This is a genomic window from Streptomyces sp. AJS327, assembly GCF_013450295.1.
Classification (GTDB): Bacteria; Actinomycetota; Actinomycetes; order Streptomycetales; family Streptomycetaceae; genus Streptomyces.
The window spans coordinates 1,524,779-1,640,121 of the sequence record NZ_SKBR01000002.1 but is presented as its reverse complement, the minus strand read 5'-3'; the positions used below and the strand labels follow the sequence as shown (position 1 = coordinate 1,640,121).

Below are 115,343 nucleotides of genomic sequence, written 5' to 3'. Positions count from 1 at the left end.
CCATCAGCAGCAGCCCGGCGGTCAGCGGGATGAGCGGCGCCGGGCGCAGCGCGGGGCGCAGCAGCCGGTGCAGCCGGGCGGTGGTGGCGTCGGCGTCGGCGACCAGCCGGACGCTGCCGCGCAGCGCGGTTCCGCTGAGTGGCCCGGTGCGGGGGGTGGGTGGCTCCTCGGGGGCGGGGCGTGGGTCCCCGGCGAGCAGCCGCCGGGCGCCGAGGAGTCCCAGCAGCCGCTGCCAGTGGGGGGCGGCGAGGCGTTTGCCGAACGTCCCGGCGTACTCCTCGCCGATCTCCCCCAGGCTGCGGTGCCCGTCGAGCCGGGAGATCAGGAAGTGCTCCTTCGGGCCGACCTCGAAGGCACCGCCGTCCGGGCCCTTCACCAGGTGCACGGTGGCCGGGCCCCGCAGCATGGCGGGGCTCAGCAGCACGCCGGGGCGCAACGCCGGGCGATGGGCGAGGAGTTCGCCGGAGCCGGGGGTCATGGTGCCGCCGGTGTGGGTGGGGTGGCCGGGTCGCCGGAGGGGGCCGCCGGGTCCTCGCGCAGCACCCGGCCGAGCACGTGCGAGAGGTACGCCTCGTCGCGGATGGTGACGTGCAGCCGGTTATTCGTCATGTGCATGTACGGCGAGAGGAGCAGGGGCAGGGCGACGGCGGGGTCGCTGACCCGCTCGTCGCGGCTGCCGTCCCAGGAGCGGAAGACCAGCTCGCCGTCGACGGCCAGCCGCTCGGCGTGGTCGCGCAGTTCGAGGCAGTGCCGGGCCCAGCCGCGCAGGAAGGCGGGGAGCCGGTCGAGTTCGCCGTCGCGCACCGCGTGCCGGATGGCGGTGAAGCGCCTGCCGAGGCCGGGGGCGAGTTCGGCGTAGTTCCGGTCGTACTCCCTGGAGCCGATGAAGCCGGTGCCGGGGAACGCGTTGTGCCAGAACTCGTAGTAGCGGTTCAGGTAGGCGCCCAGTTCCTCGCGGTCGGGCAGGAAGCATCCGGCCATCACCATCATCAGCTGCGCCGAGGTGCCGAGCAGCACCGTGCGCAGGTGGAGGTTCATGGTGCGGAAGGCGTCCATGACGAGGTCGCTGGAGTGGGCGAAGTGCCACTCGGCGAGGGCGATTCCGGCGGGGCCGCCGTACTTGCCGTACTCCGGCTCGTAGGGCTCGCGGGAGAAGGAGTTGTTGGGGCGGAGGTTCATCCGCCCCTCGCCGTCGAGGAAGGCGCCCCGGTCGTTCTCGGGGAACTCGATCTCGAAGAGGGTGTTGTAGAACTCGTTGAGGAAGCCGGAGTCGACCTGGTAGAGCGCCGGGCGGACGCGCAGGAAGTGGCCGACGGCCTCCTCGGCGCGGCAGCGCACCTCGTCGGCCGCGGCGGCGTCGGCGGGTTTGAGGCGCAGCCGGACGTGTGGGCCCTCCAGCCAGTAGTTGATGAAGAAGTGGCCGGCCAGCAGTCCGTCCGCGGTGAGTTCGGCGATCAGCGGCCGGACGCACTGGACCAGCAGTGGCTGGGGGTTGGCGGCGTAGAAGACGTGGAGGGCCTGCCACTCCCCCGGCTCACCCCGGGAGCCGGGGCTGGCGGGTGGCGCGGAGGGGGTCAGCTCTGGCATGTCGGGGCGGCCTCCGTCGGTCGGTGGGGGGTGTCGGGCGCCGTGGGCGCCGGGGGCCCGGCGAGGGCGGGTGAGGTGAACGTCTCCACGGCCAGCTCGGCGACGTGCTCGCCGCGTTCGGAGCGGACGTGCAGCCCGTCCCGGCCGGGCAGCTGCTCGCGGAGGACGACGCGGTCGCCGGGGCCGGTGAGCAGCGCCTCCAGCGCGCTGAGCGAGAGGTAGCTGTCGAAGTCCACGAACTGGGGTTTGGCCCCGACGGCGCCCCGGGGTCCGCTGGAGACGGTGGCGAAGACCTGGGCGGGCAGCCGGTGCGCGCGGCGCCAGCGCTGCCAGCCCAGGAACCAGTCGTGGTCGGGGACTCCGGGCCCGCGCGTCGGCAGCGCCCCGGCGGTGGTGGTCCAGCTGCGGCGGCTGAGCACGAGGTCGCCGTACCGCACGCGGGGCCGCGAGGTCACGCCGTCGGTCTCCGGGCCCTCGGGGACGCCGCCCCAGACCTCCAGCGGCGCCATCGAGGTGGGCGACATCAGCAGCAGGGTGCGCGGGATCTCGGGCAGCGCGAGCGGCACCAGGTAGCCGAGGTAGACGGGGATCACCTCGCGGTCGAGGCGGGCCGAGCGGAGCCGCAGCCGGTCCGCCTCCGCGTCGTGTTCGACGTACAGGTCGTCGAGGTGGATGCGGCGGTCCTCGGGGACGGTGCTGGACTCGCCGGGGCAGACGATCTCGTACTCGGTGAGCGGGCTGTGCAGGTTGAGGTTGCTGGTGACCGCTCCCCCGGTGATCTCCGCGAGGACGGCCCCCTCGGGGGTGATCCGCTCGGCGGTGGCGCGCAGCGCGGCGGAGTACTCTCCCGCGCGTCCCACCGGCTCCCGCTGCTCCTCCGGGGCTGGCTGGTCGTAGACGTGGGTGAAGCGGCTGAAGGGGAAGGACAGTCCGCCGTAGGAGCGGTTGAGGACGACGAGTGGAGCGCCGTCCCGGCCGCCTCCGGCGGCCAGCTGCACGTGGTGGCTCTGCGGTGCGAAGTCCCCGGCCACCGGGGCGAGTTCGTCGGCCACGGCGGTCAGGTCGCCCGGATCGAGGTGGATCTCCTCCGCGTCGCCGCGCTCCGCCCAGGCCCGGCGCATCCGCGAGACGAAGGTGCGGCGCGCGGAGTCGAGGGCGCGGATGCCCGGCAGGCCCAGCCAGTTCTCCTCCGGCACGTACTCGCCCCGGTCGTCGAACGGCTTCCGGTCGCCGGTGAAGGAGAGGTACTGGTCGAAGAAGTCCTCGTGGAAGTCGTGGACGAGGCCGAGGAGGTCGTCGCATCGGCCACCGCTCCCGTACCGGGCGACGAAGAACCCCCGGAAGGTGACGCGCTGGGGCAGCGTCAGGTCGAAGGCGGGCAGGACCCGCTCGACGTCGCGCAGGTCACCGCCGGAGAGCCCGGTCCAGACGCGCCGCTCGCAGCCCAGCCCCTGGCCCGCGCTGACGTCCTCGTACAGCAGGGTCTGCGGGAGGGTGGGGTCCTCGGCGCCCAGCAGTTCCTGTGCCGCCCGGAGTTCGGCCCGCAGGGCGCGGGTCAGCGCGGCGCGTTCGGCGGAGGTGGCCCGGGGGAAGTCGGCGAGGATCCGGGCGGGGCCGTCGAGGGCGTCGGCGAGCCGCTCCGCCCAGGGGCGCGCGAGGTCCCGCAGGGCGGTCTGGAAGGCGCGCAGCGGATCGCCGCTGTGCACGTCGGTGTCCAGACAGGGCACCCGGACCATGCCGAGCTGGAGCAGCGCCGCCACGTACGCCTCGCACTGCTCGGGGGTGGCGTCGTGTTCGTCGCGCAGCCAGCCGACCAGGTCCCGGTAGCGCGGTTCGGCGTCCTTCTCGAACAGGCCGAGCAGCTGGTCCAGGGTGCCGCTGCGGCGCAGGAAGAACAGCCGGTCGCGCACCGCGTCGAAGGTGACGGTGGCGGAGTCGTCGCCGGTGGTGACCCACTGCCGGACGTAGCGGATCCGGTCGTCGTCGCGCTCCCAGCCGGAGGCCAGCCGCACCGGCAGGTCGTGGCGGCGGGCGGGGTCGGCGAGGATCAGTTCGGCGAACCGGCCCAGGACGACGACGTTCAGCCGGACGTGGCTCGACCAGCGCCCGTCCACCCGCACGGTGGCGTCGGCCGGACCCGGCGCGGCGGCCTCCCGGAAGTGCCCGTCGGCGACGGCGGTGAAGGTGCTGAACGGGCTGGTCTTGCAGGCCGTGCGGTAGAGGTACGACAGCACGGACCGCTCGATCTTGCGGGTCCGCTTGTCGGGGGCGCGGCCCTCCCGGGCGGCGGCCCCGGCGGTGGCGAGGTAGCCGTCGAGCTGCCCCTCCAGGGTCGGGGAGGCCAGCAGCAGTCCGCAGCGCAGCCGCTCCTCGGTCAGCAGGGCACGCAGGGCGGCGCGGGTCGCGGCCTGGTCGGTGGCGAGCAACGACGCGCCCTCGTCGAGGAGTTCGGCCAGCCGCCGCCGGTCGCGCACCCAGCCGGTGACCTCCGCCGCCGCCCCTGGGGCCAGGTCGGCGACGAGCCGTTCGGCGGCCGCGGGGTCGGAAGGCAGCCGGTTGTTGAAGATTTGGCGGCGCAGGGCGAGCAGGGCCCGCCGCTGGGCGGCGCCCGCGCCGTCCGGCGCCACGTCGGTGGCGCCCACCGCCTCGTGCAGCAGGTCGCTGAGGGTCTCCGCCCGGGACCGCAGCGCCTCCTCGGCGGCGAGCACCTGGTCCGCCCACTCGCGGGCCCCGGCGCAGCGCAGCGCGTCCACGGAGGCGGCGGGGAGCCCGGCGACGCGCAGCGTGAACCGGCGCCCGGGCTCCCAGCCGGCCGGGGCGGCGGGGCTCGCGGGATGGGTCCCGGCCGCGGTTCCCGTACTCGGGTCGGGTGTCATGGGTCGGCCTCCCTCAGGCGATCTCGTAGCGGAAGTCGGCGGGGCGGGGCCGCTCCTGACCGAGCATCATGATCAACAGCGGTTGTTCGCCGGTCGGTTCCAGGCCGAGTTCCTCGACGTAGGAGACGTTGTCGAAGCCGAGAGCCACGCCCGCGCCGAGCCCGAGCGCCGCGGCCACGGTGTAGAAGGTCTGCGCGACCGCCCCGACGGTGGCGTTGACCAGGCGGTAGCCGCGGTCCCCGACGGCGTCCAGCACGGCCGCGGTGCGGATCGTCGGGACGAGCACCACGCCCGCCTGCTCCAGGTTGTAGTTGGACAGGAAGTAGTTGCGCTGGAGGAACGGCCCCGGGGCGCCGGGCACCACGCGGCGCAGCGCCCCCGCCGCCGGATCGAAGGCGTAGGCGCCCGGCTCGACGCCCTCGACGTGGTTGACGAAGGCGTACAGGGTCACCAGCCCGGACCCGGCCGCCGGATCCGGCTCCTCGGCGGGCGCGGGGCGTTCGGCGTCGCTGCCGAGCGAGACGGCGGCGCAGGCGCCGAGGGTGGCCGACAGCGCGGCGGCGGAGACGGGGTGGGAGGCGTCGAAGCGGCCGAAGCTGCTGCGGCGCTCGCGCAGGGCGCGGCGCACGCTCACCGGCGGCGGTTCGGCGGACGGCAGCGCGACGGCCGGGCCGCGCCCGGCGGCCGGGGGTGCGGCGGCGGGCGCCAGCGCCCCGGGGGCCGGGCGGTCGGTGGCGCCCGCCACGGTCGCGGCGTGGATCCGCTCCAGCGTCTCGAAGCGCAGGACCTCGCGGGAGCGCTCCACGTCCCGGTGGCGGACGGCGGCGGTGGGCGTGGGCGGCGCGGCGGGCCGGGCACCGTCCCAGCGGAGCGGGACGACGGCGAAGAGGCCCTCCTCCTCGTCGCGCAGTCCGAGCAGGCGGCAGAGCCGCGGCTCGTCGAACCAGAGCGCGGGCCGGACGCTCAGGCCGCGGGCGCGGGCCCAGAGACGCCAGGTGGCGAGGACCGCGCCCAGGTCCATGCTCACGGCGTGGAAGGAGAAGCTGTTGTACTTGAAGGCGTTCTGCCAGTACTTGATCCCCAGCACGAGGTACTGGCCGCTGTCGGCGTCCGGGGCGTCCTCGCCGAGCGCCGCGCGCACCTCGCCGGTGACGTCGCCGGTGAGCAGCCGCCGCATCGCGTGGTGCGGCGCCGAGTAGTAGTGCACGCCGGGCGGGCGCGGGCCGCCGCTCCCGGAGACCCAGTAGACGCTGACGGGGTAGAGGCCCCCGCCGGAGGCCGTGCCGCGCGACCAGTTGGCCTGCGGGTAGTGCGGGAGGGCGCCGAGGTCGGTGTTGGTCTGGACGCCGAGACGGCGCCCGACGAGACCGAGGGAGTCGCGCAGCATCCCGGAGAGCGCGTCCAGGGTGAACGGCGTCTCCGCGCCCGGTTCCACCTCGCCCCGGCAGCCCGCCGCGACCGTCGCCCCGGCCGGGTAGTCCGGGTCCGGCAGCGGGAGGGACTCGGTGCCCGGGTAGAACTTCGTCTTCCTCGGCCGGTCCCCCCAGTCGGGAACGAAGTCGACGGGCTCCATCGGGACCCGCCCCCGCCGCATGATCGCGGCGGCGTAGTCCTGGGCGTAACCCACGGGGCTCTCCTCTCTGCTGGGCGGGGCGGTACCGGACGGGCCCGGGGCCCCCGGTCGGCCGGGTCGGCTGGGTCGGTTCACGGGAAGGGGTGCGGGGCCGGGTTGAACTCGTCCGGTGTCAGGTCGCGCGTCCGCAGCCCCGCCGCGCGCAGCGCGGTGCGCAGCCGGGGCATGGTGCGGGCGCGCTGCCGGGACCAGCCGAAGTCGATCGGGAGGAGCCCGGGCACCAGGACGCTGACGGTGTGCAGTCCGAGGGTCCGCTGCTCGGGCAGGGTCTGGTCGACGACGACCACGTCGAACCCGGCGGCCGTCACCACGTCCACGCAGCGGCGCAGGTCCTCGCGGAGGTCCGGGGAGGCGGGCTCGCCGGAGGGCCCGGGCCAGCGCAGTTCGGCCACGGCCCGTGGGGGCGGGGCGGCGTCCGGGCACGGCCCGTCCTCACCGAGGAGGAACGCCGCGTGGACGCCCATCTCCGGCACGCCGTACACCAGCGGGTGGTCGTGCAGGGCGGTCACCAGGTCGAAGTCGGCGGCCATGGCCCGCAGTCGGGCCTCGTCGCGCTCTGTGCGCCCGGGCAGGTTCACCGCGTCCGTGGCGATCTCGCAGAGCGCGGAGTCGAGCGCCGACTCGGGGTCGAGGCTGGCGCCCGCGCCGAAGCACATGCGGCCGGTGCCGCCGTCGAAGCGCTCCGCGACGGCGGTGACGACCGGTATCGGGAAGGAGACCCGGGTGTCGAAGAAGCGGGCGCGGTAGCCGTACATCGCGAGCCGGTCCACCATGTGCCGGGTGCTGGCCCGGCCGCTGGTGGCCGGGTCGATCTCGGGCAGCGGCTGACGGCCGTACCAGGTCAGCAGGAAGGCGTCCCGTTCGACGACCTCCATCAGGCCGCAGTAGACGGCCTCCTCCAGACTGCCGCCGGAGGCACAGCCGTTGGAGCTCTCCTGCACGAACCGGTTCTCCAGGCCGGGCGCGTGGTAGTACGTCAGCACCTCCGGGACCAGCCGGGGCCGCTCGTCGCGCAGGGAGTACCCCCACACCCAGGGGATCTCCCGGTCCGGCGCGAAGGGGGTGACGCGCGGGTTGGCGCGGTAGAACTCCTCGGAGTACAGGCCCACCTCGCGGGGGTCCACGGCGTCGGCGCCGAACCGCTCCAGGGTCCCGGTGACGCTGGTGGTCCGCGAGCGCGCCCGCATCCCGGCGTAGCGCTCCATGCCCTCCAGGACGCCGATGCGGTCGCTGTGCGCGAAGGACCCGGCGTGGCCGCCCCAGAAGGTCTCGCGGAGGTACGCGCCGGAGCGCATCGAGAAGCAGCCGATGGTCGCCGAGGTGGTGGTGGACGAGACGTCGTGCACCACGGAGGGGCCCAGCGCCCCGCAGACGGGGTTCGCGAACGCGGCGACGTCCAGGTCGTAGCTCTCGATGGGGCGCACCCGGAACGTGCCGGGCCGGTGCTTCGGCGCGGGCCGCAGCCCAAGGCGCGCCCCCTCCTCGGTGTCGGCGCGCGGGGTGGCGCACCGGGGGCACTCCGGATCGGGCACCAGCGGGTAGTGGCGTACCGCCAGGGTCCGCAGGTCGAGCAGCCACACCTCGGGGAACGGCCCGCCGGGGGCGGGGGGTTGGGCGCTGAGCGCGGTGAGGAGCGCCGCCGCCGCGTCGGTGGCGAACGGGGTGGCGTAGGGCCACGCGCCCGCCGCGCGGGTCTCCCCGCCCAGCTCCAGCGCGTCCCGCAGGGCCACCGACCGCACCGACTGCCAGCGGCGGGCCAGGCAGTCGGCGCAGCCCGCCGGGTCCCCGGTCGTGGGCAGCGGGCCGACGAGGAGGTGCGCGCCGTACCAGCGCACCGGCACCGGCGGGTCGGGGTCGGCGCCGCCGGAGGTCCCGGCCGGAACGCCGCTGGCCGGGTCGGGGCCCGGGCCGGACGTGGCGAACGCGTCATGCCCGCCGAGCGGGGCGAGGCGCACGCGGGGGCCGCCGAGTCGTCGCAGCGCCCGGTGGAGCGCCTCCTCGTCCGGGCCGGCGCCGGGCGCGCTAGCCGCGGTCACGGGCGGCCTCCGTGGTGAGGAGGACGCGGGCGGTGTGGATACCGGCGGCGGCCAGGTCCGCCGGGCCGGTGTCGGCCACCAGCGCGTCGCGGCCCGCCGCCCGGAGCCGGTCGAGCACCGCGGGCCAGGGCGTCACCGTGGTGGAGACGGCACCATCGGCGTGCTCCGGGCTCCCGGCGTGCTCGGCGTCCGCCGCGTGCAGGGTCGTCGCGTCGAGGTCGTGGAGGAGCGGATCGCCGGTGCCGAAGGGTTCGGCGGTCGGCTCGGCGGCCAGCTGCGCCTGCCCGAGGAGGTCGCGCAGCGCGGTGGCGGCCGCCGCCTGCCAGCTGGTCCCGGCTCCGGCGGCCCAGCGTCCCGCGCCCCGGGCGAGCAGCACGTGGACGCCGGAGCGCGCGTGCTCACCGAGGTCGAGCAGTTCCAGCTCCAGGTCGAGAACGGCCGACGACCGCAGCAGGAAGGTGAGTTCGGGGTCGGCCGCCTCCCCCTCGGCCAGCACCTTCAGCGGGACGAGCGCCGCCGTGCCGCCGTGCAGCGCGCGGCTCAGCGCGTCGTAGGTGAGGGCGGAGAGCAGCCCCTCGGCGGCGGCGTCGGCCGGGCTGGCGCCCGCGCCCGTGCCCGCTCGGGTCGGCTCGAACAGCCGGTCGGCGTTGTCCGGGCCGAAGGTCCGCACGGCGGCGGCCGGTACCAGGACCTCCTCCCCGGTGAGGAGCGAGGTGGCGCGGGTCCAGGCGGGTATCCGCGCGGCGGGGGTGCCGGTGCCGCCGTCGAGGGCCAGCGTCGCTGGCTCCACGGCGCGCGGCGCCGCCTCGCCCGCGCGCGCCGCCCGGAGCTGGTCGCCGCTCAGCACACCCGAGGCGGGCGCCGCGTGCTCGGCGTACACCCCGGCAGCGGCGTGCAGCGCCCGCAGCCGGGCGCCCGCGACGTGATGGGTGTCGAAGGCGGCGACGCGGCGGCTCACGCCGTGCCCGGTGCCGAACTCGACGAGGGTGGCCTTGAGGGGGAGCTGGGTGAGCGGTTCGTCCGCGAAGCGGGTGAACACCCCCGTGTGTGGCTGGACCAGGACGGAGCGGCGGTTCAGCTCCTCGACGAGGGCGTCCGCCTCCCGCGCGGTCTCGACCGTGGGCAGGGCGGGGCCGCCGCTCCCGGCCGTGGCGAGGTCCACCGGCCCGGCGGCGCCCTCGGGGACGGCGCAGAACGGACAGCGGGGGTGCGGCAGCAGCGGTTCCGCCGTCACGTCGAGGGACCGGCTGTCCTGGATGACGAGGCGTCCGGCGGTCTCGGCGGGCAGGGCCCCGGTGGTGCGCCGGAAGACCTCGTAGCCGAGGAGGTTGCCGAGCATGGCGGCCAGCGGCCCGCCGGGCGGGGCGCCCACCGGAGCGCCGCCGGGCAGGGCCAGGCTGGCCCAGACGTCGGCCGCCGCCGCGGCGTCGTGCGCGCCGATCCGCCAGACCGCGCAGCACCAGCAGCCGGTGGAGTCCGCGGTCGTCAGCGGCCCCACGGCGGCGTACGGGCCGAAGGACCAGGCGGGCAGGAGGGTCCGGCCCTCGGGGACACCGGCGCTGAGCAGGGGGTGGATCCGCTGGGGCGCGGCGGGGCCGCCGGTGACGACGACGGTGTCGTAGCCGTCGAGGTCCGCCCAGCCGGTCGGCCGTCCCCGGGGGGTGGCGATCCGGCTGAGGTCCACGGGACAGCCGTCGGCGGTGGCCTCGCGCGCCTCGGCCTCGACGGCCTCGGCGCTGGCGGCGTCGAGCCCGTCGGAGAGGCCTACGGCCGCGCAGCCGTTGCGGATCAGGCTGAGCGCGCACCAGCGGGCGACGGCGTCGGTGCCGAGCACCGCGACGCGGGCGTCGGTGAAGCGGCGGAAGCGGCGTTCGGCGCCGTCCGCGTAGTGGTCGACGTAGGCGATCTGCGGGGCGTACCGCCGGGCCACGGCGTCGGGGAGCGGGGGCTCGCCGTCCGGCTCGGTGGGCGGGGTGACGGCGCGGGCGAAGTCCCGGTCGTACAGGTTCCGTACGAGTTCGCCGACCATGGCGCGCTGGGACTCGCCCAGGCCCTGGCAGATCTCGGCGACCGAGTGCTCGCCGTCGAGGTGCGGGACGATCAGCGTCGCGAAGCGGTAGGCGGAGGCGGCGGTCAGCCGGAAGCCGCCGTCCGCGTTGTGGAAGAGCACCCCGTCGGGGGTCTCGGTGAACAGCACGTCGCGGCGGATGCGCGGACGCGTCGAGGCAACGGATGCGTAGGTCGCTGAACCCATGAGAAGGAAACCCCTGGTTGGTCGAGGTGGCCGGTCGGTCGCGGGAGTGCGCGAGGGTCGCCCCTCAGTGGCGCGCGGTCTCCGCCGGACTGTCGTGGTCCGCGCCCCGGCCCCCGGTGTCCCGGTCCCCCGCCCGGCGGCGCGCGAAGAGCTTCAGTAGCCGGTGGATGCGGTAGGGGCCGGGCGGGCCGTCCTCCAGCAGTCCGGCGTCGGCCAGCTGTTCCAGCGCCTCCTCGCTCTCGGCCGTGTCGCCGAGCGCCCGGGCGGTGAACAACAGCCCGTCCAGTTCGCCGAGTTGGTGGAAGGCCGCCTGCCAGCGCGGATCCAGCCGCCGCAGCGCCCCACCGAACACGTGCGGTACCGACATCCCCGGATCGTCGGTGAGGGTCAGCCGGGCCGGCAGGTCCTCGGCCAGCCAGGCCACACAGTCCTCGACGCGCAGCGACGGCCGGGTCAGCAGCCGGGCGGCGGCGATCCGCAGGCTGAGCGGGAAGTGGCCGCAGACCTCGGCCAGGCGCTCGCTCGCCTCCGGCTCCGCCGCCACCCGCTCCGCGCCGAGGACGGCCACCAGCAACCGCCGCGAGGCGGCCGGGCACAGCGGGGCGAGCCGGTGGACGCTGCCCCCGTGGGTGGCCATCAGCCCGCCCAGCCCGCGCCTGCTGGTGACGATGACCGCGCCGACCGGCACGCTCGCCAGGAGCGCCCGCACCTGGTCGGCGCCGGTCACGTCGTCGAGGACGAGCAGGGTGCGGCCGTCCGCGCCGACGGGCGCCGGGAGTTCCGCGACCACCTCCTCCGGGGTCCGCGAGCCGCCGTCGGGGTGGGTCATCGGGAGGACGAACACCCCGCCGGGGAAGTCCCGCTGGAGGTCGTGCGCGCACTGGAGCGCGAGCGCCGTCTTGCCGACGCCCGGCGCCCCGGAGAGCACCACCACGGTGGCCTCGGCGGACTCTGCGGCGAACCGGGCGGCGATCGCGGCGCGTTCGTCCGCCCGTCCGGTGAAGAACGGTACGGGCGGCACGCGCGCCGGCACCGGCGGCGGCTCGGCGGCCGCCGGTGCCCCCTCCGCGGGGAGCGCCGGGACCTCGGCGGACGCCGGGAGGGCGGCGGGGGTCGCGCCGGGCAGCGCGGGCTGCTGGCCGGGGTCGGTCGGGCCGAGGTCGTCGCCCCGCAGGATGGAGAGTTCGAGGCGCCGCAGCGCGGGGCCGGGGTCGATGCCCAGCTCCTCGGTGAGGCGGCCCTTCACGGCGCGGTACTCGGTCAGCGCCTCCTCCTGGCGTCCCGTGCGGTACAGCGCCTCGATCAGCTGCTCGGAGAACCGCTCCCGCCCCGGGTGGCGGCGGGCGGTGTCCCAGAGGTCCACCAGCACCTGGCGGCAGCGTCCCAGCCGCAGTTCGATGTCGCAGACCCGTTCCAGGGTGCGCAGCCGCTCCTCGGTGAGGCGCGGCACCTCGTCGCGGTGGAGCACGGGCGAGGCGACGTTGGCGAGCAGTGGGCCCTGCCAGAGGGTCAGCGCCTCCTTGAGCCGGTACAGCTCGCCCTCCGGCTCCCCCACGGTGTCCGCCTCCCGGACGAGTTCACGGAAGCGCACCAGGTCAAGGGTGTCGGCGTCCGCACGCATCCGGTAGCCACCGGGAACCGCCTCGATGGGGTTGCCGGTGATCCCGTACTTGCCGAAGATCCTGCGCAGCCTGAGAACGCAGCTCTGAAGGGCCGCCCGAGCCGTGGCGGGCGGGTCGTCGTCCCACAGGGCGCGCAGCAGGTACCCGGTGGAGACCACCGCCCCGGGATGGATGAGCAGCGCCGCGAGCAGGCTGGACGGTTTGGACGGTCCGAGAACGACCGCGTCGTCGCCGTCCGCGATACTCAGGGGACCCAAAAGCTGGAAACGCATACGGCAGCGGCCCCCCGTCAGGATCTGGCTCGACGCCGCGAAAAGCTACCGAATACTGGATATCCGGGCGCACCGGTACGGTTGCAAACAGAAAATACCGACACGCTTCCGCGGTCCGGAACTCTGCCAGGCTCCACTGAATTCATACTCCCCCGGTCGCACGCGAACCCGTCAACCCCGGTCTGTAGGGCCAGGTCAGAGAAGTTTCAACGAACTTGACGAACCGTCCGTCAACGAAACCCCGCCGACCCGTGAACACGCGGTGAATACATCCACGACTCGTTTTTGACACACGGTGTCCACAACTGGTTGGGCATCCTAGTAACCGACCCCCGGAAAGTCGACCCTTGTGTGGCCGTCTATTTTTCGCCGCGCCTCGAAGCGAAAAGAAGCACGTATCGCGCCTATGGAACACGAACGGGCCGGTAGTCCCGAATATCCACAAACGGGGACGGACGCGCGGAGACGGACGGCGGGCACCCCGGCGGCTCACCGGACCCGCGCCCGGGCCGCGCGGGGCGTCGCCGCGCACCGCCGGAATCCCCGTCTCCCGGGCCCCGCGCCGGGGGCGCGCCGCGCGGAGACCGCGACCGCGCCCCCGGTTTCCCCGGCTCCGGGGGCGGAGCCCCGGCGGGCGGTCCGCCGCCCGCCGTGACCGGCCGTGCGGCGCACCGGAGTTCGGCCGGTTCGGGTCCTCCCCTCCGGCCCCCGCCGTGCGAGGTCAGGGCGCGGGCGGGGCCGCGTGCTCCGCACGCCGCTCGTTCGCCGCCTCCGCGTCCTCCGGGTCGGTCCCGGTGCTGGCGTCGCGCCGGACCAGGGCGGCGTACCGGCCGTCGGCGGCGAGCAGTTCGGCGTGCGTGCCGCGTTCCGCGATCCGCCCCTCGTCCAGCACCACGATCTGGTCGGCGGAGCGGATGGTGGAGAGCCGGTGGGCGATGGTGACCGTGGTGCGGCCGACCGCGAGCGCGTCCACCGCGCGCTGCACGGCGTGCTCGGTGCGGGTGTCGAGGGCGCTGGTCGCCTCGTCCAGGATGAGCACCGGGGGGTCGCGCAGGATGGTGCGCGCGAGTGCCAGCCGCTGCTTCTCCCCACCGGAGAAGCGGTACCCGCGCTCGCCGACGAGGGTGTCGTAGCCGTCGGGCAGGGCGGCGATCCGCTCGTGGATCCGCGCCGCCTCGGCGGCCGCGCGGACCTCCGCGTCGGTGGCGTCCGGCTTGGCGAAGCGGAGGTTCTCGGCGACCGAGGCGTGGAAGAGGTAGGTCTCCTGGGAGACCACGCCGACGGCGCGCGCCAGCGTGTCGAAGCCCAGCTCCCGCACGTCGACGCCGTCCAGGGTGACCCGGCCACCCGTCACGTCGTACAGCCTCGGGATCAGGTAGCCGAGGGTGCTCTTGCCGGAGCCGGTCGGGCCGACGACGGCGAGACTGGCGCCCGCCGGGACCGTCAGGTCGATCCCGCGCAGCGTGCGCCGGTCGGCGCGGGCGCCCGGGTCGGCCCGCACGGGGTCGGCCGGGTCCGGTCCGGGGTCCGCGGAGCCGGGGTCGGGCGACCCGGGGGCGGCCGGGGCCGTACCGGCGGAGGCTGGGCCGTGGTAGGAGAAGTCGACCCCCTCGAAGCGGATCTCCCCCCGGATCCGGGGCAGTTGCCGGGGCGTGGCGGGTTCGGTGATGTCGGGACGCAGGTCCAGGTACTCGAAGACGCGCTGGAAGAGCGCCAGCGAGGTCTGCATGTCGACACCGGTGGAGAGCAGCGAGACGGTCGGGCGCAGCAGCCCCTGCTGGAGGGTGACGAAGGCGACCAGCGTGCCGATGGAGAAGGCCGGTCCGCCCAGTTCGACCAGCAGCCCGGCCGTCCAGTAGAGCAGCGCCGGGATCGCCGCCATCACCATCCCGATGGAGGCCATCCGCCAGCGCCCCGCCATGTGCGAGCGGACCTCCAGCTCGGCCAGCCGCGCCGATTCCTCGCCGAAGTCCCGGGTCAGCGAGTCGGATCGGCCCATGGTGCGGCCGAGCAGCATCCCGCTCACCGATAGCGACTCGGTGACGAGAGCGGAGAGCGCGGCCATCTGCTGCTGGCGCCGGGTGGCGATCTTCCGCCGCTCGCGCCCCACCCGACGGCTGACCCAGACGAAACAGGGCAGCAGCAGGAGCGAGACGACGGTGAGCCGCCAGTCGAGCGCGAGCATCGCCACGACGGTGGCGACGACGCTCGTCAGGTTGGAGACCAGCGAGGTGGCGGTGGAGGTGACGGTCGCCTGCATCCCGCCGATGTCGTTGGCGATGCGGGACTGCACCTCCCCGGTGCGGGTGCGGGTGAAGAAGGCGAGCGGCATCCGCTGGAGGGTGGCGTAGACGCCGGTGCGCAGGTCGTGCATCACCCGCTGCCCGACGGTGGTGGAGATCAGCGTCTGGAGCACCCCGAAGGCGCTGGTCAGCACGGCCGTCCCGATCATGCCGAGGGCCAGCAGCCCGAGCAGCCCGGTGCGCCGCTCCGGGATCGCCACGTCGAGGATCTCGCGGAGCAGGAACGGGGAGGCGACCGAGACCAGGGAGGAGGCGACGACGAGCAGGCCCACCACGGCCAGCCGCCCCCGGTAGGGACGGAAGAGCCGGAGGACGCGGCGGATCGGGACCGCGTCGGCCCCGGAAGCCGGGCTGCCGGAGATCGGGGCCGACGGGGTCCACTCGGGGGCGTGGTGACGCAACGGGCTCCCTCTTCGGAGGCGGGGTCGGGGGTGCGAGCGGCCCGGGGTGGTGGGGCCGGCCTCTGAGGATAGGTCACTGTTAACCATAAACTGTTGCCTGTGCTCACAGTGAACATCGTCCTGGTACGCTGCGCGCATGTCCGGCCCTCTCCCCGACGAGAACACCGACGACCTGGCGGACCAGCTCCTGCGGCTCACGAGGCGGTTGAACCTCGCGCACCGGCGCGGTCTCGCCCCGGTCGGCGTCACCCCCGCGCAGGCCCGGCTGCTGCGCGTCCTCGCCCGACGCCCGGAGCCACCACGGATGGCCGACCTCGCCGGGAGTCTCGGCGTGGTCCCCCGGCAGGTGACGAGCCTGGTGGACGCGCTGGAGGAGCGGGGCCTGGTGCGCCGGGCACCCGACCCGGGGAACCGGCGGGCGATCCGGATCGAGCTGACCAGGGGCGGCGAGGGCACGCTCGCCACCCTCCACCAGGCCCGGCGGTCGGCGGCCGAGGAACTGCTGGCCCCGCTGTCCGGAGACCAGCGCGACACCCTGCGCGGCCTGCTCATCCAGCTCGACCAGGCACCGGACGCCCGCCCCTGACGGCCCGCCGGCCGGGCGCCGCCCGGGGCCGCCGGGCCACGGGCGGGGTCCGGTCCAGCTCAGGGCCCTCCGGGCGGCGCCGACCCGCCCGACTACGATGACCTCCCGACGGCCGCCCGGCCCTCGACCCACGGAGGCGTCATGCCGCTGCTCGAACCCGACCCCGCCGCCCTGCGACCGGCCGAGGCCGGCCGGACCCCGGCTCCCGACCGGGTGCCGCGCGAGTCGGCCGGAGGCACCGAACCCCGCCTCCGGGAGGACCTGGAGGGCCTGCTCGGCCCGGACAAGGTGCTCTCCCACCTCTCCGACCTCGTGCGGTACGCCTCGGACGCCAGCCCCTACCGCTTCCTGCCCCGGGTGGTGGTCCTCGCGGAGAACCGCGCGGACGTCGCCGCGGTCCTGGCGTACGCGCGGGCCAACGGACGGGAGGTGGTCTTCCGGGCGGCGGGCACCTCGCTCAACGGCCAGGCGCAGGGCGAGGACATCCTGGTCGACGTGCGCCGTCACTGGGCCGGGGTCGAGGTGCTGGACGAGGACGGCGGCCGCGCCCGGATCGGCCCCGGCACCACCGTGGTCCGCGCGAACGCCGCGCTGGCCCGGTACGGGCGGCTGCTGGGCCCCGACCCGGCCAGCGCCATCGCCTGCACGGTGGGCGGGGTGGTCGCCAACAACGCCTCCGGCATGACGGCGGGCACCACCCGCAACTCCTACCGGACGGTGCGCTCGCTGACCGTCGTGCTGCCCAGCGGCACCGTCGTCGACACCGGTTCACCCACGGCCGACGAGGAGCTGGCCCGGGCCGAACCGGAGCTGTGCGCGGGCCTGCTGGCGCTGAAGGCCGAGATCGAGGCGGACCCGGAGCTGGTGACCCGGATCCGCGCCAAGTACGAGATCAAGAACACCAACGGCTACCGGCTCGACGCCTTCCTGGACGGCCACACCCCCGTGGGGATCCTGCGGGGGCTGATGGTGGGCTCGCAGGGCACCCTCGGGTTCCTCAGCGACATCGTCTTCGAGACGCTGCCGCTGCACCGGCGCACCTCCACCGGGCTGTTCTTCTTCCCGCGCCTCGCGGCGGCAGCGGCGGCGGTGCCGCGCTTCACCGAGGCGGGCGCGCTCTCCGTCGAGGTGATGGACGGCAACACGCTGCGCGCCTCGGTCAGCGTGGCGGGCGTTCCCGCCGACTGGGCCGAGCTGCCCAAGGAGACGGCGGCGCTGCTGGTGGAGTTCCGGGCGGCGGACGAGGCGGCCCAGGTGGAGTACGAGCGGGCGGCGCGGGAGGTGCTGGACGGCCTGGAGCTGGTCGCGCCGGTCGCGTCGGTCACCAACGAGTTCACCCGCGACGCGGGCACCATCGCCTTCTACTGGAAGGCGCGGAAGGCGTTCGTCACCGCGGTCGGCGGCTCGCGTCCCTCCGGCACCACGCTGATCACGGAGGACTTCGCGGTGCCGCCCTCCCGGCTCGCCGAGGCCTGCGAGGCGCTGCTGGAACTCCAGGACCGGCACGGCTTCGACACGGCCGTCGCGGGCCACGCCGCCCACGGCAACCTGCACTTCCTGCTCGCCTTCGACGCCGCGCGGCCGGAGGACGTGACCCGCTACGCCGCCTTCATGGACGACTTCTGCCGGATGACGGTAGAGCGCTTCGACGGCTCCCTCAAGGCCGAGCACGCCACCGGCCGGAACATCGCGCCGTTCCTGGAGCTGGAGTGGGGCGAGCGCGCCACCGAGCTGATGTGGCGCGTGAAGCGGACCGTCGACCCGGACGGGGTGCTGGCTCCGCGGGTCCTGCTGGACCGCGACCCGCGGGCACACCTGCGCGGGCTGAAGACCATCCCGCGGGTGGAGGCGGAGGCCGACCCGTGTATCGAGTGCGGCTTCTGCGAACCGACCTGCCCCAGCGGCGACCTGACCACCACCCCGCGCCAGCGCATCGTGCTGCGGCGGGAGATGAACCGGCAGGAGCCGGGTTCCGTGGTGGAGGAGCGGCTGCTGGAGGCGTACGGCTACGACGCGGTCGACACCTGTGCCGGGGACTCCACCTGCAAGCTGGACTGCCCGGTGGGCATCGACACCGGCGCGCTGATGAAGGAGTTCCGGCACACCCGGCACTCGCCCCGGGAGGAACGGGTCGCGGCCCGCGCGGCCCGGAACTTCGCGCTGGTGGAGCGGTCGGCGCGGCTGGCCGTCGCGGCGGCCGGGCAGTTGCGCGGGCGGCTCGGGCCGCGGCGCGGCGACCGGGTGCTGCGGGCCGTCACCTCGGCGGCGCGGCGGGCGGTGCGGCCGGACCTGATGCCCGAGTGGCTGTCCGAACTCCCACCCGCGGCCGGGCCGTTGCCGGTGACGGAGCGGAGCCGGGCCGCCGCCGTGTACTACCCGGCCTGCGTGAACCGCATCTTCGGTGAGCCACGCGGCACCGAGGGGCCCTCGCTGCCCGAGGCGCTGGTCCGGCTGTCGGCCCGGGCCGGACGGCCGGTGTGGATCCCGGACGGGGTGCGCGGCACCTGCTGCGCCACGATCTGGCACTCGAAGGGGTACGCCGAGGGCAACGCGGTGATGGCCAACCGCGTCGTGGAGGCGGCCTGGCAGTGGACGGACGGCGGGGAACTCCCGCTGGTGGTCGACGCCTCGTCCTGCACCCTCGGGCTCGCGGAGGAGGTCGTCCCCTCACTGACCCCGGCCAACCGGAAGCTGCACGAGCGGCTCACCATCGTCGACTCCCTGGTCTGGGCCGCCGACACCCTGCTGCCCCGGCTGACCGTGCGCCGGCGCACCGAATCCGCCGTGCTCCACCCGACCTGCTCCATGCGGCACCTGGGCGATGTGGACGCGCTGCGCGAGGTGGCGGGGGCCTGCGCGGAGGAGGTCACCGTCCCGCTGGACACCCGCTGCTGCGGCTTCGCGGGCGACCGGGGGATGCTGCACGAGGAGCTGACGGCCTCGGCGACCCGGCGGGAGGCCCGCGAGGTGCGGGAGGGGGAGTTCACCGCGTACCTCTCGGCGAACCGGATGTGCGAGATCGGCATGGACCACGCGACGGGCGGGGCCGGGTACCGGTCCGTCCTGCTGGAGTTGGAGTGGGCGACCCGTCCCGGCGGCGCCCCCGCCTAGGCGCCGCGGCCCCGGAAGGCCCGCCAGACCCGGTGGACCCGGTGGACGGGGCGGCGCCGGGCGCGGGCGCGGGTGAACCGCCGTGCCGGGGCCGGTGGTTGGTTTGCGCCGGACGGCCGACGGCCGCCCCGGTGGTGGGTGCCGGGGCGGCCGTGGTGCGCACGGGCCGGGTGCGGGCAGTCACGCGGCCCTCGTGGTCAGGTGTCAGGTGGGATCCGGTCAGGCGGTGGCGCCGGTGTGCAGCGCGATCGCTCCACCGGGCGGGACGGTGGCCTCGACGGAGCCGCCCTCCCCGACCTCGACGGTCTGTTCGCAGTCGCCGCCCGAGGAGGCCGCGACGTTGCAGTAGGTACCGGCGGGCAGGCCCGAGGTGAAGGTCTGGCTCAGCTCACCGTCACCGTTGTTGAGGGCGACGAAGCCGCTGTCACCCCGGCTGAAGGCGAGCCCGGCGCCCTCGGACCACCAGTCGCCGAGTTCGGCGTCGCCGACGGTGTTGTGGAAGCCCACCATGCCGGTGATCTCCGGCTTGGCGTGGACGTTGGTCCAGCCCTCGCCGCCGCTGGGCGGCCCGGTGTCCTTATCCTCGAACTCGTAGCCCGAGTAGACGTTGGGCGAGCCGTAGGGGTGGGCGAGCAGGAAGACGTTCGCCAGGGTGTGGGCGGAGCCGTCCTTGTAGGTCAGGGTCGAGCCGTTCCGCTCGGTGTCCCAGTTGTCCACGAAGCCGCGGGCCTTGCCGCTCTCCAGCTTGCCCTCACCGATGTCCCGCAGCCCGCCGAGGTCGCCGCCCTGGAAGGCGCTCTTCACGTGGGTGCCGAAGCGGAACTCGTCCACGTCCCCGAGGCCGGTGTACTCGTCCGGCTGCACGGCCTCGCCGTCACCGTAGATGACCTCGCTGACCCAGTAGCCGGGGTCCTCGGACATCTTGGACTTGATGCCCTCGATGTCGGAGGCCGCCATGTGCTTGGCGGCGTCGATACGGAACCCGGCGACGCCCAGGGAGCGCAGGTCGTCGAGGTAGGCCGCGATCTTGGCCTGGACCTGCTCGTTCCCGGTGTCCAGGTCGGCCAGGCCGACCAGTTCGCAGTTCTGCACCTGCTCGCGGTCGGTGTAGTCGGAGATGTCCTCGCGACAGCCGTGGAAGTCCCCGTCCTGGAACGTGCCGGGGTACTCGTACTTGCTGTACTCGGTGCCGCCGGTGCCGGTGCCCGAGCCCGCGGACATGTGGTTGATGACCGCGTCCGCGATCACCTTGACGCCGGCTGACTCGCAGGCGCTCACCATCGACTCGAAGGCCGCCCGGTCCCCCAGCCGCCCGGCGATCTGGTAGCTGACCGGCTGGTACGAGGTCCACCACTGGTCGCCCTCGATGTGCTCGGTGGCGGGCGACACCTCCACGTAGCCGTACCCGGCGGGGCCGAGGGTGTCGCCGCACTCCTTCGCCACCTCCGAGAAGGGGCGCTCGAAGAGGGTGGCGGTGACGGCCTTCTCACCGGGCGGCGCGGCCTCCGCCTCGGATTGCCAGGGCGCGGCGGCGAACAGCCCACTGACGGCGAGCACTCCGGCGGTGCCCGCCCCGATCAGGCGCGCTCTCATTCCTGGACGCACGTAACGGCTCCTTTGTGACGCGGGCACGGCGGTGCCCTGCCCTGAGGGGCAGCCACGCACCTTGGCCGCCGTGGGGGGTACGCGAGGAGCCTGCCGTCGACGCCGTGAGCACGTCAAGGGACTCCGCAAGAGTTTCCACAGTGTTTCTGCAAACTCTTGCCAGCTCAACTGCCCCCGTCCCAGGGCCGTTTCCGGCCATCCCACCCCTTGCGCTGGGACGGCGACCCCGGCGAAGGTCCACAACCGGAGCCACCATCCAGGAGCACCGACCCGTGGAGGGCCGATGAACGACCATGGATTCAGCAGACGTTCCGTACTCCGGGGCACCGGCGCCGCGGGCGCCGGACTCGGACTCGGCGCCCTGGGCGCCCCGTCCGCCACGGCGGCGGCGAACCCCGCCAGCGCCGCGGCCACCGCCGCCGCTCCCCCGCCACGCCAGGGGGAGACCATGATCGGGGTGCCGTTCGAGCGGCGCCGGACCGTCCGACTGGGCGTGGTGGGGCTCGGCCAGCGCGGCTCCAGCATGCTGGACATCTTCCTTGCACTCCCGGGCGTCCGGGTGGTGGCGCTCTGCGACCCCGTGCGGGAGAAGGCCGAAGAGGCCGCGCGGAAGGTCACCGAGGCCGGAGCGCCCGCGCCCACCCTCTACACCAAGGACGAGGACGACTACGAGCGGCTCTGCCGCCGGGGGGACCTGGACTTCGTCTACGTGGCGACCCCCTGGGGGCTGCACTTCGCGATGGCCAGGGCGGCCCTGACCGAGGGCAAGCACGTGGGCGTGGAGTGCCCGCTGGCGCTCGAACTCGACCAGCTGTGGGAGCTGGTCGACCTCTCCGAACGCACCCGGCGCCACTGCCTCCAGCTGGAGAACTGCGCCTACGGGCGGAACGAGATGCGGGTGCTGCGCATGGCGCACGAGGGCCTCTTCGGCGACCTGCTGCACACCGCCGGGGCCTACATCCACGACCTGCGCGAGCTGATGTTCGACGCCGACTACTACGAGGGGCCCTGGCGCAGACGGTGGCACACCCGTCTCCGGGGCGACCTCTACCCCAACCACGCCTTCGGCCCGGCCGCCAACTACCTGGACGTCAACCGGGGCGACCGGGCGCTGCGGATCAGCACCTTCGGCACCCCCGCGCTCGGACTCGCCGCCTACCGTGAGGAGCACATGCCGCCCGGCCACGAGAGCTGGAAGGAGAGCTACGTCAGCAGCGACATGTCGATAAGTCTGGTGCAGACCGCGAAGGGCCGGGTCATCAGGCTGGAACACAACGTCTCCAACCCCCACCCCTACGACCGGCTGAACGTCCTCGCCGGAACCCGGGGCGTCTTCGAGGACTACCCGCCCCGGATCTACCTGGAGCCGGAGATGGACGACCACCAGTGGGGCGACTTCGCCGCCTACCAGAAGTACGACCACTGGCTCTGGAAGGACCACCCCGAACCGCCCGGCGGGCACAGCGGCATGGACTACATCATGCTCTTCCGCCTGGTCCAGTGCCTCCGGCTCGGCCTCGTCCCGGACTTCGACGTCTACGACGCGGCGCTGTGGAGCTCGCCCGTACCCCTCAGCCACGCCTCGATCAGGGCGAACGGGGCGCCCCAGGAGATCCCCGACTTCACCCGCGGCCTCTGGGAGAAGGAACGGCCCGGGGTGGACTCCGAGAAACCGGACGCCTGACGCGGCGCCCCGCCGGGCCGCTCAGCGGCCCGGCCCCTCCGCCCCCGACGGCGTGGGGAGCGCCCAGGACGCCGGGAACGCCCAGGACGCCGAACGCGCTCAAGACGCTCAAGACGCTGAAGACACCGACATACCCGGGGCCATCACCACGACCGGACGCCGCCGCGGGTCGAGGGCGCGCAGCAGGTGCCGCATCCCGGCGGCGGACAGGCTCACGCAGCCCGAGGTGCCGCTGCCGCGGTCGAGGTGCAGCCAGATCCCGCCCCCGGCGCCCTGCCCGCGCGGCCGCCGGTCAGCAGGACGGCCAGCGGCACCGGAGCCCACCGGTGCGGCGTCCACCCACCGGGCGGGGCGGCCCGGGTGGCCGCGCGCCGGAGAGGGCGGGCGAGGCGGGGGCACGCTGATCGCCCTACGGTGGACCGGTTCCGGGCCGCCGACGGGCGGCGGCAGTGGGGGACTTCCTCACTCAGGCCCGGCTCGGCACCGCACCGTCGGCAGGAGCACCGGAAGCGTACTCGGCCCGTGCTTCGGCAGGCTTCCGCTCCTCCCGGCGCGGACCGTCAGCGGGCACCGCTCGCCGTCGTGGCGACGGCGGCGAACCGTGGGGCCTCGCTGTCGTAGGGGGATCCGGTCAGGTCGCCGAGAACGTCGACGTCCGTGAGACCGGCGCCCCTCAGCTCACCGGCCAGCCCCTCGGGAGTGAAGTAGCGGACCCAGTTGAAGAACGTCCTCTTTCGCTCGGCCTCGAAGATCTCGAACTTGTCCAGCGATACCTGCTCGCGCTCGTACCGGTAGGTGTTGTGGAAACCGAAGTACGGCTGGTCGGACCAGAATCCGTCCATGAGGGACGGCGCGTAGGTCGCCTGCTCCCGTACGTGAGCGAACGCGGACACGGAGTCGACGTCGAGAACGAGGAAGCCACCGGCGGCGAGATGCTCACGGACCGTTCGCAGGAGCGCCTCCCGGCCGTTCGGCGGCAGCGCGCAGTAGTCCCGCATCACCAGGATGATCAGGTCGTACCGAGCGTCGTCCCGGTAGGTGAGGTAGTCCTGACGCAGGTAGCGGACGGAGAGGCCCTCCGCGCTGGCCAGGGACGTGGCGTGGTCGAGCGAGCGGGAGGAGAGGTCCAGCCCGGTCACGGACGCACCGGTTCGCGCGAGCCGCGTGGTGTAGAGGCCGGGGCCGCAGCCGAAGTCCGCGACGCTCCGGCCCGCGCGGATGTCGAAGCGATCGATGAGCCAGGCCACAACCTGTTCACGGTACTCCGCCCGGTAGGAGGCCAGATCGACGTGCGGGTCGAGGTGGGCGGCGAGCATCCGCCCGGAAATGTGCGGGTCGGTCCACAGCTCCGGGGTGGTCACCTCCGCGTAGACGGAGGGGCGCGCGTTGATGGCTGAGAGCTCTTCGAACATGGGGCACGTCCAGGGTTGTTGTGAGCGGGCAGAGGGCCGGTCCGCCACCCGCGGCGGGGGCACTCACGCCACGGGCTCCGCGAACGCGCCCGCCGGTCCCGCCGGGCCGGGGCCGATCCTCCGTGGGAGGGGTCTCCGGTGGCGAACCGGGTCGCCCCGCGAGTCCGGACCGGACAGTCGGGGGCGCGGAGCGCGGTCGGCCGCGACGCGGGGCCCCAGGCCGCGGACCGGGCGTCAGCCGACGATGCCCAGCGCCACCAGACTGCCCGCACCGCCCAGCACCATGAAGGCGGGCATCAGCACCTTGTTCTCCACCCACGCGCCCGCGCGGAACCGCATGAAGCGGGGCGTCCCGACCGGGTACCAGCGCCTGCCCGCTATCGGTATCGGCCACAGGATCGGGCAGCCGGAGATCGTCAGCGCGTCCCCGATGTTGTGCACCATCGCGCCGACCACGATCGGCAGCCCGATCCACAGGTACTCCTGCCCCTCGCCGGTGAAGAGCCAGTTCGCGCCGTTCCCCGGCTGGTCCATCACCCCGGCGAGGATCCAGGCCGTGGCCGCGCCCAGCAGCCAGACCAGGACGTCGCTGGAGACCCGCGCCAGCCGCCACAGCAGCCCCTCGACCGCCAGCACCATGTGGACGAAGAGGATGATCAGCAGCGCCCAGCGACCACCCAGCACCGCGGCGGCCGAGAAGCCACAGCCGATCATGAGCGCCCAGGGCAGGGTGTGCGTCAGGGTGCGGTGACCCCCGCTGCGGCGCCGCTCCCCCCGGCCCCGGGTGGCGTTGTAGACGGCGGCGGAGAGCCGGTCGATCACCGCGCACAGCGCGCGGGACAGCGGCCCGAAGGCCCGGGAGATGGTGGCGGACTTGTGGTCGAGGTCCGGGGCGAGCGCGGCGCCCGCGCAGATCAGGGTGCCCGCCACCACCACGGGCCAGGGCATCGGGTGGTCGAGTGCCGCCGCGGCGGCACCCACCCCCAGCCAGGCCGCTGCCCCCGACAGCGAGTGCGCCGGTCCCATCATCTGTATCCCCACCCCTGCTTGTCGTGCGGTGCCGTGCCCGCGGTGCTTCGTCGTGCCCAAGCGCTGCTGGGCCGTGCTGAGTCGTGCGGTACTGCAGTGTCGCGGCACGGTGCTCGGTAACCGCCCCCCTGCGCGGCGTCGTTCGGCGCCCCCGGAACGCGGGGGCGCGTGGTGCGCGAGTCCCCGGGACGGCGGTGCCGCGCTGGCCACCACCCTCACCCGGTTCCCGGGCGGCCCCGAGCCACGGGCCGTCGCGGGGACGGGGCACGGCCCAGGTCCCGTACGCCACCGCCGGAGAACGGCGCGCCGCTGACGCCGAGTCGGCCACACAGCGTAGCGCCCGGTGATCACCCGAGACCGGCCGGTTCCCTGATCTCCCGGGGCAGGGGGCAGTATGGGGGGCGTGACTGCCACCCTTATCGATCAGATCCCGAGCGACGCCGACCCGGACAGCCTCTTCGAGTCCTTCTCGACCTGGGCCGAGGAACGGGGGATCTCCCTCTATCCGGCCCAGGAGGAGGCGCTGATCGAGGTGGTGTCGGGGGCCAACGTGATCCTCTCGACGCCGACAGGGTCCGGGAAGAGTCTGGTGGCGGCCGGTGCCCACTTCGCGGCGCTCGCGCAGGACCGGGTGACGTTCTACACCGCCCCCATCAAGGCGCTCGTCTCCGAGAAGTTCTTCGACCTGTGCAAGCTGTTCGGCACCGAGAACGTCGGCATGCTCACGGGCGACGCCTCCGTCAACGCGGACGCCCCGGTGATCTGCTGCACTGCCGAGGTACTCGCCTCGATCGCCCTCCGGGACGGCGCCGACGCCGACATCGGGCAGGTCGTGATGGACGAGTTCCACTTCTACGCGGAGCCGGACCGGGGCTGGGCCTGGCAGGTGCCGCTGCTGGAGCTGCCGCAGGCCCAGTTCATCCTGATGTCCGCGACGCTCGGCGACGTCAGCCGGTTCGAGGAGGACCTGAGGCGGCGCACCGGACGGGACACGACCGTGGTGCGGTCCGCCACCCGGCCGGTTCCGCTGACCTACGACTACCGGACCACGTCGCTGACGGAAACGCTGACCGAACTGCTGGAGACCCATCAGGCGCCGGTGTACATCGTGCACTTCACGCAGGCGCAGGCGGTGGAACGGGCGCAGGCGCTGATGAGCATCAACATGTGCACCCGCGCCGAGAAGGACGAGATCGCCGCCATCATCGGCAGTTTCCGCTTCACCACCCGGTTCGGCCGGAACCTCTCGCGGTACGTGCGGCACGGCATCGGTGTCCACCACGCCGGGATGCTGCCGAAGTACCGACGGCTCGTCGAACGGCTCGCGCAGGCCGGGCTGTTGAAGGTCATCTGCGGTACCGACACCCTCGGCGTCGGGGTGAACGTACCGATCCGGACGGTGCTGTTCACCGCGCTGACCAAGTACGACGGGAGCCGGGTGCGGACCCTGCGCGCCCGGGAGTTCCACCAGATCGCCGGGCGCGCGGGCCGGGCCGGGTTCGACACCTCCGGATACGTGGTGGCGCAGGCGCCCGAGCACGTCGTCGAGAACGAGAAGGCGCTCGCGAAGGCGGGCGACGACCCGAAGAAGCGGCGGAAGGTGGTCCGCAAGAAGGCGCCGGAAGGGTTCGTCAGCTGGAGCCAGCAGACCTTCGAGAAGCTGATCGCCTCCGACCCGGAGCCGTTGACCTCGCGCTTCCGGGTCACCCACGCGATGCTGCTGTCCGTCATCGCCCGGCCCGGCGACGCCTTCGCCCAGATGCGCCGACTCCTGGAGGACAACCACGAGGACCGGCGGTCCCAACTGCGGCACATCCGCCGGGCGATCGCGATCTACCGCTCCCTGCTGGACGGCGGGGTGGTCGAGCGGCTCGACACCCCGGACGCGGAGGGGCGCACCATCCGACTCACGGTGGACCTGCAACAGGACTTCGCGCTGAGCCAGCCGCTGTCGACCTTCGCGCTGGCCTCCTTCGACCTGCTGGACCCGGAGTCGCCCTCCTACGCCCTGGACATGGTGTCGGTCGTGGAGTCCACGCTGGACGATCCGCGGCAGATCCTGGCGGCGCAGACCAACAAGGCCAAGGGCGAGGCCGTGGCCGAGATGAAGGCCGACGGCGTCGAGTACGAGGAGCGCATGGAGCGGTTGATGGACATCAGCTACCCGCGGCCGCTCGACGAACTGCTCTCGCACGCCTACGGGCTGTACCGCACGGCGCACCCCTGGGTCAGCGACCACCCGCTCTCCCCGAAGTCCGTCATCCGGGACATGTACGAACGCGCCATGAACTTCAGCGAGTTCGTCTCCTTCTACGAGCTGGCCCGGACCGAGGGGATCGTGCTGCGCTACCTCGCCAGCGCCTACAAGGCGCTGGAGCACACCGTGCCGGACGACCTGAAGTCGGAGGACTTCCAGGACATCGTCGAGTGGCTGGGCGAGATGGTGCGGCAGGTCGACTCCAGCCTGCTCGACGAGTGGGAGCAGCTGGCCAACCCGGAGGACGAGTCGCCCGAGGAGGCACGGGAGCGCGCCGACCAGGTGAAGCCGGTGACCGGCAACCCGCGCGCGTTCCGGGTGCTGGTACGCAACGCGATGTTCCGCCGGGTGGAGCTGGCGGCCCTGGACAAGGTGGAGGAGCTGGGCGAACTCGACGGCGAGGCGGGCTGGGACGCCGACGCCTGGGGAGCCGCCCTCGACGCCTACTGGGACGAGTACGACGAGCTGGGCACCGGCCCCGACGCGCGCGGCCCCCGGCTGCTGCGGATCGAGGAGGTGCCGGAGGACCGGCTGTGGCGGGTCCGGCAGACCTTCGCCGACCCCAACGGCGACCACGACTGGGGAATCTCCGCCGAGGTCGATCTGGTCGCCTCGGACGAGGAGGCCCGCGCGGTCGTCCGGGTGACCGGCGTCGGCCCGCTCTGACGGGAGCCCCGCCGGGCGCGGGGCGAGCGACCGGGCCCGGCGCGCGGGCACGCCCCGCCGGGCGCCCTCCGCCTCCGCCCCGGCTCCGCACCGCCGGTGGGTGAACGGCCGGGTGGACCACGGGGGTTCGGGCCGGGCTCGCCGACCGGGGCTCCCCCCGGCGGTTCCACCGCCGCCACCTCGCGGGTGGGAAGCCTCCCTCCCCGGGGTCACCCCTCGCCGTCCCGGCTCGCGGGCTGACCCACCGCCAGCTCGTCGTCCGCGCGGGGCGAGCGCCGCCGCTGTCGGCGGGGCGAACCGGGAGAGCCCGGCGCGGCCGTTCCGCGCGCACCGGCCGAAACCCCACCCGCCCCTTCCGCCAGGCGGTGCGGCGCCCACGGCGCCACGGGTCCGCCACTCCGGGCGGGCACGGGGCGACCGGTACGCACCACCCGCCCCGGCCGGACGCCGCCACACCGGGCGCCGTCCGCCTCGGCGCGGGCGGCGGGTGCGCCCACTCCCCTCGGGTGGCGCCGCGCCGGGCAGGGCCCGCCCGCACGGCGGGCCTCCTGGACCCCGGCCTCCACACCCTGCCGCAGACCACGGATCTCCTCCGCGTCCGTGGCGCGGCACAGGGCACGCAGGGTGGCGGCGGTGGCCGCCGATCGGGGCCGTGACGAGGTGAGACGCGGGCGCAGGGCAAGGACCCTGGCACGCTCTCCCGGCCGGGGGACGGTGCGGGCGAGGAGTTCGTCGGTCAGGGGGGCGGCCCAGGCGGCGGCGCGTGCCCACGGCCCGGCCGCCTGGCAGGCCAGCCACCGGACCCGGCGCTCCCGCCAGGCGCGCGGTCTGCGGTCCACCACGGCGGCGGCCTCCGGTGGCTCGCCGGGCGACGGGTCCCACAGCAGACGGGGGTCGCCGTGTTCGACGGCCCGCAGTTCGGAGGGGTGGTACAGCCAGCGGAGGGCGCCGGAACCGGCGACGCGGAAGGTGAGCGGGGGCAGCAGGCCCAGCCGGGCGAGCCGGGTGAAGCGGACCGGTGCGATGCCGAGCAGAGCGGCCGCCTCCACGGCCCCCACCACCCGCAGCCGTTCGCGCAGCGCCTCCGGGAAGCCGTCGGCGGCGCGGAGCCGTTCGACGTCGACCGCGAGCACCCGGTGGGGACGGCCCTCGCCGTCCGGCACGGGCCGGATCTCGCCCAGCTGGACGGCCAGCTCGAACTCTCCAGGCGGCAGCCGCAGTTCGCGCGCGGCGCGGTGTGCGGCGATGCCGCGGGGCACAGCTCGCGGTGTCATGGTGTCCTCCCCCGCGGTGGCGTGATGACCGAGGGTCAGGACCTTAACGCCGGGGGAATTCGGGCGTCTCCCCCTGTGGATAACGTGTCACGGAGGGTGGGACCGGCCTCAGGCGCCGTTCCTCGCGGCAACGCCCAAGTGCTCCCCCACGCGGTTGACCATCAGCGTCATCTCGTAGGCGACCTGGCCGATGTCGGCGTCCGCCGTGGTGAACACACAGAGGCAGCTGCCGTCCCCGGCGGCCGTCACGAAGAGCACCCCGTCGTCGAACTCGATCATCGTCTGCCGGACGCGCCCCACGCGGAAGTGCCGCCCAGAGCCCTTGGCGAGACTGTGCAGTCCGGAGGAGACCGCCGCGAGGTGCTCGGCGTCCTTCCGCTCCAGTTCGCTGCTGCATCCGGTCACCAGGCCGTCGCTGGACAGCACCAGCGCGTGCCGGATGAACGAGATCCGCTGCGTCAGATCGTCGAGCAGCCAGTCGAGTCCCGTGTTGAGCGCCATCCCGCCTCCCCCTTCTTCTGGGCCGCTGCCCAGCCACCCTTACCCACGACGGCACAGCGAGCAACCTTCCGGCGTACTCAAGCAGCTACCGTCCGGTCACACTCCTGACACGGCCGGGGAGCGCGGTGCTCACCGCGGGCGCACGGTCGCACACCACGCTCCCGTGACGCGCGCCAAGGCGCGACAGCGGCGATGTCCCGTTGACTCCTGACCTGTCCAACGCCCCCGAACCTCCCGGGAGTTCCACCCCTCCAGCGGGAAGCGGGAGCCCGCCTCCCCCGATGCCGGTCACGCACCGGGTGACGGTCGCCGACCCCACCCCAACCCACCCCGCCCGAACCACATATGAGGAACGGAGTGGACGGAGCGGCCCGCGGCGAGACACGGCGGGAACAGGGTACGCCAGGAAAACAGTCCCCCGGCCGGTTTCTGGGGCGCGCGATCGGTGCCCCTCCCACGAGTCACCAGACCACCGGCCGTCGCTCCCCGGTCGTGCGCCCCTGTTCCCCTCATATGCACCAGCGCGCCCCCACCGCCGCCACCCGCGAGGCGTGATCCCTCCGGAACGGGGCGCCTCCGGACCGCTCCACACCGGAGATCTCCACGGCGCGTGGCCCGGGTGTCCACGGTGCGAGAGCCCGGTGGGGGTACCGCGAGAACGCTGGTGACCCGCCCGGTGGACGGTTATGGTGCCCCGACTGCCGAACCACGAGGGAGACGCGGTGGCCGTCGAGCACAGCGCGGGGCGCGCGGGACCCGCCCGGAGCACCAGAACCGCCGAACGAGCGGAGGACACCGAGCGCGCGGAACACGCGGAACCCACCGATCCCGCCCGGCACACCGCCCGGGTGGACGAGGAGGACGGCGCCGACCACGAGGAGCACGACGCGCTGTACGTGCTCACCGCGGTGCTGCTGACCCCGGCCCAGTTTCCGAGTGTGCTGGGTAACGACTACCCGGAGGCGTGCGCCGCGCTCGGCCTGGAACCGTTCGAGGAGGGGTACGGGCTGGTGCTCGGCCAGGACGGCACGGGCGCCCGCTGGACCGTGGCCACCGAGGACGTCACGCTCGTCGCCTGCGCGATCGCCGCGTGGGACTGCGGGATGGAGTACGACCTCTCCCCCGACGAGCGGACCGTCGCCGCGGCGCTTCCCGGATGGCCGCTGGCACTGGCGGTCGCCGCGCCCGGGCTGCCCACGCCACACGACCCCGAGCCGGACGACGAGACCGGCCCCGCGCTCAGCCCGCCGGACACCGAGCACTGGGGACCGGCGCAACGGCGGCTCGGGGCGGACGAGATAGCGCTCCAGTGGGCGGTCTGGCGGGCGCGGGTCGACGAGGACGTGGAGTTCGTGGCTCCCAGCGGCGCACCCCAGGGCGGGCTGCGGCGGGTGCTCGACGAGGCGCGCGGCTACCTGCGGCAGCCGCCGCCGCCCGGCCGGGTACGGTCCGCCTTCGCGGCGCCCGGCGCGCGGACCCTGCGGGTGGACGGCCCCGACTGGAGTCTGGTGGCCCGCACCGACGACATCGCCTTCGTGCTGCTGGACGACGAGCCCGGCGAGATCCTGCCGGTGGGCCGGGGCGAGGAACTCCCCGCCCTGCTGGAGGCGTTGGACGGCATCGCGCTCCGTCCCACGGCCTGAGCCCCACCGCCCGGACGGAGCGCGCCGGGGCGTGGGCACGAGAGACGCGAGAGACGCCAGAAACGCGGCGTACCGGGGCCTCCACCGGCACCCTCGCCGCCCGCGCGGGACCGTACCGCGCCGGAGGGGCTGCCCACCGAACGGGGGTGGATCAGCGGTCGAGCTGCCGGCGGGTGACCCTGCGCAGGCGCCCCCGCTGCCGGGAGTCGAGCGCCAGGTACGCGAGCGCGGGCACCCCGATCATGATCAGCAAGGCGACGAGCAGCGACTGCGTGACGATCCAGAGGATCAGTCCCACGGCTACGCCGCCGACGGCGAGCTTCGCTCTGTTGGTCATCTTCGTCCTCTTCCGTCTGCTGCCCGCGGCGTGTGAGGCCGCCGTACCCGGGAGAACGCGCGGCGGGCCGGGGATGTTCCTCGCCCGTCCCCGGCCCGACGTCCGCTGAGGTACCCTCGGCCGCTTCCACCCGTCACCTTCGCGGCCGTTGCGGTCGATTCGAAGCCTTTCCTAAGCCTTTCCGACGTTCTGAGGAACACGTCTGCGCCGTGCACCGGACTCCAGCGGAAACCCCAGCAGCCCCCGACCATCCGACCTCCCCGGCATCCCCCGCTCCCCCCATCCCACCGCCGACCACGCCTCCCGGCTCCCTCCTCCACTTTCTCCACTGTTCCGCCGTCCTGCTGCCCGCCGACCCGCCCCGGGCCTCCCGGATCGCCTTCTGGCACCCCGACGGGGCACCGCCCCCGCCTGAGGCGGTGGAGGCGGTGGACTCGGCGGCGGAGGCGGCGGAGGTCATACCGCTGACTGTGGTGCTGCCCGCCGCCGGGCGGGAGGCCCCGGCCACCCCGCTCCCGGGCGGCGGGCCGGAGGTCGCGGCCACCGGGGTGACCGCGCTGGCCCTGCCCGTACACGCCGCGCTGCCGGTGCTGACCCGGGCCCACGCCGCCGGAAGCGGCGGCTCGGCGGAGTTCTGGGGCGCGGCCTCGCTGTTCGCGCTGCACCTGATCGCCCGGGGGCGGCTGCTTCCCGGGCTGAGCCCCGCCGCGTACGACGCCTGGCGGGTGGGGCCGCTGGACCCGGCCGACATCGAGCGGTGCCGTCACCTCGCCGCCGCGATGCCGCCCTCGGCCCACGCGGTACCGCTGGCCGGCACGGGCCCCGACGGCGCGGACCCGGGGACGGCGGAGGCGGACGGGGGCGCGGGGCGAAGGGCACCGCGGCTGGCTGATCCGGAGGAGCTGCTCCGCGCCTTCCTCGACGCGGTGGCCGACGGGCTGCCGCGTACCCCGGCCGCCGGACGCGCCGCCGGTGGACCGGTGTTCGCCACGTGGTCGGCGCACCACGTCCCCGAACAGCGGGAGTGGGCGGCGGCGGTGGCCGCGGGACACGACGCGGGGGTGCGGCTCTCGCTGCGGATCGAGGTCGATGGCCTCACCCCGGAGGACGGCTCCGGCGCGCGCTACCGCGCGGTGCTCGAACTGGCCGCGGCCGACGCGCCGGAGCGGATGGCGGACGCGGTGGAGGTGTGGTCCGGCGCCTCGGCCGCCTCCCACTTCGGCCATCAGGCCCGTACGGAGGCGCTGTTGACGCTGCGGCGGGCCGCCGCCAGCTGGGAGCCGCTGACCCCGCTGCTGTCGGCCGCGGTGCCCGACGCGGTGGACCTCGCGGAGGAGGAGGTCGCCGAGCTGCTGAGCGGTCCGGTGGACCGGGCGCTGCGCGCGGCGGGCGTCCGGGTGCGGTGGCCGCGGGAGCTGTTCGGTGAGGTGACCGCGCACGCCGTGGTCGGCGCGGAGGAGGACACCGCGGGCGACGCGGGGCGGCCCGGCTCCGGAGCGCTGGACGCGGAGTCGCTGCTGGGCTTCCACTGGCGGTTCGCCGTCGGGGACAGTGCGCTGACCCGCGCGGAACTCGACCAACTGGCCGAGGCCGGGCGGCCGTTGGTGCGGATGCGGGACCGGTGGATGCTGGTCGACCCGGCGGCGGTGCGCGACGCGCGCGAGCGCCGGGACACCCGGGTCGCCCCGCTGGAGGCACTGGGCGCCGCGCTGACCGGGAGCACCGAGCACCGGGGGGAGCGGGTCCGGGTGGAGGCGGCGGGACGGCTGCGGGAGCTGGCCGGGCTGCTGTCCGCCCCGGAGGGCGCCGTGGCCGATCCGGTGCCCGCGCCGCCGGAACTCCACGCCGAGCTGCGCGACTACCAGCTGCGCGGGCTGGGCTGGCTGCACCGGACGCTCTCGCTGGGGCTCGGCTGCGTTCTCGCCGACGACATGGGGCTCGGCAAGACCGTCACCCTCATCGCGCTCCATCTGCACCGGCAGCGGTCGGCGGAGACCGCGGGAGCGACGCTGGTGGTCTGCCCGGCCTCACTGCTCGGCAACTGGCAGCGGGAGATCGAGCGGTTCGCGCCGGGCACCCCGGTCCGCCGCTACCACGGGCCGGGCCGCCGGCTCGGCACCCCGGAGCCCGGGAAGGCGGTGCTGACCACCTACGGCACGATGCGGCTGGACGCCGGTCACCTCGCGGAGGCGGACTGGGGGCTGGTGGTCGCGGACGAGGCCCAGCACGTCAAGAACCCCTTCTCCAGCACCGCGCGGCGGCTGCGCGCCGTCCCCTCCCGGGCGCGGGTGGCCCTGACCGGCACCCCCGTCGAGAACAACCTCTCGGAGCTGTGGGCGATCCTGGACTGGGCGACGCCCGGGCTGCTGGGGCGGCTGGGCACCTTCCGCCGCCAGTACGCGGACGCGGTGGAGGGCGGCGATCCGTTCGCCGCCGAACGGCTGGGCAGGCTGGTGCGCCCCTTCCTGCTGCGGCGGCACAAGACCGACCCCGGCATCGCGCCCGAGCTGCCGCCCAAGACCGAGACGGACCGGGCGGTCGCGCTCAGCACCGAGCAGGTCGCGCTGTACGAGGCGGTGGTGCGGGAGGGGCTGGGCGAGGTGTCCGGCAGCGAGGGGATGGCCCGGCGGGGGCTCGTGGTGCGGCTGCTGACCTCGCTCAAGCAGATCTGCAACCACCCCGCGCAGTACCTCGGGGAGTCCGAGCCCGGACCGGCGGGCCGTTCGGGGAAGTTCGAGCTGCTGGACGAGCTGCTCGGCAGCATCCTCGCGGAGGGCTCGGCGGTGCTCGTCTTCACCCAGTATGTGGCGATGGGCCGCCTGCTGGAGCGGCACCTGGCGGAGCGCGGGGTGCCGACGGCCTTCCTGCACGGCGGCACCCCGGTGGCCCGACGGGAGGAGCTGGTGCGCCGGTTCCAGGAGGGTGCGGTTCCGGTCTTCCTGCTGTCCCTCAAGGCGGCGGGCACCGGGCTCAACCTGACCCGCGCCGAGCACGTCGTGCACGTCGACCGGTGGTGGAACCCGGCCGTCGAGGCGCAGGCCACCGACCGGGCCTACCGCATCGGGCAGGACCGGGCGGTGCAGGTGCACCGGCTCGTCGCGGAGGGCACCGTCGAGGATCGTGTCGCGCGGCTGCTGGAGAGCAAACGGGCGCTGGCCGAGGCCGTGCTGGGCTCGGGGGAGGCGGGGCTGACCGAACTGTCCGACGCGGAGCTGGCGGACCTGGTGGGTCTGCGCGAGGAGGAGCGATGACCGGCACCGGTGAACCCGAGGAGCGGACGCTCTCCGCGCCGCCCCCGGCGCGCGGGCGCGCGTTCACCCACACCTGGTGGGGCCGGCGGTGGCTGCGGGCGCTGGAGGAGACGGTGCTGGACGCCGCGCAGCTGCGCCGCGGCCGGGCGTACGCGCGGCAGGGCGCGGTCGGGGCGGTCACCGTGCGCCCCGGGCGGATCACCGCGGTCGTCTCCGGCGGTGACGGCAGCCGCTGCCGCGCCGACGTACTGGTGCGGGAGTTCGACGCGGGCGAGTGGGACCGGCTGCTGGACACCGTCGCGGGTGAGGCCGGGCACCTGGCGGCGCTGCTGGACCACGAGATGCCGCCGGACCTGGTGGAGGACGCGGAGAACGCGGGGGTCGAACTCCTGCCGGGTGTGGGGGACCTGGACCCGGAGTGCGCCTGTGAGGGGTGGTACCACTGCCCGCACACGGCGGCGCTCAGCTATCAGTTGGCCCGCCTGCTCGACCAGGACCCCTTTCTCCTGCTGCTGATGCGCGGGCGGGGACGGTCGGCGCTGGTCGGTGACCTCCAGGCGCGGAGCGCGGCGCACGCCCGGAGCGAGACGGCCGCGCCGGTGGCGGAGTCCGGGGAGCCGCCGGGCGTTCCGGCCGCCGAGGCGTACGCGCTGGCCACGCTGTTGCCGTCGCTGCCCGGGGCGCCGGAGCCGGTCGCCGGGCCGGGGGTGCCGCCGGTGCTGGACGAGGTCGTCGCCCCGGCCCCGGGGGTCGACGCGCGCGGGCTGGAGCTGCTGGCGGAGGACGCCGCCGGGCGGGCGCGGCGGCTGCTCGCCGAGGCGCTGACTCCGGGGCACCACGCCACTCCCGTTTCCGGGGAGCTGACGGTCTGGCAGGACGCGGCGCGAATGGCCGCCACGCACCGGGATCCGGCGCTGACGGCGCGGCTGGCCCGGGGCTGTGGCCGTGGCGTGGCCGAGCTGGAACTCGCGGCCCGCGCCTGGCGGTTCGGCGGGGCCGCCGGTCTCGCCGTGCTGGAGGGCCGGGGGGACGGCGGGGAGCTGGCCCCGGAGGAGGCAGCGCGGGCCCGCGCGTCCCTGGCGGCGGCCTGGGCCGACGACGAGGCGGCGCGGCCCGGGCTGCGCGCGGACGGCGACCGGTGGACGGCCGGGGAGGCGCAGCTGCGCTACGGGCGGGACGGCCGGTGGTGGCCGTTTCGCCGGGAGGGCGGTGTGTGGTGGCCCGCGGGCGGGCCGGAGTGGGATCCGGCGGCGGCCCACGCGATAGCGCTGAGGCGGGACGAGGATTCGTGATCCCCGCCCCGCCCCGGGACGCCTAGGGCCGGATCGCCGTGGCGGTCCGGCTCAGCGCGTCAGTCGCCCTCGCCGCGTCAGGCGTGGCTCTCCAGCACGGGCAGGTAGCCGCCGGACTGGCCAGCGGCGGTGGGGTGGTACGAGTCACCGATGGGGAAGGTGACGCTGTGCAGCCACTCGTCGCTGGAGCAGATCTCGTGGCCGCTGAAGGTGGAGCGGGTGTCACCGTAGTCGAAGCCGTGCGCGCCGGCGCGCTCCGAGGTGACGTCGCTCAGGACGTCGGCGGTGGCGTTGATGGCCGCCCGGGACTTCTCGCTCAGGCCGACGGTGCAACCGCCGTCCAGCTCGTAGAAGCGCGGGTAGCCGAGGACGACGACCTGGGCGTTGGGCGCCTTGTCCTTGATGGCGCTGTACACGCCGTCGAGCTTCCCGGGGAGGGTGCCCGTCAGGTAGCCCTTGGCCTCCTCCATGCGCTCCAGGCAGGCGCCCTCGCCCTGCGTGACGCAGGTGGTCATGGCGTCGGCGAAGCCCGCGTCGTTACCGCCGATGCTGATGCTGACCAGCCCGGTGGAGTCGTTGAGCGGACCCATCTGGCTGGAGAGCACGTTCTCGGTGGTGGCGCCGGAGCAGGCGGTGAAGTCGAACGAGGCGGGCGAGTTGGCCTTGTTCCACAGCTCCGGGTAGGCGTTGGCGCTGCGCTTGCAGTCCCCGCTGTCCCCGTAGTCCCCCGCACCGACGCCGGACGAGTAGGAGTCTCCGAGGGCCACGTAGCCGGAGGCGGCCTCCGTGGTGGCCGCCGAGGCGGTACCGGTGAGGACGGACGCCCCCAGGAAGAGCGCGGTGGCGATCACCGCTGGGATTCGTCTGTGCAGCTTCATGGAACCTCGCAAGGATGGCTCGTAGGGAGCATCGGATATGACTGCCGTAGCAGGACACATCCCCACAAGAGCATGCGCATGCCAAAAATCGACCGCTACGACTTTCCTGTGAACGACGAAAAGCGCACCGGGTGTTGGGGTACCGGTGCGACTCCGTCGCGCACCGCGAGGTAGCGGCGCGGGCCCGTGGGGGGTGCCGCTGAACTCGTTCCGCCCGACCAAGATCCCTACACGCGTAGCGAGTTGAAATCAGGTAAGGAAATCCCAAGCGCACAGCGGGAATTGGGCTTCTGCCCCGGGGTGCCTCATTTGGGCACGCGAGGCGGGCGCCTCGGCTCGGGCACGCCCGGCGGGCACCGCCCCGCGTGGCCGGTGGGCACTCCGGGGCATACCGGCCCGGAGTGCCCCGGAGCGGGACGTGCCCCTACGCCAGGGGCTTACGGAGCTTCTTCCCGTCATCCGCGGTCAGACTGCACGTGACCCGGGCGATCCCGGACCTCACGCCCTCCGCTGAGGGGAACGAGACCAGTTGGCCGCCCACCGTTCCCGGCGGCTGTTTCGCCGCCTTGCGGCGCAGCGGGCCCCGGCACATCGTCTCGGCCCGGCGCTCCACCGCCTTGTCGCCCGCGAACGACCCGGAGATGCTCCGGCTGCTGACCACCTCCGCCTCGTGCGGGGAGTCACACGGCCGCTTGTGCACCCGGCCCTGCTTCTCCGACCGGTCGTAGCAGTCGCCGGCCTGGAGCAGGGAGGGTGGGAAGGGGAGTCCGGTTCCGCCTCCGGCCCCGTCGTCGGGCTCCGGCGTGTCCTCCTCCGGTTCGCCCTCCGGCTCCTCCGCCGGGGGCTCCTCCTCGGGGAGTTCGGGGGGCTCGCTCGGCGTCTCGGACACCTCCGGGGTGGGGGTGGCCGACGGTTCGCCCGCCACCGCGTCCCCGTCGTCCCCCTCGCCCAGCAGCAGGACCCCACCCACCACGACGGCCGCGATCAGCGCCGCCGCCACCACTCCGGCGAGGACCGCCCCACCGCGGCCACCCCCGGGAGGAGGGGGTACCGGCCCGGGCGGCGACGGGTAGGCGGGCCCGTATCCCGGGCCGTACCCGGGAGGCGCGCCGGGAGCCGGGGGGACGGGGGCGCCGTAGCCGGGTGCGGTGGAGCCACCCCAGGGGGTGTCGGACCCGCCGCCGGTGGCGGGCGGGCCGAACACGCCGGGCGGGGCGGGAACCTGGCCGCCCTCCGGCGGGGCCGGGCCCACGGCCGGTTGGTGTGGGTCGGGCGGTGGTGGGGGCGGCGTGGTCATGGCCTCACTCTGTCACGCGGCCCCGACCGCGCCGGCGGCAATTGCACAGCCCCCGTCACCCGCCCCAACATCCCGCCGCCCGGCGCCCGTTCAGCCCTTCTTGACACCGACCCCGACGTAGGCGGGGTACTGGCTCCGGTCCTCGTCCGCCGCGAGCGGCTGGCCCGGCCGCCACTCCGGGGGCTGCACCAGCCCGGGCTCCAGCAGGTCGAACCCCTCGAAGAGCGCCCGTACCTCGTCCCGGCCGCGGAGGCTGAACCGGGCCGTGGCGTCGTCGTACACCCGGGCGGCGCGCTGGATGTCGCCGTCCCCACCGGCGTCGAAGTCGCCGGAGACGTGCGAGAGCACCAGGTAACTGCCCGTGGGCAGCCGCTCGGTGAGGGTCTCCACGATGCCCTTCGGGTCCTCCGCGTCGGAGATGAAGTGCAGGACCGCGACGAGCATCACCGCCACCGGCTGATCGAAGTCGATCAGGCTCCGGGTGGTGGGGTGTTCGATGATCGCCTTGGGGTCGCGCACGTCGGCCAGCACGAACCCGGCGTTACCGAGGTTGGTCAGCTTGGCACCCGCGTACGTCGCCACGATCGGGTCGTTGTCGGCGTACACCACCCGGGCGTGGGGGTCCGCCTCCCGCGCCACCTCGTGCGTGTTGGGTGAGGTGGGGATGCCGGTGCCGACGTCGATGATCTGCCGCACGCCGGAACCGACGACCTCGCGCACCGCCCGGTGCAGGAAGTCCCGGTTGCTGCGGGCGAGTTTGCGCACCGACGGCAGGTGCTCCATCACCCGCTTCGCCGCGCCCCGGTCCACCTCGTAGTTGTCCTTGCCCCCCAGGTAGAAGTCGTACATCCGCGCCGGATGTGCCTGGTTGGTGTTGATGTCCTCCGGGGCGAAGCCCGCTTCCGACACGATGTCCTCCGGTCGATGGTGATGGTCAGGCGAACAGGAAGTCGGCTTCACCGGCCTTGGCGCTCTGGATGAGACTCTCGATCTCGTGGTGCGTGCAGATCAGCGCGGGTCCGTCGGGGTCGGTCGACTGGCGCAACGCCACCCGCCCGTCCGCGAGTTTCAGAACTTCCACACAGCTGCCGCCGTTTCCTCCGCTCCAGGGCTTGTGCCAGCCCTCGACGCCGAGTTGGGCGGCGGGCATACCGTTGTAGACAGGATCCATGGCTCAGATCTCCTCGCGCAGTGCACTCAGGGCCGCCCGGGTCCGCGCAACCGGCGGGGCCTGGGCGCACATCCGGTCCAGCGCCTCCAGGAACGCCGTGACGTCGTCGACCTGGTCGAAGTACACGGCTCCGATCAGGCTCTCCGAACAGGCCACGTCCGGCAGTTCCTCGGCGGGGAACCGGAAGAGATGAAAGGGGCCGTACATCGCCGGGTGCGGACCGGCGTTGAACGGCATCACCTGGAGACGGATCGAGGTCATCTCGGTGGACTCCAGCAGCCGGTCGATCTGCTCACGCATCACGTCCCGGCCACCGATGGAGCGGCGCAGCACGGTCTCGTCCATCACGACCCAGAGCATCGGCGGCTGTTCCCTCGTCAGCAGCTCCTGCCGCTCCATGCGCAGCGAGACCAGCCGGTGGACGTCGGCCTCGGGAAGGTCGGGGTTTCCGGCGCGCAGCACCGCGTGGGCATAGCGCTCGGTCTGCAACAGGCCCGGCACGTAGTGCGGTTCGTACGCGCGGATCACGTCGGACGAACTCTCCAGGCTCACGAAGGCGCTGAACCACTCGGGCAGCACGTCGCGGTAACTGTGCCACCAGCCGGGCTGGTTGGCCTCGCGGGCCAGGGAGACGAAACCGTCGATCTCCTCCTGGTCGGTGACCCCGTAGACGCGCAACAGCTTCTCGACGTACGGGATCTTCAGGCCCACCTCCGCCTTCTCGATCCTTCGCACGGTGACGTGGGTGACGTCGAGGGCGCGGCCCGCCTGCTGGTACGAGATGCCCGCCTTCTCGCGGAGGTGCTGCAACCGTTTGCCGAGCACCACGCGCAGCACGGTGGGGGCACCGGCGCCCGTTCGCGTCTCAGCCACTAACGCTCTCCTCCAACTGCCTTCATGGACAAGCAGTTTGGCATGTGCCACGACGAGGCGACAGCCTGCCCATCGTAATTCTGTGATTTACAGGATGCTTCTTGCCACGCGTAACAGGCGCACCTCATAGTGGGGCCGTGGCTTTCCTCCAAGACGCCGTCCGGATTGACCACCGGACCGGCGCCCTTCAGCGTGCCCGACCGCTCCGGGACGCATTCCACCTTCCGGCCCTGGAAGGGTCGGTGGTGAAGGCGCGAAGGCGCGTGGTCGAACGGCTCCAGGCGTGGAACATCGCAGAGCAGTCCCGCGAGGACGCCAGACTGCTGATCTCGGAACTCTTCACCAACGCGGTGCGGCACACCGACAGCGAGCACGTGGGCTGCACCCTGTCGCTCGCCGGCCCGCGACTGCGGCTGGAGGTCACCGACCAGGGCTCCGCCGCGCCCACCCGGACCACGCACGGACCCGCCAGCCAGGGAGCGTCCGCGTCGGACGGCGCGCACGGGCCGTCCGGGGAGACGACCGGCACGGCGCCGCACGGCGCCCCGGAGCCGAGCTGCCCGGTCTGCCCGGCGGAGACCCCGGGCACCAGCGATCCGGCCGACTACGGGGAGGGCGGCCGGGGTCTGCTCCTGGTCAGCCTGCTGGCCGACGCCTGGGGGGTGCGTCCGGAGCGCGTGCCGCGCCCGCACGGCAGGGGGCACCGCAGCGTGGGGCACTCGGTCTGGGCCGAGCTGCACTGCGCGCTCGCCCGCTGAGCGGTCGGCGCCGTCCGGCCAGCACAGTCCGGCCACCCTCGCCTCCGGCCGGACGCGGATCTCGACACCCCCGTGTCCCTCCGTGTCCCTCCCGTGTCCCTCCGGACACGCGGCCCGGACCCAGCCACTGACCGACCTGGATCGAACCCGGCCACCGGCCCCACGGATCGGTACCGGCCGGACGCGGACCGACGCGGGCCGGCACGGAGAGTGAGGCCCGCGCCCTCATCGTCGTGGTGCCGTGGGGCGCGCGGGCACCCGCGCGCCCCACGGGCGCGCGCCGGGGCCTTGCCGGCCGGGTCGGCACCGGGCGGGGTGCGCGGGCCCCGGCGGAAGGTGCGGGGAGTGCGGACGGTGAGGATGCCGGGCCGGTCGGTGACCGGCGCCCGGACGCGGCGGCCGGTTCCGGCTCGGGCGGCTTCCCCGGGGGAACTCGCGGGCAGGACACCCCTGACGGAACAACCGTTCGCGTCGGAGCGTTGTGCGGTCAGGGCCGTGTGAGTTCCGGAGATCTTGCCAGGCGTCACGAGGAGGCAGCCTCATGGGAACCCAACCGGAGAATCAGGGCGGGGAGCACGGGAAACGCCGGGAGAGCGGCGAGCGCGGGCCGGAGGAGCCCCCACCCCGCGGGGAGCGCGCGGAGGGCGGGGCGGAGCCGGGCGGCGAGCGGGACGCCTCGCCGTGGGACGACCTCGTCCTCGACGAGGAGTTCATCCGGGGCGCGGAGGCCCGGGAGCCCGCGGCGCGCACCAGAATGCTCCAGGAGCGCTGGCGGGACCAGCCGCCGGAGCCGCAGCCCTGGCGGGCGGACGAGCCCCCGGCGGGCTGGTTCTTCAGCAAGAGCCGCCGCTCGGCGCGGAAGCGCCGCCGCAAGCGCCGCTGAGTCCTCCCGGGCGTTGTCGGACCCTTCTGCCAGACTCGCCGAAAAGCACGGGCGAGGGAAGGTACGGCGATGGCGAAGGCGACGGCGGAGCGGACCACCGGCACCTCGGCCCCCCAGGTGGGGCCGGACTCCGACCTGCTGGAGCGGGCCCATCCGTACCGCCGTGAGCTGCTCGCGCACTGTTACCGCATGCTCGGTTCGGTGCACGACGCGGAGGACCTCGTCCAGGACACCTACCTGCGCGCCTGGCGGGCGAGTGAGCGCTTCGAGGGCCGCTCCTCGCTCCGTACCTGGCTGTACCGGATCGCGACGAACGCCTGCCTCACCGCCATCGAGCAGCGGGGCCGCCGGCCGCTGCCCTCGGGCATCGGGGCGCCGGGCGACCCCGAACGGACGGTGGTGGAGGCACCCGAGGTGCCGTGGCTGGAGCCGATGCCGGACGCGCTGCTGGGAGAGGCCCCCTCCGATCCGGCGACGGTGGCGGTCACCCGCTCCCGCACCCGGCTGGCCCTGGTGGCGGCCCTCCAGTACCTGCCGCCGCGGCAGCGGGCGGTGCTGCTATTGCGGGACGTGCTGCGCTGGCGGGCCGCGGAGGTGGCGGAGCTGCTGGACACCAGCGTGGCCGGGGTGAACAGCGCGCTCCAGCGGGCCCGGGCGCAGCTCGCCTCGGTGTCACCGACGGAGGAGGCGCTGGCGGAACCCACCGATCCGGCGGCGCGGGAGCTGCTCGACCGGTACGCCGAGGCGTTCGAGAAGGCCGATGTCCCGGCGATCGTGCGGCTGTTCACGCGGGACGCGGTCTGGGAGATGCCCCCCTTCCCGGAGTGGTACAGGGGCGGAGAGGCCATCGGGCGGCTGATCGCCGCCCAGTGCCCGATCGGTCCCGGTGAGGGCCGGATGATATCCACCGCCGCCAACGGCCAGCCCGCCTTCGGGCTCTACTGGCGGGGCGAGGACGGCCACTTCCACCCGTTCAACCTCCATGTGCTGGAGATCCGGGGCGGGTTGGTGACCCGCGCCTCGGCGTTCTTCGACACCTCGCTGTTCGCGGTGTTCGGTCTGCCGGAGTCGCTGGCACCGGATCAGACACCCAGCAGGTGATCCATCGCCAGCTGGTCGAGTCGTTCGAAGGCCATGCCACGCTCCGCCGCCGCCGTCACGTCGAAGTCCTCGTAGGCGGTGCGGTCGGCGAGCAGCGCGGCGGGCGTCTCCCCCAAGTCGAGGGTGGGACGGGCCAGTTCGTCCAGCCGGGAGTCGCGGAGCGCCGCGTGGACGCGGGGGTCGGCACGGAAGGCCGCGGCGCGCTCGCGCAGCAGCAGGTAGTTGCGCATGCACCCGGCGGCGGACTCCCAGACGCCGGAGGCGTCCTCGGTGCGCGGCGGTTTGAAGTCGAAGTGCCGGGGCCCCTGGTAGCCGCCGGTCTCCAGCAGGTCGACGAGCCAGAACGCGGCACGCAGGTCCCCCGCCCCGAAGCGCAGGTCCTGGTCGTACTTGACGCCGTGCTGTCCGTTGAGGTCGATGTGGAAGAGCTTGCCCGCCCAGAGGGCCTGGGCGACCCCGTGCGGGAAGTTCAGTCCGGCCATCTGCTCGTGTCCGGTCTCCGGGTTGACGCCGAACAGCTCGGGCCGGTCGAGCCGTTCGATGAAGGCCAGGGCGTGCCCGACGGTCGGCAGCAACAGGTCGCCGCGGGGCTCGTTGGGTTTCGGCTCCAGCGCGAAGCGCAGCGGGTAACCCTGTTCGACGACGTACGCGCCGAGCAGGTCGAAGGCCTCGCGGAGCCGGTCGAGGGCGTCGGGGACGCTCTTCGCGGCGCCGGACTCGGCCCCCTCCCGGCCACCCCAGGCGACGTAGGTGCGGGCGCCGAGTTCGGCGGCCAGGTCGATGTTCCGCAGGGTCTTGCGCAGCGCGAACCGCCGGACGTCCCGGTCGTTCGCGGTGAACGCCCCGTCCTTGAAGACCGGGTGGGTGAAGAGGTTCGTGGTCGCCATCGGTACCGTCATGCCGGTGGCGTCCAGCGCCCGGCGGAAGTCGGTGATCCGGCGCTCGCGTTCGGCGGGGGCCGCGTCGGGCGGCACGAGGTCGTCGTCGTGGAAGGTGACGCCCCAGGCGCCGAGGCCGGCGAGGTTCCGCACCGCCTCGGCGGGGTCGAGCGGCGCCCGGGTGGCGTCGCCGAACGGGTCACGGCCTTGCCATCCCACGGTCCACAGGCCGAAGCTGAACCGGTCCTCCGGAGTCGGTCGAGGGTCCACGCGGGCGCCCCTCTCCGCGGCACGCCGCCGCGTCGATGCGTACGTTGGCCGGGCGGTCGGTTCGCTATTTAGTCATCGCCCTTGACGAACTACTATGCGCACGCCGGGGCGGGCGCGGGAAGAGAGCGGTAGCGATGTCCGCACCTGAGGGACCACTCGTCGTCGGCGTGGACAGCTCCACGCAGTCAACCAAGGTGCTGGTCGTGGACGCGGCCACCGGGGTCGTGGTGGCCCGCGGCCAGGCCCCGCACGAGGTGAGCACCGGCACGGGCCGGGAGAGCGACCCCGAGCGGTGGTGGGACGCGCTGGGCGCGGCGCTGCGGGAGTGCGGGGAGGCGGCGCGCTCCGCGGCCGCCGTCTCCGTCGCCGGTCAGCAGCACGGTCTGGTCACCCTGGACGCTCACGGACGGCCGGTGCGGCCCGCGCTGCTCTGGAACGACCTGCGCTCGGCGCCGCAGCGCGACCAGCTGGTGGAGCGGCTGGGCGGGGCGCGGGTGTGGGCCGAGCGGGTCGGCAGTGTGCCGCCGCCGTCGTTCACCGTCACCAAGTGGCTCTGGCTGCGGGAACACGAGCCGGAGGCGGCGGAGGCGACCGCCGCGGTGCGGCTGCCGCACGACTTCCTCACCGAGCGGCTGACGGGCGAGCCGGTGACCGACCGGGGGGACGCCTCCGGCACCGGCTGGTGGGCGGGATCCACCGAGCGGTACGACGAGGAGATCCTGGAGCTGGCCGGGCTGCGCCGGCGGCTGCTGCCCCGGGTGCTGGCGGCGGGCGAGGCGGCGGGCACCGTCCGCGAGGGGCTGCCGCTGCCCGCCGGGACGCTCGTCGCCACCGGCACCGGGGACAACATGGCGGCGGCGCTGGGCCTCGGGCTGCGGGCCGGGCAACCGGTGCTGAGCCTCGGCACCTCCGGAACGGTCTACGCGGTCTCCGGGGAGCGCCCGGCCGACCCGACGGGCACGGTGACCGGCTTCGCGGACGCGCGCACCGGCTGGCTCCCACTGGCGACCACCCTGAACTGCACGCTCGCGGTGGACCGGATCGCCGCGCTGCTGGGCCTGGACCGGGAGGCCGTCGAGCCGGGTGGCGAACTGGCGGTACTGCCCTTCCTGGACGGCGAGCGCACCCCCCATCTGCCGTACGCGGCGGGGCTGTTGAGCGGGCTGCGGCACGAGACGACCGGCGGCCAGCTACTTCAGGCCGCCTACGACGGCGCGGTGTTCGCGCTGCTCCGGGCGCTGGAGCGGGTGCTGGGCCCCGAACCGGACGGCGCCGAGCCGATCACGCTGATCGGTGGCGGGGCGCGGGGTACCGCGTGGCGGGAGACGGTGCGGCGGCTGTCGGGCCGGGCGGTGCGGGTGCCGGAGGCCGAACAGCACGTGGCGCTGGGGGCCGCCGCGCAGGCGGCGGGGCTGCTGCTGGGGGAGGATCCGGTGACCACGGCGCGCCGCTGGGACACCGCGCGCGGTCCCTCCTACCCCGCGCTGGAGCGGGACGAGGCCACCTGGGCCCGGCTCGCCTCGGCCCTGGGGGACGCGGATACCCTGCTCTCGGGGCGGCGCTGACCGCCACGACCCGACGGTCAGCGCCCGGCGGAGCCGTGGGGCGGCCGAACCCGTCCGGCGCACCCCGCGGAGGAACGCGATGGCAGTACCCCCGGGGTCCCCCGGTCCCCCGGTTTCCCCCGTGCCTCCGGGCTCCCCGGGCCCCCCGCCGTCCTCACAGCGCGAGTTGCGGCGGCGCAACCTCTCCCGGGTGCTGCACGCGGTGGCGGCCGACAGCGCGCCGTCCCGCGCCACGATCGCCGCGCGCATCGGCCTGACCCGGGCCGCCGTCTCGACACTCGTCGACGAACTGCTGGGCACCGGGCTGCTGGTGGAGCTGGGCCCCGGGCGGTCCGGCGCGGTCGGGCGGCCCGGCAGCGTGCTGGCGCTGGCGGACACCGGCCCGTGCGGGATCGGCGCGGAGATCGGGGTGGACCGGCTGGCGGTCTGCGCGACCGACCTGCGCGGGACGGTGCGGGCGCGGACGGTGGCCGGGCACCCTGTGCCGGACCACGCGCCCGGCGCGGTGCTGGCCGCGCTGCGCGAGCTGATCGCCGGGGTGTCGGCCGAGGCACGGGAGGCGGGGCTGGCCCCGGCGGGGGTCGCGGTGGCGGTGCCCGGGCTCGTCGGGCGGGACAGCGCGGTGGTGCGGCACGCCCCGAACCTCGGCTGGCGGGACACCGACGTCGGCGCGGCGCTGCCCGTCGCGGAGCCGCTCACCGTGGCGAACGAGGCCAACTTCGCGGCGCTGGCCGAGGTGTGGCTCGCCGGGCCCGGGGTGGAGCGGCGCGACTTCCTGCACGTCTCGGCCGAGGCGGGGATCGGTGGCGCCCTCGTGCTCGGGGGTGAACTGGTGCACGGCAGCGGCGGGTTCGCCGGGGAGCTGGGGCACGTGCCGGTGTATCCGGAGGGGCGGTCCTGTGGGTGCGGAGGCCGGGGCTGTCTGGAGCAGTACGCGGGAGAGGCCGCCCTGCTGCGCGCGGCCGGGCTCGACCCGGGCCCGGCGGGCTCCCGCCTCGCGCCGCTGGAGGAGCGGGCGCGGGCGGCGGATCCGGCGGCGCTGCGGGCGCTGCGCGGCGCTGGCCGGGTGCTGGGGGTCGCGACCGCGGGAGCGGTGAACCTGCTGGATCCGGCGGCGGTGGTACTCGGCGGAACGCTGGCCCGCTTCGGGGAGTGGCTGCTGCCCAGCTGGGAGCGGGAGTTGCGGCGGCGGAGCGTGCTGCCGGGCCGGGTGCCCGAGGTGGCGGTGTCGGCACTCGGTTCGGAGGGGACGCTGCGGGGCGCCGCCCAGTCGGTGGTGCGGGCGGTGCTCGACGACCCCCTCGGGCGGGGCCGCGCGGCCGCCGGGCCGCCGGGCTGAGCCTCCTTCTCCGCCTTCTCCGCCCCGGCGTCCCGTCGCACTCCACCGGCGCACCGTGCCGCGGCCGCGCCGGGTGCGGGAGTCCGGGGGGCGGGTGGTGCGTGAGCGCCGGTCCGGCGTGCCGCCGCGATCGCGTCCTGAACAACCGTACGTACGTGGGTACTTGGCAGCTTCTCACCGGTGGTGGCAGTATCGACGCGCGTAAACTTGTCATGCACGTGCCTCGAATCGGGCGCCTCAGCACCATCTCCCCATCCCACCCCCCACTGGGAGACACCATGACCAACCCACGACGCACCTCCCCCCACCCCACCCCCAGCCGCCGCAACCTGCTGCGCGGCGGCGCGGCCCTCGCCGTCGGCGCCGGGCTGGTGACCGCCTCCGCGGTGCCCGCGCTGGCCCGTCCGCGGTCCGCCTCGAAGGCCGCCGCCTACCCGGAGCTGGAGTGGATTCCGGCCAGCCCCTCCAACTACACGGTGAGCAACCGGCCTTCGGAGTACCCGATCAACTACGTGGTCATCCACGTCACGCAGGGCAAGTACGACGGCACCATCTCCTGGTTCCAGAACCCCAGCGCCCAGGTCTCCGCGCACTACGTCGTCCGCTCCGAGGACGGCCACATCGCGCACATGGTCGACGAGAAGGACGTGGGCTGGCACGCGGGCAACTGGGACTACAACACCCGCAGCGTCGGCATCGAACACGAGGGCTTCATCGACGACCCGGCCTGGTTCACCGACGCCATGTACGAGCAGTCCGCGCTGCTGACCAAGGCGATCTGCGACAACCACGGCATCCCCAAGACCCGTGAGCACGTCATCGCGCACCACGAGGTGCCCGGCGCCGACCACACCGACCCCGGCCCGCACTGGGACTGGGACCGCTACATGCAGCTCGTCAACGCCTGACCAGAGCCCCCGGTACCCCCACACCCCACCGGCGGACTCCCACGCGCGGCGCGCCACCCGGCGGCACCCCGGGCGGCGCGCCGCACCACACCCAGCCCACCCCGAACCGGGGTGCGCTGATTCAGCCCATCGTGTCAATCCCCTCCCGTCCCGGGCCCCGGCCGCTCCCCGGACGCCACCATCGGTGAGGTGACACGACACCGGCCGCGCACAACCCTCCGACTGGCCTCGCTGCTCTGCGCCGGGTGTGCGCTGCTCTCCACCACCCCAACCGCCGCCCGGGCCGCCGCACCGCCCCCCGGCGCCGCGCCACGCTGGACCTCCCCGGCCGCGCCACCCGTCACCGGACCGAGCGGCCCCCCCGGATTCGGCGAACCCCCGCCCACCACCCAGCGCCTCCCCTCCGGCCCCGCGAGCGCCGAGGTCACCCTGGGCGACCCGGGCCTGCGGATGGGCGCGGAGGTACGTGGCGGCTGCCACGGCATGACGGCCACCCTCGCCCCACGCGGCGCGCCCAGCGCGGCGGCCACCCTCAGCGCGCACGCCGCGTCCCCCTGCCCCCGCCCCGCCCCGTCCTCCCCCCACCACCCGGCGAACACCGCGCCCCCGGCCACGCGCCCCGGCGGCGGGGACGCCGTGCCGCCCTCCGCCTCCGTCAGCGACCCGAACAGCCGCGTCCCGCCCACACCGGAGACCACCACGCCCTCCCTCACCGCCACACCGGACGAGGCGGCCGGAGCCTCGCCCTCCCGCCGCTCCCGTCCACCGGAGCCACCCCGGCTCTCCACCGAAGCGGCCAGGGAGGACACCAAGATGCCGTTCCTCGCGCAGGCCCTGCTGCTGATCGCCCCCGCCGCGCTGGCCGTCGGGATCCTGCGGGCCCGCTCCCGGCGCCCCCGGTAGCCGACGCGCGGCGGACGGACGGCGGCACCCCGTCCGTCGCCGAACCGGCCCGGCGACGGCGGGCGTTGACACCCCCGGCCAGTCAACCCGCCCCGATCCGGGCCCAGTCGGCGCAAACCCGCCGCCCACCGCACGCCCCACGCCGGAGCCCGGCCCAGCCCGAACCAGCCCGGCCGAGCCCGGCGCGCGGGCCCCGGGGTGAGCACCGGTCCCGGCCCGGACCCTGGGGACCACCCCGTCCGGGTGAGATGCTGGGCGCCAGAGCGACGCGATCACGAAGGAGTCCCGGTGTCCCTGTTGTTCCCCGCGCTGCACAAGGCGTCCTCACACCCCGCGCTGCGCTTCGGCGACCGCCAGCTCAGCTACCAGGAACTCGCGGAGGCGGCCGGGGCCACGGCGACCAGCCTCGACCCCTCGGGGCGCGTCGCCGTCTGGGCCACACCGACGCTGGAGACAGCCGTCGGCGTGGTCGCCGGACTGCTCGCCGGGGTGCCCGTGGTACCGCTCAACCCCAAGAGCGGACAGCGGGAGCTGGAGCACATCCTGACGGACAGCGCGCCGTCCCAGGTCCTGGCCGCGCCCGGCACGGAACTCCCCGAACCACTGGCCGCGCTGCCCCGGGTGGACGTGCGCACCGACACCGCCGAGGACGAGTCCGCCGGCTGGGGCCTGCCCCCCGAGCCCAACGCCGGATCCGCCGCGCTCATCGTGTACACCTCCGGCACCACCGGTCCCCCCAAGGGCGTGGTCCTCGCCCGCCGGGCCATCGCCAGCACCCTCGACGCGCTGGAGGACGCCTGGCGGTGGACGGACCGGGACGTCCTCGTACACGGACTGCCGCTGTTCCACGTCCACGGGCTGGTCCTCGGCGTCCTGGGCCCCCTGCGGCGCGGCGGCACCCTGCGGCACCTCGGCCGCTTCTCCCCCGACGGGGTGGCGGCCGAGCTGTCGTCCGGCGGCACCATGCTGTTCGGGGTGCCGACGATGTACCACCGCCTCGCCGAAGCCTGCCCCGGGAACCCGGAGTTGACCGAGGCGCTGGCCGGGGCGCGGCTGCTGGTCTCCGGATCGGCGGCGCTCCCCCTGTACCTGCACGAACAGCTGCGGCAGGCCACCGGCCAGCACGTCATCGAGCGGTACGGCATGACGGAGACCCTCATGAACACCAGCGTCCGGGCGGACGGCCAGAGCCGACCGGGCACCGTGGGGGTACCGCTGCCCGAGGTGGACCTGCGCCTGGTGGACGAGGCCGGCGAGCGGATCACCGAGCACGACGGCGAGACCGTCGGCGAGGTACAGGTGCGCGGGCCGCAGCTGTTCACCGAGTACCTGGGCCGCCCGGACGCCACCGCCGAGGCCTTCGACGGCGGCTGGTTCCGCACCGGCGACATGGCCACCATCGACCAGGACGGCTTCGTCCGACTCGTCGGCCGCAAGACCACCGACCTGATCAAGAGCGGCGGCTACAAGATCGGGGCGGGCGAGATCGAGAACGCCCTGCTGGAACACCCCGGCGTCACCGAGGCCGCGGTCACCGGGGAGCCCGATCCGGAACTGGGCGAGCGGGTCGTCGCCTGGATCGTCCCGGCCGACGGCGAGCCCCGGCCGGAACCCGCGGAACTCGCGGACTGGGTGGCGCTCCAACTCGCACCGCACAAGCGGCCCCGGGAGGTGCGCTACCTCAGCGAACTGCCCCGCAACGACATGGGGAAGGTGCTGAAGCGCTCCCTGCCCGGATGACCCCCGCCCGGCGACCGACGGCCACCGCGCGGCGCGGTCAGCCGGTCGCGGGCCCGGCGGTCGCGGACGGCGCCGGGACCAGTCCGGCCGCCTCCGCGAGCCGCCGGTAGGACGCGCGGCGCTCGGCCGGTTCGTACGTGGCGAGAGTCAGCAGGACCTCGTCCGCGCCGAGCCGCCCGGCCAGCCCGTACAGCGCGGAGACCACCTCGTCCGCGGTGCCGTGCAGCTGCCCGGCCCGGGCCTCGGCGAGGTACCGGGCCTCCCGGTCGGTCAACGAGTCCAGCGGCACCGCCCCGGCCGGGACGAGCGGCGCGAACACGCCCCGGACGCGCGAGCGGACGGTGGACCACGCCTCCGGGAGCTGCGTCCGCGCCGCCTCCTCCGCGGTGGCGCCGACCGCCGCGTTGACGGCCAGCACCACGTACGGCCGCGCGGCCGGGGCCCAGGGCGCCGGGCGGAACGCGGCCCGATAGCGGTCGAGAGCGGCACGGGTCCGCGCCTCCTCCCGGTGCGCCCCGAGCACCAGCGGCAGTCCGTACGCCGCCGCCACCTCGGCCCCGGCACCGACGGCGAGGACGAAGGCCGGTACCCGCAGCCCCTCCGCCGGCACCGCGCTGACCTCCGCCTCACCCGTGAAGTAGCGGAACAACTCGGCCAGTTGGTCACCGAAGCGGTCCGCCGCCGCCCGGTCCGCGCCCAGCGCCGCCCGCACGGCGGGCACGAAACCGACCGAGCGGCCCAGCCCCATGTCGATCCGGCCCGGAAAGAGCGACTCCAGCACCCCGAACTGCTCCGCGACGACCAGTGGCGCGTGGTTCGGCAGCATCACGCCCCCGGTGCCGACCCGAATCCGGCTGGTGGCCGAGGCGACCGCGGCGGCCAGCACGGTGGGCGCCGCCCCCGCCACGCCCGGCACACCATGGTGCTCCGCCACCCAGAACCGGTGGAAACCCCACTCCTCCACCGACCGCGCGAAACTGACCGTCTCCGACAGCGCCCGGCCCGGCGGCTCGCCCTCCCGCACCAGGGAGCGGTCGAGGACGGAGAGAAGCGGGGCGGATCGAGCGGGTGCCGTCATACCCCGGACAACCCCCGGCCGCCGCGACGTGTTCCCACAAGCCCCTCCGCGCACCCGCCCCGGAGAGCGAGCCCGGGAAGCGGACTCCGGGCGCACGAGCCCGGACACCACCCGCTGACGCCCGGTCAGCGACCCGGCGCCCCCGGCTCCACCCCGTGGAACCCCGGCTCGGTCCCCTCGAACCCGGGCCCCGCCCCGTCGAACCCGGGCCCTTCCTCGTCGAGCAGCCCCGCGTCGTGCGCGAGCAACGCGATCTGCACCCGGTTGTTCAGGCCGAGCTTGCCCAGCACACGCGAGACGTGCGCCTTCACTGTGGCGACACTCATCCACAGCTCCCGGGCGATCTCCGCGTTGGACAGCCCCCCGCCCACGGCCAGCGCGACCTCCCGCTCCCGGGCGGCCAGCCCGTCCAGCGCCGTCCGGGCCCGGCCACGGGCCCCGTCCCGCTCCGGCGCCGCGACCCGGTCGATGAGCCGCCGGGTGACGGCCGGTGAGAGCACCGGCTCCCCCGCGGCGACGCTCCGCACCGCGGCGAGAATCCCCTCCGGCGGGGTGTCCTTGAGCAGATAGCCCGCCGCCCCCGCCCGCAGGGCACGCAGCACGTGCTCGTCGGCGTCGAAGGTGGTGAGCACGATGACCTGCGGCGCGTCCGGACGGGCGCGCAGCGCCTCGGTGGTGGACAGCCCGTCCCGCAGCGGCATGCGCAGGTCCATCAGCACCACGTCGGGATGGAGCTCGGCCACCAGCCCGGGCACCCGCTCACCGTCCCCCGCCTCCCCCACGACCGCGATATCGGGCAGCCCACCCAGCATCAGCCGCAGCCCGGCGCGGACCAGCGGATCGTCGTCAACCAGCAGTACACGGACGGTCATGCGCCCACCGTAGGACAGGCGGCGGGACCGGCGCCCGGGGAGGCCAAAAGGCGCAGCGACGGCCGGTCCCCGGGCCCGCCCCGCGCACGGGTGGTACCCATGCGGCCATGGAGTGGTTCACCGACCCCGGCCTCGGGCTGAGCAGGCTGGTCATCCAGCGCGGACTGGCCGTCATCTACCTGGTCGCCTTCGTCTCGACGGCCACACAGTTCCGGGCGCTGATCGGGGAGCGCGGCATCCTGCCGGTACCGGCGTTCGTCCGGCGGGTCCGCTTCCGGGAGGCGCCGAGCCTGTTCCACTGGCACTACTCCGACCGCTTCTTCGCGGGCTGCGCCTGGACCGGCGCGCTGCTGTCCGCGCTGCTCGCGGCGGGCGCCGGAGACGCCGTACCGCTCTGGGCGGCGACGGCGGCCTGGGCGGTGCTGTGGCTGCTGTACCTGTCGATCGTCAACGTCGGGCAGACCTGGTACGGCTTCGGCTGGGAGACGCTGCTCCTGGAAGCCGGATTCCTCGGGATCCTCCTGGGGAACGCGGAGACCGGACCGCCGGTCCTGGTGCTCTGGCTGCTGCGCTGGCTGGTGTTCCGGGTGGAGTTCGGCGCGGGGCTCATCAAGTGGCGGGGCGACCGCTGCTGGCGCGAGCTGACCTGCCTCACCTACCACCACGAGACCCAGCCGATGCCGGGCCCCCTCAGCTGGTTCTTCCACCACCTGCCCCGGCGGCTGCACCGGGCCGAGGCCGCCGCCAACCACGTGGCCCAACTCGTCGTCCCCTTCGCGCTGTTCCTGCCCCAGCCCGTCGCGACGGTGGCCGCCCTCCTGATCATCACGACCCAGCTGTGGCTGGTGCTGTCCGGCAACTTCTCCTGGCTGAACTGGCTGACGATGGTGCTCGCGCTCTCCGCCGTCGACAGCACCCTGCTGGGCGCGCCCCCGGCCTCCACCGACACCGCGCCCGGCTGGTTCGTGGGGCTGACGGTCGCGGTGACCGCACTGACCGTCATCCTCAGCTACTGGCCGGTGCGGAACATGCTCAGCCGCGACCAGCGGATGAACGCCTCCTTCAACCCCGTCCACCTGGTCAACACCTACGGGGCGTTCGGCAGCGTGACCAGGGTGCGGCACGAGATCGTGCTGGAGGGCACCGACGCGACGACGGTCGACCCCACCACCACCTGGCACGCCTACGAGTTCCGCGGCAAGCCCGGCGCGACCGGCCGGCTCCCCCGCCAGTTCGCCCCCTACCACCTGCGGCTCGACTGGATGATGTGGTTCGCCGCGCTGTCCCCCGCCGCCGCCCGCGGCTGGCTGCTGCCGCTCGTCGACCGACTGCTGGAGAACGACCCGGACACCGTCCGGCTGCTGCGCGTCAACCCCTTCACCACCGCGCCCCCGACCCGCGTTCGGGCGCTGCTCTACCGCTACCGGTTCACCACGCCCCGCGAACGGCGGGAGACCGGCGACTGGTGGCACCGCACACTGGTACGGGAACTCCTGCCGCCACACCCCGGCCGCCACACCCCCTGACGGGCGGACTCCCGGAGTCCGCCCCGGCGGCGGGCTCCACCGACGAGGCGGCGCGTGGGCCGGGCCGCCCGCCGTCCCCCACGCACCCTGGTCACCACCGCGCTCTCCTGCCACGATCAGCCCCATGAGCGAAGGTCAGCTGCGCGAGGTGTACATCGCCGACGCCGTCCGCACCCCCGTGGGCAAGTACGCGGGAGCGCTGGCGCCGATCCGGCCCGACGACATGGCGGCACACGTGGTCCGCGCGCTCCTGGACCGCGCCCCGGACCTGGACCCCGCCACCGTCGACGACGTGGTCCTCGGCAACGCGAACGGCGCCGGTGAGGAGAACCGCAACGTCGCGCGGATGGCCGTGCTGCTGGCCGGACTACCCACGACCGTGCCCGGAACCACCGTCAACCGGCTCTGCGCCTCCGGGCTGGAGGCGGTCGTCCAGGGCTACCGGGCCGTCGCGATGGGCGACGCGAACACCGTCATCGTCGGCGGAGTGGAGTCCATGAGCCGAGCGCCCTGGGTGCAGCCCAAACCCGACCGCGCCTTCCCCACCGCCCCGCCACGGACCTACTCCACCACCCTCGGCTGGCGCATGGTCAACGAGCGGATGCGCCCCGAGTGGACGGTCTCCCTCGGCGAAGGGGCCGAACTCGTCGCCGAGAAGCACCACATCACCCGCGAACAACAGGACCGGTTCGCCGCCGCCAGCCACCACCGCGCCGCCGACGCCTGGCGCGCCGGACAGTACGCGGCGGAGGTCGTCCCGCTACCCGACGTACCCCTCGACCGCGACGAGACCATCCGGGACACCACCTCCCCGGAGGCCCTGGCCCGCCTCCAGCCCGCCTTCCGCACCGACGACACCGGGACCGTCACCGCCGGGAACTCCTCCTCCCTCAACGACGGAGCCGCCGCGCTCCTCCTCACCAACGAGGCCGGACTCCGCGCCGGGGGCCTCGAACCACTGGCCCGCGTCCGCGCCACGGCCGTCACCGGCATCGAACCCCAGCTCTTCGGACTCGGCCCGGTGGAGGCCGTACGCCGCGTTCTGGCCAAAGGCCACCGCGACTTCGACGACCTCCACACCGTCGAACTCAACGAGGCGTTCGCCGCCCAGGCCCTCGGCTGCCTGGCCGAGTGGCCCGCGCTCGACCCGTCCGTGGTCAACCCGCGCGGCGGCGCCATCGCCATCGGCCACCCCCTCGGCGCCTCCGGCGCCCGCCTCACCGGCGCCGTCGCCCACCAACTCGCCACCGCGGGCTCCGGCACCGGACTCGCCGCGCTCTGCGTCGGCGTGGGACAGGGCCAGGCCCTCCTCCTCGAACGCTGACCCGGCCCTTCCTCCTCGAACGCTGACCCGACAAGCACCCCCCGCCCGACCCGCCCATTCACGCCCACGCACGCCCATTCACGCACGGCCGCCCGTCCCCGGCCCTGACGGGGGGGCGGTCGGGCCGGGGACGGGACGAGCAGGGGGCTATGACGGGCGGACAGGTCAGGCACGCGTCAGCGGAACAGGTCGGGGGCCGGGACGGGCGGACGCCGGACCAGCACCACCGGCCCCCACGCGCACGGGTCACGGTCCCCGGCGCAGGAACGGGGAGCAGGGCCCGCACGGGCGGACGGGGCAGGGTCCGTGACAGCGCGACAGGCCGGGGCCGAGATGAGCGGTCGGGCCGGGCGGTGACCTTCCAGGCACCGGAGACGTCCCACGAGACTGCCCCGGCGGCCCTTCCTCTCCCCGCCACCCCTGACCGAGCGTGTCGGGTGGCCCCGGTACATCCCGTCACGCCTCCGAAAGGAGCGCCGCCCATGCGCCCCCACGAGTCCGACCTGGCGCAGGACGCCGACCGGCGCCGCGCGACCGTCCCCCACCCCCTGACATCCCCGCCGGACCACGTCCAGACCGGGACGGCCGACCCCGTCCAGGCGGGAATCCTCGCCCTGCAACGCGCCGCCGGAAACGCGGCGGTGGCGCGGATGCTGGAGGAGACCGACCACACCCACGACGCCGACTGCGGCGACCACCGGACCGCCCCCGTCCAGCGATCCTCAGTACACGAGGTCCTCCGCTCCTCGGGCCAGCCACTCCAGGAGCCACTCCGGCAGGAGATGGAAGCACGCCTCGGCGCGGACTTCTCCGACGTGCGCATGCACACCGACTCGCTCGCCAGCCGCTCCGCGGCGGAGGTCAACGCCCGCGCCTACACCTCGGGCAGCCACATCGTGGTCGGCGAGGGCGGAGCGGACAAACACACCCTGGCGCACGAACTCACCCACGTCATCCAGCAGCGCCAAGGCCCGGTCGCCGGGACCGAGACCTCCGGGGGGCTCAGCGTCAGCGACCCCTCCGACCGGTTCGAACGCGAGGCGGAAGCCAACGCGGCCGACGTGATGCGCGGCCCGGTCCCCACCGCCGAGCCCGCACCCGTCCCCACCCCGGCCGCGCCGGAAGCCGCCCCCGTCCAGCGCGCCGCCGACGAGGAGACCGCCCCCGTCCAGCGGACGGTCACCTACCAGGGCCAGCAGCTCTCCCTCGACCAGGCTCGCAAGGAGGTGCAGAACGTCCAGTCCGCGGCGCTCACCCCCGCCGAGGTGGACGGACTGCGCACCCTGATCGAAAACCCCGACACGCAGCACACCATCGACACCGACCGCGAACTCGTCCGCCTGCTCCGCTCCCACCTGCGCGAGGACTGGGGACTGACCGAAGACGAGGTCGACGTCCTCGACGACTACCAGGGCGGCGCCTACAAGGACTGGAACAAGGCGCTGCGCAGCGGAGGCGTCGCCGAGAAGTACGGCGTCGCCGGGAAGACCGGGACGATGATCGGCGCCCTGGCGAAGACCGCGAAAACCCGGCAGAAGGTGCAGCGCGACCTGTCCTTCGAGACCCGCGCGCAGTTCGACGCCTTCGTCAGCAACTTCACCCAGGGCGAGGAGTACACGGCAGCCCAGTTCGAATCGACGAGCCGCCGCATCGGCGCGGAGCTGGACCTCCCGGGCAAGGCCGTCTACGCCGTCACCATGATCATCCAGGCGGAGGGACACCACGGCGGCGAGATGTCCTCGGTACTCAGCACCCTGGAACGGAGCGAAGGCGAAACCGTCTTCCCACCCGGCGCCAAGTTCCGCGTCACCTCGGAGCCCGGCAGGCCCTCCGACGACGAGCAGTACACCACCACGAACCCCTTCCGAACGAGCCTGGAGATGACGGAGATCGAGGAACTCGACAAGAGCAAACAGCAGATGCCGAGCTTCCAGGACTTCCGCAAGGCCCAGAACGCCGCCCTCTTCGGCGGCGCGTCGTTCGGCCGCCCACCCACCGGCGGCGCCGGAGGCGCCGGACGAGGCCGGTCCATGGAGATCTGACCCCGAGGCCGCCAGGCCCTCCCCCACCCCGCCCCGCCCCTCCCCCTCTCTCTCAGGTACATCGGCCATAGGCGGCCGGGCAAGCTTCGCCCCCGCCGTCATCACGTACCGCGCACCCCGGCGGTCGCCCGCAACCGTGACTGTCACCGCGACGGGTGGCCTGTATCGCGGGCCCGTGAACGGCCTTGGCCGAGTGGGGCGTTGGGTGACCGCTCCGCCCCCTCGGTCAGGCCACCGGGGTCACGGCGGTGTCTGGCGGATCGCGGAACCGCCAACGTTCCACGCCGGCCGCCCCGTTGACCACCGCGGGAGTCGGCCGGGGGCGGTCTCGGACGGGCGCTTCACCAGGGTGACGCGGTTCGGGGCCGGATTCCCGCCGCGGCGGCTGCGGGCCCGCGGCCCTTCTCGTAGACCGTTAGTCCCCGGGTGAGCCGGAGTGGCACGCCCACCAGCTCGACGGCGAGGGCCTTCCAGGCGTAGCAGAGGTTCACGATCTTGGTGGGATAGACACAGGGAAGGTTGAGCAGCACCTGCCAGAGGGACAGTCCTCGCCTGCGCACCGCGTAGACGAGGGGTGGGAGGGTGAGCAGCAGTTCGGACCCGATCCACCAGCTCCAGGTGGGTAGCGCGGGTTGTCCGTAGCCGAGCGTCAGGATCAGCGGTGCGCTCCACCACAGCGGGGCCAGCAGGATCTCGACGAGGGCCAGCAGCACCCAGAGAGCCAGTATCGGTTTGTGGCGCAGCAACGCCCCGGTGTGGAGTCTGACGTTCTGGCAGTAGCCCGCCATCCACCGCCAGACCTGCTTACGGAGGTATCGCAGGGTCTCCGGATCGGCCGCCCAGGCGACGGCGGTGGAGACGTAGCGGGCGCGCCGCCCGGCGATCTGTTCCGTCCAGGTGAAGTCCATGTCCTCGACGATGGTGCGTTCGGGGAAGCCGCCCGCCGCCATGAGTGCTGACCGGCGGAAGACGGAGCAGCAACCGGAGCACACCATGGGGCTGTTGGCGCCCTGCTGGATGGGCCGGTGCCAGTGGAAGCCGAAGAGGTACTCGGTGGAGCGCCCGCGTTCCCAGAGAGTTCTGGTGTATCGGGTTTGGACGGCACCGGCGGCGACGGTGACCGTGGGGTCGGCGAAGGCGGGCAGTATCCGTTCGATGTAGTCGGGGGCGAGGACGGTGTCGGCGTCGACGGCGAGGATGAGGGGTGTGGCGCAGTACGGCAGGGCGTGGTTCTGTGCGCGGGCCTTGCTGCCGAGGTTGGCCGGGGGCCGGATGACCTCCACTCCGTATTCCGCGTAGGAGAGTGCGACCGCGTGGGTGCGGTCGCGTGAGGCGTCGTCCACCACGAGGACGCGTTCCGGCAGGATGGTTTGGGAGAGCACGGAGTCGAGGGTGGCGGGGAGTCCGGCCTCCTCGTCGTGGGCGGGGATGATGACGGTCACGCCGCTGGGCACGGTCCCCTCCCCCGGTGCGAGGCGCGACGGCGCAGGGTGTGCCGGAGCAGGACGGCGACGCCGACCGTTCCGTAGATCAGGGTGCTGATTCCGAGACCGGGTAGTCCGGTGTGCATGGTTCTCCCTCTGCCGGGCCGACGGGGTTGTCGGGTGACGTGTCCGCCGGGGTGACCAGGTAGGAGGGAGACACTAGGGAGGAGGGAGGCGCTTTGGTGGGGAGGGGGTAAATACTGTGGATTACTGCGTAGTTGTGGACAGAAGCCTCACTCTCCCGAGCGAGTTCGTCCGGAGAACCGTGCTCGCCCGGACCCCACAGTCCTGCCGACATCGCACCTGCCCCCAGCCCCCCGTATCGCCCGTCTTCCCATGCGGTGCGACGTCCGCCGCCACTCACCGCGGGGTCCTCCCACACGCGCGCTCCGCCCCGGGCGGAGACCCGCCACCGGGCCGTGGCCTCGGGCGGACCAGCGTCCCCAGGCCTCGTCCGATCCCACGCGGCCACGGCCCGATCACCGCTACGGGAGCCTCGCGGGGGCGGTACGCGGGCTGACGCGGCGCGGGACGGGGGCGCCGCGAGTACCCGCCGCCTCATCCGGCGTGACCGCGCTACCCGCCTGCGCCCCCTCGTCCGCCGCCACTCGCTCCTCCGTCCGCGCCGAACCGGCCACCGGGTACGCGTGCGACCTCCGGCGACTCCGCGTCCAGCGGCACCGACCAGGAGCGGACCAACCCGAGCTGGACGGCCTGGCGCGGCAGCACCGCGTCCAGCAGCCAGTCCGAGGCGACCCGCACCCGGTTCCCGGGTAGCGCCGCCAGGTGGTAACCACGCGTGACGGCCCGGGCGAGCGGCCCGGACATCGGGACCCGCAGCGGGTTCGCCGCTCCCTGGAATCCCCCGAGATCCACGGCGAATCCCAGGTCATGGTGCTTGTAGGGCCGCGGCTCACCGTCGTCGTACTCCGCGGCGATGTTGCGTCCCGCGGTCTTCCCCTGCCGCGCCGCGTGCTGCGCGGTCATGGGCGTGAACTCGCCCGGACGGGTCAGATCGGGCACGGCCGCGGCGTCTCCGCAGGCCAGTACCTCCGGATGGTCGGGCACCCGGAGGTACTCGTCGACGACCAGCCGTCCGCGTTCGGTCGGCAGACCCAGCCCGGCGACGAGCGGATCCGGGCGTACCCCCACGCACCAGATGAGCGAGCGCGTCGGCACGAACTCTCCGTCGTCCAGCCGTGCGCCCTCGGCGGTGGCCTCCTCGACCGAGACACCGGTACGTACCTCCACCCCCCGTCGGCGGAGCACCCGATCCGCGGTCCGCGACAGCCGGCGGTCCAGTTCCGGGAGGACGCGGGGCGCGATGTCCAGCAGTACCCACCGGGGCGGCGTACGGCCTCGCGACCACCCCGGACGATCACCCGGCCTGCGATGCTGGCGAGCGAGAGCGTCGGTGAACAGCTTGCCGTGCGCCGCGACTTCGGTTCCGGTGTAGCCCGCCCCGACGACGACGAAGGTGCGGCGCGCGGCGGCCCGCTCCGGGTCCGGTTCGCTCTCCGCCAGGGCGATCTGCCGGGTGACGTGGTCGCGCAGGTAGAGCGCCTCGGGCATGCCCCGGAAACCGTGGGCGTGCTCGGCGACGCCCGGGATGGGCAGCAGCTTGTTCACGCTGCCGACGGTCAGCACGAGGCGGTCGTACCCCAGTTCACCGTCACGGCCCTCGGGGTCGGTGTAGGCGATCCGCTGCCCATCGAGGTCCACCCGGCTGACCTCACCAAGCACGAGGCGCACCCGGGGCAGCGTTCCGGCGAGGGAGACCGAGACCCGACGGGGTTCCAAGGCCCCGGAGGCGACCTCCGGAAGCAGGGGCAGGTACAGAAAGTAGTCGTGCGGATTCACCAGCACGATCTCCGCCCGCTCCACGAGTCCACGGGACCGGGACAGGGCGCGGGCCGTCTGGTACCCGGCGAATCCGGCTCCGACGATCACGATGCGGGAGCGGGGCACGGGGCCTCCCAGGGTTGGCGTTTCGCCTAGTCGGTGAGACCTCTCGCGGTTCCCAGCACCCGGCGGGGCAAACCCGGCCCGCGCCCGTCGGCGGCCCCCGGGAGGTGCACGGTCAGCAGCCCAAAGGGGTGCGCGGGCACCGCCGCTCATCATGTATTGTTCTTCGTGCGCGAGCGGCGAGGGGGCAACCTCCCGCCGGACGAGCACCGGGACGTGGCGCAGTTTGGTAGCGCACTTGACTGGGGGTCAAGGGGTCGTGGGTTCAAATCCCGCCGTCCCGACAGAGAGTCACAGGGCCCGTTATCAGGAACTCCTTCCTGATAACGGGCCCTGTGTGTTCGTGCAGCTCAGGGCCGTTCGCCCCAATGGGTCTCGCAGGGATGGCGCTCGCCCTCCACGCTGGGCGCCTCTCACGCCACGTAGTCGCTACGTCGCCGGTGCGCCTCCCAAAGGCGAACTCCAGACCCAGCCCAGACCCGAGGAATCTCGGCGCGACCGGACCGTCCGAGGGCTGCGTTCGCATGTGGCGCGGTGCGTGGACACTGTGGCCTGTCCGGTGTCGCTTGCCGGCCCGGGGCGGTCCGGTGTGGAGTGGCCGCGTGCGGCAGCCGCGCGCCGTTCCGGGGGTGCTGTCCGGCGACGAGCGACCCCGACGGTCCGGCCGGTCCGAGGGCGTCGCGCGGGTCCGCACCATCCCGGAATCCGGAGGCCCCCGTACCCGGGGGTCTGGCTCTGTCGTGGACGCGACTTCCCCCACAGGCAGGGCACCACATGCAGGGCGTTTGAGGGCCCAGCTGCCGCCGTGTGAACGGGCTGTTGTCCGGGCTGGTCAACGGCTCGCCGTCGGACAGGCCCCGGGTGGCGGCGTACCGGACGAACCGCGCGATCGCCCCGGTAGGTGCCGTGGTTCAGCCGTGGACGGTGGCTAGCCAATCGGTCAGCAGGCGGTTGACCTCGTCGGGGCGTTCCTGCTGGACCCAGTGGCCACAGCCGTCCAGGAGATGGGAGGCGGACAGCGCGGGGAGGGTGGTGGGGTAGGCGTCGATCGCGTCGGCCATCCAGGCGGTGGAGGCGTCGAGTGTGCCGCCGATGAACAGGGCGGGCTGGGTGACCGGGGCGCCGCGGTGGGGGGCGAGGTCCTCCCAGTCGCGGTCCATGGCGCGGTAGCGGTTGAGGGCGCCCGTCAGACCGGTGCGCTCGAACTCCGCGGCGTAGACGTCGAGGTCGTCCTCGGTCAGCCAGGCGGGGAGTGGGCCGGTGGGGAAGCGGTCGCGCAGCTGGCCGCCCGGGTCGACGAAGTGCGGGTCGGGCTCGTCGCGGGCGGGCATGGTGTCGGCGGACAACGCGGCGTAGAAGCCGGCGAGCCAGCCGCGTACGTCGGGCTCGATCTCCGCCTCGGCGCGGCCGGGGTCCTGGAGGTAGGAGACGTAGAACTCCTGCTCGGCGCCGCCGATCTGGGCGAAGGTGTCGGTGGGGCGGGGACCGCCGGGCGGCGCGTAGGGGACGCTCAGCAGCCCGACGGCGCGGACGGTGTCCGGGTGGAGCAGGGCGGAGGTGGAGGCGATGGCGGAACCCCAGTCGTGGCCGATGACCACCGCGCTGTCCTCGCCGAGGGCGCGTACGACGGCAACGGTGTCGTCCACCAGGTCGAGCATGCGGTAGGCGTCGATCGAGGATGGCTGGGACGAGCGGCCGTAGCCGCGTACGTCGATCGCCGCCGCCCGGTACCCGGCCGCGGCGAGCGCCGGGAGCTGGCGGCGCCAGGAGTACCAGGACTCGGGAAAGCCGTGCACGAGCAGGACCAGCGGGCCGGTACCCCGCTCGACCAGGTGCAGGCGGCCCGCCGGGGCCTCGACGGTGCGGTGGCGGAGCGGGGCGGTCGGGGCGGACGGCATGGGGGCTCTCCTCGGATCGCGGGCGGAGGCGACTTCCCGTCGATCATGCGGTCCGGCGCTCCTCCGACGCGATCGTTCTTGCCGTCCTGGCAAACTCGCCGGTTGGGACGGTGAATCCACACGCGCCCGAGGTCGCGGGAGAACCCGTGGGTCGCGGTGTCCGTGTGCGGCACGGCCCGCGAGAGCCCGCGGGGGCTCGCGGTGCGGGGACCTCCTGGGGCCGGGGCACGCGCTCAGCCCGGTGGGCCGCCAGCAGGTCCCCGCGTGGTCAGGGGCTCAGCTCTTCGCGGGTGCGGTGCCGCCCTTGAACTTCATCGAGTTGCCCTGGTACGCGAGGAGGGCGAAGTTGATTCCCCGCTTCTCCCTCATCTGGTTGGCGAAGGTGCAGACCGTCCAACCCCCGGCTTTGCCGTGGTAGTTCTTGCAGTTGAAGATGGTCTGCGGGTTGCCGCCGTACATGGCGCGCATCTCCAGGTGCAGGCCGTCGGCCCGCAAGTCCTTGATCCAGAACTGGTCGCCGTACGGCTTGAAGCACGCCTTGCCGAGAACCTTCACGTTGGGGCCGGGCTTTCCACGGACGTAGCTACAGACCCGCCCGTTGCCCGGCTTCGGCTCGCCGCGCGTCCTCTTGGCGTTCCTGGTGTACCAGGTTCCGCGCGTGCCGTCGGTGTCGGCGAGTCGCTCCGTCGCACCACGCTCCATGGGCGCTCCGCGCGACGTCCCCTCCGAGGCCGGGGACTCGGCGGGGGTGGAAGCGGTCGGTCACGCCGGGTTCGCCATCCCCACCCCCGGGGTGGCGAGGAGTAGGACGGCTCCGAGAGTCGCAGTCAGGCCAGTGGCCAGCTTCTTGCGCATCAGTGTTCTTCCCTCCGTTGGCGCCCCGTTGGTCAGCGGCCGGTGGGGCGTTACCACCAGATGAGCACATATGGCGGTACGGGCGAACGAACTTGAGTAACAACTGAGCTTTCGCCTAGGGGAGTTGGTAACGGGCGCGCCAGGGATGAGGGTCGGGCCGGTGGCGTGGAGAGGTGCCGGTGGGGCGGACGGGGTGACTGTCCGCTCCCGACAGGGGCCGCCGCCGGTGGGGATCTCGGTGGGGTGGTGCGCGGCGCTGGTGCCGCGGGGCGTACGCGGCGAACGGGGTGGCGGGGAGTCCGCGGGCGCGCCGGGGCACCCGGCCGTGGCGGTCGTGACCGCGTGCCGGGGTGGTCGGCTGAGCCGCCGGTGCGGCCCGGCGGCACGCTCGGGTGTGGCGGGAGGGGTGGGGCGAGGGGTGGCCGTGTGCGTTCGCTGGTGTGGCGGGCGGTGTGACGTGGGGGTGAGGCTCGTCGTGGAGCCGTCAGGGGACGGACAGGCGCAGGAGGTCCTGGCTGAGGTGCCCGGTCAGCCACGTGCGGTGGGACTGGGGGAAGAAGTGCCCGCCGTCGTCCCGTTGCCGCAGTGTCGTGGGCCCGGCGCTGAGGTCGGACCAGGCGGCGAGTTCGGACTCGGCGACGGTGGTGTCGTCGCGGGCGCCGAAGACGGTGACGGGGCAGCGGAGGCGCGGCCGTTGGCGGTGGCGGTAGGTTTCCAGGACGGTCAGGTCGGCGCGGAGCACGGGCAGGTAGACGCTCAGGATCTCGGGGTCCTCCAGGATGGCCGTTGGCATGCCCTGGTAGGTCCGTTCGACCGCCGTGACGAGTTCCGCGTCCGGCAGGTGGTGGACGGGTGGGCCGGAGGGTGCGAGGTGCGGGGCGCGGCGGGCGGAGACGGCCAGCAGGTCCGCCTCCAGGCCGAAGCGGTCACGCAGCGCGTGCGCGAGTTCGTAGGCGATGAGGGCACCGAGGCTGTGGCCGTAGAGCGCGAAGGGTTCCGTGAGGTGGGGGGCGAGCGCGGCCGCCGCCGGGTCCACCACGTCCTCCATCCTGAGGGGGCGGGGTTCCGCGCGGCGGGACTCGCGTCCGGGCAGCCGCAGGGGCCAGGGGGTGACCTCCTCGGGGAGCGTGGAGGCCCAGGTCTGGTAGGTGGCGGTGCCGCCGCCCGCGTGCGGTACGCACACCAGGGGCAGGGTGGCGCCCGGTGGCCGTGTGGTGGCGAGGCCGGCGACCCAGCGGGTGAGGGTGGTGTGGTCGGTGGGTGTGGTCACCGGGCTCGCCTCGCGGGGTGACGGTAGTAGTCGGTGACGGCCGGGGTGGGGGCGAAGCGGGCGCGGAGCCGGTTCAGCGCGGGCAGTCCGTCGAGGACGGTGGGCAGGGGAAGCCCGAAGTCGATCATGCAGGCGATCTCGTCGGTGCCGATCGCGGCCAGTCTCTCGACCGTGGCGGCGCACTTCTCCTCGGTGCCCAGCAGGGACCGGTTGCCGTACATGTCCTCGAAGGCGTACCGGGAGAGGGAGCGGTGCTCCTCCTCGGTCATGGTCTTGGACTCGCCGGACAGGGAGGCGTCGCCGCGGCGTTGGGTGAGGAAGGTTCCCAGGTAGCGGGTGACGGGTTCCTCGACCAGTTCGCGGACCCTCGTGTCGTCGTCGCCCACGTAGGTGTGCACGGCGACGGTGACGGTGCCGGCCGCCGGGTCGTGTCCGGCCTCGTCGCGGGCCTCGCGGTAGGTGGCGATGTTGTCGCGGAGCCGGTCCCAGTTGTCCAGCAGGGTGAGCACGTTGGTGCCCGCCCGTCCGGCCTGCCGCCAGGTCTGGGGGTTGGAACTGTGGACGAGCCACAGGGGCAGGTGGGTGGAGTGGGGGCGGGGGAAGGTGCGGATCTCCAGGTCCTGGCCGCCCGGTCCGGGGAAGGTGACGGGCTCTCCCCGCCACAGCGCCCGCAGGGTGTCGATCTGCTCGAAGGTGTGCTCTCTGCGGTTCTCGTAGCGTTCCGGGTAGAAGACGAAGTCTCCCCTGTGCCATCCGGTGGCCAGGCACAGGCCGACGCGTCCGCCGGATATCTGGTCGACCAGGGCCCACTCCTCGGCGATGCGGACGGCGTGGTGGTGTGGGACCACCACGCTGCCCGCCCGCAGGTCGACGGAGGTGGTGACGGCGGCGAGCGCGGCGCTGAGCACCGAGGGGTTGGGGAAGCTGCCGCCGAACTCCTGGAAGTGCCGTTCCGGGGTCCAGACGGCGCGGAAGCCGTGCTGGTCCACGTAGCGGGCCACGTCGATGACGAAGCGGTAGCGCTCGCCCGCGTCGGTGCGGTCGTCGGCGGAGAAGAAGTAGGCGCTGAAGTCCATGGGTTGTCCTTGGGCCTGGGGTGTCACGGCGTCACCCGGGTGTCGTGCCAGGCGGTCTCCACGGTCGCCGCGACCGTCTTGATGTGGTGGTCGTCGCAGATCGAGAAGTGGTCGGCGGTGATGTCGACGAGGGTGAGCCGGTCGCCGGTGAAGGCGGCGAAGCCGTTGCTGCGGTCGTCGCAGGTCCGTCTGACTTCTGGCAGGTCGTTGGGGTTGCCGGGGGCCACGTGGCCGAGGGTGGAGTGGAAGAGCAGGGTGTCCACGGGCTGGGCCAGCGGTTTCGGCTGGAAGCGGGCGAGGGCGTCGTTGTTGTGGATGATCAGGTCGCGGTTGGCGCGGACCAGCCGGGCGACGTCCGGTCGCGCGATGTCCACGGTGGCGTGCCGGGACAGGTGGCCGGTGACGGCCTCCAGCTGTCCCTCCACGTCGAGGCCGGAGATCTCCTCCAGGGTGAGGGGCCGGGTGACCTCCCAGCGGCGGCCGAGGGCGTTGGCGACGAGCACGAGGGACATGAGGTCGAAGTCCTCGCCTTCCAGGGCCTCGGTGTCGATGCCGTGCCACGCGTCGGTGCCGGGCATGATGGCGTCGATCAGGGTCAGGTGCCCGACGTCGGCTCCCTGGTCGAGGAGTTGGCGGGCGATCTCGTAGGCGACCACGCCGCCGAGCGAGTAGCCGCCCAGCAGGTAGGGGCCGTCGGGCTGCTTCTTCCGCAGGGCCCGGAGGTGGGAGGCGGCCATCTCCTCGATGGTGTCGAAGATCCGGATGCCGCCGTCCACGGAGAACTGCTCCAGTCCGAAGACGGGGTAGGCCAGGCCGAGGTGGTGGGAGAGGCTCAGTCCGTAGCTGACGTCGCCGAGGAGGGTGTGGCCCCAGAAGCTCGGTGGCCGGGTCCCGTCGCGGTTGATGCTGACGACGCCGGTGAACGGCGGCCGCTCGTCGGTGTCGTGGAGGTGCGGGGAGTCGTCGGTCGCGTCGCCGGCGGGGGTGACGCCGGTCATCCGGGGCGGTGGCACGATCCACCGGCTCCAGTCGCCCTGTCCCCCGTGGACGTGGGCCTGGGCGACGCCGACCAGGGGCCGCCACCGGTGGTTCCGCGCGGCGGCACGGAAGGCGGTGCGGTGGGTGGCGGCCGCCGCGCACCAGTCGCGCAACGCGGCGGGTGGCAGCGGCGCCTGGCCGGATCGGGAGAGGAAGTCGACGGTGTCGTCCAGGAGCTGGTCCGGTGCTGGCTCGGTGTCGGGTGCGGGTTCCGGCCGCCCGGGGACATTCCAGGCGGCGGCGAAGTCGGCGGCCACCGAGGCGAGTGCCGCCTCCTCGCCGAGCGCCGCGGGCCGTCGTGGCGCGCTGGCGTCCGGGCACCCGGCGTCGAGCAGGACCAGTTCAGTGACCTGCCAGCCCGCGTCCACCAGCAGCCGGGCGGTCTCGACGGCGAGCAGGCCGCCGAGGCCGTGTCCGGCCAGCCGAACGGGGGTGGCGGGGGTGCCGTCGGTGATGGCGCGGGCGCAGGCGGCCGCCTGGGCCTCGACGGTGGTGGCCGGGGGGCCGCCCGGGCCGAAGGTCGCCGCCTCCAGCCCGAACACCGGATCGTCGTTCCCGGGCGTGACGGGGCTGCCGGGCCGGTTCAGCTCCGAGACGGCCCAGGTCAGTTCGCCGGTGTCGTCGTGGACGCAGTAGGTCGGGACGCCCGTCGCGGCACCTGTCCGCAGGGGGATGGCCAGGGCGGCCTCGGGGGTGGGCGGTCCGCCGGTCTCCGGGGCGGCCGGAGCGGGTGGTGGCTGGTCGCCCGCGGGGTCCGCGGCGGAACGGGCCGCGGGCGCGGTCTCGTTGAGGTAGGTGCTGGTCAGGTGCGCGACGAGCCGGTTGACCGTGGGGTGTTCGACGATGGTCAACATCGGGATGTGATCCCCGTACCGCTGCTGGACGCGCTGCATGACGCGCAGTCCCGCGATGGAGTCCACGCCGATGTCGGTGAGGATCCCGTCGGGGTCGACGCGGTCGGCGGGCAGGCCGAGGTTCTCGGCGATGATCGCGGTGATGACGGCGTGCGGCGGGTCGTGCCGGGGGGCGGGGACGAGTTGGGGCGGGGCCGGGGCCACCGGGGGTGGGGAGGACTCCGCCGGGGGCTGGGCGACGGGGGCGGCCGGTTCCGGGGAGGTGGGGTCGGTCCGCGGCGAGGGGGCGGGGGTGGGCGTCGCCGGCTGAGGGGCGCGGGCGGCCGGAACGGGGGCGGACTCCGGTGGGGCGGGGGTGCGGGACGGGGGGTCGGGCAGCCAGTAGCGGTCGGTGCGGAAGACCCGGCCGGGCAGCGGCACCCTGCGCGGTGTCCGTCCGGTTTCGGTGTCCCCGTCCGCCTCCTGTCCCAGCAGCCACCGCACGGCCCGGGCTCGGGCGTGCCGGGGGGCGTCCGGGGTCGTGGCGTCGGCGAGTTCGCGTGCCAGGTCGCTGTCGCCGTCGAGGACCCGTGGGTCCCGCCCGTCCGCCAGGTACCGGCGGAACGCGTCCACGGCGTCGGCCAGGCCGGTCGCGAGCACCACCATGCCCGTCCGCTCGCGGGGGCGGCCGGCGCGGAGGGTGTGGGCGATGTCGGCGAGCGGCACGCCCGAGCCGCGCACCAGCAGACGCTCCAGGTGGGAGGCGAGGCGCCGGGCCGCGGTCCGCAGGTCCGCGGGGGTTTCCGCGCTGAGGACCAGCGCCTCCGGTCCGGTCCGCGCGGGGCGGGTGGCGGTCTCCGGTGGGGCCGAGGCCAGGGCGACGTGCGCGTTGACGCCGCCGAACCCGAAGGAGCTGACCCCGGCGTGGCGCGGCGCGTCCGCGGGTTCCCGCCAGGGGCGGGGGCGGTCCACCAGGTAGAACGGCGAACCGGCGAGTTCGATCAGCGGGTTGGGCCGGTCGAACCCGGCGAGTGGGGGCAGCACCCCGTGGTGGAGGGCGAGTACGGCGCGGATGAACCCGGCGATCCCCGCCGCGGTCTCCAGGTGCCCCACGTTGGTCTTGCCCGTGGTGAGCCCGCAGCGCTGGTTGGTGGCGCCGCCGAGTTCGGTGAACGCGGCGCGCAGTCCGTTGACCTCGACCGGGTCTCCCAGTTCGGTGCCGGTGCCGTGGGCCTCCACGAGGCCGATGGCGTCGGCGCCCGCTCCGGCCTGGCGCCAGGCGCGGACGATCACCTCGGCCTGGGCGGTGGCGCTGGGCGCGGTGAGGGAGGTGGCGCGGCCTCCGTGGTTGACGGCCGAGCCGCGGATCACGGCGTACACGTGGTCGCCGTCGCGGCGGGCCTGGTCCAGTGGTTTGAGGAGTACGGCGCCGACGCCCTCGCCCCGGACGTAGCCGTCGGCGGAGTCGGTGAAGGTGGCGCAACGGCCCTCGGGGGAGAGCATTCCGGAGGCGCCGAAGGCGAGGAAGCCGGCGGGGGTGAGGGTGAGGTTGACGCCGCCGGCGAGGGCGAGGGCGCACTCGCCGTTCCTCAGGGAGGACACGGCGCGGTGCACGGCCACCAGGGAGCTGGAGCAGGCGGTGTCCACCGGTTCGCTGGGGCCGCGCAGGTCGAGGAGGTAGGAGACCCGGTTGGCGAGCACGCTGTGGGCGTTGCCGGTGGCCGCCTGGCCGTCGGCTTCGACTCCGTGTGCCCGGAGGAGCTGGCCGTACTCGGTGCTGGCGACACCGGCGAAGACGCCGGTGTCGCCGCCGGCGAGGGTGGCCGGGTCGTATCCGGCGTCCTCCACGGCCTGCCACACGGTGCGGAGGAACAGCCGGTGCTGGGGGTCCATCAGCCGGGCCTCGCGGGGCGATATCCGGAAGAAGGCGGCGTCGAACTCGTCGATGGCGTCGAGGAACGCGCCGTGGACGGGGGTGTCCCAGCCGGCGGCGCGCGCGGGCGGGGTGTCGGTGGTGGCTCGCCGTCCGGTCAGCGCCTGGGTCCAGAAGGCGTCGAGGTCCGGGGCGCCGGGGAAGGCGCCCGCCATCCCGATGACGGCGATCTGCCGTGCCCCGGGGGGCACGGGGGGCAGGGGGGAACTCGCGGGGTGCGACGCCGGGTCCGGGGTGGGGGGCGGTGGGGTGGCCGGGTGTGCGGGAGCGGGTTCGGGGGTGGTCTCCGGCCGCGGCGGCGACGGCGCGTCGGCGGCCGTGCCCGGGTCCGGCGTCGCCGGAGTGAGGGCGGCGGCCAGTCCCCGCAGGTCGCGTGCCTCGTAGAGCAGGGTGGGGCGGAGTGTCAGGCCGTGGCGTTCCCGGAGGCGCGCGGACAGCTCCGTGACGGAGACCGAGTCGAATCCGTAGTCGCTGAGCGCGTCGTCGAGGTCGATCTCCTCGGGGTCGACGCCGAGGACGGCCGCGACGGTGTCGGTCAGCGCGTGGTGGTGTTCCGTTCCGCCCGCCGTCTGGGGCGGGGCCGGATCCTGCCGGGCGGTGTCCGCGGTGGTCTCCAGCACGGTTGTTCCTTCCAGCCAGTACCGTTCGCGGGCGAACGGGTAGTGCGGCAGTGACACGGGACGGGCGTCCGGCTCGTCGGGGTCGTGCCAGTTCGGTGGCGCGCCCGCGGCCCAGCGGGCCGCGGCGGTGGCCTCCGCCGGGGCGTCGGGGCCGGGGGCGGGTGTGGTGTGGTCGTGGACGCCGGGGTGGTGGCCGCCCGGTACGGCGAGCCACTTGGTGAGGCGGGCCGTGAGGGTGGGCAGGTCGGGCGCGGTGACGGCGAGCCGGTGCCGTAGCGGTTCGCGTCCCACGCGGAGGGTGTGGGCGACGTCGGCGGGGCTGGGCCGGGTGCCGCCGAGGCTCGCGAGGTGGTCGCGCAGCCGCTCGGCGGAGCGGCGGAGTTCGGCCGGGCGGCGTGCCGAGAGCACGAAGATCCGTTCGCGGCCGGTGGTGTGGCGGTCCGGTGTTCCGGTTTCGCGGGGTGCGGGGGGTTCGGGGGCCTGTTCCACGATCAGGTGGGCGTTGGCTCCTCCGGCGCCGAAGGAGCTGATCGCGGCGCGGCGTGGGCCGTCTCCGGTGGGCTCCGGCCAGGGACACCGCTCGCGTACCAGGTGGATCGGGGAGCCGGGCCGTGCCAGGTCCGGGTGCGGGAGGTCGCACAGGGTGGGGGCCAGCGTCCGTTCACGGAGCTGGAGGAGGACCTTCGTCAGCTGGGCCATGCCGGAGGCGGACTCCAGGTGGCCGATGTTCGGTTTGAGGGAGCCGATGGCCCAGCGGGCGGGCTGGCTGGCGGCCCGCTGGTAGGCGGCGGTGAGCGCGGCCAGTTCGACGGGGTCGCCGAGGGGGGAGCCGACGGCCTGGGCTTCCACGTACTGGATGGTGGCCGGGTCGATTCCGCCGCCCTGGAGGGTGCGGGCGATGAGTTCGGTCTGGGCCGTGCCGTCCGGCGCGGTGTAGTGGGGGCGGGTCCCGCTGGAGTTGACGCCGGAGCCGACGATGACGCCGTGGACGCGGTCCCCGTCGCGCAGGGCCTCGCTCAGGGGCCTGAGGAGTACGGCGCCGACGCCCTCGCCCGTGACGAAGCCGTCGGCGTCGGCGGCGAAGGCGCGGGAGCGGCCGGTCGGTGAGAGCATGCCGGCCTGGCTGAGGCCGAGGTGGTGGCCGGGGTGGAGGATCAGGTTGACGCCCCCGGCCACGGCCATGCCGCACTCGCCCCGGCGGAGGGACTCGCACGCCAGGTGGACGGCGGTCAGCGCGGAGGAGCAGGCGGAGTCGACGGCCAGGCTGGGGCCGTCGAAACCGAACACGTGTGAGGTGCGGTTGGCGATCGACCAGTGCCCGGAGGAGGCCAGCGCCCGTTCGCCTCTCCCCCACCGTTCGGCGGCCAGCAGTTCGTACGGGGCGTACATGGCGCCGGTGAAGACGCCCACTCCGGTCCCGGCGAGGGCGCGTGCCCGCTCGGTGGCGCGCCGCCGGGTGTGGCCGGCGTCTTCCAGGAGGCACCAGACGGTTTCCAGGAACAGCCGTTCCTGGGGGTCGATGCGGCCCGCTTCCCGGGGTGAGATACCGAAGAGCAGCGGGTCGAAGCGGTCGATCCCGGTCAGGAAGGCGCCCCAGCGGTGGCTGCTGCGGGTGGGGTCCGCTCCCCGGGGGTCGTGGTGTTCGGCGAGGGACCAGCGGCTGGCCGGTACCTCGCGGATGGCGTGCGCCCCGCGGGCGAGTACGTCCCAGAGTTCGTCCGGTGTGTCCGCGTCCGGGTAGCGTCCGGCCAGCCCGATCACGGCGATTGGTTCGGCGGTCTGACGGGGCGGGGGCGCGGGGTGGGCGCGGGGCGCGGGGTGGACGGGCGCCGAGGGCGACGCGGGGTGGTGGGCGGGTTCGGTTGGTTCGGGCGGGCCGTCCGGGGTGTCGCCGTCGGGGGTGCCGAGGAGGGCCTCCAGCGCGGGCCGTGCCGTGGCGACCAGCCGTGCGGCGATGTCGGCGGCCGAGCCGCCCTCGACCGTCTGGCGGCTGACCGCCTGGCCCAGGTCCTTCTCCAGGCGGGCGGCGACGTCCAGGTCGGCGAGTGAGTCGGAGCCGTAGGTCCCGAGGGGCACGGCGGGGTCCAGTTCCTCGGCGTCGACGTGGAGTACGGCCGCGTAGTGCGCGGCGACACGGGCGGCCGTCCGCTCCAGCAGGCCGCCCGTGGGAGGGGACTGTCCGGTGGTGGGCGGTGCCGGGGTGCCGGTGGCCGCCAGTTCGCCGGTGGCCGTGGGTTCGCCGGTGGTGGCGGGGGCGTGGCGCGGGGGCTCGGCGGCGGTCTCTTCCGTCCAGGCGTCGCGTTCGGCGAGCATCACCCACTGGTCGGTCTCCTGGCCCCCGGGGGTGCCCAGCGGGGTGAAGCCGCGCAGTCCGGCCTGGAGGGCCAGGGCCCGCCAGGTGTCCACGGGGAGCAGCGGCGAGTGGGGGTGCCGCAGCCAGGGGTCCTGGTAGAGCCACCAGCCGTCGGTCAGGCCGAAGCAGAGGGTCACGAAGTCCCGTGCGCGGGTCACCTCGTTGAGGGCGAGGAGCCCGCCGGGCCGCAGCAGGGCGGAGACCTGGCCGAGGGTGTGCGCGGCGTCGGGTGTCGCGTGCAGGACGTTGCTGGCGACGACGATGTCGTAGGTGCCGGGCGGGCAGTCCTGGGCCGCGAGGTCGCCGTCGATGTCGAGGGCCCGCCCCCGGAGGAAGGGGTGTTCCCCGGCGAACCGCTGGACGCCGGTGCGCACCAGGCTGGTGGAGAGGTCGGTGTAGTCGTAGCTGACGGTGGCGGCGTCCAGCCCCTCGGCGCGCAGGGCGTCCAGCACGGCGGCGGTCGTGGCTCCGGTTCCGGCGCCGACCTCCAGTATCCGGGTGACGGGGCCGCCGCTGTCGCGGCGCTGGCGGGCGTAGGCGGCCACGGCCCGGGCGGTCACCGTGTTGAAGTGCTCGGCGCGCCGGTTCGCCCGGTAGACGTCCGCCACCAGGGAGCCGTCTCCCCGTGGGAAGAGTGCCTCGTTGCCGGGGAGTTGGCCGTTGAGCACGTCGGGGAGGACCTGGGCGCAGCGTGTCATCAGCTGGATGAAGGGCGCGCTGTCGGGGTGGCGGTGGCGCAGTTCCGCGGCGAGTGTGGCGCTGTCGGTGGGTGGTGCGCCGAGGGGGGTGGCGACGCCGTCGGGGCCGGGCCGGTGGTGTCCGGCCCGGTGGAGCATGTCGGTCAGCGCGTCGAGCAGCCGCCGTTGTCCGGGGGCGGGGTGCGGGTGTCCGTCCGGTCCGTCGCTCCGGTGTTCCTCGTCGGCGGGGGCGGCGGGGGCGGTGCGGCCCCAGCGGGTCAGTGCCTCGTGGACCAGGGCCTGGGCCAGCCGCTCCAGTTCGGTGAGGGTGTCGGCGCCGGGCACGGGTTCGCGCTGGTCGAGCCAGGCCCGTACCTCGTCCCTGACGGGGCTCCACAGCGACGGGGTGGAGGCGGGGGCCCAGCGCAGCGTCCGGTCGCTGACGACGCCGAGGTGCTGGGCGGCGCGGGCGGTCAGCGGCATGGGGACGAGCTGGGGCGGGCCGGAGGCGACGGCCCGCTGGAGGGTCGACAGGCCGTCGGCGGTGGTGAGTTGCCCGACGCCCAGCCGTCGCATGCGCTGGCGGTAGGCGTCGGTGGCGACGGCGCCGGTCTCTCCCCAGAAGCCCCAGTTGATGAGGGTGACGTCGCGGCCCAGGCGGGTGGCGAGGAACCGGGCGTAGGCGTCCTGGAAGGTGGAGGCCGCCGCGTAGTTGGCCTGTCCGGGCGCTCCGGTGAAGGAGACGGCGGAGGAGAAGAAGACGAGCTGTCCGAGGGGCTGGTCGGCGAGCGCCTGGTGGAGGGCGACGGAGCCGCGGGCCTTGGCGGCCAGGACCGTCCGCAGGGAGTCCTCCTCCAGCCGTGCGATGGCGCTGTCGGCCATGGTGAAGGCGGTGTGGATGACGCCGTCGAGGGGTCCCTCGCGTCGCAGTGTCGCGGCCACCACCTCCCGTAGCGCGGTGGGGTCGGTGATGTCGGCGCGGGCGTAGCGCACGTGACCGCCCGCCTCCTCGATGGCGCGCAGCTCCTCGCGGGGTGTCTCCTCCTCGGGGCGCCGCCCCACGAGGACGAGCCGGGCGCGGTGGCGGCGGGCCAGCATCCCGGCGACGGACAGGCCGAGGCCGCCGGCGCCGCCCAGCAGGAGGTAGACGCCGCCGTCCCGGAACGGGGAGGGCTCGCCGTCCGGGTCGCCGAGCGTGGCCGGGACGAGGACGCGGGTGAGGAGCGTGCCGCCCATGAGCGCCAGTTCCTCGCCCGGCCGGTCGGTGCTGATGCTGGTGAGGCGTTCCACGAGGGGATCGCCGGGGCCCGGTGCGGGGCGCAGGTCCTCGGTGCGGAGGTCGACGGTGACGACCTCCACTCCGGGCAGTTCGGCCGCCGCGACCTTGGCGTAGCCGATCAGCGCGGCGGCGAAGGGGTTGGGGGCGGTGTGGAGGTCGTCGGTCTGCTGGGTGTCGTTGGTGACCACCACGAGCCGCAGGTCGCGTCGTTCGGTGTCGGCGAGCGCGCGGGCCAGCCGGTGGAGGGCGAGGACGCCGGTTTCCTGGGCGGCGTCGAGGTGGGTGACGTCGTCGCCGGGGTAGCGGCGTTCCTCCACTCCGCCGAGGAAGTAGACGTGGCTGAGGTTCGGGGTGCTGGTCAGCAGCCGGGCGAGTTCGGTGGTGCCGGGTCGTTCGCGGTCCAGCCGGACGAGCCGGGCCGTGGGGTGCGCGTCGGCGACGCGCCGCCCGAGGCCGGTGTCGTGACCGGTGGTGAGGATCAGCGCCGCGCCGTGGGGGCGCGCCTCGGTGGGTGGCAGGGGCCGCACCCGCCACCGGGGGGTGAGCGCGGACACCGCGAGGGGCTCGGCGGTTCCGTCGTCGTCCTGGCCGGTGGCGTGCCGCTCGGGGGAGCTGGCCGTCCGGGGGGTGGGCGTGGCGGGTGTGGGTGGCGCGGCTCGTACGGCCGTCAGCTCGTGGAAGACGGCGTGGGGGTGTCCCTCCTCGTCGGTGAGGACGACCCGGCACACCGCGTGTCCCCGGTCCGGGTCGGCGCGGAGGAGGGTGGCGTGGACGAGGCACCGTCCGGCCGGGGGGTTGTGGAGTTCGACGCGGGCCGCCTTCGCTGGCACGAGGGTTTCGCCGGTGGCCAGTACGTCCTGGCCGAGGGGGAGCAGCGCGTGGAGCGCGCCGTCGAGTGTCGTGGCGTGCCGGTGCCAGTCGTCGGCGTCGCCCCAGCTGCCGGGGGCGGTCTGGTCGCCGGTGGGGACGCGCAGTTCGGCGAGGACCTCCCGGTCGCCGCGCCAGGCCCGCTCAAGGCGGTGGTAGGTGGGCCCGTAGGTGATGCCGTCGGGGACGAGGTGCTGGTAGATCTCGCGTCCGGTGAGGGTGTCGGCGCAGCGGGCGCGGAGCGCCGCGAGGTCGAGGGGGGTGGGGGGCGTGGGTGGGGTGTCGGACACCCGGCCCCGGGAGGAGATCCGGCGGCCCTCGGCGTCTTCCGTGCTGACGGTGAACTCCCGCTCTCCGGCGGTCTGTTCGCCGAGGTCGACCCGGAGGGTCAGGTCCTGGCCGGGGAGGGGGGAGAGCGGGGCGCGCCAGGTGATGTCGGTGAGCGGCCGGGGCGTGGCGCCGCCGGGGCGCTCCAGCGTGGCGTGGACCGCCAGGAGGTGGGCCACTCCGGGCAGTACGGGGCGTCCGCTGACCTGGTGGCCGGTCAGCAGGGGGTGGCGGGCGCCGAGGACGAGGGTGCGGGAGGGTGCGGTGCCGTCGGGGGCGGTGACGGGGATCCAGTAGCGGCGGCCGTGGAAGGGGTAGCCCGGCAGGGAGACCCGCCGGGGTGTGGCGCTGGTGGTGGCGGGGTCCGCCCAGGGGACGTCGGTTCCGGCGAGCCAGCGCCGGGCCTGGTGCCGTGGGTCGCCGGTGGGTTCCCGGTCGCCGGGGTCGGGGTGGGTGGTGTCGGGCTCCAGGGCCCAGGGCACGTGGTCGGCCCCGCGCGCCATGGCCCGGAGGGCCTCGCGGAGCGCGGCGAGTGTGGGCACGTCGAGCGCGGCGCGGCGGGGCTGGGCGTCCCGCCCGGCCAGCAGGGTGCGGGCGATCTCGGCGAGGGTCGGTGTGGGGGCGCCGGTGGCGTCGAGGCGGGCCAGGTGCCGCTCCAGCCGCTCGGCGACCGCGCGGAGTTCACCGTCCGTACGGGCGGAGAGCGGAACGATCTCCGCCGGTCCGGTGTCGGGGGACGCGGGGGACGTGGTGGACGCGGGGGCGTACTCCTCCAGCACGATGTGCGCGTTGGCGCCGCCCGCGCCGAAGGAGCTGACGGCGGCGCGGCGCGGCGCCCCGGCCGCCGGGGGTTCCCAGTCCGCGAGGGTTCGCTGCGGAACGAAGCGGGTGGCCGTGAAGTCGATGTTCCGGTTGGGCGGGTCGCAGTGCAGCGTGGGGACGAGGGCGCGGTGTTCGAGCTGGAGGACGCACTTGGTGAGCCCGGCGATGCCCGCGGCCGACTCCAGGTGGCCGATACCGGACTTCACCGAGCCGATGGCGCGGGGCTCGCCGTCGGGGGCGGCGCCGAAGGCCCGCTCCAGGCCCTCGATCTCGATCGGGTCGCCGAGGGCGGTTCCCGTTCCGTGCGCCTCCACGTAGCCGATGGACTCGGGGGGCACGTCGGCGCGGCGGAGCGCCTCGGCGACCACCGATCCCTGGGCGCGGGGGCCGGGCACGGTGTAGCCGTTGGTCGTGCCGCCGTGGTTGACCGCGGTCGCCTTGATGACGGCGCGGACGGGGTCGCCGTCGGCGACCGCGTCGGCCAGCGGCTTGAGCAGGACGGCGCCGACGCCCTCGCCGGGGACGTAGCCGTCCCCGCCGTCGCCGAAGGCGCGGCAGCGGCCGTCGGAGGACAGGAACCGCAGCTGGGCGAGGGCGACGTACTTGGCGGGGTGCAGGTTGAGGTTGACGCCCCCGGCGAACGCCATCCGGGACTCGCCGCGGCGGATGCTCTCGCAGGCGAGGTGGATGGCCACCAGCGAGGAGGAGCAGGCGGTGTCGACGGCCAGGCTGGGGCCGTGCGCGTCCAGGACGTAGGAGAGGCGGTTGGCGATCGACCAGAAGGAGGAGTTGGGGCTGACGCGGTTCCCTCTCCCCCACTCCTCGGCGCCGATGAGCTGGTACTGGCCGGAGGTGACGCCGACGAAGACGCCGACGGGGTGCTCGCCGCCGGTTCGGGTGGCGTGGTGGAGCAGCCGCCGGGAGTAGCCGGCGTCCTCCAGCGCCGTCCAGGCGGTCTCCAGGAACAGGCGTTCCTGGGGGTCCATCAGCTCCGCGTCGCGCGGCGCGATCCCGAAGAACAGGGGGTCGAACCGGTCGACCTCGCGGAGGAAGCCGCCCCAGCGGCCGTAGGTGTGGCCTGGCCGCGCGGGGCGCGGGTCGAAGGTGGCGGCGGTGTCCCAGCGGCCGGGCGGTACCTCACCCACGCAGTCGCGGCCCTCGGCCAGGTTGTCCCAGAAGGTGGCGAGGTCGTCGGCTCCCGGGTAGCGACCCGCCATGCCGATGACGGCGATGTCGCCGTCATCGGCGGGCGCGGCGGCGGGGCCGGGGCGGGGGGTCGCCGTCGCGGGCCGGGGTGGCTGCTCGGCGGTGGGCGGGGCGGCGGGCGGCAGCCCTTGGGTGTCGGGGGTGTCGGGGGTGTGGGTTTCCGGCTCGGGGAGGGCGCCGGGGTGGGTCCGCAACAGGTGCCCGGCGAGTTCCCGTACGTTCCCGTGGTCGAACAGGAGGGTGGGGGGCAGGGGGCCGAGGCGTTCCTGGAGCGCGGCCGTGAGCTGGCGGATCAGCAGGGAGTCGACGCCCAGCGCGGCGAAGGCGTCGTGTGGCCCGACCGTTCCCTCGGGGAGTTTCGCGGTGCGGGTGACCACCTCGGTCAGCCACTCCTCGGCGGCGGCGAGGCGACGGTCCCCGGGTGGGGGTTCGGCGTGGCCGTCCGCTCCGGGGGCCGCGGGCTCGTCCGGGGTGGCCGCCGTGGTGGCGAGGTGCCGCGCCGCGAAGGCGGTGATCCGGCCGGTGTCCCCGTAGCCGTAGAGGAGTTCGGGCTCACCGGCACGGACGGCGTGTTCCAGGGCGTCCGTCCCGGCGTCCAGCGGCAGCGGCAGCATGCCGGTCACCGCCCGCAGCCGCTCCTTGCCCTCGTCGTCCATGTCCATGCCGCCGCCCGCCCAGAGGGGCCAGTGGACGGCGACGGTGGCGCCGCGCCGCTCGCCCCGGCCGACGGCGCGGTGCCGGGCGTGGGCGAATCCGCCTAGCGCCCGCCCGGCGGCGGCGTAGTCGCTCTGCCCGGGGGCTCCGAGGAACGACGCGGTGGAGGAGAACAGGGCGAACAGTGTGAGGGGTTCCGCCCGGGTGGCCTCGTCGAGGTGCATCGCGCCCGCGATCTTCGGGGCGAGTACCTCGCGCACCGCCGCGGTGCTCTTGTGGCGGAGGTACGCGTCGGCGTTGACGCCCGCGAGGTGGAGAACGGCGTCGACGGGCCCGAAGGTGTCCCGGGCCTCGGCCACCGCGCGCTCGGCCCCGGCGGGGTCGGTGACGTCGGCGCGGAGGTGGATCGCCCGGCCACCCAGCCGCTCGGCCTCCTCCAGTGTGCGCCGTACCTGGTCGGTCGCGGGCGACCGGCTCAGCAGGACGAGGCGCGCCGCGTGGCGTCCGGCGAGGTGGGTCGCCATGGCGCGGCCGAGTCCGCCCGCGCCGCCGGACACCAGGCAGACGGCGCCGTGGGGAAGGCCGGGCTGGTCGCCTGGCGGGGCGGAGGGCAGCGGGGCCAGCTGGCGCGTCCACCGGCCCTCGCCGGTGTAGCGGACCTCGCCGCTGCCCGGCCGGTCCGCGGCGAGTTCGGCGAGGGCGAGTTCGGCGACGCTGAGGAAGCCGGGGGGTGTGCCCTCCACCCGGACGGCGACGGCCCGCAGTCGTCGCTCCTCGTGGGTGAGGACCTGCGCGAACCCGCCGAGCGCGGCGCCGAATCCCGGCGGTTCGCCCGCCAGGGAGACCAGCGCGACCTCGACGGGGCCGTCGGCGGACGCCAGAGCGGTGAGGGCGTGGAAGGCGGTCTCCAGCCAGTCGGCGGGTGACCCGCCGGTGGCTCCGGTGACCAGCACGGCCCTGCGAATCGCGCCGCCGCGCGCGGCCAGTTCACCGAGCAGGGCACGCCAGCTCTCCCCGTCGCGGAGGTCCGCGGTGCGGACCCCGGGTGTCTCCTCGTGCGGCCGGGCGCCGGGCTGGTGCGTCACCAGGGTGCCGCCGGGGAGCGTGCCGACGGAGTCGGCGGTGGACGGGTCGCCGAGCGCCAGCAGCACGTCCGCGCGGTCAGCGGACGGGAGGGGTGGCGGTTCCGTCCGCTCCCAGCCGGGCCTGAACCACTGTCCGCCGGGCGGGGTGTTCCCGGTGGGGGCCGCCGGGCCGCGCAGCTCCTCCAGGGCCCGCTCGATGGGCACCTCCCCGCGCCGCACCCGTTCCAGCAGGGCGCGCCTCGCCTCGTTCATCGCGGTCCTCCCTCGTGCGTGGGCGCCGTCGTCGACAGCAGGCGCTCCGCTTCCTCCACTGACACGCGCCCGTCGCGCAGCCCCGCCAGTACCTCGATCGCCCGCTCGTCGTCATCGGGCGGCGGCGCCGTCTCCGGTTCGGGCGCGCCGGTGGCGGGGGGTTCGGCCCAGTACCGGGTCGGGGCGAACGGGTAGGACGGGAGCGGCACACGGCGCCGGGGCCCGTCGTGCAGAAGCCGCCAGGGCGGGCTTCCGCCGCGCACCCACCACCGGGCCCACGCGGGGAGGTCGTCCACGGGGGGCGGCCCGGCGGTGGGGTCGGCGGTGGCGTGGGCTGTGGCGTCGGGGGTGCCGTGCCACAGGCCCGCGTGCTCCGTGTCCGGGGCCGCCCGGTAGGCGCGTAGCAGGCCCACCGCCTCCGCGATGTCCCCCGCCACCAGGGCGAGCCGCACCTCGCGCGCGTCACGCCCGGTCTGGAGGGTGAAGGCGACGTCCACCAGCCGGAGCCCCTCCTCGGCCTCCGTCAGCCGGGACTCCAGCGCCACCACGTAGGCGGCCAGCCGCTCACGGGTGCGTGCGGAGAGCACCAGCAGCTGCGGCGGGCGGCCGTTGACGGGGGCGAGTGGCGCGGCCCTGTGCTCCTCCAGCAGGACGTGCCCGTTGGAGCCGCCGAAGCCGAACGAGCTGAGCCCCGCCCTGCGGGGTGTCTCCCGGCCCGTCTCGTCGACCCGCCTGGTCCACGGCACGGCCCGGTCCACCACGAAGAACGGTGAACCGTCCAGCTCCAGCAGCGGGTTGCGCTCCCGGGCGTGCAGCGTGGGGGGCAGCGTCCCGTGCCGCAGGGCCAGCAGCACCTTGACGAGTCCGGCCATTCCGGCCGCCGACTCCAGGTGGCCGATGTTGGACTTGACCGACCCGATCCCGCACCAGGGCCCGGGGCTCCGCCCGGAGGCGTCTCCCCCGCCGGGCGGGGCGAAGGCCCGTTTCAGGGCCTCCACCTCGATGGGGTCGCCCAGTGACGTGCCGGTGCCGTGCGTCTCGACGTAGGTCACCGATCCGGGGGCGACGCCAGCCCTCCGGTGCACCTCCGTCACGAGATCCGTCTGGGCGTTGGGGTTGGGCACGGTGAGGGACCGCACGCGCCCGCCGTGGTTGACGCCGCTGCCACGGATGACCGCGTGCACCGTGTCGCCGTCGGCGAGCGCCGCGGAGAGCGGCTTGAGGTAGACCGCCGCCGCGCCCTCGCCGCGCACGTAGCCGTTCGCCCCCGCGCCGAAGCTGCGGCACCGCCCGTCGGGCGAGAGGAACCCGCCCTGCCCGAACGCGACGAACAGCTCCGAGGTCAGCAGCAGGTTCACGCCGCCGGCGATCGCGGCGGCGCAGTCGCCCGCCTGGAGGCACCGCACCGCCCGGTGCAGCGCCGTCAGCGAGCTGGAACAGGCGGTGTCCACCGGCTCGCTGGGTCCCCGCAGGTCCAGCAGGTAGGAGACGCGGTTGGTCAGCACGGCGTGCGAGACACCGCTGGGGGCGTGGGCCTCCTCCTGACGGCCCGCCCGCACCAGCACCTCGTGGTAGTCGAAGGCGGAGACACCGGCGAAGACGCCGGTGCGGCTGCCGCGCAGCGAGGACAGGGCGTGTCCCGCGTGCTCCACGGCGGCGCAGCTGGCCTGGAGGAACAGGCGCTGCTGGGGGTCCGTCAGCTCGGCCTCGGCAGGGGTGATCCCGAAGAGGGCGGCGTCGAAGGCGGCGACGTCGGGCACGAAGCCGCCCCACCGGCTGTTGGTGCGGCCGGGCCGCGTCAGGGGGTCGCCGTGTATCGCGCGCCAGTCGAACCGCTCGGCCGGTATCTCGGTGATCAGGTCGTCGCCGTTCTCCAGGTGCCGCCAGAGGGCGTCCGCGTCCGGCGAGCCGGGGAACGTCCCGGCGAACCCGACGATGGCGACCGGCTCCGCCCCGTCGGCTCCGCGCGGCGGTTCCGGAGCCGGGGACGCCGCGCGCCGGGCGGTGTCCGGGGCAGGCTCGGAGGGCGGCCCGGGGGCGGGCCCGGCGTCCGGCGGCGGGATCACGGGGCCGGGGTGGTCGGTCAGGAGCCGGGTGGTGAGCGCGTCGATGGTTCCGCACTCGTACAGCAGGGTCCGGGGCAGCGGGCCGAACCGCGCGATGAGCAGGCCGCCCAGTTCCACCGCGCCCACGGAGTCGAGCCGGTACCTGTCGTACGTCGCCGAGGGGTCCACCTCCTCGACGGGCAGGCCCAGGTAGTCCGCGAAGAGCCGCCGCAGCTGGAGGCGCAGGGCGTCGGCGTCGGCCGGGGCCGGGGCCGTGGCCGGCCGGGGCGCTTCCGGGGCTTCCGCCGCTTCCGCGCCGGGAGGGGCCGCGCCGCCGGGGGCTGGCGGGTTCACTGGGGTGCCGGGCCAGCAGCGGCGCAGCCGGAAGGGGACGCCGGGCAGCGGCACGCGCCGCCCGGCCGGGCGCAGCTCCGGGGGGATCGGGCCGCCGCGCTCCAGCCAGGCGCGCGCGGCCCCGGCCAGGGGGCCGTCGCCGAGCGGCGCGGCGCGGCGATCGTCGGCGAACGCCCGCAGCGCCGCCGCCACCTCCCCGGTCGCGTGCCCGAGCACGGCGAACCGGTGCGGGCCGGGGGCGCGGGCGGCCAGGGTGTGGGCGGTGTCGGCGAGGCGCGGCGCCGGTGAGGCGGCCAGGTGGGTGGCCAGGTCCCGGGCGTACGCGGACAGTTGGCCGTCGCTGGGCGCCGAGAGGAGGACGGGCACCGGGCCGTCGGCGAGCGGCCCGGCGGGGGCGCCGTCGGTCGGCCACTCCTCCAGCACCACGTGGGCGTTGACGCCGCCGAAGCCGAACGAGCTGACGCCCGCGCGCAGCGGGCCCGCTTCACCGCCCCTGCGGGGCGGCAGCCAGGGCCCGGTCTGCCGCACCAGGTGGAAGGGGGTGCCGGTCAGGTCGATCTCCGGGTTGGGTTCGGCGCAGTGCAGCGAGGCGGGCAGCGTGCGGTCGCGCAGCGCGAGGACGGTCTTGATCAGCCCGGCGATCCCCGAGGCCGACTCCAGATGGCCGATGTTGGTCTTCACGGTGCCCAGTCCGCACCGCGCCCCGTCGGGGACGGTGGCGAAGGCCCGGCGCAGGCCGTTGATCTCGATGGGGTCGCCCAGCGCGGTGCCGGTGCCGTGGGTCTCGACATAGCCGATGGTGGCCGGGTCGATCCCGGAGCGGGCGTACACGGCGGTCAGCAGCTCGGCCTGCCGGACCGGGTCGGGAACGGTCAGGCCGTGCGCGTGGCCCGCGTGGCTCACCCCGGTGCCGCGCAGCACGGCCCGGACGGGGTCTCCGTCGGCGAGGGCCTCGTCGAGCCGGCGGAGCACCACGACCCCGGCGCCCTCGCCCCGCACGTAGCCGTCGGCGCGGCGGTCGAAGGTGCGGCACCGTCCCGTGGGGGAGAGCATTCCGGCGTTCGCGCACGCCTGGAACGGGCCGGGGCTCGCCAGCACGTTGACCCCGCCCACCAGGGCGGTGGAGCACTCTCCGGCGCGCAGCGCCCGCGCCGCGCGGTGCAGCGCGACGAGGGAGCTGGAGCAGGCGGTGTCGACGGACTCGCTGGGCCCGTGCAGGTCGAGCAGGTAGGAGAGCCGGTTGGCGACCATGCCGTGCGCGAGGCCGGTGATGGCGTGCCCGGCCGTCTCCCGGCCGGTGACGCGGAGCACGTCGGCGTAGTCGACGTTCGAGACGCCGACGAAGACGCCGGTCGCCGTCCCGGCCAGCGCGGCGGGCGGGAGGGCGGCGTCGTCCAAGGCCCGGTGCGCGGTCATCAGCAGCAGTCGCTGCTGGGGGTCGGTCAGTTCGGCCTCGCGGGGCGAGAGCCCGAAGAAGTCCGGGTCGAACAGGTCGATCCGGTCGAGGAATCCGCCCTGGGGCGGTGGGGTGTCCCCGGGCCACGGCAGCCGGTCGCCGGGGTAGGTGGTGACCAGGTCGCGGCCCTCCACCAGGTTCCGCCAGAACGCGGAGAGGTCCGGGGAGCCGGGGAAGACGCCGGACAGGCCGACGATGGCCAGCGGCTCCTCGTGCGCCGTCGGGGCGGCCGGAGGGGTGTCCCGTGGCCGGGGCGCCGTGCCGGGCTCCGCCGGTGGCGGGGCGGCGGCCTCCGGCGGCGCCGCCAGCAGACGGTCGGCGAGCGCGTCGGCCGTGCGGTACTCGTAGAACTCCGAGGCGCGCAGCCGCACCCCGAACCGTTCCCGTACGGCGTGCGCGAGTTCCTGGACGGTCACCGACTCGAAGCCGAGTTCCCGCAGGTCGTCCGCTGGCCGGGGCGGCTGCCGCAGCTGGAGGATCCCCGCGATGAGCGTCAGCAGTTCGTCCCGCACCGCCTCCCGGCCGCCGGGGCGGCCGCTCTGCCCGGTGTCCCGGCCACCCGGGGTGTCCCGGTCGTGCGGGGCGCGGTGGGCGGGCCCCGGGTCGTGCGGCGCCGGCCGCGGTGCGGCGCCGGTGAGGCGGGTGCGCACGCGGTGCGCGTCGCCGTCCGCGGTGATCACGCGCGCGGCCCCGGTGCCGCGCGCCAGCCTGACGGCGGTGGTGAGCGCGGCGAGTCCGGACGCGGTGGTGAACGGCCGGACGCCGGTGGCGCGTTCGATGCGCGTCGCGGTGTCCGGCGGCATGACCAGCCCGCCGTCGGCCCAGTAGGGGAAGTTGACCGCCAGGGTCAGCCCGCGCCGTTCCCCGTCGGCGACCCGCCGGGCCCGCCGCTCGGCGAAGGCGTCGAGGAAGCCGTTGGCGGTGGCGTAGTCGGCGAGCGCGGGGCCGCCCTCGACGGCCGCCATCGACGACATCAGCAGGAACAGGTCGAGGTCCTCCTCCCGCGTCGCCTCGTCCAGCACGAGCGATCCGGCGACCTTGGGGTCGAGCACGGCCGCCGTCACCTCCGGGACGCGCTCGGGGATCACCCGCTCCCGCAGCACCCCGGCGAGGTGCAGCACCCCGTCCAGTCCCCCGAAGCGGGAGCGGGCGAAGGCGACGGCCGCCGCCGTCCGCCGAGGGGAGGTGCTGTCGCTCTGGACGTAGACCGCCTCTCCGCCCAGGTGTTCCAGCTCGGCGAGGTGCGCGCGGCCCGCCTCGTCCAGGGCGGAACGGCCGGTCAGCAGCAGGCGGGCCCCGTGGCTTCGCGCCAGTTCGCGGCCGAGGGCGCGCCCGATGCCGCCGAGCCCGCCGGTGACCAGGTACCGGCCGCCGTCGCGGAAGGCGGCCCGCCCCTCGGCGTCCGCCACGGTCAGCGGCCGCCGCTCCCGCGTCCGCCGCTGACCGCCGTGGTAGTCGACCTCGGCGACGTCGCCGGGCCGCGTGCCGCGGGCCTCCGCCCAGACGCGGGCGGCGAACGCGTCCGTGTCGCCGCCGGTTCCGTCGTCCGACAGCGTGCACCAGCCCAGCTCGTGGTCCCAGCTCACCGCTGACCGTCCGAACCCGGTCAACGCCTGGTGCGCCGGTTCCGGGGCGCCCCGCCGGGCGCTGATCACGACGAGTGGCTCCCGGTCCGCGTCCCGGGACCATCCGGTGACCAGCGCGGCGGCCCGCTCCAGCGCGGCGTCGAGCGCCGAGCGCGGGTCCGCCGGACGTTCCGGGCCGGTGGGCGGCGGCTCCTCCTCCAGCAGGACGACGACGGAGGGGCGCGGGCCGGGCCCGCGCACCTCCGCCCACAGCCCGCCGGGGTGCCCGGCCAGTGCGGGGGCCGGAAGGCCACACCGCGCGGCGTGGGACCGGAGGGCGTCGCGCAGCACCGGCGAGCCGCCGACGACGGCCAGTACCGGTGCGGGGCCGTCCCGCCGCGGCTCCCCGGGGACGAGGGTGGAGGTGAGGAACACCGTCTCGTCCGGCGGCCGTTCGGCTCCCCCGTGCCGGTCCGGGCCGCCGCCGGGCGCGGCCTGGCGCGGCGGCTCCTCCTCCGACGCTCCCGTCGGCGCGGCGTCCAGCGAGCCGTCGAACCAGTGCCGTTCGGGAGCGAGCCGGGCGCCGGGGAGCGCCGCCCGGCGGGTCGGCCCGCCGGGGAACACGGCGGACCAGTCCACGTCGGCCCCGCTGGCCCAGCGGGCGGCGGCCACCTCCGGGGGGCGTCCGCCGGGGGGCGCCCCGGGGAGGTCCGCGGGCACCGGCTGCCACAGTGCGGGATGGTCCCGGCCCGACAGGAAGGCGTCCAGCGCCGCGCGGAGTTCGCCCAGGTCCCCGGCGAGTACGGCGATCCGGGTCGGCATCGCCTCGCGGCCGAACGCGAGGGCGGAGGCCACCTCCGGGAGGGCCGGGGCCGGTTCGCCGTCCAGGGCGGCGCGCAGGGCGCGGACGGCGCGGCGCAGCGCCTCGTCGCCACGCGCCGAGACGGGCACCACGTACGGGGCGGCGGTGGTGGGCGCGGCCGCCGGGGCCGGGGCCTCCTCCAGCACCACGTGGGCGCCGGTGCCGCCGAACCCGAAGGAGCTGACTCCGGCGCGGCGCGGGGCGGTCGCGGGCGCCTCCCACGGCAGGGACGCGCGGTTGATCCGCAACGGCCCCTCGTCGAGGCGGCAGTAGGGGTTGGTGTCACCGAACGCGGGCATCGCCGGGACGGTCCGGTGGCGCAGGGCCAGCACCGCCTTGACGAGCCCGGTGATTCCGGCGGCGGCCTCGCCGTGGCCGAGGTGGGCCTTGGCCGACCCCAGGTGGCACCCCGGGCCGCTGGCCGCCGCGCCGTCGAGCAGCGCGCGGACCGCCTCGGTCTCCACGGGGTCGCCCAGCACCGTGCCGGTGCCGTGCGCCTCCAGCAGGGTCATCGTCGACGGGTCGGCGTCCGCGTCGGCCCAGGCCGCGCGGAGCAGCCGGGTCTGCGCCCGGGGTGCGGGCGCCGTGACGGAGGCGGTGCGGCCGGTGTGCCCGACGGCCGAGCCCCGGATGACGGCGAGGACCGGGTCGCCGTCGCGGAGCGCCGCGTCCAGCGGCTTCAGCAGCACGGCGGCGACGGCCTCCGCGGGAACGTAACCGTCGGCGTCCGCCGCGAAGGAGTGGCATCCGCCGCTGGCCGACAGCGCGCCGAGGGAGTCGAGCCGCAGGTAGTGCCGGGGGGACAGGACGAGGTTGGCCCCGGCCGCGAACGCCATCGCGCACTCGCCCCGGCGCAGGGCGGAGACGGCCTGGTGGACGGCGACCAGGGAGGAGGAGCAGGCGGTGTCCACGGTGACGCTGGGGCCCGTCAGGTCCAGCGCGTGGGCTGGCCGGTTCGCCACCATCGACGCGGCGTTCCCGGTGGCGTCGTGGGGCCCCACCGCCCGGCCGGACGCGGTCATGATCTCGTCGTAGTCGCGGAAGCAGAGGCCGACGAAGGTCCCGGTGTGGGAGCCGCGCAGCCGGGGCGTCACCGCGGCGTTCTCACTCGCCTCGTACATGGCCTCCAGCACCAGCCTGACCTGGGGGTCCATCACCTCGGCCTCGCGGGGGGAGATCCCGAAGAACGCGGCGTCGAAGCGGTCCGGGCGGTCGAGGAACCCGCCCCGGGCACAGCGGGTCCGCGCGGGGCCGCCGCCCGTGGGGTCGAGGAGTGCCCGGTGGTCCCAGCGCTCTCCCGGTACCTCGCGCAGCAGGTCGCGGCCGGAGAGCAGGGCGTGCCACAGCTCGTCCGTGCTGTCGGCGCCGGGGAAGCGTCCCGCCATCCCGATGACGGCGATCTCCCGTCCCGCCGGGCGGTCACCGTCCCCGGGGAGGTCCCGCGAGGGACGGGCCGACGGCGGGGTGGGGGTGGGCGCGTCCGGGGGGACGGCGCCGGGGAAGGCCGCCGCGAGGTGCTCGGCCGTCGCCCGTGGTGAGGGGTGGTCGAAGAAGACCGTGGGGCTGAGGGGAGCCCGGAGGTCCTCCTCCAGGCGGTTGTTGAGGCCGACGAGGTCGGCCGAGGTGAGTCCCAGCGCGGTGTACGGGGTGGTGTCGGTGTCCGGCGTCAGCGGCGGCAGGTCGGGGCGGAGCCCGGCCAGCGCCTCGCGGACGCGGGCGAGCAGCGCGGCCGCCCGCTCCGGAGCGTCCCCCGCGGCCTCGCTGGCGTCGGCTCCGGCGGTGTCCGCCCCGAACTCTCCCCGGTACGCCCGCAGTTCGGCTCGGACGGTCGCGCGGTCCAGCTCGCCCCGCTGGTAGCGCTCCAGCAGGGCGCGGACGTGCGTGGCACCGTCGGGTGGCGGCGTCATCGGCGCTCCTCCTGTCGTGCGGGGCGGCCCGGGTCCCGTCCCGGCTCTCGCTGTTCGGTCAGGTGCCGTGCGGCCTCGCGCACGGAGAGGGATCCCGCGTCGAGGCGGTCCAGCAGCGCGTCGACGGGGTCCGGTCCGGCGGCCGGTGACGGCCGGTGGTCGAACACCGTGGGGGGCGACGGTTCGCGGGAGGGCCGGTGCCGCGGGTCGGCCTCCTCCAGCACGACGTGGGCGTTGGTGCCGCCGAAGCCGAAGGAGGAGACGCCTGCCCGGCGCGGCCCGCTCCCCGCCGTCCAGGGCGCTCCGCGCTCCAGCGGCCGGAAGGGGCTCCCGGCGAACTGGAGCCTCGGGTGCGGGTGGACCAGGTGGAGGGTGGGCGGCAGGTACCGCTCCCGCAGCGCCAGTACCGACTTGATCAGCGAGGCGGCGCCTCCCGCGTGCAGCAGCGCCCCGAGGTTGGACTTGACGGACCCGACGCCGCAGAACCCCCGCTGTCCGGTGTCCCGCCCGTACGCCAGGGACGCGGCGTCGATCTCCAGCGGATCGCCGAAGGCGCTGGCCGATCCGTTGGCCTCCAGATGGCCCACGGAGTGGCCGGGGACCCGGGCCGCGTCGAGAGCGGTGGTGATCAGGTCCACCTGGGCGTCGCGGCTGGGCGTGGTCACCCCCACGGTCCGGCCGTCGTTGTTGACGGCCGAGCCGAGGACGGTGGCGAGTACCCGGTCCCCGTCGGCGAACGCGCGGTCGGCGTCCTTGAGCAGCAGCAGCCCGATCCCCTCCCCCAGGGCGAAGCCGCTGGCGTCGCGGTCGAAGACGCGGGTGTGCCCGTCCGGTGAGAGGACGCCCGCCCGGGCCAGCCCGAGGTGGGTGAAGGGGTCCAGCAGGAGGTGGACGCCACCGACGACGGCGAGTTCGCAGTCGCCGTCGCGCAGGGCGCGGGCGGCCTGGTGGACGGCTACGAGCGCCGAGGAGCAGGCCGTGTCGATCGTCTGGGACGGGCCGCGCAGGTCGTAGGCGTGGCTGACCCCGGCCGCGATCATGCTGGGCAGGGTGCTGATCAGCAGTCGTGAGGTGGGCTCGGCGCCGGAGCGGAACCGGGCACGCGCATGGTCGTTGGCGGTCGCGCCGAGGAAGACGCCGACGGACCGGCCGGCGACCTCCTTGGGCCGGTAACCGGCCCCGTCCAGCAGGTGGCGGGTGGTCTCCAGAGCCAGCGCCTGCTGCGGGTCCAGCCAGGCGGCCTCCTCCTCAGGCACGCCGAAGTGCGCGGCGTCGAACCCGAGTTGGTCCGCCGCGAGGTATCCGCCCAGCCGGGCGGCGGCCACGGCCTCGGACGGGGCGCCCCGCGCCCAGTCCTCCTCCCACCGCCCCTCGGGAACCCGGCCGACCACGGCACGGCCGTCGGCGAGCAGCCGCCAGAACGCCTCCGGCGTGGACGCCCCGGGGAAGCGGCAGGCCACCCCGATCACGGCGACGCGGTGCGCCCCGCCGGCCGGGGCGGACGCGGAGGCGGGGGCGGGGGCGGGGCCTCCGGGGACCGGCCGGGCGGCGCTCACCCCGGACGGTGCGTCCGGTTCGGCCGCCGGGTCGGGCGACGGTGCCGGGTCGGGCGACGGTGCTGGGTCGGGCGACGGTGCCGGTGCCGGGTCGGGGTCTCGCTGCGCGGGAGCGTGGCGGGCGATCTCCGCGGCCAGCTCGCGGACCGATCCCCCGTCGGTCAGCAGGGCGGGCGGCAGCGCCCGCCCGAAGTGGGCCTCGACGCGGTCGAGCGCCTGCATGGCGACGACCGAGTCGATCCCGTAGTCGGAGAGTTCGTCCTCCGGCGCCAGCTCCTCGGGAGACAGGCGCAGGAGGTCCGCCAGGATCCCGAGGACCGTCCGCTCCACCTCCGCGCTCCCGGCGGAGGCGGAGGTGTCCACGGGCGAGACGACCGGTGGCAGTGGCACGGGTGCTCCGGAGACGGACTCGGAAACGGGTACGGACTCGGGCTCGGAAACGGGTACGGACTCGGGCGTGGGTTCGGGCTCGGGCCCTGGCTCAGACACGGATTCGGTCACCCGGCCGAGGCGGCGTTCCAGCCGCGCGCGGTCACCACGGAGCACCACGAGGTGGGGGCCCGCGTCACCGCCGACCGCGTCCGCCAGGGCGTCCAGGCCCTCCCCCGTCTCCAGGAGGGCCAGCCCCGAGGACTCCAGAACGGCCGCCTCCCGGTCGGCGGGCACCCGCATCCCCCCGTCGCGCCAGAGCGGCCAGTCGACGGAGACGGTCACACCGTGCCGGGTCCCCTCCCGGCGGAGTTCCGTACGCCGGGCGGCGAACGCGGCCAGCGCCCGGTTGGCCGCCGCGTAGGCGGACTGCCCGACGCTGCCCAGCGGAGCGGCGACGGAACCGAACAACACCAGGTAGTCCAGCGGCAGTTCGGCCGTCACCTCGTCCAGCACCCGGGCGCCGGAGACCTTGGGCCGCCACACCTCGCGGAAGGCGTCCAGGTCCCGGGTGGCCAGGAGCCCGTCCCTGAGCACCCCGGCCGCGTGGAGGACGCCCTTCAGCGGCCCGCCCCGCTGGGCGTGCTCCACGGCCTCGCGCACCGCGGCCTCCGAGGTCACGTCACCGGCCAGGTAGTGGACGTCGAGACCGTCGGAGCGCAGCGCGCCGACCCGCTCCAGGGCCGCCCCGCTCAGCCGCGAACGGCCGAGGAGCACGACCCGTACGCGGGCCTGGCGGGCGAGGTGCTCCGCGACGAGCAGCCCGAGCCCACCGGCGCCGCCGGTGACCAGGTAGGAACAGCCCGGGCGGGCGAGCGGCCGGTCCCGGGTGAGCTGACCGCCGCCGAGTGGCTGATAGGCGGGGACGTGGCGCGTGCCCCGGACGTCGTACCGGACCTCGGGGTCCGCCGCCCCCTCCATCTCCTCCAGCAGGCACCGGGCCCACGACTCCCCGGCCCCCGGCCCGTCCTCCTCCAGGCGCACACAGGTGGCCAGCAGCTTCGGCTGCTCCAGCCGGACGGTTCGCGCCAGCCCGGCGAACGCGGCGGACGCGGGGTCCTCCGTCCGCGCCGGGTAGCCGAACACCATCGGCAGCGGTGCCCTCCCGGGCGCCGCGGCGAGGACCTTGCACAGCAGGACGGCGGACTCCAGCGGCGCCTCGGGGGGCCACGGGCCGTCGTGCTCCGGCCGCCACAGATGCAGCACGCCGTCCAGCCGCACACCGTGGGAGGCGAGTCGCGCGAGCACGGCCCTGTGGTCGCTCTCCTCGTGCGGCGCGATGACGTAGGAGTCCGCGCCGAGAGCCGCGAACTCCCGCCCCGGGCGGATGGTCACCAGCCGGTCGCAGCGCGCGCGCAGCGCCTCCGCCAGCCGATCGTCGTCCACCAGGGCCAGCAGTGTCCCGGCGCGGTGGGGGGCGTTTCCGGTCAGCGGCGCGGGCGACCACACGGCGCGGTAGGGCAGGGCGTCCCCCGGGAGCGGCCGCAGCCCCAGCTGTCCGACGGAGGCGAGGACGGTGCCGTCCTCGCCGGTCACCCGCACCCGGAAGGTGTTCCCGCCGCCGGGAAGCCGCGTCACCTCGGCCACGCAGGGCCCGGTGAGGGTCACGGGCAGGGTGACGTCCTCCGCGAGGAAGGGCAGGCCACCGGAGCGCGGGCCGGTCAGCCGGGACGCGTCGCCGAGCAGCCCGGCCACCGCCTGGAAGGCGCCGTCGAGGAGCACGGCGGCGTCCTCGGGGCCCTCGCGGGCCGTGTCCAGTTCGGCGAGCGCCCGGTCGGGGCCGAGGTGGAGGCTCCGGACCAGGCGGAGGGAGGGGCCGTAGTGCCAGCCCCGGGCGCCGAGTTGGCGGTAGACCCACTCCGTGGTGCGGCTCTCGGAACAGGACGACCGGAGCCGGTTCAGGTCGAGCGGGGGCTTCCCGGCACGGCCGGACGCGGGACCGCCTCGCTCCCGGTGGGCTGACAGCCACCCGGTGGCGTGCGGGGTGGCGCCCTCACCGGTGGTCAGCGACGCCTCGGCTCCGTCGGCCGTGGGCCGGAGGGTCACGGTGACCTCCGTCGGGCCGTCCGCGCGGAGCGGCGCCAGCCAGCGGAAGCGGGTCAGGCTCAGTTCCTCGTCCGGCGGCACGAGCCCGAGGGCGCGGGCGGCCTCCCGCACCATGGCCAGCTGGACGGTCGCCGGTACCAGTGGCCGTCCGAACAGCCGGTGGTCGTCGAGCCAGGACTCGTCACCGTCCAGGAGGACGGTGGCGGTGGGCCACCCCTCCGCGGACTCGCCGGTCCCCGTCACGCGCGGGGCGGAGCGGCCCGGTCGCGACGGCGGCGGTGCCTGACCGGACCCACGCTCGTCGATCCAGCAGCGCCGCCGGGCGAAGGGGTACGTCGGCAGGGACACGATGGCGCCCGAGGTCGCTCCGCCCAGGGCCCAGTACCCACCGTCCCCGGCGACCCAGGCCTCCGCCACCGCCGCGGCCGAGCCGGGGCGGTTCCCCGGGCGCGGGGCGGCCGCCCCCGGGCGGCGCGCCCGCCCCGCGAAGTGGACGACGGCGGGCTGGCGGCCCGCGGCGTAGGCGTCCAGCGCCTCGGCGAGCTCCGTCACGTCCCGCACCACGAGGGCGAGCCGGCTCTCCATCGCCTCCCGGCCGATCTGGAGCGTACGCGCCACGTCGGTCAGGGCCTCCGGGCGGTGGCGGAGGAACCGCCCCATCCGGGAGGCGAGTTCACGGAGGCGGTCCTCGTTCCGGGCGGACAGCGGCACCACGACCTCGGTGCCGGGGCCGGACGGGTCGGCCGCCGGGGCGGCGGCCGCCGGGTACTCCTCCAGCAGCAGGTGCACGTTGGCCCCTCCGGCGCCGAAGGCGCTGACGCCCGCGCGGCGGGGCAGTTCCCGCCCGGTGGCCTGGTCGGTGGGGCGGCGCCACGGCTCGGCGCGCTCCACCAGGCGGAAGGGGCTGTCGGCGAAGTCGATCCTGGGGTTGGGCGGGCTGGCGTGCAGGGTCGGGACGAGTTCCCCGTGCCGGAGACAGAGCAGGGTCTTGATGAGGGAGGCGATACCGGCCGCGGCCTCCAGGTGGCCGATGCCGGACTTCACCGAGCCCAGCCCGCAGAACCCCGTCTCCCGGGTGGACTTGCGGAACGCGGTGGTGAGGCCCGCGACCTCGATCGGGTCCCCCAGGGCGGTCCCGGTGCCGTGGGCCTCGACGTAGCTGACGCTGCCGGAGGGGACCCCGGCCCGCTCGTGGGCCTCCAGTACCAGCCGGGCCTGCGCGTCCGGGCTGGGTACGGAGTACCCGCCGGTGCGCCCGTTGTGGTTGACGGCCGAGCCGCGGATCACGGCCAGGACCCGGTCCCCGGCGGCGACGGCGTCGCTTAGCGGCCGGAGCAGCACGGCGCCGACGCCCTCGCCGGGCACGTACCCCTCGCCGCCCTCGCCGAACGCGCGGCACGCGCCGTCGGCGGAGAGCATCCGCAGCGCGGCGAGCTTGAGGTACTTCGACGGGTGCAGCGAGAGGTTCACACCGCCCGCGAGCGCCATCCGGCACTCGCCCCGGCGGATGCTCTCACAGGCCAGATGGACCGCGTTGAGGGAGGAGGAGCAGGCGGTGTCGACGGCGAGGCTGGGGCCCGAGAGGTCCAGGGCGTAGGAGACGCGGTTGGGGATGGCGGAGAACCACGAGCCCGCCAGCTGGTCGTTGCCCTGTAGCCGCTGTTCCAGGCCGAACAGCTGGTAGTCGCTCCACATGGCACCGGCGAAGACGCCGACGGCGCCGCCCGTGGCCTCCCGGATCCGGTCCGGCGCGTACCCGGCGTCCTCCAGGGTCGCCCACGCGGTCTGGAGGAACAGGCGTTCCTGCGGGTCCATCATCTCCGCGTCCCGGGGGGAGATGTGGAAGAAGAGCGGGTCGAACTCGTCGGCGCCGTCGATGAATCCGCCCCACCGGCTGTAGGTCCGGCCGGGGGTGCCGGGCCGGGCGTCGAAGACGTCCTGCCAGCGCCACCGCTCGGGCGGCACCTCGCCGACGTGGTCGCGTCCCTCCCGCAGCCCCTCCCAGAACTCCTCCAGGTCGCGTGCGCCGGGGAAGCGCCCCGCCGCGCCGATCACCGCGATCGCGCCGGACGGCCACTCCTCATCCGTCGCCGGGGCGGCCGGGACGGTCACGGGGAGGCCGGGTCCGGAGACCGCGACCGGGTCGGGGATGGCGGCGGACGGAAGGTCGGCGGCGGCGGGGGCGGTCGCGGAGATGGCGGCGGGGGCGGGGTCCCCCGGGGGCCCGAAGGTCTCCGCCAGGTGGGCGGCGAGGCGGAGCGGTGTCGGGTACTCGAAGAGCAGCGTCGGGTACAGGGCGGTACCGAGGCGCTCCCCGAGGCGCTCCCCGATGGTGAGCAGGTCGAGGGACTCCAGGCCCAGATCGTAGAAGCCGCGGTCGGGGTCGACCCGCGCGGCCGGGTCGCCCCGACGCTCGGCGACCAGCTCGCCGACGACCGCGAGCATCCGCTCCGCGCCCCCCTCCCCGGGCTCCCCTGGCGCCCCGGACTCTCCGGCCTCTCCCGGCACTTCGGCGTCCCCGGAGGGACGCGGCGACGTCGGGGGGGCGGCGGGTGCGGGGGCGGCCGGGTCCTCGCCCGACCGGCTCGGGGTGGCGCGCCGCACGTGCGCGGCCGCGCGCACGCGCTTGGCCCGGAAGCCGAGCAGCGCGACGGCGGCCGTGGTGGCCTCCGGCTCGGCGAGCAGGATGTCCGCGCCGAGGGTGTCGTCGGCGATGCCCCCGGCCGGGGGGTGGGGAACGACGACCCGGCAGGCTTCCGGCAGCGGCCGGTCCACCCGGACCGTCTCGACGAACAGCGGGATGAACGGCCGTGCGGCGGACCGGCGTTCCTCCTCGCCCAGGGACCAGAACGGCAGCAGCGTGGCGAAGTCGAGGAGGACGGGGTGGGCCAGGAAGTCGTCCAGCGCGGCGGTCGCCGCCGCGTCCAGCCGGGCGTGCGCCCACGCGGGCCCGGGGGCCTCCGCGACGCCGAGTCCGACACGTCCCCCGGCCTTCATGAACGTCCCGTGGTGGATGCCGAGTTCCCGCGCGAAGGCGTACAGCGCGTCCGCGTCGTGTCCGGTCCCCGGCCCCTCGTGGGACGGGAAGGACGGGATGTACGCGGGGGGAGCGGTGGCGGGCGCCGTGCCCCGGCGTGGGTGGACCTCGCACTGGAACCGCTCGGTCCACTCGTCGGCCGCCGGGGTCCCGCCGTCCCGCGCCCTGGTGGCGCTGGCCAGACGGAGCGTCAGGGTCCCGTCGGTGGCGGTGGAGAACCGGACGCGCAGCAGGTGGTCCCGTCCCGCCTCCCCCGTGATGGGCGAGCGGAAGAGGCAGCGGCGCAGTTCGACCACCTCGGGGGGCGCCCCGAGGTGGCGGACGGCCCGCAGCGCCAGGTCCAGCAGGAAGACGCCGGGCAACACCGGTACGTCGTGGACGAGGTGACCGGTCAGCGGTTCCGCGTCGCCCGGGAGCGTGGTCTGGAACCCGCGGCCCGCCAGGCCCGCCAGCACGTCCGGTTCGGCGCCGTCCGGGTGGGTCTCGAAGGTGGTCACGGTGCTCCCTCCTCGGGGACGAACTCCTCCAGCGCCAGCAGCGCGCGGCGCGCCGTGCCGGAGCCGTCGCCCGGCCGGCCGGCCGGAGCGGCGTCGTGCGCGGGGGCGCCGGGACCGGGCCACGGAGCGCGGTGGGCCACGGTGGGGCGTTCGAGCCAGAACCGCCGCCGCCGCATCGTGGCGGGCGGCAGGGCGGCCCGGCGGGGCCGCCAGACGGCGCGTTCCTCGGCGGTCAACTCCCGCAGCACGGCGTGGGCGTTGGTGCCGCCGAAGCCGAACGCGCTGACTCCGGCGCGGCGCGTGCCGTGCCGGGGCTCCCAGTCGCGCGGCGAGACGCAGGGGAAGAACGGCGAGGATCCGAAGTCGAAGCGGGGGTTGGGGGTGTCGCAGAAGAGGGTCGGCGGAATGCGCCGGTTGGCCAGGGCGAGGGCTACCTTGTGGAGTCCGGCGACACCGGCGGCGGCCAGCAGATGACCGATGTTGGACTTGACGCTGCCCACCGCGCAGTAGCCACGGTCCTCGGAGAACTCCCGGAAGACGGTGGTGAGCGCCTTCAGCTCGATGGGGTCGCCGATCATCGTGCCGGTCCCGTGCGCCTCGACGTAGGACACGGTGTCGGCGCTGACCCCGGCCGTGGCCAGCGCCCCGGCGACCAGCTCCCGCTGGGCCTCCGGGCTGGGGGTGGTCAGGCCCATCGTGCGGCCGTCGTTGTTGACGGCGGTGGCCTCGACCACGGCGTGCACGCGGTCGCCGTCCCGCAGCGCGGCGGCCAGCGGCTTGATGAGCACGGCCCCGGCGCCCTCGCCCAGCACGATCCCGTTCGCCCCGGCGTCGAAGGCGCGGCAGCGGCCGTCGGGGGACAGCGCGCGGGAGGCGCTGAGCTTGAGGTACGGCGTCTCGTCCAGCAGCAGTTCGACGCCGCCGACCAGGCACATCTCGCTCTCCCCCGCCTGGAGCGACCGCATTCCCAGGTGCAGCGCGGTCAGGGCGGAGGAGCAGGCGGTGTCCACCACGAGGTGGGGGCCGCGCAGATCGTAGACCTGCGCGAGCCGCGCCGCGATGAAGTTCTGGTTCAGTCCCGTCGCGGTGGCGGGCCCGGGGACGGTGACGCGCCGCCCGTAGTCGCCGGACACGGCGCCGACGAACACCCCTGTGCGGGTACCGGCCAGCTCCTCGCGCTCGATCCCGGCGTCCCGGAACGTGGCGTCCGCGGTCTCCAGGAACAGCCGGATCAGCGGGTCGAGGTGGGCGGCCTCGGCTTCGGCGACGTCGAAGTACCCGGGGTCGAACAGCTCGACGTCCTCCAGGAATCCGCCCCACTTGCTGACGCTGTACCCCGGGTGGTGCCCCGGGCGGTACAGCCGCTCATGGTCCCAGCGGTCCACGGGCACCTCGCGCACCGCCGAGCGGCCCTCGCTGAGCAGCCGCCAGAAGTCCGCCAGGGTCGGCGCTCCGGGGTAGCGGCCCGCCATCCCGACGATCGCCACGGCGCCGTCGGCGGCGGGTGGGGCGCCGGAGACGCCAGGGGTGGTCGGGCTGGGCGCCGGAGGCGCCGCCGGTCGTGGCGCGGGAGCGGTGGGGCCGAGGTGGGCGGCCAGCGCGTCCAGGGTGTCGTGCTCCAGGATCACCGACGGGGAGACGGTCCGCCCGGTGAGGCGTTCGAGGTGCCGGACGAGCCCGGCGATCAGGATCGAGTCCACGCCCAGTTCGGCGAAGGTCGCGCCGCTCTCCAACGCCTCACGGGAGACGAGCAGTTCCTCGGCCAGCAGTCCGGCCAGGACGTCCCGGGTCTCCCCCGTGGCCGCCTCCGCCGCCGGGCCCGGCGGGACCTCCGCCCCGGGCTGCGCCGGTGCGGGCGGCGTCCCCGGCGCGGCGGGCGCCAGCAGCCGCGCGGCGTCGAAGTCCTCCGAGACGGCGAGCCCGAGCGTGACCGGGTCGGGGCCGCACAACGCCCGTTCCAGCAGGTCGAGTCCGGGTTCCGGGTCGAGCCCTGCCAGCCCGGCGTCCCGGTAGGCGGCCGCGCTCACCTCTCCCACACCGGCCCCGCGCCAGCTGCCCCACGCCACGGACCGGTACGCGGTGCCCGGCCGGTGGCGCGCCGCGTCCTCGGCGAACGCGTCCAGGAACGCGTTGGCTCCCGCGTAGGCGGCCACCCCGGCGCCCAGCGACGGCACCGTCGCCGAGACGGACGAGTAGAGCACCACGAAGTCCGGGCCGTCCCCGGCGAGCAGCCGGTCCAGGGTCAGCAGACCACCGCCCTTGGGCTCCCAGACGCGGCCGACGTCCGCCAGCTCCTGCCGGACGAAGGGTTCCGGGGCCCGGGGCACCACGCCCGCGCAGTGCACGAGCCCGGCGATCGGGCCACCGCGCGCCCGCGCCTCGTCGAGGAACGCCGCCAGCTCCCCGGTGTCGCCCGGCGCGCCGAGGTGGTACCGGACGTGGGCCCCGGCCCGCTCCATCCGCCGTATGGCCGCCACCACCGGGGCGCGCTCGTGCCCCTCCCGCAGGACGTCGTCCCACGACTCACGGGGCGGCAGGGGACGGCGGCCGGTCAGGGCGATACCGCGGGCGCCACGGGCCACGAGCCGTTCCGCGACGGCCAGTCCGAGCCCTCCGGTGCCGCCGGTGATCAGGTAGGTGCGGTCGGGGTGGACGGCGAAGGGGCCGAACCGACCCGGCGCGGTGGGGAGGTCGCCGGACACGGCGTCGGTGAGGACCGGGACGGCACGCTGGCCATCCCGGTAGCGGACGGCGGGCTCGCCGGGCGCCGGTGAGCGCAGCAGCGCGATCTCCCGTCCGGCCGTCTCCAGCAGGGCGGTCGCCGTGCCGTCCGCTGGCGGGTCGATCTCCACGGAACGCGCCGTGACATGCCCGTACTCGGCGCCCAGGGCGCGTACCAGCGCGGCCGTCCGGCTGGCGGCCGGGCTGCCGGACGGGCCGTCGGGGCGGGGGACCAGCCAGAGCAGGGTCACCGGCCGGGGGCCCGGCCTCCGGGTGGCCAGCGCGCGGACCAGGGTGAGCGCGGCGGTGTCCCGGGGGGCGAGCGGTCCGGTCCGTCCGGCGGCGGGATCGTCCGAAGCGGCGTCCAGGGCCGAGAAGTTGACCAGTCCGTCGATCCGGGGGTGGGTCCGGAGGAGGTCCGCGGTGAGTCGCGCCACCGCGTCGCCGTCGGCGAAGTCCACCTCGTACTCGTGACGCGCCAGCCTCGGGAGCTTCGACGGTTCGCGGACCACGACCCAGGTCACCCCGGGTACGGCGCCGAGCGCCGAGGTCACGGACGGGATCTGCCCGGCGCCCGCCAGCGCCAGCCACACCTCGCCGGGGTCCGCCTCGCGCGGGGCGGGCCCGGCCGCGCTGGGGCGCCAGACCCGCCGCAGCAGGCGGGTTCGCGGGCCGGGGGCCCGCTCCTCCCCCGCGACGCCGGCGGGCGGGGATACCGGCGCTCCGGTGACGAACGGGGAGGGCACCCGGTGGATATGACGCTCGAAGGGATAGGTGGGGAGCGGAACGCGCCGCTGGCCTCCGGCCGTTCCGGCCGTGACGAGCGTGCCGTCGGTGACCCAGCGGCCCGCGAGGTCGAGCAGCCGGGCGCGGTCCGCCCCGTCCTCGACCGTCAGCTCCTGGCTGGCCCGGCGCCCCGCCAGCCGTCCGGTCCGCAGCGGCGGGCTCTCCTCACCGGCCAGGAACGCGGTGAGCGCCGTGGCGGCCTCGGCCGGGGCGCCGGCCACGAGGGCGAGCCGCTGGGGCAGTTCGGGGCGGCCGACCCGCAGGGTGTGGGCCACGTCGGCGAGCGGGACGCCGGGGTCGAGGTCGCCGAGCGCGTCGCGCAGCCGTCGCGCGTAGCGGTCCAGCGCGGCCTCGTCGGCGGCGGACAGCACCAGGAGCTGGGGGCCGGAGGGGGCGGGGGCCCGTTCGGCCCGCGGGGGCTCCTCGATCACCACGTGCGCGTTGCTGCCGCCGAAACCGAAGGCGGACAGCCCGGCCCGTCGTGGGAGCGGGCGGCCCTCCCCGTCCAGCGGCGGGGTCCAGTCCCGCGCCTCGTCGACCACGTAGAAGGGGGTGCCGTCCAGCCGCACGTACGGGTTGAGGCCGGAGAAGTGGAGGTTGGGGGGCAGCGTGCGGTGCCGCAGGGCGAGAACCACCTTCAGCAGGCCCGCCACGCCCGAGGCGGACTCCAGGTGACCGATCGCCGTCTTCACCGCGCCGAGTCCGCAGCGCGGCTCGGGCACACCGTCCGGGGCGAAGCGGCCGAAGGCGGAAGCCAGCCCCTCGACCTCGATGGGGTCGCCGAGTTCGGTGCCGGTTCCGTGGGTCTCCACGAAGGAGACCGACCACGGTGAGACGCGGGCCGTCTCGTAGGCGGCGGCGATCACGTCGGCCTGGGCGGCGGCGTTGGGAGCGGTGAGGGAGTGGCCGCGCCCGCCGTGCCCGACGGCGGTTCCCCGGATGAGGGCGTGGACGGTGTCGCCGTCCCGGAGGGCGTCCGAGAGGCGCTTGAGGACGACGACCCCCACGCCCTCCCCCCGGACGTAGCCGTCCGCGTCCCGGTCGAAGGTGGCGCACCGGCCCGCCCGCGAGAGCATGCCCGCCCGCTCGAAGGACTCGTACCAGGTCGGGGAGAGCAGGACGTTGGTGCCTCCGGCCAGGGCCGTGCCGCACTCGCCGCCGCGCAGCGCGAGCACCGCGCGGTGCACGGCGGCCAGCGAACTGGAGCAGGCCGTGTCGACCGCCTCGCTGGGGCCACGGAGGTCGAGCAGGTGCGACAGGCGGTTCGGCAAGACGCTGTGCACGTTGCCGGTGGCGGTGAGCCCGGTCACCTCGCTGCCCGAGCCGCCGAGCACGTCGAGGTGGTCGTGGAGGCTGGCTCCGGCGAAGACACCGGCGCGCTGGCCCGCCATGCGTCGCGGGTCGTAACCGGCGTGTTCGAGGGCCGTCCATCCGGCCTCCAGGAACAGGCGCTGCTGCGGGTCCATCGTCAGCGCCTCGCGGGGCGTGACGCGGAAGAAGGCGGCGTCGAAGGCGTGGACGCCGTCGACGAAGCCACCGCGGCGGGCCGTCTCCCCCCGGTCCCACCGGTCCTCCGGGGCGTCGCTCACCAGGTCGCGCCCGGTCACCAGGTTGTCCCAGTAGGCGTCGAGGTTCTCGGCGCCGGGAAAGCGGCAGGCCGCTCCGACGATGGCGATCGGCTCGGACGACGGGCTGGCCGCGGCGTCCGCCGGGAACGGTTCAGCGGACGGCTCCGGCCGCTCCGGTACGGGTCCGGCCCCCGGCTCGGGCGGCGCGGGGGTTTCCCCGTGCGACGCGGGCGGGGACGCGGGCAGGTCCGGGGCGGGTTCGGCGGCGGGGGCGAGGGCCGTGGCGAGCGCCGGGCCGTGGTCGCGGAGCAGGACACCGGCGAGTTCGGCGACCGTCGGGTTGTCGAAGAACACCACGGGTGCCAGGTCGAGCCCAAACTCATCGTTGATCAGGTTGGCGAACTCGGTGAAGAGCACGGAGTCGAAACCGACGTCGCCGAACTCGACGTCGGGCTCGACGTCCGAGAGCGAGACCTTGAGCAGCCCGGCCGCGATCCGGCAGAGCGCGGCGTTCAGCGCCGGAGCGAGGTCACCGGCGGCCGGGGGCCGGTCCGCCGACCGCTCCGGGGCGGCCCCCGCCGGGCCACCGGGGGCGGGGTCGGCGCCCCCACTACCGGTCAGCGCCTCCAGCGTGCGCGCGACGCGGTCCCGGTCCCCCTCGCCCACCAGGACCACGGTCTCCCGGGTACGCAGCGCCGTCTCCAGCGCGCTGAGCGCCGCGGGAGTGGACAGCGGGGTGAAGCCCGTGGTGGTGGCGGTCAGCCGGACGACCTGGTCGTCGGGGCGCATTCCGCCGTCCCGCCACAGTGGCCAGACCATCGACAGGCTGCGGCCCGCGCGGGTACCGGCCGCGACACGCGCGGCACGCTGTTCGGCGAACGCGTCCAGGAAGCGGTTGGCCATGGCGTAGTCGCTCTGCCCGGCGTTCCCCAGGGTGCCGGACGTCGAGGACATCAGCACGAACAGGTCGAGGTCGTCGTCGGCGGTCGCCGCGTCCAGCGACGCGGCTCCGCCGACCTTCGGCGCCAGCACCCGCTCGCAGTCGCTGAGCCGCTTCTCGGAGACCAGGGCGTCCGCCAGCACACCGGCGGCGTGGAACACGCCGTGCACCCGGCCGAAGCGGTGCCGGACCTCCGCCACGGCCCGCCGCGTCGCCTCGGGGTCGGTGACGTCCACCCGGAGGTGGACGGCGCGTCCGGCGCCGGGCGCCTCCTCCTCCGGCGGTGGCGCCGACCGTCCCAGCGCGACCACGGTGGCCCCGTGGCTGGTGGTGAGGTGGCGGGTCAGGGCGCGCCCCACTCCCCCGGCGCCGCCGGAGACGATGTACGTCCCCCCGGCCCGGAACGGGCTCCGCTCGGTGACCGGTCGCGGATCCGGGGTGAAGCCGCGCACCTCGCGCCCGGCGCCGACGCCACGGACCTCCGCCGCTCCCGAACCGCTCTCCGCCACCAGGTGCCCGGGGGTGGGAGGCGTGTCGTGCGGGACCTCGACCCGCGTGCAGCGGAAGTCGCCGCTCTCCCGGCCGACGGACAGCCCGAACGCCCCGACGGCCACGGCGAGCGGCTCGTCGGCGGCGGGCGGCGTCAGGCACAGGTACGTCACCGGGCGGCCCTGGTGGACGGCGGCCCGCCCGAGTTCGTGCGCGGTGCCCAGCCGGGCAGCGGTGTCCCCGGCGTTCTCCCAGGGGCCGTAGTCCACGACGAGCAGGGGCGCCCTCGCACCCGTCGACTCGCCGTCACCGGCGGGGGGTTCCGCGACGAGCCGTGCGGCGTCGAGGCGCTCGGCGACGGTCAGCCGCGCGACCCGGACGCGGCCGGACCCGGCGGCCTCCCGCCACTCCGCGCCCCGGCGGGGGTCGCCGGTGAGCACCAGCGTGTCCGGCGCGGGGGCGGCGGCGGGCCCGGTCAGCCGCCGCTCGCGCCAGGCGGGGGCCCACAGCTGGGGGGCGGGCGCCTCCGTGGCGCGGGACGCGTCGCCGCCGGCGGGGGACGGCGGCAGCAGCACCAGGTCCCGGAGTGTGAGGGCGGTCCGCCCGCCCACGTCGGCGACGCGGACGTCGCAGCGGATCATCTCGGCGTCGCAGCGGGTGAAGGTGACGTGCGCCCGGCACCGGCCCACCGGGGCCCGGTGCACCGTCAACTCGCTGACCGCGTACGGCAGATAGGCGCCCGGCAGCCCACTTCCGACCACCGTCGCCTGGAGCGCGCCGTCGAGCAGCGCCGGGTGGAGGACGAACCGCTCCGTCTCCCAGCCGGGGGCCGCGGGCACCTCCACGTCGGCCAGCGCCTCCCGGGTACGCCGCCAGAGGGCGTTCACCGAGCGCAGCCCGGGACCGTAGTCCATGGCGCGGTCCCGCAGCGAGCGGTAGACGGCGTCGGCTGTCAGGTGGCCGTCCCAGTCGCCGTCCTCCGGGTCCGGGAGGGGTGGCGGCTCGGCGGAGGGGACGGGGTCGGCCCGCACAACGCAGCGGGCCAGCCGGGCTCCGTCGCGCTCCCGGAAGAGGATCTCGGCCCCCTCGTCCGCCGGGCGGGCCGTCAGTTCCGCCAGGAAGGGGTCCCCGGCCACGGCGATCGGCCGGGACCAGACCATGCCGCTGATCCGGGTGGCGCCGGGCACGCCGTGGCGGCGGGCCGCCCGCAGGGCCAGCTCCAGGTACAGCACGCCGGGCAGCAGGGGCCGCCCGCCGATGACGTGGTCCCGCAGATAGGGCTCGGAGCCGTCCCAGCCCAGCTCGGCCCGGCCCGCGTCCCAGGACCGTTCGCCGGGCAGCGGGGCGTCCGCCTCCGCGACGGCGCTCGCGGGAGCTGGCGGGGGCGCCGCGGTGGTCCCCGTGGACGGCGCCTCCGCCGTCGGCAGCCAGTGGCGCACCGGCTCGAACGGGTAGGGGGGCAGCGGTACCCGGTGGGCACCGGCCACGGGAGGCAGAACGCGGCTCCAGTCGATCTGGGCGCCGCGTGCCCACAGTTCCGCGAGCTTCTCCCACTCGCCCCGGGACGCCAGTTCCGCGAGGAAGGCGGTGGCCGCCGCGCCGCCGTCGAAGACCCCGTTCAGCGCCGAGGCGCCGTGCGCGCGGCCGGAACGGGCCCCGTGTGGCGCGTCCGGACCGTGCTCGGCCAGCGCGTCGAGGGCGTCCAGCAGTTCGTCCAGGCCGGTCACCGGGAAGGCGACCCGGGTCTCCAGGGCCTCCCGGCCCACCCGCAGGGTGTGCGCGACATCGCGCAGCGCCGGGCGGTCCGCGCCGTCGGAGAGCCACGTCCGCAGGCGCCGGGCGACCCGTGCCAGCCGATCCCCGGTGCGGGCGGACAGCACCACCAGTTCGCGGCCGCCGCCCGGCTCCGGAGCGGGTCCGGGCTCACCGTCCCGGTCGTGCGTGAACTCCTCGACCACCACGTGCGCGTTGACCCCGCCCGCCCCGAAGGAGCTGACGCCCGCGCGCCGTGGCCCGTCGGCCTCCCAGGGGGCCGGGTCGCCGGGGACGAAGAACGGCGTTCCCTCCACGTCGAGCGCCGGGTTGAGCTGCCCGGCCCCCAGGGACGGCAGGAGGGTGCGCCGCCGCATCTGGAGCACGACCCTGGTGAGCCCGGCGATCGCGGCGGCCGGTTCGAGGTGCCCGATGTTCCCCTTGACACTGCCCAGGGCCAGCGGCGCGCGGCCGGGGGCGCGCGAGCCGAAGACCCTGCCGAGGCCACGGAACTCGATCGGGTCACCCAGCGGGGTCCCGGTGCCGTGGGCCTCGATCAGGGTGACGGAGTCCGGCTCGACACCGGCCGACCGCAGCGCGTCCCGGACCAGCGCGGCCTGGGCGTCGGGGTTGGGCACCGTGAAACCGCTCGTCCGGCCACCGGAGTTGGTCGCGGTCCCCCGGATCACCGCGTGGACGTGGTCGCCGTCCCGCAGGGCCCTGGAGAGCGGCTTGAGGAGCACCGCCCCGGCGCCCTCGCCCATCACCATCCCGTCGGCCGCGGCGCCGAACGCCGCGCAGCGGCCGGTGGGCGACAACATGCCCATCTGGGCGTACTGGAGGTGCCGGGAGGGGTGGAGGATGAGGTTGACGCCGCCGACGAGCGCCGCCGACACCCGGCCGTTCCGCAGGTCCTCGCAGGCGAGGTGGAGGGCGACCCCCGAACTGGAGCACGCGGTGTCCACGACGAGGCTGGGCCCCGACAGGTCGAGGAAGTACGAGACGCGGTTGGCGATCTGGTAGTTGGCCGCGTAGGGGAGGGAGCGGTCGCCGCGGAGCGCGGTCCCGGCGCCCAGCACCGCGTAGTCCTGTGCCATCGCTCCCACGTACACGCCCACGTCGGGGCCGAGGCTGGCCCGGGTGAGACCGGCGTCCTGGAGCGTCTCGTAGGCGACCTCCAAAAAGAGGCGCTGCTGCGGGTCCATCAACTCCGCCTCGCGCGGGGAGATCTGGAAGAACAGCGAGTCGAAGCGGTCCGGTTCGTCCAGCAGACAGGCCCAGCGCCGCGTGCCGTCGTCCGGCGGCGCGGCTCCCCGCCATCGGCCGGCGTCCACCTCGCGCACGCTGTCGTGGCCGCGCGCCAGGTTCCCGGCCAGGTCCTCCAGGGTGGGGGCGTCGGGGTAGCGGCCCGCCATGCCCACGATCGCGACGGGTTCGCCGGGCGCGGGCGGCGCCTCGTCACCGGCCGGACCGGCGGTGGGGGTAGCGGGTCTGGTGCTCGCGGGCGCCACCGGCCGCTCCGGGACCTCCGGCCGGGTGGACCGGTCGGGCCGGACGTCCTGGGCCACCTCCGGGGCGTCGGGGGCGTCCGGGGCGCGGCGCGTGCGGTGTCCGGCGATGGCCTCCGCGACCTCGCCCAGGGTCCGGTGCTCGAACAGCAGGGTCTGGGGCAGCCTGCCGAAGCGGCTCTCCAGGCGCGCCGTCAGGTCGACGATCGTGAACGAGGTGAGGTCCAGCTCCTCCAGGGTCACCTCCGGCCCGAGCCGTCCGGCGGGCACCCGGAGCACCTGGTGGAAGACCTCCCGCAGCGCCCGCGCGACCTCCTCCTGACCGCCGGCCGGGCGGTCGTCGCCGTCGTTCCGCCCGTCGCCCCGCCCCGGAGAGCGGTCCGGGGCGGCGTCCCCGGCGGTCTCGCGTTCGGCGCGGCGGAGCACCTCCGCGAGGTCGCTCAGCTCCTCGGGGATCGTCCACAGCGCGCTGGACCGGGCCCCCGCCGGAGCGGCGGAGTGGGTGGGTGTGCCCGGGGTTTCCGGCGGCTCGTGGTGGGCGGCGGGCGAGAAGGTCACCGCCGCGGCGTGCGCCGCCGGAAGCCGGAAGACGGTTCCGGTGGCGTCCTCGACGGCCTCGGCGGCGTTTCCGGCGGCGACCTCCTCCAGGAACCGCCGGGCGGGGGCGTTCCGCTCCGTCGGCCGGAACGGCAGTTCCACCGTGTCGAGCCCGGCGCGTACGGCCTCCCCGGCGACGTGTGCCAGCAGGGCGTGCTCGACTCCGCGTCCGAGTACCCGGCAGCTCATCATCAGGGAGTCCACGACCAGGCTCCGGCCGGACGGTTTCGCGGTGGCGACGCCGACCAGGCCGTAGGCGCCGAAGCGGTCGCTGACCTCGGCGACCCAGCACCCGGGTGGGTCCTCGCCCAGGGCGCGCACCTCGGCCTCCGAGCGGCGGAGGGTGGTGGTGTTGAACTGGTTGGTGCGGTAGCTGAGTTGGGATATCCGGGCGTGCTGTCCGGGCGCGGCGGGCGCGATGTCGACACGGAGGCCGAGTCCGTCGATGAAGTCCGCGTAGCTCATCGCCGACTGGCGTACGCTCTCCCGCCGCTGGCTCGCCCGGTAGGTCTCGGCGCGCTGGCGGTCCTCGTCGGTGACCTCCAACTGGTCGAACGCCCACAGGTGTTCGACCGCGGCGGCGGCGCCGGAGGCGTCGGCCGGCAGGGTGAGCGCCAGCACCTGGGGGTGCGCGGCGGAGACCTCCGCCGTCTCCAGGGGGTTGTCGTCGAGGAAGACGAACGCGTCGAGACCCAGGCCGAGTTCGGCGGCGAGGGAGGCGAGGTTCTCGGACTTGGGCAGCCAGTTGACGCGGTGCGCGGCGAGGTGTTCCGCGCCGATCGGCAGGTCGGCGCGGCGCAGCACCGCGAGGACGTCCGCCTCCTCGTTCTTGCTGCACAGGCAGAGCAGCACGCCCCGGTCACGCAGGCCCAGCGCCCACCGCTGGAGTCGTAGCCGTCCCTCCTCGACGGTGACCCCGCGCGTGCCGTCCTCGCCGCAGACCCCGCTCCACAGGGTGTTATCGCAGTCCAGGACCAGCACCTTGGCGGGTGGCTGGGCCAGGGCCCGCACCGCCCGCGCGGTGACCGTGCCGAGCGCGGTGAACGCGAGGGGGGTGTAGGGGATGTGTCCCAGGCGTTCCCGCTCGGGGTCGTGGTGTCCGGGAACGCGGTACTGGTCGCCGAAGTGCCGCCAGTCGACCACGTGCGCGCCGGGGACGTCCGCCAGGTCGGCGCGCAACGTCCGCTCGGCGGCGGCCAGTTCCGACGCGCGGCCGGACGTGCCGGAGTTCCCGGGCGAGGCGGGAGCGAGCACCACGAGCAGCGGCACGGCCGCCCGGGGCGCGAAGCCGCGTACGGCGTCGGTGAACTCCCGTACCGTGCGCTGGCTTTCGTCCTCCGGCCAGTCCTCCAGCCGCAGCAGCACCACGTCGCAGCCGCGCGGGTTGGTGGCGAACGCGCTGCCGGGAACGAGTAGTTCCTGGAAGACCTGGCCGTAGGGGGCGAACTCCACGTCCAGGTCGAGGCCGAGGTGGGTGAGCCAGAACTCCAGTGCCGGGGCGATGGGTTCGGCGGTGAAGGTGGCGGCCACCACCAGGCTGCCCCGGTCCGCCACCTCCGGCTCCGCGCCACGCCCCTCCGGCCGGGGAGGCCGCCGGTGGGGGAAGTCGCTGAGTGTCTCGACGCGGCCGGGTGTGGTGCCCGCGAGCAGGGTCTCGACGAGGGTCACCGCGGCGTCCTCCACGGGCAGCGCCTCGTCGTCCGCGCGCATCGAGTGGGTCAGCGTGGTGCGGAGTCGCGGCGGGCGTGCCAGCACACCGCCCACCGTGGGGAGTTGGGCTACCAGAGCACGCAGCAGGCCCTCGGTGGCGGCCTTCGCGGTGACGTAGTGGGGCCAGTCCGGCGGGGGGTCGTCGAGGGCGCTCGACGAGAGGGCGAGCACGCGGCCGCCGGACCCGGCCAGTTCGCGGGCGAACGCCGCCAGCGGAACCTGGACCAGGGCCAGCGACTGGTGAACGAACTCCAGGAGGCGCAGCCCGTCGTCGGCCGCGAGGTCCATGTCGTGCAGGGGCGGGCAGGCGTTCAGCACCAGGAGGTCACAGCGCCCGTGGGCGGTGACGATCCGCTCCCGCAGCTCCCGGCACCAGTCGGGATCACCGGCGTCGCCGCGTACCGGGACGACCCGCCCGGCCAGCGTCCCCAGGCCGTCCCGGACCGCTTCGGCCTCCTCGTCACTGCGCTGGTAGGCCAGGTAGACGGTGGCGCCCTGCTGGGCCAGCGCCTGGACCAGGGCCGCGCCCAGTCCCCTGCTGCCGCCGACCACCAGCGCCACCCGTCCGGTGAGCCGCCCGGACGGGGCCAGCAGCGCGGCGAGACGATCGGGCGCCGTGGGTTCGGCGCCGCGCCGGGAGTGGACGTGGAGTTCGACCTCGGCGACGGTGGCTCCACCGCCGGGGGCGGACAGTTCCCCGTGGACGGTCACGGTGCGGAAGCCGGGGTTGAGCGTCGTCACCTCCGCCCGGGCCGCCAGCGGAACGTCCCCGGACAGCGCCGCGTCCGCCCCGCCCCGGGGGAAGGTGGCCGCGAACCGGAGGAGCAGCGAGGAACGTCCCGGGTACTCCATCCCCGCCAGGTAGCTGGCCCAGGCGAGCGCCGCGGCGTGCCGCGCCGTCACGCCGCGGTGCCGGACGCCGAGTTCCCTCAGGAGCCGCCCCGACTCCGCCCAGTCCGGGGCGTATTCGTGGGCTCCGCCGCCTCCCGGGCGCAGTTCGCCGAGACCGGGGTCGGCGGGTGTGGCGCGCGGGTGGACGCCACCGCCCGTCGTGGGGGCGTCCGCGGGGGCGGGGCCGGTGGCGAGGACCGCCTCCACGGTCAGTACGGGCCGCTCTCCGTCGAGGAGGGTGACAAGGACGAGGCGTTCGCCGCTCTCCCCCGCTCCCGTGTCCTCGCCCTCCCGCGCGTCCCGCTCGGCGAGGGTGCGCCGGTAGGACCGTCCGGGCACGAGCGGGCCGGGGAAGCGGGCCTCGACGCGGACGAGCCGCTCCCCCTCGCGGTCGGGGATTCCGGCGAGGGCGGCGAGGGCTCCCAGCGCCCCGTGCGCGAGCGGTTCGCCGAACGGCGTGCTCCGGGCGTAACCGCCGTCCGTGTGCAGCGGGTTGTGGTCCCCGCTCGCCTGGGCGAAGGCCGCGACCTGACCGGTGCCGACCCGCACCCGTTCGGTGCCCGCCGGTTCCGCGGGGTGCTCACTCACGCCGCCGCCTCCGCCCTGCTCTCGCGGAGCTGTCTGAGCAGTCCCGTCAGCACCCGGCCCGGGCCGACCTCGACGACGTCCCCGCCGGGCTGGTCCAGGGCGTAGCCCACGCACTCCGTCCAGCGCACCGGCTCGACCAGCTGACGGGTGAGCAGTTCCCCGAGGGACGCGTCCTCGTGCGGGCGGGCGGTGACGTTCGACAGCACGGGGATCTTCAGGTCGTTGAAGCGGTACGACCGGAGGAACGCCCCGAAGCGCTCCGCCGCCGGACGCATGTGCGGCGAGTGGAAGGCTCCGCTGACCGGCAGGGACACCACGCTGCGCGCGCCACCGTCGACGAGCGGCCCCCGCAGGGTGTCGTGGAGGCCACGGGGCCCCGAGAGGACCACCTGGCGTGGCGCGTTGAGGTTGGCGACCGTCACCCCCTCCGGGGCGACGTCCGCCAGCAGCTCGGTCACCCGCCCGGCGTCCAGCCCGATGACGGCGCACATGCCGCCGTCCCCCGCCTCGGCCATCAACCGCGCGCGCTCCGCCACCAGTTCGAGGCCCGTCAGGAAGTCGAAGGCGCCCGCGGCGAAGAGCGCGACGTACTCGCCGAGGCTGTGGCCCGCGAGCAGGGAGGGCACGATCCCGGTCTCGCGCACCCGCTCCAGGTAGGCCAGGGACCCGGCGACGTACAGGGCGGGCTGGGTGTACCGGGTGTCGCCGAGCCGCTCCGCGGGGCCGGAGAGACAGAGGTCCGCCACGGAGTATCCGAGAACGGAGTCGGCCTGCCGCACCAGGTGCGGGTACCGCCCGAAGGCGGCCTCCCCCATCCCCACGCGGTGCGACCCCTGGCCGGGGAAGACGTAGGTCGTGGTCACAGTGCCGCTCCCGGTTCCGCGAGAAGGTCCCGCCCCGTACGGGGTCCGGTGGTGGGCGCCAGGGCGCCGGTGAGCGCCCGGAGCCGCTGGTCGAGGAGGGTGGCGGCACCGGTCATCAGCAGCTCCGCGATGTCGTCGGGGTGCCGGGCGCGCCACGGCTCGTACGGGGTGCCCCGGACGAACTGATTGAAGGCGCCCATGGCGGGCCCGCACTGGATCTGGAAGTCGACGCGGCGCTCGGTGGTCCCGCGCTGCGCCAGCCGGTTGGCGTGGACGAAGTACCACTTGAAGACCAGCGCCATCCGGTGTTTGGGGCTGGCCTCGGCGCGTTCCACCTCCGAGGGCAGCGTGCGGGCGTAGTGCTCCCGGGTCTCCCGCCACACCGCGTCGAAGTCGCGCCCGAGGTAGCGGTCCTGGATCTGGCGGGCGGTCCGCTCGTCGATGTCGTCCAGGCTGTCGTGGCGCCGGTAGACCTCGTACAGCTTGTTGGCGCGGGCAGGGAAGAAGAGGCCCTTCCTGAGCACCTGCACCCGCGCCCCGACTTCGAACATGTCCCCGGCCGGGACCATGGTGGTGTCCGCGACACCGGCGTCGGCCAGCAGGTCCTTCGCCTCGTCGCTGGTTCCCGCCTCGACGGTGCACTGGTTGACGCTGCCGGTCAGCACGAAGTCCGCGCGCAGCACGAAGGCGGCGGCCGCCGCCTCGGGGGTCCCGATCCCGCCCGCGGCGCCGACCCGTACGTCAAGGCCGCCGCGCTCCCGGGCGGTTCGGTCGCGCAGCGCCACCAGGTCGGGCACCAGGGCGAAGGCGGCGCGCTGGTCGGTGTGTCCCCCGGAGTCGGCCTCCGCGCAGATGTCGTCGGCCATCGTGATCCCGGGGGCGAGGGCGGCCTCCTCCTCGGTGATCTCGCCCGCCGCGCGGAGTTCAGCGACCAGGGAGGCGGGTGGCGGAGCGAGGAAGGCGGCGGCGATCTCCGGGCGGGACACCTTGGCCATCACCGAGTTCCGCGCCCGCACGGTGCCGTCCGCGTCCCGGCGCAGCCCGGTCACCCGGTAGCGCACCAGGGGGCGGGTGATCCGCACGTAGGCCGCGGCCTCCACCCGCCGGACGCCGTGGGCGAGATAGACGCTGACGACCTCGTTCTCCAGCGCCGGGTTCTCCGGGCTGCACAGCAGGTTCGCCCCGAAGGCCCCACCCTCCCCCAGCTCGCGGCCGATCCGCCGCACCGCCTCGGCCACCCGGTCCGGGCGCAGCCCGCCCGCGCCGAAGTAGCCGAGCAGTCCGGCCCTGCCCACCCGGACGACCAGCTCGGGGGAGGCGATGCCCTTGTACATCGCGCCCGTGACGTAGGCGTACCGCACCCCGTGGGCCTCCCGGAACCGGGAGCTGCCGAGCGCCTCGGGACGCACCCGGGAGGGGCCGTCCCCGGGCTCCACGGGAGGGCCGTCGGCCGACCATCCGGACATGACTGTGTTTCCTCGCACCGTTGTTAGCGAATGCAATTACTCTGTGGCGGGCTGGTAATTCCCCTGACGCACCGCCAGGGAAGACCGGGAAAACGGGCTTCCAGGGCGTCACGACTGGTCCGGGTGAAATCCCGGAAACTCAGAGGGAGCGGAATTCCCGCTCATGCCAGACCAGGGGATCGCCCGAAGAACCCCCTACCCCGGTGACGCCCCCCACCACAATGAGGTGGTCCCCTCCGGGATACGTCTCACGTACCTCACAGGTAATCCAGGCCAGGGCGTGGCGCAGTACCGGAACACCGTTTCGCACGTCATGGGGGACCCCCACGAAACGCCGTTCCTTGGCCACTCCCCCGGAACACGCGACGGCCACGGCACGGTCCTGGCGCCGCAGCAGACTGACCCCGAAGGCCCCCTCGGCCCGCACATGGGCCAGCGTGGAGCTACTCCGCGCGAGACAGGCCATGACCAGCAAGGGGTCGAGCGAGAGCGAGGAGACCGCCGTCCCCGTCATCCCGACGGGCCCGTCGGCGGTCATCGCCGAGATCACCGCGACCCCGCTGGGCCACTGGGCGAAGGCGTCACGGAAGAGCGCGCTCCGCTCCTCCCCCTCGTCGTCGATACCGCTGGAGGACACCTTCCCCGCCCTTCCCCGCTCCGACCGGGCCGGGGGCGTCAGCTGTCCGAACGGTTCGCCCTGCGCTCCTCGTAGCGCTCCAGGATCTTCGGCATCTCCTCGGAGAGGAAGTCGAGGAAACGCCCCATGTTGACGATCCGCTGGAGCCGCTCCTCCGGGACGCCCTCCGCGCGGAGGGAGACGATCCCCTCGTTGATGATGCGTCCCAGGTCCGGGAACTCGGCGAAGACCCTGCGCACCTTCGGCGCCCAGGAGTTCTCCAGCAGCCGGAGGGTGTACTCCTCGTCGAACGAGCCCCGCCGTTCGAAGACCTTGACGGGGTTGCCCTCCGGGGTGAGCTGGTCGACGATGCGGTCCACCGCCTCCCGGGGCACACCCAGGGTGCGCACGATGTCGCTCACCGGCTGCTCGGGCGGGTCGCAGATCAGCATCCATCCGACCACCCGCCCCTGGTCGACGGGGAGTCCGTCGTTCTGGAAGTAGTACTCGGCGATCCGCTCGACGAAGTCCCTCTCGTCGGCCGCCATCGTGGTCGCCACACTGTCCGTGCTCATGCGTAACTCCTCGGGAAAACAGACTCTGGAAACTCGGGGGCGGGGCTCAGGAGACCGTGGTCCCCTCCCTCTCCTCCCAGCGCCTCGTCATGTCCGCGAGATCGCTGACGACGTGCCCGAAGAGTTCCTCCAGCTCCGCGACGCGCTGGCGGCGCTCCTCGCTCTCGCCCTCCAGCACGCCGAGCCCGAACTGGAAGATCTCGTGGAACCGCGGCCAGCTGGCCAGGGTGGCCGCCACGGTCTTCGGGTAGCCGTCGTCGGTGAGGCGGTAGCGCGTCTCGCCGTCGCTCCCCTCGATCCGCTCGTACAGCCCGGCCTGTTCCAGATGCTCGACGATGTGCTCGATCTGGTCGGGAGTGGCGTCGATCGCCCGCGCCATCGAGGTCAGGCTCTGCTCCACGGGATCGCTGATCATCATCCAGGACACCACGCGGGCGGTCTCCCAGCCCGCTCCGTGCGTCTCCCGGTAGTGCGCGGCCATGGTGTCGACGAACTTCCGCTCCGCCGGGGAGAGCGTGGCGTATGTGGCGCCGTCAGCCGAATTACTCATCGTTTCAACCTTTCAGGCAGTGCGAGACACAACCGCGCTTCCATGGCAACCGAGACGCAGCGGCCAGTCAGCCAATCGACCCGGAGTGGACGTACGGGAACACCACGCACGCCTTCGCGACGCACACTCGTCGCGGAATGTTCTGAGACTTGTTACTGATGGGTCATTCGCACCCTTGCCCCCGCTGCGATCAGCTATAGCCCACCACCGTCGCGATGCATAAAAACTATCAGCGCAACTTGACCGCAGCAAGGCGCGGTTGTGTCACACGACGGTGACAACTCCTTTGTTTTCGCACACTCTTCAATCACTTTCCTGGCGGGCCGCACACGAGGCGACGGCATCCGCGCGTGGGGCTCACGCCCCGTCCGTCCACCCCTCCGGCCAGCCGAGGAGCCGGGCGCCCAGCACCGCGGCCTCCAGGGTGAACCGCTGGGTCGGATCGGTCGCCGAGTACCCCGTCAGGCTCCTGATGCGGTCGAGGCGGTACACCACCGCCCGCGGGGTGACCTCCAACTCCCTCGCGGTCGCGCTGGTGTTGCCGCAGCAGGCGAAGAACGCCCGCAGTGTGTCGAGAAAGGGGACCGCGCCGCCCCGGGCCCGTTTCAGCGGATGGAGGACGGTCGTGACCAGGTCGGTGATCGCCTCCCGGTCGCGCAGCAACACCGGGAACACCAGCAGGTCGGCGGCCTTGAGCACCCGCGGCTGAAGACCGAGGCGCTCCGCGAGGTCGATGGCGTTCCTCGCCTCGGTGTAGGAGGCCATGACGCCGTGCACGCCGGGGTGGGGCCGCCCCACCCCCACACGCCATCGCTCCCCCTCCCCCAGCGCCTTCACCAGACTTCGCAACAGCTCCGCTGGTCCGCCCCCCAGCCCACCGGAGGCGAGCGCCACCAGCTGTCCGTCGCGCACCGTGACGAGCACGTTCCAGAAGCCGAAGCGCGCGGACAGGGAGTCCCGCACCTGCCGGGCCACCGCGTCGCCCCCCGCCAGCGGGCGTTCCCACGCCACCACGACCACCACGTGCTCACCGGTCAGGGCGATCCCGAACCGCTCGGCGCGCTTGACCAGCCCGTCGGGCGCGCAGCGGCCGGCCAGCAGGTCGTCGACCAGCTCCTGACGCGTCGCGTCGTCCTGTTCGGCGGCGAGCTTCTGGCCCCGGCCGTACCCGTCGGACAGCGCGGCGGCCGCCCGCCGGGTCACGGCCAGCAGGGCACCCGGAGTGAGCGCCCGGACCTCGGGAACGCGCCGGGCGGCGAGTTCGGACACCGCCAGGTACAGGTCAAGAAGTGCGCTCAGCGGAATCCCGGAACCCGCGGCGTGGGCTCCGCGTTCCCGCAGCGCCTCCACCTCGTCCCGGCACAGCAGGCGCCCGGTGGCGGCCACCTCACGCAGCGCGTCGAGGTAGCCCCCCAGGAACTCGGCGGGAACACCCGCGCTCTTGCTCGCGGCCCGGACAACCGCGTACGGCGTACGGTCCACCGCCCCAGCTGCTCTGCCCACGGCTCTCTCCCACTCGGACGATCCAACCCACGTGCTGCGGGCAGGTTGTCACGTCCGGATGTCCCGTCGCTCGAAGGCCAGGACGGCGATACCGACGGCGGCCCCGCTCATCAGCGCCAGCGCCAGCAGGTGTCCCGGGTGGAGCCCGTCCTGGAGCGGTGAGCCGCCCAGGTAGTAGTGGAACGGCGAGAGCCAGCGGAGCGGTTCGATGGCCGCGTACTCCCGCCCCAGCGTGTACAGCAGGTACGTGGCCAGCGCCACGGTGCCCGTGACCGCCAGCGTGGTCGCGCGGCGGCCGGTGAAGGCGCTGACGGCCAGCGCGAACGCCCCGAAGAACAGCCCGACGCCCAGCAGTCCCAGCGACACGGCGGTGGTTCCGGCGACGCCGACCCCCATGTCGAGCGCCGCGTCGTTCGCCAGCACCGTCAGCCAGACGGCCAGCGCCACCAGGGACAGCGCGCCCACGAGCGCGGCCACCCACTCCAGCAGGTACCTGCGCCTGCTGATCGGCAGGCTGAGCAGGACGTCCGCGTGGCCGGACTCCTCCGGCCCGGCGATCGCCGAGGTCGCCCAGACCAGGGCGCAGCCGATGATCAGCAGCGGGGCGAAGAACTGGAACACGACGGTCTGTAGGTACCCGGCTCCGGTGGAGAGATCACCGATCCCGCCCATGAAGTCGCCGACGCCGCTCGGGACCCGGTCGGCGACGTCGGCCGCCTGCTTCCGGTCGTCCTTGAAGCCGGAGAACGAGGAGGCGTAGACGAAGACGAAGAAGGCGGTGCCGAGCGTCCAGCCGATCAGGGCCCGCCTGCCGTCCGTCCACGCCTTACGCGTCACGTGATACGGCACTGGACCCTCCTCGCTCCGTCTCGGTGTGCTGTTCGTAGTAGTCCAGGAAGGAGTCCTCCAGGTCGGGCCGCTCGCTGACCAGGTC

60 protein-coding genes and 1 tRNA gene (2 of these 61 running past the window's edge) are annotated in these 115,343 nt (G+C 74.9%); 19 read left to right on the top strand and 42 right to left on the bottom strand.

Features of this window, described 5'->3' with window-relative positions:
- The 8 genes from E0L36_RS16450 to E0L36_RS16415 form a co-directional block, all read right to left on the bottom strand.
- On the bottom strand, positions 1 to 478 hold the 5' end (the start) of the coding sequence (locus E0L36_RS16450; RefSeq protein WP_180929766.1) for a M50 family metallopeptidase. The gene continues 638 nt to the left of window position 1, outside the view; the window shows 478 of its 1,116 coding nt (coding positions 1–478); the start codon lies at positions 476 to 478; its stop codon lies off the left edge, out of view.
- Complete coding sequence (locus E0L36_RS16445) at positions 475 to 1,587, bottom strand: lantibiotic dehydratase C-terminal domain-containing protein (protein WP_180929765.1); 1,113 nt, start codon at positions 1,585 to 1,587, stop codon at positions 475 to 477. The genes E0L36_RS16450 and E0L36_RS16445 overlap by 4 nt, the downstream gene beginning before the upstream one ends.
- Positions 1,575 to 4,463, bottom strand: coding sequence for a lantibiotic dehydratase (locus tag E0L36_RS16440; RefSeq protein WP_180929764.1), 2,889 nt, complete (start codon positions 4,461 to 4,463; stop codon positions 1,575 to 1,577). The genes E0L36_RS16445 and E0L36_RS16440 overlap by 13 nt, the downstream gene beginning before the upstream one ends.
- 13 nt (positions 4,464 to 4,476) lie before the next feature.
- Positions 4,477 to 6,090, bottom strand: a complete 1,614-nt coding sequence (locus E0L36_RS16435; RefSeq protein ID WP_180929763.1) for a nitroreductase family protein — start codon at positions 6,088 to 6,090, stop codon at positions 4,477 to 4,479.
- Between the two features lie 77 nt (positions 6,091 to 6,167).
- Positions 6,168 to 8,132, bottom strand: coding sequence for a TOMM precursor leader peptide-binding protein (locus E0L36_RS16430; RefSeq protein ID WP_180929762.1), 1,965 nt, complete (start codon positions 8,130 to 8,132; stop codon positions 6,168 to 6,170).
- Positions 8,119 to 10,386: a TOMM precursor leader peptide-binding protein gene (locus E0L36_RS16425; RefSeq protein WP_180929761.1), complete on the bottom strand. Its 2,268-nt coding sequence runs from the start codon at positions 10,384 to 10,386 to the stop codon at positions 8,119 to 8,121. The genes E0L36_RS16430 and E0L36_RS16425 overlap by 14 nt, the downstream gene beginning before the upstream one ends.
- A 64-nt stretch (positions 10,387 to 10,450) precedes the next feature.
- Positions 10,451 to 12,280, bottom strand: a complete 1,830-nt coding sequence (locus E0L36_RS16420) for a BTAD domain-containing putative transcriptional regulator (RefSeq protein WP_180929760.1) — start codon at positions 12,278 to 12,280, stop codon at positions 10,451 to 10,453.
- A 721-nt stretch (positions 12,281 to 13,001) separates the two neighbouring features.
- On the bottom strand, positions 13,002 to 14,984 hold the full coding sequence (locus tag E0L36_RS16415; RefSeq protein ID WP_374705540.1) for an ABC transporter transmembrane domain-containing protein: 1,983 nt from the start codon (positions 14,982 to 14,984) through the stop codon (positions 13,002 to 13,004).
- A 136-nt stretch (positions 14,985 to 15,120) separates the two neighbouring features.
- On the opposite strand from E0L36_RS16415, the gene E0L36_RS16410 reads away from it, so the two are divergent.
- Together E0L36_RS16410 and E0L36_RS16405 are read left to right on the top strand one after the other, a co-directional pair.
- Positions 15,121 to 15,570: a MarR family winged helix-turn-helix transcriptional regulator gene (locus E0L36_RS16410; protein ID WP_180929758.1), complete on the top strand. Its 450-nt coding sequence runs from the start codon at positions 15,121 to 15,123 to the stop codon at positions 15,568 to 15,570.
- A gap of 141 nt (positions 15,571 to 15,711) precedes the next feature.
- A complete protein-coding gene (locus tag E0L36_RS16405; protein WP_180929757.1) occupies positions 15,712 to 18,681 on the top strand; it encodes an FAD-binding and (Fe-S)-binding domain-containing protein in 2,970 nt (989 codons plus the stop codon).
- Between the two features lie 219 nt (positions 18,682 to 18,900).
- Here the strand turns inward: E0L36_RS16405 and E0L36_RS16400 are convergent, their stop codons facing one another.
- The gene (locus tag E0L36_RS16400; RefSeq protein ID WP_180930059.1) at positions 18,901 to 20,274 is read right to left on the bottom strand and encodes an alpha-amylase family protein; all 1,374 of its coding nucleotides are present in this window, start codon (positions 20,272 to 20,274) and stop codon (positions 18,901 to 18,903) included.
- Positions 20,275 to 20,569: 295 nt separating this feature from the next.
- On the opposite strand from E0L36_RS16400, the gene E0L36_RS16395 reads away from it, so the two are divergent.
- Positions 20,570 to 21,970 carry a Gfo/Idh/MocA family protein gene (locus E0L36_RS16395; RefSeq protein ID WP_180929756.1) on the top strand — a complete coding sequence of 467 codons (1,401 nt, stop codon included), beginning with the start codon at positions 20,570 to 20,572 and terminating at the stop codon, positions 21,968 to 21,970.
- Between the two features lie 108 nt (positions 21,971 to 22,078).
- Here E0L36_RS16395 and E0L36_RS16390 read toward each other — a convergent pair whose 3' ends face one another.
- From E0L36_RS16390 to E0L36_RS16380, 3 genes are all read right to left on the bottom strand, one after another.
- Complete coding sequence (locus tag E0L36_RS16390) at positions 22,079 to 22,309, bottom strand: hypothetical protein (protein ID WP_374705539.1); 231 nt, start codon at positions 22,307 to 22,309, stop codon at positions 22,079 to 22,081.
- 221 nt (positions 22,310 to 22,530) lie between these two features.
- Positions 22,531 to 23,382: a cyclopropane-fatty-acyl-phospholipid synthase family protein gene (locus tag E0L36_RS16385; RefSeq protein WP_180929755.1), complete on the bottom strand. Its 852-nt coding sequence runs from the start codon at positions 23,380 to 23,382 to the stop codon at positions 22,531 to 22,533.
- 234 nt (positions 23,383 to 23,616) lie between these two features.
- Positions 23,617 to 24,411: a metal-dependent hydrolase gene (locus E0L36_RS16380; protein WP_180929754.1), complete on the bottom strand. Its 795-nt coding sequence runs from the start codon at positions 24,409 to 24,411 to the stop codon at positions 23,617 to 23,619.
- 394 nt (positions 24,412 to 24,805) lie between these two features.
- On the opposite strand from E0L36_RS16380, the gene E0L36_RS16375 reads away from it, so the two are divergent.
- Positions 24,806 to 27,334, top strand: coding sequence for an RNA helicase (locus E0L36_RS16375; RefSeq protein ID WP_180929753.1), 2,529 nt, complete (start codon positions 24,806 to 24,808; stop codon positions 27,332 to 27,334).
- 209 nt (positions 27,335 to 27,543) lie between these two features.
- Here the strand turns inward: E0L36_RS16375 and E0L36_RS16370 are convergent, their stop codons facing one another.
- Positions 27,544 to 28,608 (bottom strand): DUF6397 family protein, encoded by a 1,065-nt coding sequence (locus E0L36_RS16370; RefSeq protein WP_180929752.1) that lies wholly within the window; start codon positions 28,606 to 28,608, stop codon positions 27,544 to 27,546.
- 108 nt (positions 28,609 to 28,716) lie between these two features.
- The gene (locus tag E0L36_RS16365) at positions 28,717 to 29,109 is read right to left on the bottom strand and encodes a roadblock/LC7 domain-containing protein (protein ID WP_180929751.1); all 393 of its coding nucleotides are present in this window, start codon (positions 29,107 to 29,109) and stop codon (positions 28,717 to 28,719) included.
- A gap of 848 nt (positions 29,110 to 29,957) precedes the next feature.
- Between E0L36_RS16365 and E0L36_RS16360 the strand changes: the two genes are divergently transcribed.
- Positions 29,958 to 30,752 carry a hypothetical protein gene (locus tag E0L36_RS16360; protein WP_308416813.1) on the top strand — a complete coding sequence of 265 codons (795 nt, stop codon included), beginning with the start codon at positions 29,958 to 29,960 and terminating at the stop codon, positions 30,750 to 30,752.
- A gap of 151 nt (positions 30,753 to 30,903) precedes the next feature.
- On the opposite strand, the gene E0L36_RS16355 is transcribed toward E0L36_RS16360, so the two are convergent.
- Positions 30,904 to 31,089 carry a hypothetical protein gene (locus E0L36_RS16355; protein ID WP_180929750.1) on the bottom strand — a complete coding sequence of 62 codons (186 nt, stop codon included), beginning with the start codon at positions 31,087 to 31,089 and terminating at the stop codon, positions 30,904 to 30,906.
- Positions 31,090 to 31,370: 281 nt separating this feature from the next.
- Between E0L36_RS16355 and E0L36_RS16350 the strand changes: the two genes are divergently transcribed.
- Both E0L36_RS16350 and E0L36_RS16345 read left to right on the top strand, forming a co-directional pair.
- The gene (locus E0L36_RS16350) at positions 31,371 to 34,340 is read left to right on the top strand and encodes a DEAD/DEAH box helicase (RefSeq protein WP_180930057.1); all 2,970 of its coding nucleotides are present in this window, start codon (positions 31,371 to 31,373) and stop codon (positions 34,338 to 34,340) included.
- Positions 34,337 to 35,632, top strand: coding sequence for an SWF or SNF family helicase (locus E0L36_RS16345; protein WP_180929749.1), 1,296 nt, complete (start codon positions 34,337 to 34,339; stop codon positions 35,630 to 35,632). The genes E0L36_RS16350 and E0L36_RS16345 overlap by 4 nt, the downstream gene beginning before the upstream one ends.
- A gap of 77 nt (positions 35,633 to 35,709) precedes the next feature.
- On the opposite strand, the gene E0L36_RS16340 is transcribed toward E0L36_RS16345, so the two are convergent.
- The 5 genes from E0L36_RS16340 to E0L36_RS16320 all read right to left on the bottom strand — a co-directional run bounded on the left by E0L36_RS16340 (position 35,710) and on the right by E0L36_RS16320 (position 39,851).
- The gene (locus E0L36_RS16340) at positions 35,710 to 36,510 is read right to left on the bottom strand and encodes an SGNH/GDSL hydrolase family protein (RefSeq protein ID WP_180929748.1); all 801 of its coding nucleotides are present in this window, start codon (positions 36,508 to 36,510) and stop codon (positions 35,710 to 35,712) included.
- 424 nt (positions 36,511 to 36,934) lie between these two features.
- Positions 36,935 to 37,807 (bottom strand): hypothetical protein, encoded by an 873-nt coding sequence (locus tag E0L36_RS16335; protein WP_180929747.1) that lies wholly within the window; start codon positions 37,805 to 37,807, stop codon positions 36,935 to 36,937.
- A gap of 90 nt (positions 37,808 to 37,897) precedes the next feature.
- On the bottom strand, positions 37,898 to 38,716 hold the full coding sequence (locus E0L36_RS16330) for an SAM-dependent methyltransferase (protein ID WP_180929746.1): 819 nt from the start codon (positions 38,714 to 38,716) through the stop codon (positions 37,898 to 37,900).
- A 25-nt stretch (positions 38,717 to 38,741) separates the two neighbouring features.
- Positions 38,742 to 38,978, bottom strand: a complete 237-nt coding sequence (locus E0L36_RS16325; RefSeq protein ID WP_180929745.1) for a DUF397 domain-containing protein — start codon at positions 38,976 to 38,978, stop codon at positions 38,742 to 38,744.
- Between the two features lie 3 nt (positions 38,979 to 38,981).
- Positions 38,982 to 39,851: a helix-turn-helix transcriptional regulator gene (locus tag E0L36_RS16320; RefSeq protein WP_180929744.1), complete on the bottom strand. Its 870-nt coding sequence runs from the start codon at positions 39,849 to 39,851 to the stop codon at positions 38,982 to 38,984.
- Positions 39,852 to 39,988: 137 nt separating this feature from the next.
- On the opposite strand from E0L36_RS16320, the gene E0L36_RS16315 reads away from it, so the two are divergent.
- From E0L36_RS16315 to E0L36_RS16305, 3 genes are all read left to right on the top strand, one after another.
- The gene (locus E0L36_RS16315; RefSeq protein WP_180929743.1) at positions 39,989 to 40,609 is read left to right on the top strand and encodes an anti-sigma regulatory factor; all 621 of its coding nucleotides are present in this window, start codon (positions 39,989 to 39,991) and stop codon (positions 40,607 to 40,609) included.
- 541 nt (positions 40,610 to 41,150) lie between these two features.
- The gene (locus E0L36_RS16310; protein ID WP_180929742.1) at positions 41,151 to 41,492 is read left to right on the top strand and encodes a hypothetical protein; all 342 of its coding nucleotides are present in this window, start codon (positions 41,151 to 41,153) and stop codon (positions 41,490 to 41,492) included.
- Positions 41,493 to 41,561: 69 nt separating this feature from the next.
- Entirely contained in the window at positions 41,562 to 42,593 is a 1,032-nt protein-coding gene (locus tag E0L36_RS16305) for a sigma-70 family RNA polymerase sigma factor (protein WP_180929741.1), read from the top strand.
- Here the strand turns inward: E0L36_RS16305 and xylA are convergent.
- Positions 42,575 to 43,741 (bottom strand): xylose isomerase, encoded by a 1,167-nt coding sequence (gene xylA, locus E0L36_RS16300; RefSeq protein ID WP_180929740.1) that lies wholly within the window; start codon positions 43,739 to 43,741, stop codon positions 42,575 to 42,577. The genes E0L36_RS16305 and xylA overlap by 19 nt on opposite strands.
- A 134-nt stretch (positions 43,742 to 43,875) precedes the next feature.
- Between xylA and xylB the strand changes: the two genes are divergently transcribed.
- The 5 genes from xylB (at position 43,876) to E0L36_RS16275 (ending at position 50,196) form a co-directional block, all read left to right on the top strand.
- Positions 43,876 to 45,306 (top strand): xylulokinase, encoded by a 1,431-nt coding sequence (gene xylB, locus E0L36_RS16295; protein WP_180929739.1) that lies wholly within the window; start codon positions 43,876 to 43,878, stop codon positions 45,304 to 45,306.
- A 79-nt stretch (positions 45,307 to 45,385) separates the two neighbouring features.
- The gene (locus E0L36_RS16290) at positions 45,386 to 46,645 is read left to right on the top strand and encodes an ROK family transcriptional regulator (RefSeq protein ID WP_180929738.1); all 1,260 of its coding nucleotides are present in this window, start codon (positions 45,386 to 45,388) and stop codon (positions 46,643 to 46,645) included.
- A 278-nt stretch (positions 46,646 to 46,923) separates the two neighbouring features.
- Positions 46,924 to 47,553: an N-acetylmuramoyl-L-alanine amidase gene (locus E0L36_RS16285; RefSeq protein ID WP_180929737.1), complete on the top strand. Its 630-nt coding sequence runs from the start codon at positions 46,924 to 46,926 to the stop codon at positions 47,551 to 47,553.
- Between the two features lie 189 nt (positions 47,554 to 47,742).
- Entirely contained in the window at positions 47,743 to 48,456 is a 714-nt protein-coding gene (locus tag E0L36_RS16280) for a hypothetical protein (RefSeq protein WP_180929736.1), read from the top strand.
- A 288-nt stretch (positions 48,457 to 48,744) separates the two neighbouring features.
- Complete coding sequence (locus tag E0L36_RS16275; RefSeq protein ID WP_180929735.1) at positions 48,745 to 50,196, top strand: acyl-CoA synthetase; 1,452 nt, start codon at positions 48,745 to 48,747, stop codon at positions 50,194 to 50,196.
- Positions 50,197 to 50,233: 37 nt separating this feature from the next.
- Here E0L36_RS16275 and E0L36_RS16270 read toward each other — a convergent pair whose 3' ends face one another.
- The gene (locus E0L36_RS16270; RefSeq protein ID WP_180929734.1) at positions 50,234 to 51,274 is read right to left on the bottom strand and encodes an MsnO8 family LLM class oxidoreductase; all 1,041 of its coding nucleotides are present in this window, start codon (positions 51,272 to 51,274) and stop codon (positions 50,234 to 50,236) included.
- A 125-nt stretch (positions 51,275 to 51,399) separates the two neighbouring features.
- Positions 51,400 to 52,146 carry a response regulator transcription factor gene (locus E0L36_RS16265; RefSeq protein WP_180929733.1) on the bottom strand — a complete coding sequence of 249 codons (747 nt, stop codon included), beginning with the start codon at positions 52,144 to 52,146 and terminating at the stop codon, positions 51,400 to 51,402.
- Positions 52,147 to 52,253: 107 nt separating this feature from the next.
- Between E0L36_RS16265 and E0L36_RS16260 the strand changes: the two genes are divergently transcribed.
- The 3 genes from E0L36_RS16260 to E0L36_RS27720 all read left to right on the top strand — a co-directional run bounded on the left by E0L36_RS16260 (position 52,254) and on the right by E0L36_RS27720 (position 57,038).
- Positions 52,254 to 53,672 carry a lipase maturation factor family protein gene (locus E0L36_RS16260; protein ID WP_180929732.1) on the top strand — a complete coding sequence of 473 codons (1,419 nt, stop codon included), beginning with the start codon at positions 52,254 to 52,256 and terminating at the stop codon, positions 53,670 to 53,672.
- Positions 53,673 to 53,796: 124 nt separating this feature from the next.
- Positions 53,797 to 54,996 carry a thiolase family protein gene (locus tag E0L36_RS16255; protein WP_180929731.1) on the top strand — a complete coding sequence of 400 codons (1,200 nt, stop codon included), beginning with the start codon at positions 53,797 to 53,799 and terminating at the stop codon, positions 54,994 to 54,996.
- Between the two features lie 482 nt (positions 54,997 to 55,478).
- Positions 55,479 to 57,038: a DUF4157 domain-containing protein gene (locus E0L36_RS27720; RefSeq protein WP_180929730.1), complete on the top strand. Its 1,560-nt coding sequence runs from the start codon at positions 55,479 to 55,481 to the stop codon at positions 57,036 to 57,038.
- Positions 57,039 to 57,379: 341 nt separating this feature from the next.
- Here the strand turns inward: E0L36_RS27720 and E0L36_RS16245 are convergent, their stop codons facing one another.
- The 3 genes from E0L36_RS16245 to E0L36_RS16240 form a co-directional block, all read right to left on the bottom strand.
- Entirely contained in the window at positions 57,380 to 58,492 is a 1,113-nt protein-coding gene (locus E0L36_RS16245; RefSeq protein ID WP_308416777.1) for a glycosyltransferase family 2 protein, read from the bottom strand.
- Entirely contained in the window at positions 58,477 to 58,608 is a 132-nt protein-coding gene (locus E0L36_RS27715) for a hypothetical protein (protein ID WP_258016181.1), read from the bottom strand. The genes E0L36_RS16245 and E0L36_RS27715 overlap by 16 nt, the downstream gene beginning before the upstream one ends.
- A gap of 490 nt (positions 58,609 to 59,098) precedes the next feature.
- Positions 59,099 to 60,490, bottom strand: a complete 1,392-nt coding sequence (locus E0L36_RS16240; protein WP_308416776.1) for an NAD(P)/FAD-dependent oxidoreductase — start codon at positions 60,488 to 60,490, stop codon at positions 59,099 to 59,101.
- A gap of 207 nt (positions 60,491 to 60,697) precedes the next feature.
- On the opposite strand from E0L36_RS16240, the gene E0L36_RS16235 reads away from it, so the two are divergent.
- Positions 60,698 to 60,771 (top strand) — tRNA-Pro (locus E0L36_RS16235).
- 627 nt (positions 60,772 to 61,398) lie between these two features.
- On the opposite strand, the gene E0L36_RS16230 is transcribed toward E0L36_RS16235, so the two are convergent.
- The 16 genes from E0L36_RS16230 to E0L36_RS16155 form a co-directional block, all read right to left on the bottom strand.
- Positions 61,399 to 62,385 (bottom strand): alpha/beta fold hydrolase, encoded by a 987-nt coding sequence (locus tag E0L36_RS16230; RefSeq protein WP_180929729.1) that lies wholly within the window; start codon positions 62,383 to 62,385, stop codon positions 61,399 to 61,401.
- A gap of 276 nt (positions 62,386 to 62,661) precedes the next feature.
- Positions 62,662 to 63,087 carry a hypothetical protein gene (locus E0L36_RS16225; protein ID WP_180929728.1) on the bottom strand — a complete coding sequence of 142 codons (426 nt, stop codon included), beginning with the start codon at positions 63,085 to 63,087 and terminating at the stop codon, positions 62,662 to 62,664.
- Between the two features lie 637 nt (positions 63,088 to 63,724).
- On the bottom strand, positions 63,725 to 64,510 hold the full coding sequence (locus E0L36_RS16220) for a thioesterase II family protein (protein ID WP_180929727.1): 786 nt from the start codon (positions 64,508 to 64,510) through the stop codon (positions 63,725 to 63,727).
- Complete coding sequence (locus E0L36_RS16215) at positions 64,507 to 65,586, bottom strand: MupA/Atu3671 family FMN-dependent luciferase-like monooxygenase (protein WP_180929726.1); 1,080 nt, start codon at positions 65,584 to 65,586, stop codon at positions 64,507 to 64,509. Before E0L36_RS16215 ends, E0L36_RS16220 begins: the two co-directional genes overlap by 4 nt.
- 23 nt (positions 65,587 to 65,609) lie before the next feature.
- Entirely contained in the window at positions 65,610 to 79,532 is a 13,923-nt protein-coding gene (locus tag E0L36_RS16210; protein ID WP_180929725.1) for an SDR family NAD(P)-dependent oxidoreductase, read from the bottom strand.
- On the bottom strand, positions 79,529 to 87,721 hold the full coding sequence (locus E0L36_RS16205) for an SDR family NAD(P)-dependent oxidoreductase (RefSeq protein WP_180929724.1): 8,193 nt from the start codon (positions 87,719 to 87,721) through the stop codon (positions 79,529 to 79,531). Before E0L36_RS16205 ends, E0L36_RS16210 begins: the two co-directional genes overlap by 4 nt.
- Positions 87,718 to 95,286 (bottom strand): SDR family NAD(P)-dependent oxidoreductase, encoded by a 7,569-nt coding sequence (locus tag E0L36_RS16200; RefSeq protein WP_180929723.1) that lies wholly within the window; start codon positions 95,284 to 95,286, stop codon positions 87,718 to 87,720. Before E0L36_RS16200 ends, E0L36_RS16205 begins: the two co-directional genes overlap by 4 nt.
- Positions 95,283 to 108,836, bottom strand: coding sequence for an SDR family NAD(P)-dependent oxidoreductase (locus E0L36_RS16195; RefSeq protein WP_180929722.1), 13,554 nt, complete (start codon positions 108,834 to 108,836; stop codon positions 95,283 to 95,285). Before E0L36_RS16195 ends, E0L36_RS16200 begins: the two co-directional genes overlap by 4 nt.
- Positions 108,833 to 109,699: an ACP S-malonyltransferase gene (fabD, locus tag E0L36_RS16190; RefSeq protein ID WP_219636577.1), complete on the bottom strand. Its 867-nt coding sequence runs from the start codon at positions 109,697 to 109,699 to the stop codon at positions 108,833 to 108,835. Before fabD ends, E0L36_RS16195 begins: the two co-directional genes overlap by 4 nt.
- The gene (locus tag E0L36_RS16185; protein WP_180929721.1) at positions 109,696 to 111,165 is read right to left on the bottom strand and encodes a PfaD family polyunsaturated fatty acid/polyketide biosynthesis protein; all 1,470 of its coding nucleotides are present in this window, start codon (positions 111,163 to 111,165) and stop codon (positions 109,696 to 109,698) included. Before E0L36_RS16185 ends, fabD begins: the two co-directional genes overlap by 4 nt.
- Positions 111,166 to 111,304: 139 nt before the next feature.
- Positions 111,305 to 111,802, bottom strand: a complete 498-nt coding sequence (locus E0L36_RS16180; RefSeq protein ID WP_180929720.1) for a flavin reductase family protein — start codon at positions 111,800 to 111,802, stop codon at positions 111,305 to 111,307.
- A 38-nt stretch (positions 111,803 to 111,840) separates the two neighbouring features.
- On the bottom strand, positions 111,841 to 112,356 hold the full coding sequence (locus tag E0L36_RS16175; RefSeq protein ID WP_180929719.1) for a hypothetical protein: 516 nt from the start codon (positions 112,354 to 112,356) through the stop codon (positions 111,841 to 111,843).
- Between the two features lie 46 nt (positions 112,357 to 112,402).
- Complete coding sequence (locus E0L36_RS16170) at positions 112,403 to 112,906, bottom strand: hypothetical protein (RefSeq protein WP_180929718.1); 504 nt, start codon at positions 112,904 to 112,906, stop codon at positions 112,403 to 112,405.
- Positions 112,907 to 113,263: 357 nt separating this feature from the next.
- Positions 113,264 to 114,409: a helix-turn-helix domain-containing protein gene (locus E0L36_RS16165; protein WP_308416775.1), complete on the bottom strand. Its 1,146-nt coding sequence runs from the start codon at positions 114,407 to 114,409 to the stop codon at positions 113,264 to 113,266.
- 48 nt (positions 114,410 to 114,457) lie between these two features.
- Positions 114,458 to 115,258 (bottom strand): ABC transporter permease subunit, encoded by an 801-nt coding sequence (locus E0L36_RS16160; protein ID WP_180929717.1) that lies wholly within the window; start codon positions 115,256 to 115,258, stop codon positions 114,458 to 114,460.
- Positions 115,236 to 115,343 carry the 3' portion of an ABC transporter ATP-binding protein gene (locus tag E0L36_RS16155; RefSeq protein WP_219636576.1) on the bottom strand. Its footprint extends 822 nt past the window's final position, so 108 of the gene's 930 nt are visible here — the last part of the coding sequence; its start codon lies beyond the right edge, outside the window — the gene reads right to left on this strand; it ends in the stop codon at positions 115,236 to 115,238. The genes E0L36_RS16160 and E0L36_RS16155 overlap by 23 nt, the downstream gene beginning before the upstream one ends.

Coding starts and splice junctions, on each gene's coding strand:
- E0L36_RS16445 (WP_180929765.1), bottom strand. CDS start 1,587: ATGCCAGAGCTGACCCCCTCCGCGCCACCCGCCAGCCCCGGCTCCCGG.
- E0L36_RS16440 (WP_180929764.1), bottom strand. CDS start 4,463: ATGACACCCGACCCGAGTACGGGAACCGCGGCCGGGACCCATCCCGCG.
- E0L36_RS16425 (WP_180929761.1), bottom strand. CDS start 10,386: ATGGGTTCAGCGACCTACGCATCCGTTGCCTCGACGCGTCCGCGCATC.
- E0L36_RS16420 (WP_180929760.1), bottom strand. CDS start 12,280: ATGCGTTTCCAGCTTTTGGGTCCCCTGAGTATCGCGGACGGCGACGAC.
- E0L36_RS16410 (WP_180929758.1), top strand. CDS start 15,121: ATGTCCGGCCCTCTCCCCGACGAGAACACCGACGACCTGGCGGACCAG.
- E0L36_RS16405 (WP_180929757.1), top strand. CDS start 15,712: ATGCCGCTGCTCGAACCCGACCCCGCCGCCCTGCGACCGGCCGAGGCC.
- E0L36_RS16400 (WP_180930059.1), bottom strand. CDS start 20,274: ATGAGAGCGCGCCTGATCGGGGCGGGCACCGCCGGAGTGCTCGCCGTC.
- E0L36_RS16395 (WP_180929756.1), top strand. CDS start 20,570: ATGAACGACCATGGATTCAGCAGACGTTCCGTACTCCGGGGCACCGGC.
- E0L36_RS16385 (WP_180929755.1), bottom strand. CDS start 23,382: ATGTTCGAAGAGCTCTCAGCCATCAACGCGCGCCCCTCCGTCTACGCG.
- E0L36_RS16380 (WP_180929754.1), bottom strand. CDS start 24,411: ATGATGGGACCGGCGCACTCGCTGTCGGGGGCAGCGGCCTGGCTGGGG.
- E0L36_RS16375 (WP_180929753.1), top strand. CDS start 24,806: ATGGGGGGCGTGACTGCCACCCTTATCGATCAGATCCCGAGCGACGCC.
- E0L36_RS16370 (WP_180929752.1), bottom strand. CDS start 28,608: ATGACACCGCGAGCTGTGCCCCGCGGCATCGCCGCACACCGCGCCGCG.
- E0L36_RS16365 (WP_180929751.1), bottom strand. CDS start 29,109: ATGGCGCTCAACACGGGACTCGACTGGCTGCTCGACGATCTGACGCAG.
- E0L36_RS16355 (WP_180929750.1), bottom strand. CDS start 31,089: ATGACCAACAGAGCGAAGCTCGCCGTCGGCGGCGTAGCCGTGGGACTG.
- E0L36_RS16345 (WP_180929749.1), top strand. CDS start 34,337: ATGACCGGCACCGGTGAACCCGAGGAGCGGACGCTCTCCGCGCCGCCC.
- E0L36_RS16340 (WP_180929748.1), bottom strand. CDS start 36,510: ATGAAGCTGCACAGACGAATCCCAGCGGTGATCGCCACCGCGCTCTTC.
- E0L36_RS16335 (WP_180929747.1), bottom strand. CDS start 37,807: ATGACCACGCCGCCCCCACCACCGCCCGACCCACACCAACCGGCCGTG.
- E0L36_RS16325 (WP_180929745.1), bottom strand. CDS start 38,978: ATGGATCCTGTCTACAACGGTATGCCCGCCGCCCAACTCGGCGTCGAG.
- E0L36_RS16310 (WP_180929742.1), top strand. CDS start 41,151: ATGGGAACCCAACCGGAGAATCAGGGCGGGGAGCACGGGAAACGCCGG.
- E0L36_RS16305 (WP_180929741.1), top strand. CDS start 41,562: ATGGCGAAGGCGACGGCGGAGCGGACCACCGGCACCTCGGCCCCCCAG.
- xylB (WP_180929739.1), top strand. CDS start 43,876: ATGTCCGCACCTGAGGGACCACTCGTCGTCGGCGTGGACAGCTCCACG.
- E0L36_RS16290 (WP_180929738.1), top strand. CDS start 45,386: ATGGCAGTACCCCCGGGGTCCCCCGGTCCCCCGGTTTCCCCCGTGCCT.
- E0L36_RS16285 (WP_180929737.1), top strand. CDS start 46,924: ATGACCAACCCACGACGCACCTCCCCCCACCCCACCCCCAGCCGCCGC.
- E0L36_RS16270 (WP_180929734.1), bottom strand. CDS start 51,274: ATGACGGCACCCGCTCGATCCGCCCCGCTTCTCTCCGTCCTCGACCGC.
- E0L36_RS16265 (WP_180929733.1), bottom strand. CDS start 52,146: ATGACCGTCCGTGTACTGCTGGTTGACGACGATCCGCTGGTCCGCGCC.
- E0L36_RS16260 (WP_180929732.1), top strand. CDS start 52,254: ATGGAGTGGTTCACCGACCCCGGCCTCGGGCTGAGCAGGCTGGTCATC.
- E0L36_RS16255 (WP_180929731.1), top strand. CDS start 53,797: ATGAGCGAAGGTCAGCTGCGCGAGGTGTACATCGCCGACGCCGTCCGC.
- E0L36_RS27720 (WP_180929730.1), top strand. CDS start 55,479: ATGCGCCCCCACGAGTCCGACCTGGCGCAGGACGCCGACCGGCGCCGC.
- E0L36_RS27715 (WP_258016181.1), bottom strand. CDS start 58,608: ATGCACACCGGACTACCCGGTCTCGGAATCAGCACCCTGATCTACGGA.
- E0L36_RS16230 (WP_180929729.1), bottom strand. CDS start 62,385: ATGCCGTCCGCCCCGACCGCCCCGCTCCGCCACCGCACCGTCGAGGCC.
- E0L36_RS16225 (WP_180929728.1), bottom strand. CDS start 63,087: ATGGAGCGTGGTGCGACGGAGCGACTCGCCGACACCGACGGCACGCGC.
- E0L36_RS16215 (WP_180929726.1), bottom strand. CDS start 65,586: ATGGACTTCAGCGCCTACTTCTTCTCCGCCGACGACCGCACCGACGCG.
- E0L36_RS16210 (WP_180929725.1), bottom strand. CDS start 79,532: ATGAACGAGGCGAGGCGCGCCCTGCTGGAACGGGTGCGGCGCGGGGAG.
- E0L36_RS16205 (WP_180929724.1), bottom strand. CDS start 87,721: ATGACGCCGCCACCCGACGGTGCCACGCACGTCCGCGCCCTGCTGGAG.
- E0L36_RS16185 (WP_180929721.1), bottom strand. CDS start 111,165: ATGTCCGGATGGTCGGCCGACGGCCCTCCCGTGGAGCCCGGGGACGGC.
- E0L36_RS16175 (WP_180929719.1), bottom strand. CDS start 112,356: ATGAGCACGGACAGTGTGGCGACCACGATGGCGGCCGACGAGAGGGAC.
- E0L36_RS16170 (WP_180929718.1), bottom strand. CDS start 112,906: ATGAGTAATTCGGCTGACGGCGCCACATACGCCACGCTCTCCCCGGCG.